At 72.6% G+C, this 114,552-nt stretch carries 99 protein-coding genes, 2 tRNA genes and 1 riboswitch (2 of these 102 only partly in view); of the genes, 59 read left to right on the top strand and 42 right to left on the bottom strand.

Annotation, left to right across the window (positions count from 1 at the left end):
- Nucleotides 1-937, bottom strand: partial view of a magnesium and cobalt transport protein CorA gene (locus tag ACFY1T_RS01320; RefSeq protein ID WP_390786488.1) — the 5' portion only. 179 nt of this gene lie to the left of the window's left edge; only the first 937 of its 1,116 coding nucleotides appear in the window; the start codon lies at nt 935-937; the stop codon falls past the left edge of the window.
- Nucleotides 938-1,336: 399 nt separating this feature from the next.
- On the opposite strand from ACFY1T_RS01320, the gene ACFY1T_RS01315 reads away from it, so the two are divergent.
- The 4 genes from ACFY1T_RS01315 to ACFY1T_RS01300 all read left to right on the top strand — a co-directional run bounded on the left by ACFY1T_RS01315 (nt 1,337) and on the right by ACFY1T_RS01300 (nt 4,706).
- Nucleotides 1,337-1,921, top strand: coding sequence for a suppressor of fused domain protein (locus tag ACFY1T_RS01315; protein WP_030868303.1), 585 nt, complete (start codon nt 1,337-1,339; stop codon nt 1,919-1,921).
- A gap of 75 nt (nt 1,922-1,996) precedes the next feature.
- A complete protein-coding gene (locus ACFY1T_RS01310; protein ID WP_390786487.1) occupies nt 1,997-2,638 on the top strand; it encodes a DUF6758 family protein in 642 nt (213 codons plus the stop codon).
- A 515-nt stretch (nt 2,639-3,153) separates the two neighbouring features.
- Nucleotides 3,154-4,020 carry a PHP domain-containing protein gene (locus ACFY1T_RS01305; protein WP_390786486.1) on the top strand — a complete coding sequence of 289 codons (867 nt, stop codon included), beginning with the start codon at nt 3,154-3,156 and terminating at the stop codon, nt 4,018-4,020.
- A gap of 80 nt (nt 4,021-4,100) precedes the next feature.
- On the top strand, nt 4,101-4,706 hold the full coding sequence (locus ACFY1T_RS01300) for a MarC family protein (protein WP_030868293.1): 606 nt from the start codon (nt 4,101-4,103) through the stop codon (nt 4,704-4,706).
- An 82-nt stretch (nt 4,707-4,788) separates the two neighbouring features.
- Here ACFY1T_RS01300 and ACFY1T_RS01295 read toward each other — a convergent pair whose 3' ends face one another.
- The 3 genes from ACFY1T_RS01295 to ACFY1T_RS01285 form a co-directional block, all read right to left on the bottom strand.
- Complete coding sequence (locus ACFY1T_RS01295) at nt 4,789-4,941, bottom strand: hypothetical protein (protein WP_166663124.1); 153 nt, start codon at nt 4,939-4,941, stop codon at nt 4,789-4,791.
- 96 nt (nt 4,942-5,037) lie between these two features.
- Nucleotides 5,038-5,895: an alpha/beta fold hydrolase gene (locus ACFY1T_RS01290; protein ID WP_390786485.1), complete on the bottom strand. Its 858-nt coding sequence runs from the start codon at nt 5,893-5,895 to the stop codon at nt 5,038-5,040.
- Nucleotides 5,896-6,036: 141 nt separating this feature from the next.
- Nucleotides 6,037-8,124: a DEAD/DEAH box helicase gene (locus ACFY1T_RS01285; protein ID WP_390786484.1), complete on the bottom strand. Its 2,088-nt coding sequence runs from the start codon at nt 8,122-8,124 to the stop codon at nt 6,037-6,039.
- A gap of 494 nt (nt 8,125-8,618) precedes the next feature.
- Between ACFY1T_RS01285 and ACFY1T_RS01280 the strand changes: the two genes are divergently transcribed.
- Nucleotides 8,619-9,377, top strand: a complete 759-nt coding sequence (locus ACFY1T_RS01280; protein ID WP_030868285.1) for a ferritin-like fold-containing protein — start codon at nt 8,619-8,621, stop codon at nt 9,375-9,377.
- 109 nt (nt 9,378-9,486) lie between these two features.
- Here the strand turns inward: ACFY1T_RS01280 and ACFY1T_RS01275 are convergent, their stop codons facing one another.
- The 4 genes from ACFY1T_RS01275 to ACFY1T_RS01260 all read right to left on the bottom strand — a co-directional run bounded on the left by ACFY1T_RS01275 (nt 9,487) and on the right by ACFY1T_RS01260 (nt 11,335).
- Entirely contained in the window at nt 9,487-9,789 is a 303-nt protein-coding gene (locus tag ACFY1T_RS01275) for a hypothetical protein (RefSeq protein ID WP_030868282.1), read from the bottom strand.
- A gap of 132 nt (nt 9,790-9,921) precedes the next feature.
- The gene (locus ACFY1T_RS01270; RefSeq protein ID WP_030153467.1) at nt 9,922-10,149 is read right to left on the bottom strand and encodes a DUF3107 domain-containing protein; all 228 of its coding nucleotides are present in this window, start codon (nt 10,147-10,149) and stop codon (nt 9,922-9,924) included.
- Between the two features lie 176 nt (nt 10,150-10,325).
- On the bottom strand, nt 10,326-10,982 hold the full coding sequence (locus ACFY1T_RS01265) for a TetR/AcrR family transcriptional regulator (RefSeq protein ID WP_030153469.1): 657 nt from the start codon (nt 10,980-10,982) through the stop codon (nt 10,326-10,328).
- A 137-nt stretch (nt 10,983-11,119) separates the two neighbouring features.
- Nucleotides 11,120-11,335 (bottom strand): hypothetical protein, encoded by a 216-nt coding sequence (locus ACFY1T_RS01260; protein ID WP_390786483.1) that lies wholly within the window; start codon nt 11,333-11,335, stop codon nt 11,120-11,122.
- Nucleotides 11,336-11,497: 162 nt separating this feature from the next.
- Between ACFY1T_RS01260 and ACFY1T_RS01255 the strand changes: the two genes are divergently transcribed.
- The 12 genes from ACFY1T_RS01255 (at nt 11,498) to moeZ (ending at nt 25,726) form a co-directional block, all read left to right on the top strand.
- Nucleotides 11,498-12,496: an alpha/beta fold hydrolase gene (locus ACFY1T_RS01255; protein WP_390786482.1), complete on the top strand. Its 999-nt coding sequence runs from the start codon at nt 11,498-11,500 to the stop codon at nt 12,494-12,496.
- Between the two features lie 5 nt (nt 12,497-12,501).
- On the top strand, nt 12,502-13,914 hold the full coding sequence (locus ACFY1T_RS01250; protein ID WP_390786481.1) for a DUF3152 domain-containing protein: 1,413 nt from the start codon (nt 12,502-12,504) through the stop codon (nt 13,912-13,914).
- 70 nt (nt 13,915-13,984) lie between these two features.
- The gene (locus ACFY1T_RS01245; protein WP_383493200.1) at nt 13,985-14,080 is read left to right on the top strand and encodes an Ms4533A family Cys-rich leader peptide; all 96 of its coding nucleotides are present in this window, start codon (nt 13,985-13,987) and stop codon (nt 14,078-14,080) included.
- A 229-nt stretch (nt 14,081-14,309) separates the two neighbouring features.
- Nucleotides 14,310-16,043, top strand: coding sequence for an ABC transporter substrate-binding protein (locus tag ACFY1T_RS01240; RefSeq protein ID WP_390786480.1), 1,734 nt, complete (start codon nt 14,310-14,312; stop codon nt 16,041-16,043).
- Nucleotides 16,040-17,029: an ABC transporter permease gene (locus tag ACFY1T_RS01235; protein WP_390786479.1), complete on the top strand. Its 990-nt coding sequence runs from the start codon at nt 16,040-16,042 to the stop codon at nt 17,027-17,029. The genes ACFY1T_RS01240 and ACFY1T_RS01235 overlap by 4 nt, the downstream gene beginning before the upstream one ends.
- Entirely contained in the window at nt 17,026-18,018 is a 993-nt protein-coding gene (locus tag ACFY1T_RS01230; RefSeq protein WP_390786478.1) for an ABC transporter permease, read from the top strand. The genes ACFY1T_RS01235 and ACFY1T_RS01230 overlap by 4 nt, the downstream gene beginning before the upstream one ends.
- Entirely contained in the window at nt 18,015-19,628 is a 1,614-nt protein-coding gene (locus tag ACFY1T_RS01225) for a dipeptide ABC transporter ATP-binding protein (protein ID WP_390786477.1), read from the top strand. Before ACFY1T_RS01230 ends, ACFY1T_RS01225 begins: the two co-directional genes overlap by 4 nt.
- 189 nt (nt 19,629-19,817) lie before the next feature.
- A complete protein-coding gene (gene pelF, locus ACFY1T_RS01220) occupies nt 19,818-21,641 on the top strand; it encodes a GT4 family glycosyltransferase PelF (RefSeq protein WP_390786936.1) in 1,824 nt (607 codons plus the stop codon).
- The gene (locus ACFY1T_RS01215; RefSeq protein WP_390786476.1) at nt 21,638-22,534 is read left to right on the top strand and encodes a hypothetical protein; all 897 of its coding nucleotides are present in this window, start codon (nt 21,638-21,640) and stop codon (nt 22,532-22,534) included. Before pelF ends, ACFY1T_RS01215 begins: the two co-directional genes overlap by 4 nt.
- Before the next feature lie 142 nt (nt 22,535-22,676).
- Nucleotides 22,677-23,747: an NAD-dependent epimerase/dehydratase family protein gene (locus tag ACFY1T_RS01210; RefSeq protein ID WP_390786475.1), complete on the top strand. Its 1,071-nt coding sequence runs from the start codon at nt 22,677-22,679 to the stop codon at nt 23,745-23,747.
- A complete protein-coding gene (locus tag ACFY1T_RS01205; protein ID WP_390786474.1) occupies nt 23,735-24,484 on the top strand; it encodes a spherulation-specific family 4 protein in 750 nt (249 codons plus the stop codon). The genes ACFY1T_RS01210 and ACFY1T_RS01205 overlap by 13 nt, the downstream gene beginning before the upstream one ends.
- Before the next feature lie 63 nt (nt 24,485-24,547).
- Nucleotides 24,548-25,726, top strand: coding sequence for an adenylyltransferase/sulfurtransferase MoeZ (moeZ, locus tag ACFY1T_RS01200; RefSeq protein WP_030859466.1), 1,179 nt, complete (start codon nt 24,548-24,550; stop codon nt 25,724-25,726).
- Between the two features lie 63 nt (nt 25,727-25,789).
- Here the strand turns inward: moeZ and ACFY1T_RS01195 are convergent, their stop codons facing one another.
- The 7 genes from ACFY1T_RS01195 to ACFY1T_RS01165 form a co-directional block, all read right to left on the bottom strand.
- A complete protein-coding gene (locus tag ACFY1T_RS01195; protein WP_390786473.1) occupies nt 25,790-27,334 on the bottom strand; it encodes an alpha/beta hydrolase in 1,545 nt (514 codons plus the stop codon).
- Nucleotides 27,335-27,595: 261 nt separating this feature from the next.
- Entirely contained in the window at nt 27,596-28,975 is a 1,380-nt protein-coding gene (gene hemG / locus ACFY1T_RS01190) for a protoporphyrinogen oxidase (RefSeq protein ID WP_390786472.1), read from the bottom strand.
- Entirely contained in the window at nt 28,963-30,279 is a 1,317-nt protein-coding gene (locus ACFY1T_RS01185) for a TIGR04053 family radical SAM/SPASM domain-containing protein (RefSeq protein WP_390786471.1), read from the bottom strand. Before ACFY1T_RS01185 ends, hemG begins: the two co-directional genes overlap by 13 nt.
- Nucleotides 30,276-31,001, bottom strand: a complete 726-nt coding sequence (narI, locus tag ACFY1T_RS01180; RefSeq protein ID WP_390786470.1) for a respiratory nitrate reductase subunit gamma — start codon at nt 30,999-31,001, stop codon at nt 30,276-30,278. The genes ACFY1T_RS01185 and narI overlap by 4 nt, the downstream gene beginning before the upstream one ends.
- Nucleotides 31,001-31,747, bottom strand: a complete 747-nt coding sequence (narJ, locus tag ACFY1T_RS01175; RefSeq protein ID WP_390786469.1) for a nitrate reductase molybdenum cofactor assembly chaperone — start codon at nt 31,745-31,747, stop codon at nt 31,001-31,003. The genes narI and narJ overlap by 1 nt, the downstream gene beginning before the upstream one ends.
- A 2-nt stretch (nt 31,748-31,749) precedes the next feature.
- On the bottom strand, nt 31,750-33,294 hold the full coding sequence (narH, locus tag ACFY1T_RS01170) for a nitrate reductase subunit beta (protein WP_390786468.1): 1,545 nt from the start codon (nt 33,292-33,294) through the stop codon (nt 31,750-31,752).
- 3 nt (nt 33,295-33,297) lie between these two features.
- On the bottom strand, nt 33,298-36,960 hold the full coding sequence (locus tag ACFY1T_RS01165) for a nitrate reductase subunit alpha (protein WP_390786467.1): 3,663 nt from the start codon (nt 36,958-36,960) through the stop codon (nt 33,298-33,300).
- 222 nt (nt 36,961-37,182) lie between these two features.
- On the opposite strand from ACFY1T_RS01165, the gene ACFY1T_RS01160 reads away from it, so the two are divergent.
- On the top strand, nt 37,183-37,938 hold the full coding sequence (locus ACFY1T_RS01160) for a YwiC-like family protein (RefSeq protein ID WP_390786466.1): 756 nt from the start codon (nt 37,183-37,185) through the stop codon (nt 37,936-37,938).
- A 95-nt stretch (nt 37,939-38,033) separates the two neighbouring features.
- Here the strand turns inward: ACFY1T_RS01160 and ACFY1T_RS01155 are convergent, their stop codons facing one another.
- A complete protein-coding gene (locus tag ACFY1T_RS01155) occupies nt 38,034-40,832 on the bottom strand; it encodes a YbhN family protein (RefSeq protein WP_390786465.1) in 2,799 nt (932 codons plus the stop codon).
- 137 nt (nt 40,833-40,969) lie between these two features.
- Between ACFY1T_RS01155 and ACFY1T_RS01150 the strand changes: the two genes are divergently transcribed.
- The 5 genes from ACFY1T_RS01150 to nudC all read left to right on the top strand — a co-directional run bounded on the left by ACFY1T_RS01150 (nt 40,970) and on the right by nudC (nt 51,125).
- Nucleotides 40,970-41,326: an MGMT family protein gene (locus ACFY1T_RS01150; protein ID WP_390786935.1), complete on the top strand. Its 357-nt coding sequence runs from the start codon at nt 40,970-40,972 to the stop codon at nt 41,324-41,326.
- A 291-nt stretch (nt 41,327-41,617) separates the two neighbouring features.
- Complete coding sequence (locus tag ACFY1T_RS01145; RefSeq protein WP_390786934.1) at nt 41,618-44,953, top strand: ATP-dependent helicase; 3,336 nt, start codon at nt 41,618-41,620, stop codon at nt 44,951-44,953.
- Nucleotides 44,954-45,065: 112 nt separating this feature from the next.
- On the top strand, nt 45,066-48,644 hold the full coding sequence (locus ACFY1T_RS01140) for an ATP-dependent DNA helicase (RefSeq protein ID WP_390786464.1): 3,579 nt from the start codon (nt 45,066-45,068) through the stop codon (nt 48,642-48,644).
- 10 nt (nt 48,645-48,654) lie between these two features.
- The gene (locus ACFY1T_RS01135; RefSeq protein ID WP_030859438.1) at nt 48,655-50,070 is read left to right on the top strand and encodes a dipeptidase; all 1,416 of its coding nucleotides are present in this window, start codon (nt 48,655-48,657) and stop codon (nt 50,068-50,070) included.
- A gap of 113 nt (nt 50,071-50,183) precedes the next feature.
- Entirely contained in the window at nt 50,184-51,125 is a 942-nt protein-coding gene (nudC, locus tag ACFY1T_RS01130) for an NAD(+) diphosphatase (protein WP_051805092.1), read from the top strand.
- Between the two features lie 120 nt (nt 51,126-51,245).
- On the opposite strand, the gene ACFY1T_RS01125 is transcribed toward nudC, so the two are convergent.
- Entirely contained in the window at nt 51,246-51,506 is a 261-nt protein-coding gene (locus ACFY1T_RS01125) for a mycoredoxin (protein ID WP_030153502.1), read from the bottom strand.
- 137 nt (nt 51,507-51,643) lie between these two features.
- Between ACFY1T_RS01125 and ACFY1T_RS01120 the strand changes: the two genes are divergently transcribed.
- From ACFY1T_RS01120 to ACFY1T_RS01100, 5 genes are all read left to right on the top strand, one after another.
- The gene (locus ACFY1T_RS01120) at nt 51,644-53,872 is read left to right on the top strand and encodes an ATP-dependent DNA helicase UvrD2 (RefSeq protein WP_390786933.1); all 2,229 of its coding nucleotides are present in this window, start codon (nt 51,644-51,646) and stop codon (nt 53,870-53,872) included.
- Nucleotides 53,873-54,039: 167 nt separating this feature from the next.
- Nucleotides 54,040-54,375 (top strand): hypothetical protein, encoded by a 336-nt coding sequence (locus ACFY1T_RS01115; RefSeq protein ID WP_030153504.1) that lies wholly within the window; start codon nt 54,040-54,042, stop codon nt 54,373-54,375.
- Nucleotides 54,376-54,559: 184 nt separating this feature from the next.
- Nucleotides 54,560-54,931 (top strand): WhiB family transcriptional regulator, encoded by a 372-nt coding sequence (locus ACFY1T_RS01110; RefSeq protein ID WP_030153506.1) that lies wholly within the window; start codon nt 54,560-54,562, stop codon nt 54,929-54,931.
- Nucleotides 54,928-55,257 (top strand): hypothetical protein, encoded by a 330-nt coding sequence (locus ACFY1T_RS01105; RefSeq protein WP_030859432.1) that lies wholly within the window; start codon nt 54,928-54,930, stop codon nt 55,255-55,257. The genes ACFY1T_RS01110 and ACFY1T_RS01105 overlap by 4 nt, the downstream gene beginning before the upstream one ends.
- 121 nt (nt 55,258-55,378) lie before the next feature.
- On the top strand, nt 55,379-55,585 hold the full coding sequence (locus tag ACFY1T_RS01100; protein ID WP_030859431.1) for a hypothetical protein: 207 nt from the start codon (nt 55,379-55,381) through the stop codon (nt 55,583-55,585).
- 25 nt (nt 55,586-55,610) lie between these two features.
- Here ACFY1T_RS01100 and ACFY1T_RS01095 read toward each other — a convergent pair whose 3' ends face one another.
- Both ACFY1T_RS01095 and ACFY1T_RS01090 read right to left on the bottom strand, forming a co-directional pair.
- Complete coding sequence (locus ACFY1T_RS01095) at nt 55,611-56,939, bottom strand: AarF/ABC1/UbiB kinase family protein (protein WP_030859428.1); 1,329 nt, start codon at nt 56,937-56,939, stop codon at nt 55,611-55,613.
- A 189-nt stretch (nt 56,940-57,128) separates the two neighbouring features.
- Complete coding sequence (locus ACFY1T_RS01090) at nt 57,129-58,235, bottom strand: ThiF family adenylyltransferase (protein ID WP_390786463.1); 1,107 nt, start codon at nt 58,233-58,235, stop codon at nt 57,129-57,131.
- Nucleotides 58,236-58,345: 110 nt separating this feature from the next.
- Between ACFY1T_RS01090 and ACFY1T_RS01085 the strand changes: the two genes are divergently transcribed.
- From ACFY1T_RS01085 to ACFY1T_RS01070, 4 genes are all read left to right on the top strand, one after another.
- Nucleotides 58,346-58,984, top strand: a complete 639-nt coding sequence (locus ACFY1T_RS01085; protein WP_390786462.1) for a M48 family metallopeptidase — start codon at nt 58,346-58,348, stop codon at nt 58,982-58,984.
- Between the two features lie 194 nt (nt 58,985-59,178).
- Nucleotides 59,179-60,867: a TerD family protein gene (locus tag ACFY1T_RS01080; RefSeq protein ID WP_390786461.1), complete on the top strand. Its 1,689-nt coding sequence runs from the start codon at nt 59,179-59,181 to the stop codon at nt 60,865-60,867.
- Nucleotides 60,868-60,896: 29 nt separating this feature from the next.
- Nucleotides 60,897-61,577, top strand: a complete 681-nt coding sequence (locus ACFY1T_RS01075) for an AIM24 family protein (protein ID WP_030859421.1) — start codon at nt 60,897-60,899, stop codon at nt 61,575-61,577.
- Between the two features lie 17 nt (nt 61,578-61,594).
- Entirely contained in the window at nt 61,595-62,350 is a 756-nt protein-coding gene (locus ACFY1T_RS01070) for an AIM24 family protein (RefSeq protein WP_030859419.1), read from the top strand.
- Between the two features lie 75 nt (nt 62,351-62,425).
- Here ACFY1T_RS01070 and ACFY1T_RS01065 read toward each other — a convergent pair whose 3' ends face one another.
- A complete protein-coding gene (locus tag ACFY1T_RS01065) occupies nt 62,426-62,950 on the bottom strand; it encodes an NUDIX hydrolase (protein ID WP_390786460.1) in 525 nt (174 codons plus the stop codon).
- Nucleotides 62,947-64,428 carry a zinc-dependent metalloprotease gene (locus tag ACFY1T_RS01060; protein WP_390786459.1) on the bottom strand — a complete coding sequence of 494 codons (1,482 nt, stop codon included), beginning with the start codon at nt 64,426-64,428 and terminating at the stop codon, nt 62,947-62,949. Before ACFY1T_RS01060 ends, ACFY1T_RS01065 begins: the two co-directional genes overlap by 4 nt.
- 192 nt (nt 64,429-64,620) lie before the next feature.
- Here ACFY1T_RS01060 and ACFY1T_RS01055 point away from each other — a divergent pair, with 192 nt between their 5' ends.
- From ACFY1T_RS01055 to ACFY1T_RS01040, 4 genes are all read left to right on the top strand, one after another.
- Nucleotides 64,621-65,775, top strand: a complete 1,155-nt coding sequence (locus ACFY1T_RS01055; protein WP_390786458.1) for an SDR family oxidoreductase — start codon at nt 64,621-64,623, stop codon at nt 65,773-65,775.
- 174 nt (nt 65,776-65,949) lie between these two features.
- Nucleotides 65,950-66,411, top strand: a complete 462-nt coding sequence (locus ACFY1T_RS01050; protein WP_030859412.1) for a molybdenum cofactor biosynthesis protein MoaE — start codon at nt 65,950-65,952, stop codon at nt 66,409-66,411.
- 191 nt (nt 66,412-66,602) lie between these two features.
- On the top strand, nt 66,603-66,800 hold the full coding sequence (locus ACFY1T_RS01045; RefSeq protein WP_390786457.1) for a hypothetical protein: 198 nt from the start codon (nt 66,603-66,605) through the stop codon (nt 66,798-66,800).
- Nucleotides 66,801-66,917: 117 nt separating this feature from the next.
- Entirely contained in the window at nt 66,918-68,009 is a 1,092-nt protein-coding gene (locus ACFY1T_RS01040) for a PDZ domain-containing protein (protein WP_390786456.1), read from the top strand.
- Between the two features lie 30 nt (nt 68,010-68,039).
- Here ACFY1T_RS01040 and ACFY1T_RS01035 read toward each other — a convergent pair whose 3' ends face one another.
- Nucleotides 68,040-68,606, bottom strand: coding sequence for a PPA1309 family protein (locus ACFY1T_RS01035; protein ID WP_390786455.1), 567 nt, complete (start codon nt 68,604-68,606; stop codon nt 68,040-68,042).
- Between the two features lie 152 nt (nt 68,607-68,758).
- On the opposite strand from ACFY1T_RS01035, the gene ACFY1T_RS01030 reads away from it, so the two are divergent.
- The 4 genes from ACFY1T_RS01030 to ACFY1T_RS01015 all read left to right on the top strand — a co-directional run bounded on the left by ACFY1T_RS01030 (nt 68,759) and on the right by ACFY1T_RS01015 (nt 74,018).
- Complete coding sequence (locus tag ACFY1T_RS01030) at nt 68,759-71,635, top strand: UPF0182 family protein (protein WP_390786932.1); 2,877 nt, start codon at nt 68,759-68,761, stop codon at nt 71,633-71,635.
- 62 nt (nt 71,636-71,697) lie between these two features.
- Nucleotides 71,698-71,771: transfer RNA gene (locus tag ACFY1T_RS01025), tRNA-Met, on the top strand.
- Nucleotides 71,772-72,009: 238 nt separating this feature from the next.
- Nucleotides 72,010-73,857: a tetratricopeptide repeat protein gene (locus ACFY1T_RS01020; protein ID WP_390786454.1), complete on the top strand. Its 1,848-nt coding sequence runs from the start codon at nt 72,010-72,012 to the stop codon at nt 73,855-73,857.
- 87 nt (nt 73,858-73,944) lie between these two features.
- Nucleotides 73,945-74,018, top strand: a tRNA-Met gene (locus ACFY1T_RS01015).
- A 155-nt stretch (nt 74,019-74,173) separates the two neighbouring features.
- On the opposite strand, the gene ACFY1T_RS01010 is transcribed toward ACFY1T_RS01015, so the two are convergent.
- Nucleotides 74,174-74,590 carry a Fur family transcriptional regulator gene (locus tag ACFY1T_RS01010; RefSeq protein WP_030859402.1) on the bottom strand — a complete coding sequence of 139 codons (417 nt, stop codon included), beginning with the start codon at nt 74,588-74,590 and terminating at the stop codon, nt 74,174-74,176.
- Between the two features lie 147 nt (nt 74,591-74,737).
- On the opposite strand from ACFY1T_RS01010, the gene ACFY1T_RS01005 reads away from it, so the two are divergent.
- The gene (locus tag ACFY1T_RS01005) at nt 74,738-76,189 is read left to right on the top strand and encodes a catalase (protein ID WP_390786453.1); all 1,452 of its coding nucleotides are present in this window, start codon (nt 74,738-74,740) and stop codon (nt 76,187-76,189) included.
- 59 nt (nt 76,190-76,248) lie between these two features.
- Here ACFY1T_RS01005 and ACFY1T_RS01000 read toward each other — a convergent pair whose 3' ends face one another.
- Both ACFY1T_RS01000 and hisN read right to left on the bottom strand, forming a co-directional pair.
- Complete coding sequence (locus ACFY1T_RS01000) at nt 76,249-76,644, bottom strand: cyclic nucleotide-binding/CBS domain-containing protein (protein WP_030859397.1); 396 nt, start codon at nt 76,642-76,644, stop codon at nt 76,249-76,251.
- 155 nt (nt 76,645-76,799) lie between these two features.
- A complete protein-coding gene (gene hisN / locus ACFY1T_RS00995; RefSeq protein WP_030859396.1) occupies nt 76,800-77,606 on the bottom strand; it encodes a histidinol-phosphatase in 807 nt (268 codons plus the stop codon).
- 150 nt (nt 77,607-77,756) lie between these two features.
- On the opposite strand from hisN, the gene ACFY1T_RS00990 reads away from it, so the two are divergent.
- Entirely contained in the window at nt 77,757-78,329 is a 573-nt protein-coding gene (locus tag ACFY1T_RS00990) for a TetR/AcrR family transcriptional regulator (protein WP_390786452.1), read from the top strand.
- Here the strand turns inward: ACFY1T_RS00990 and ACFY1T_RS00985 are convergent.
- From ACFY1T_RS00985 to ACFY1T_RS00970, 4 genes are all read right to left on the bottom strand, one after another.
- Nucleotides 78,295-78,618 carry a multidrug efflux SMR transporter gene (locus ACFY1T_RS00985; RefSeq protein ID WP_030225858.1) on the bottom strand — a complete coding sequence of 108 codons (324 nt, stop codon included), beginning with the start codon at nt 78,616-78,618 and terminating at the stop codon, nt 78,295-78,297. The two genes, ACFY1T_RS00990 and ACFY1T_RS00985, sit on opposite strands and share 35 nt — an antisense overlap.
- 90 nt (nt 78,619-78,708) lie before the next feature.
- Nucleotides 78,709-79,719 carry a ribosome small subunit-dependent GTPase A gene (rsgA, locus tag ACFY1T_RS00980; RefSeq protein WP_132756627.1) on the bottom strand — a complete coding sequence of 337 codons (1,011 nt, stop codon included), beginning with the start codon at nt 79,717-79,719 and terminating at the stop codon, nt 78,709-78,711.
- A gap of 9 nt (nt 79,720-79,728) precedes the next feature.
- Nucleotides 79,729-81,078 (bottom strand): 3-phosphoshikimate 1-carboxyvinyltransferase, encoded by a 1,350-nt coding sequence (gene aroA / locus ACFY1T_RS00975; RefSeq protein ID WP_390786451.1) that lies wholly within the window; start codon nt 81,076-81,078, stop codon nt 79,729-79,731.
- 140 nt (nt 81,079-81,218) lie between these two features.
- Complete coding sequence (locus tag ACFY1T_RS00970; RefSeq protein WP_030859388.1) at nt 81,219-81,944, bottom strand: M50 family metallopeptidase; 726 nt, start codon at nt 81,942-81,944, stop codon at nt 81,219-81,221.
- Nucleotides 81,945-81,997: 53 nt separating this feature from the next.
- Here ACFY1T_RS00970 and ACFY1T_RS00965 point away from each other — a divergent pair, with 53 nt between their 5' ends.
- From ACFY1T_RS00965 to ACFY1T_RS00920, 10 genes are all read left to right on the top strand, one after another.
- Nucleotides 81,998-82,813 (top strand): SOS response-associated peptidase, encoded by an 816-nt coding sequence (locus ACFY1T_RS00965; protein ID WP_390786450.1) that lies wholly within the window; start codon nt 81,998-82,000, stop codon nt 82,811-82,813.
- Nucleotides 82,814-82,851: 38 nt separating this feature from the next.
- Entirely contained in the window at nt 82,852-83,517 is a 666-nt protein-coding gene (locus ACFY1T_RS00960; RefSeq protein ID WP_390786449.1) for an alpha/beta family hydrolase, read from the top strand.
- Between the two features lie 333 nt (nt 83,518-83,850).
- Nucleotides 83,851-84,495 (top strand): sigma-70 family RNA polymerase sigma factor, encoded by a 645-nt coding sequence (locus ACFY1T_RS00955; RefSeq protein WP_008741505.1) that lies wholly within the window; start codon nt 83,851-83,853, stop codon nt 84,493-84,495.
- On the top strand, nt 84,492-84,794 hold the full coding sequence (gene rsrA, locus ACFY1T_RS00950) for a mycothiol system anti-sigma-R factor (RefSeq protein ID WP_030859381.1): 303 nt from the start codon (nt 84,492-84,494) through the stop codon (nt 84,792-84,794). Before ACFY1T_RS00955 ends, rsrA begins: the two co-directional genes overlap by 4 nt.
- 152 nt (nt 84,795-84,946) lie before the next feature.
- The gene (locus ACFY1T_RS00945) at nt 84,947-86,440 is read left to right on the top strand and encodes an HD-GYP domain-containing protein (protein ID WP_390786448.1); all 1,494 of its coding nucleotides are present in this window, start codon (nt 84,947-84,949) and stop codon (nt 86,438-86,440) included.
- Nucleotides 86,437-87,786: an HD-GYP domain-containing protein gene (locus ACFY1T_RS00940; RefSeq protein ID WP_390786447.1), complete on the top strand. Its 1,350-nt coding sequence runs from the start codon at nt 86,437-86,439 to the stop codon at nt 87,784-87,786. The genes ACFY1T_RS00945 and ACFY1T_RS00940 overlap by 4 nt, the downstream gene beginning before the upstream one ends.
- A 105-nt stretch (nt 87,787-87,891) precedes the next feature.
- Nucleotides 87,892-88,902, top strand: coding sequence for a hypothetical protein (locus ACFY1T_RS00935; RefSeq protein WP_030859375.1), 1,011 nt, complete (start codon nt 87,892-87,894; stop codon nt 88,900-88,902).
- Between the two features lie 65 nt (nt 88,903-88,967).
- Nucleotides 88,968-89,603 carry a peptide deformylase gene (gene def, locus ACFY1T_RS00930; protein ID WP_390786446.1) on the top strand — a complete coding sequence of 212 codons (636 nt, stop codon included), beginning with the start codon at nt 88,968-88,970 and terminating at the stop codon, nt 89,601-89,603.
- A 229-nt stretch (nt 89,604-89,832) separates the two neighbouring features.
- Nucleotides 89,833-90,621, top strand: coding sequence for an ABC transporter ATP-binding protein (locus ACFY1T_RS00925; RefSeq protein WP_030859371.1), 789 nt, complete (start codon nt 89,833-89,835; stop codon nt 90,619-90,621).
- Nucleotides 90,621-93,182 carry an FtsX-like permease family protein gene (locus ACFY1T_RS00920; protein ID WP_390786445.1) on the top strand — a complete coding sequence of 854 codons (2,562 nt, stop codon included), beginning with the start codon at nt 90,621-90,623 and terminating at the stop codon, nt 93,180-93,182. Before ACFY1T_RS00925 ends, ACFY1T_RS00920 begins: the two co-directional genes overlap by 1 nt.
- Before the next feature lie 111 nt (nt 93,183-93,293).
- Here ACFY1T_RS00920 and ACFY1T_RS00915 read toward each other — a convergent pair whose 3' ends face one another.
- The 7 genes from ACFY1T_RS00915 to ACFY1T_RS00885 form a co-directional block, all read right to left on the bottom strand.
- Entirely contained in the window at nt 93,294-94,310 is a 1,017-nt protein-coding gene (locus tag ACFY1T_RS00915) for a ribonucleotide-diphosphate reductase subunit beta (RefSeq protein ID WP_030859367.1), read from the bottom strand.
- Entirely contained in the window at nt 94,310-96,718 is a 2,409-nt protein-coding gene (locus ACFY1T_RS00910) for a ribonucleoside-diphosphate reductase subunit alpha (protein ID WP_390786444.1), read from the bottom strand. The genes ACFY1T_RS00915 and ACFY1T_RS00910 overlap by 1 nt, the downstream gene beginning before the upstream one ends.
- Before the next feature lie 138 nt (nt 96,719-96,856).
- A riboswitch (cobalamin riboswitch) is annotated at nt 96,857-96,998 on the bottom strand.
- A gap of 34 nt (nt 96,999-97,032) precedes the next feature.
- Nucleotides 97,033-97,533: a GNAT family N-acetyltransferase gene (locus ACFY1T_RS00905; RefSeq protein WP_390786443.1), complete on the bottom strand. Its 501-nt coding sequence runs from the start codon at nt 97,531-97,533 to the stop codon at nt 97,033-97,035.
- A gap of 191 nt (nt 97,534-97,724) precedes the next feature.
- On the bottom strand, nt 97,725-97,922 hold the full coding sequence (locus ACFY1T_RS00900; protein WP_390786442.1) for a CstA-like transporter-associated (seleno)protein: 198 nt from the start codon (nt 97,920-97,922) through the stop codon (nt 97,725-97,727).
- Nucleotides 97,919-100,072: a carbon starvation CstA family protein gene (locus ACFY1T_RS00895; RefSeq protein WP_390786441.1), complete on the bottom strand. Its 2,154-nt coding sequence runs from the start codon at nt 100,070-100,072 to the stop codon at nt 97,919-97,921. Before ACFY1T_RS00895 ends, ACFY1T_RS00900 begins: the two co-directional genes overlap by 4 nt.
- Nucleotides 100,073-100,194: 122 nt before the next feature.
- On the bottom strand, nt 100,195-100,620 hold the full coding sequence (locus ACFY1T_RS00890; RefSeq protein WP_390786440.1) for a zinc ribbon domain-containing protein: 426 nt from the start codon (nt 100,618-100,620) through the stop codon (nt 100,195-100,197).
- A gap of 173 nt (nt 100,621-100,793) precedes the next feature.
- The gene (locus tag ACFY1T_RS00885) at nt 100,794-101,558 is read right to left on the bottom strand and encodes a GntR family transcriptional regulator (RefSeq protein ID WP_030153577.1); all 765 of its coding nucleotides are present in this window, start codon (nt 101,556-101,558) and stop codon (nt 100,794-100,796) included.
- A gap of 286 nt (nt 101,559-101,844) precedes the next feature.
- Here ACFY1T_RS00885 and ACFY1T_RS00880 point away from each other — a divergent pair, with 286 nt between their 5' ends.
- From ACFY1T_RS00880 to ACFY1T_RS00865, 4 genes are all read left to right on the top strand, one after another.
- On the top strand, nt 101,845-103,131 hold the full coding sequence (locus ACFY1T_RS00880; RefSeq protein ID WP_030859358.1) for an extracellular solute-binding protein: 1,287 nt from the start codon (nt 101,845-101,847) through the stop codon (nt 103,129-103,131).
- Nucleotides 103,132-103,235: 104 nt separating this feature from the next.
- Entirely contained in the window at nt 103,236-104,252 is a 1,017-nt protein-coding gene (locus ACFY1T_RS00875; protein WP_390786439.1) for a carbohydrate ABC transporter permease, read from the top strand.
- Nucleotides 104,253-104,332: 80 nt separating this feature from the next.
- Nucleotides 104,333-105,151: a carbohydrate ABC transporter permease gene (locus ACFY1T_RS00870; RefSeq protein WP_030859354.1), complete on the top strand. Its 819-nt coding sequence runs from the start codon at nt 104,333-104,335 to the stop codon at nt 105,149-105,151.
- Nucleotides 105,152-105,157: 6 nt separating this feature from the next.
- Nucleotides 105,158-106,648, top strand: a complete 1,491-nt coding sequence (locus tag ACFY1T_RS00865; protein WP_390786438.1) for a glycoside hydrolase family 3 protein — start codon at nt 105,158-105,160, stop codon at nt 106,646-106,648.
- A 192-nt stretch (nt 106,649-106,840) separates the two neighbouring features.
- On the opposite strand, the gene nagB is transcribed toward ACFY1T_RS00865, so the two are convergent.
- Together nagB and ACFY1T_RS00855 are read right to left on the bottom strand one after the other, a co-directional pair.
- Nucleotides 106,841-107,626, bottom strand: a complete 786-nt coding sequence (gene nagB / locus ACFY1T_RS00860) for a glucosamine-6-phosphate deaminase (protein ID WP_030859351.1) — start codon at nt 107,624-107,626, stop codon at nt 106,841-106,843.
- A 167-nt stretch (nt 107,627-107,793) separates the two neighbouring features.
- A complete protein-coding gene (locus tag ACFY1T_RS00855; RefSeq protein ID WP_390786437.1) occupies nt 107,794-108,555 on the bottom strand; it encodes an SDR family NAD(P)-dependent oxidoreductase in 762 nt (253 codons plus the stop codon).
- Between the two features lie 85 nt (nt 108,556-108,640).
- Between ACFY1T_RS00855 and ACFY1T_RS00850 the strand changes: the two genes are divergently transcribed.
- On the top strand, nt 108,641-109,234 hold the full coding sequence (locus ACFY1T_RS00850; protein WP_390786436.1) for a TetR/AcrR family transcriptional regulator: 594 nt from the start codon (nt 108,641-108,643) through the stop codon (nt 109,232-109,234).
- Nucleotides 109,235-109,627: 393 nt separating this feature from the next.
- Complete coding sequence (locus ACFY1T_RS00845; RefSeq protein WP_030859346.1) at nt 109,628-111,097, top strand: sensor histidine kinase; 1,470 nt, start codon at nt 109,628-109,630, stop codon at nt 111,095-111,097.
- A gap of 158 nt (nt 111,098-111,255) precedes the next feature.
- Here the strand turns inward: ACFY1T_RS00845 and ACFY1T_RS00840 are convergent, their stop codons facing one another.
- Together ACFY1T_RS00840 and ACFY1T_RS00835 are read right to left on the bottom strand one after the other, a co-directional pair.
- A complete protein-coding gene (locus tag ACFY1T_RS00840; protein WP_004937597.1) occupies nt 111,256-111,513 on the bottom strand; it encodes a WhiB family transcriptional regulator in 258 nt (85 codons plus the stop codon).
- A 322-nt stretch (nt 111,514-111,835) separates the two neighbouring features.
- Nucleotides 111,836-112,801 carry a diacylglycerol kinase family protein gene (locus ACFY1T_RS00835; RefSeq protein WP_030859344.1) on the bottom strand — a complete coding sequence of 322 codons (966 nt, stop codon included), beginning with the start codon at nt 112,799-112,801 and terminating at the stop codon, nt 111,836-111,838.
- 84 nt (nt 112,802-112,885) lie between these two features.
- Between ACFY1T_RS00835 and ACFY1T_RS00830 the strand changes: the two genes are divergently transcribed.
- On the top strand, nt 112,886-113,323 hold the full coding sequence (locus ACFY1T_RS00830; protein WP_390786435.1) for a hypothetical protein: 438 nt from the start codon (nt 112,886-112,888) through the stop codon (nt 113,321-113,323).
- Between the two features lie 14 nt (nt 113,324-113,337).
- Here ACFY1T_RS00830 and ACFY1T_RS00825 read toward each other — a convergent pair whose 3' ends face one another.
- Both ACFY1T_RS00825 and ACFY1T_RS00820 read right to left on the bottom strand, forming a co-directional pair.
- Complete coding sequence (locus ACFY1T_RS00825; protein ID WP_390786434.1) at nt 113,338-114,396, bottom strand: RNA polymerase sigma factor SigF; 1,059 nt, start codon at nt 114,394-114,396, stop codon at nt 113,338-113,340.
- Nucleotides 114,393-114,552: the 3' end of an anti-sigma regulatory factor gene (locus ACFY1T_RS00820; RefSeq protein ID WP_030153599.1), read on the bottom strand. 254 nt of this gene lie beyond the right edge of the window; only the last 160 of its 414 coding nucleotides appear in the window; its start codon lies beyond the right edge, outside the window; its stop codon occupies nt 114,393-114,395. Before ACFY1T_RS00820 ends, ACFY1T_RS00825 begins: the two co-directional genes overlap by 4 nt.

Here is a 114,552-nt window from a genome sequence, read left to right as displayed (position 1 = left end):
TGCGCATGTCCTCGTTCTGGGCGACCGTCGCCTGCGCGAGGTTGGCCTGGAGGATCGAGTTCAGCAGCTCGTCGAAGCCGATGACCTGCTCGTGCACGCGTGCCAGGTGGTCGGCGACGTCGCGGAAGTACTTCTGGATGTCCGGGTCCACCAGCCGCATCGGACGCTCGCTCAGCAGCTCCATCGGCCGCAGCAGCGGGGAGACCGCCCGCTTGAACTCCAGCACCTCGCGCTTGAGCTGGTAGATGCGGCCCGCGTCGCCGCCGCGCGCGCTGCCCTTGGCGGGCGCGGCGAACACCGCGTTCTCCACCTCGTCGATGTCGTCCTGGACGGCCGCCGCGACCGCGATGTACCCGTCGACGACGTGGTCGGCGATGGAGTGCAGCACGGCCGAGGGGCCCTTGGCGAGCAGTTCGGGGTCGTCCTGGAGGCGGTGGCGCAGGGACCGCAGGGATCCCTGGCCGCCGTGCCGGACCGTGATGACGAAGTCGGGGCCGGTGAAGCACATCACCTCGCCGGTCTCCACCACCTCGCTGGTGGCGGTCAGTTCGGCGTGGTCCACGTAGTGGATCGTCTTGAAGACGGTGAAGAGCGTGTCGTCGTAGCGCTCCAGCTTCGGCCGCTGGTGCGCGTGGACCGCGTCCTCCACGGCGAGCGGGTGCAGGCCGAACGTGGCGGCGATCCCCGCGAACTCGGCCTCGGTCGGCTCGTGCAGGCCGATCCAGGCGAACCCGCCGCTCTCCCGGACCCGGGCCATCGCCTCACGGGGGGTCAGACAGGCCGATCCCAGCGCGCGTCGGCCGTCGCGGTACACGGCGCAGTCGACGACCGCGCTGCTCGCGGACGGGTCGCGGGTGGCGTCGTAGCCGGGCTGGGACGGGGTGGACCTGCGCAGGGCCGGACGTACGGCGGCACGCAGGTAGGGCAGCATCGACATGGCAGGCTCCTTCGCACGCACGGCTGCGGACCGTACGGGTGGGAGGTCCCTTCCTGATGGCAAGGCCGCGGCAGGCCGGCAGGCCCGGGGCGGAGGGAAGGAACAGGACGGGAGGACAGAGTTCCGCCGTCGCTCTTCTACTGATCAGATGATCAAACGGGCGGAAACGTGTCCGTGATGCCCGTACAGGGAGTGGAAGAGCGGTTGGTACTGCACGATCGACTTCGATCCATTGCAGCCCCACCTCCTCCGGCCGGTCCCCCGTGGAGGACGTCCTGTCGTCGGCTGCCCCGAAACAGCTCTTCAAGAGTGTGGCCCCGACCAGCGGTCAACATTATCAGCCGACGGATGGTCAAGACCCGCCCTTTACCCGCCTCATACGAGTTCTATGCTCGCGTCATGGCACAAATTCTGGCTCTCGTCGAAGCCCGGCTGCGCAGCGCGCTCGGCGAACCCGACGCCCGCGCCGCCGTCACCTTCCTCGGCACCGACCGCATCGAAGTGCTCCGCTTCGCCGAGGGGGACCTCGTGCGGTACGCGACCCTCGGCATGTCCGCCCAACCGATGACCGACCCGACCGCCGTGGTCGCCGACCCGCTGCGCGGACCGCGCGCCGAGCTCGTGCTGACCGTGCGGGCGGGACTCGCGCCCACCGACGAGCTGCTGCGGCCGCTCGCGGTGCTGGGCGCCGCGCCGCAGGTGGAGGGACTGGTCGTGGCCCCGGGCGCCTCGCTCGACGTGGGCGCGCCGCTGTGGGGCGGGGCGCCGTTCACCTCCGTGCTCGTCGCGGAGCCCGGCGGGCTGGTGGAGGACCTCGAACTCGACGAGCCCATGGACCCGGTGCACTTCCTCCCACTGCTGCCGATGACGGCGAACGAGGCGGCGTGGAAGCGGGTGCACGGCGCGGCGGCCCTCCAGGAACGCTGGCTGTCGCACGGCACGGATCTGCGGGATCCTCATCGCAGCGCAGTGCCGCTGGACTGAGACACGCGGACCGGGGCATCCGGACGGGTGATCGTGTCTTGACGGGGCGCCGGGCGGGGAGGAGCGTGGCTTCTTATGAGGGGCGAACCAACATGCCCGAAGTGCGGTGGCCGGGTCAGGGCGCCCGGGCTCTTCTCCGACTCGTGGCAGTGCGCGGTGCATGGCACGGTGCACCCCCTGCAGCCCGTCATCCCGCCGAGCGTCGAAGGCCTGGGCGTGGTGGTGAACCGGGCGAAGGTGCCGGTGTGGATGCCGTGGCCGCTGCCGGTGGGATGGCTGTTCACCGGGGTGGCGGCAGCCGGTGACGACCGCAGCGGGGGCCGGGCGACGGCGGTGGCCTGCTCGGGTCCCGGTCCGCTCGGCGGGATCGGCGAGCTGCTGCTGGTCGCGGAGGAGTTGGGCGTCGGCCTGGGCTCGCGGTACGCGGGGATCGACGGACCCGACCCCGGCCCGTACATCGACGTCTCGACGCCGCCGCACGCCAAGGTCGTCGCGGCGGGCCGCCCGACACCGCTGTGGCACGTGAAGGGAGCCCCGGACGACCGGGCCGTGTTCGCCGGCGAGGCGCGCGGGCTGTGGCTGTGGGCCGTCGTCTGGCCGGAGCAGTCGGGCCTGCTGATGTACGACGAACTGGTGCTGACGGACCTGCGGGACGCGGGCGCCGAGGTCGAACTGCTGCCGTGCGGTGCGCTGAGCCCGCGCGTCCTCGGTCCCTAGGTCGTGTCGTCAAAGTCCCGTCTGGCCGGCGGGGTCTGGCACGCACGCTCGCCGCGTTGTCGTCGGTCATCGACGCTCCGCGTCGATTCCCTCCTCCGCCTTGCGATCGCACGCACCAGACCCCGCCGGCCCCGCCCTTGCGGGCGGCCGACGCGACTTTGACGACACTCCCTAGGGGGCGTCTTCCCGATCACGCCGGGCTCGCGGCGGCGGGCACCGCGCCTCGCCGCGTTGTCCTCGCTCGCCGACGTCCCCCAGCTACCGCTGGGAGGTGCCCCCACCGCGTCGACTCCTCCCCCTGCCTTCGGCGGGGGGACCCCCACGTCCGCCTTGCGATCCACGGCGCCCACCACCGCTCCCTGACCCGGCCTGATCGACAAGACACCCCCTGGGAGCCGGTGCCGGGCCCGGGCGTGGGCCCGCGGGGCGGCCGCCGGCACCGTGGCGCCCGGACGGCGGGCGGGCGTTATCCTGGGGTGTCCCCCCGTACCCGCGAGACCCCTGGAGCACCGGCAGTGCGCATCGATCTGCACGCCCACTCCACGGCCTCCGACGGGACCGACACCCCCGCCGAGCTGGTCCGCAATGCGGCAGCCGCCGGGCTGGACGTGGTCGCGCTGACCGACCACGACACCGTCCGGGGATACGCCGAAGCCCTCGCCGCGCTGCCGCGGGGGCTCACCCTCGTCACCGGCATGGAGCTGTCCTGCCGGCTCGACGGCATCGGGATGCACATGCTCGCGTACCTCTTCGATCCCGAGGAGCCCGAGCTGGCCCGCGAGCGGGAGCTCGTCCGCGACGACCGCACCCCGCGCGCCCACGCCATGATCGGCAAGCTGCGGGAGCTCGGCGTCGACGTCACCTGGGAGCAGGTGTCCCGGATCGCCGGCAACGGCTCCGTCGGGCGGCCGCACATCGCCACCGCGCTCGTCGAGCTGGGCGTCGTCCCTACCGTGTCCGACGCGTTCACGCCGGACTGGATCGCCGACGGCGGCCGCGCGCACGCCGAGAAGCACGAGCTCGACCCCTTCGACGCCATCCGCCTGGTCAAGGCGGCCGGCGGGGTCACCGTCTTCGCCCACCCCGCCGCCGTCAAGCGCGGCCGGTGCGTCCCCGAGTCCGCGATAGCCGAGCTCGCCTCCGCGGGCCTGGACGGGATCGAGGTGGACCACATGGACCACGACGGCGAAACGCGCGGGCGGCTGCGCGCCCTGGCCGGCGAGCTCGGACTCCTCGTGACCGGGTCCAGCGATTACCACGGCAGCCGCAAGACCTGCCGCCTCGGGGAGTACACGACCGACCCCGAGATCTACGGCGAGATCACGCGCCGCGCGACGGGGGCCTTCCCCGTCCCCGGCGCCGGCGGAGCGACCGGCGCGTAACGCGCCGACCGGCGCGCACGCGCGCCGATGCGCCCCTTTTCCTTTCTTCGAAACACCCCTCTCTCCTGCAAGGCATCACTGTGTTTGACTTCGCCGTCTTCGGATCCCTATTTCTCACGCTTTTTGTGATTATGGACCCCCCGGGGATCACGCCGATCTTCCTCGCCCTGACCTCGGGCCGCCCCGCCAAGGTGCAGCGCCGCATGGCCTGGCAGGCCGTCTGCGTGGCCTTCGGCGTCATCGCCGTCTTCGGGATCTGCGGCCAGCAGATCCTGGACTACCTGCACGTCTCCGTCCCCGCGCTGATGATCGCGGGCGGTCTGCTGCTCCTGCTCATCGCGCTCGACCTGCTCACCGGCAAGAACGACGAGCCCAAGCAGACCAAGGACGTGAACGTCGCCCTCGTGCCGCTCGGCATGCCGCTGCTCGCCGGTCCCGGTGCGATCGTGTCCGTCATCCTGGCCGTGCAGAAGGCGGACGGGGCCGCCGCGCAGGTCTCGGTCTGGCTGGCGATCGTCGCCATGCACCTCGTGCTGTGGACCGCCATGCGCTACTCGCTGGTCATCATCCGGGTCATCAAGGACGGCGGCGTCGTCCTCGTGACGCGCCTCGCCGGCATGATGCTCTCCGCGATCGCCGTCCAGCAGATCATCAACGGCGTGCTCCAGGTCATCCACACTGCCTGAGCGCCGCCCGGCCCGTTCCCGCACACGCGAACGCCCCCGCACCGATCCGGTGCGGGGGCGTTCGACGTTGTTTCGCGGCGAGTCAGGAGGACGCACTCTCGGCCGGTCGGATCAGAATGCGCTGGCCTACGGCGGCCGCCTGCTGCACGATCCGGTTGACGGAGGCCGCGTCCACGACGGTGCTGTCCACGGCGGATCCGTCGACATCGTCCAGGCGCAGAATCTCGAAGCGCATGGTGCTTCTCCCTTCGTCAGTGTTCTCCTTGCACTGTTCCAACGAAGTGTAAGAGGCAAACATTCCCTACGCTAAGGAAATTTTTTCACTCGCTAACTAACCTCGCGGGTGGGCATCCCAGAACGAGGCCAGCGCACCGGCTGTGACCTGCGGATTCTCCGCATTGGGGGAGTGCTCGGCGCCCCCCACGACCACCCGGGCCGCACCCAGTCGCCGTGTCATCTCGTCCATCAGCGGAACCGGCCACGCGTAGTCGACCTCGCCGGACAGCACCAGCTTCGGCAGTTCCACGGCGCTGAGCCCGTCCACCCGGTCCGGCTCGGAGACCAGGATCCGGCCCGTGGCGATCAGCTGCTCCGGCACCGTGGCCAGCCACCGCTCGCGCAGGAAGTCCGCGAGCTCGGGGGAGTCGGGCACCGCGTCCTCGGGATCGAAGGACCGCATCGCCGTCCACACGCCCGGCATGTCCTCCCGCATCGCCTCCAACGCGGCGACCAGCAGCTTCGTACGCTCCTGCTGGTCCTCGGCGATCGCGGCCGGCCCGCTGCTCATCAGGGTCAGGGAGGCGAAGGGAGCCGCGTCGCGCAGCACGGCGGCCCGCGCGATCACCCCGCCCAGCGAGTGGCCGACCAGGTGGACGGGGCCCCCGTCCACGGCGGCGGCCTGGGCGAGCACGTCCTGTGCCAGCTCCTCCAGTGCGTACGCCGACTCCTCGCGCGGTCCGGGGCTCTCGTGCTGCCCGCGCCCGTCGACCGCGACCACCCGGTACCCGGCTGCGGCCAGGGGCTCCAGGAGGCCGATGAAGTCCTCCTTGCTGCCCGTGAACCCCGGGACCAGCAGGGCGGTGCCGCGGACCGGCTCGCCGGCCTCGTGCACGGCGAACTCTCCGCGGGCGGTGGACAGGAGGTGCGCGCGGGCACCGGACGGCAGCGTGAGGCGGGGCGGCTTGCTCATGGGCCAGAGGCTACCGGCCCGGGGTTACCGGCGCGTAGGGGCGGTGTACACGGCCCGGACGTGCGAGCGTCCCGGCCGTGAACGCGCCGGTGGCCCGGCCCCCTCGGAAGGGGACCGGGCCACCGGACGGTGCTGCGGGGATCAGGCTTCCGCGGTCTCCGCGACGGGAGCGGCGACCTTGCGGGTCCGCGTGCGCTTCGGCTTCGCGGGGGCCTCCTCGGCCACCGGCGCGGCCGGAGCCTCGACGACGGCAGCGGCGGTCTTGCGGGCCCGGGTGCGCTTCGGCTTGACCTCGGCCTCCTCGGCCACCGCGACGGTCTCGGCGACCGGAGCGGCCGCCGCGACCTTGCGGGTCCGGGTGGCGGGAGCGCTGCGACGGGCCTTCACCGGGGGCTCCACGGGCGGGGCCACCTGGAAGTCCGGCTCCGGGGCCGCGTCGACGACCTTGCGGGTACGGGTGGTCCGGCGGGCCTTGACCACCGTCTCCGCGGCCGGAGCCTCGGAGATCGGGGTCAGCTGGGCGAGGACCGGCTTCTGGGTCGGGACCCGGCGGGCGCGGACCGGCTCGGCCTTGACGGGCTCGGCCGCGACCGGCGCGGCCTGCGCGAACTCCGGCTCCGCGAAGACCGGGGCCTCCGCGACCTTGCGGGTGCGGGTCCGGCGGGCCTTGACCGGGGCCTCCTCGGCCGGAGCCTCGGCGACCGGAGCCTCGACGACCGGGGCGACGGCGACGGGGGCAGCCTCCACGACCGCGGCGACCGGGGCCGACTCGGCCACGGCGGCGGCAGCGGCGGCTGCCGTCGTCACCGAACGCGTCCGGCGGCGGCGCGGCTTGCGCGCCTCGTCGCCGGCCGGGGCCTCGGGAGCCTCGGCCACCGGCGTCACGGCGGCGCCCTCGGCGCCGAGCTCGCTGCCACCGCGCGTACGGCGGCGCTGACGCGGGGTGCGCGTACGGGCGGCACGCTCCTCGACGGGGGCGGCTGCGGCCGGACCGCGGTCACCGCGGTCACCGCGACCGCCACGGCCACCGCGGCCGCCGGTCTCGCCCAGGTCCTCGAGCTCCTCGGCCTTCAGGCCGGCCCGCACGCGCTCGGCGCGCGGCAGGATGCCCTTGGTGCCGGCCGGGATGTGCAGCTCCTCGAACAGGTGCGGAGACGTGGAGTACGTCTCGACCGGGTCGTGGAAGTCCAGCTCCAGCGCCTTGTTGATCAGCTGCCAGCGCGGGATGTCGTCCCAGTCGACCAGGGTGACGGCCGTGCCCTTGTTGCCCGCGCGGCCGGTGCGGCCCACGCGGTGCAGGAAGGTCTTCTCGTCTTCCGGCGTCTGGTAGTTGATGACGTGGGTGACGCCCTCGACGTCGATGCCGCGCGCGGCGACGTCGGTGCACACCAGCACGTCGACCTTGCCGTTGCGGAACGCGCGCAGGGCCTGCTCGCGCGCGCCCTGGCCCAGGTCGCCGTGGACGGCGCCGGAGGCGAAGCCGCGCTTCTCCAGCTGCTCGGCGATGTCGGCCGCCGTGCGCTTCGTACGGCAGAAGATCATGGCCAGCCCGCGGCCCTCGGCCTGCAGGATGCGGGAGACGAGCTCCGGCTTGTCCATGTTGTGCGCACGGAAGACGTGCTGCTTGATGTTGGCGACGGTGACGCCCTCGCCCTCGGGCGAGGTGGCGCGGATGTGCGTCGGCTGCGTCATGTACCGGCGGGCCAGGCCGATGACCGCGCCCGGCATGGTCGCCGAGAACAGCATCGTCTGACGCTTGGCCGGGAGGTAGTTGATGATCTTCTCGACGTCGGGCAGGAAGCCCAGGTCGAGCATCTCGTCGGCCTCGTCCAGGACGAGGGCCTTGACGTGCGACAGGTCGAGCTTGCGCTGGCCGGCCAGGTCGAGCAGGCGGCCCGGGGTGCCGACGATCACGTCGACGCCCTTCTTGAGCGCCTCGACCTGGGGCTCGTACGCGCGGCCGCCGTATATGGCGAGGACGCGGACGTTGCGGACCTTGCCCGCGGTCAGCAGGTCGTTGGTGACCTGGGTGCACAGCTCGCGCGTCGGGACGACGACGAGGGCCTGCGGGGCGTCGGTCAGCTGCTCGGGCGTCGCCCGGCCCGCCTCGACGTCCGCGGGGACGATGACCCGCTCCAGCAGCGGAAGGCCGAAACCGAGCGTCTTGCCGGTTCCGGTCTTGGCCTGGCCGATGACGTCCGTGCCGGAAAGGGCGACGGGGAGGGTCATCTCCTGGATCGGGAAGGGGGACACAATGCCGACGGCCTCAAGGGCTTCGGCCGTCTCGGGAAAGATCCCGAGGTCTCGGAACGTAGTCAGGGTGCTGCCTCTTCTGTGAGACGCGGCGCGAGGCGGCGAGGGGGGTCGTACCGTGCCTGGCTTGCAGTACTGCGCCCTTCCAGACATCGGAAGAGCCATTACTAAGCTGCGCGGGACCACTGGCCTTCGCTCAAGCGCTCATGCCGCTGAGGGGGCCCCTCGTGGAGAGGCGGTACGCATGGACGTACGCATCACGCCGAGGGCGGTCGGGTGGAGCCGATCGGGCCACCGACCGGGCATCCTCATTCGGATGGCCCGCCGAGTATCCGGCAGGCGCATTACCACTGTACCCCGGAATCGCGCAGGTGTGTCGGGTGAATTCACCTGGTAGTCGCGTTTAGGCAGACCATCGGTGACCCGATGCGGTGCCTGTGGCGGGGTTCCGGCGGGCTATTGTGCGGAGCATGTCGACCGTTGAAAACGCATCGCCCTCCGACGACAGCGCCGGCGCCGGGGCGACCGGGATCGCCGCCCAGGACTGGGCGACCGCCTCCGCCTCGCCGCAGTACCGGGCAGCCGTCGTGGACCTGCTGGGAGCGCTCGCGTACGGAGAGCTCGCGGCCTTCGAGCGCCTCGCGGAGGACGCGAAGCTCGCGCCCACCCTCGACGACAAGGCCGAGCTCGCGAAGATGGCCTCCGCGGAGTTCCACCACTTCGAGCGGCTGCGCGACCGCCTCGCGGCGATCGACGCCGAGCCCACCGCGGCCATGGAGCCCTTCGCGAAGGGCGTCGACGACTTCCACCGCCAGACCGCTCCGTCGGACTGGCTGGAGGGCCTGGTCAAGGCCTACGTCGGCGACTCCATCGCCAGCGACTTCTACCGCGAGGTCGCCACCCACCTGGACAGCGACACCCGCGCCCTCGTCGTGAGCGTGCTCGACGACACCGGTCACGGCGGCTTCGCCGTCGAGAAGGTCCGCGCCGCCATCGAGGCCGATCCGCGCTGCGGAGGCCGGCTCGCGCTGTGGGCCCGCCGGCTGATGGGCGAGGCGCTCTCGCAGGCGCAGCGCGTGGTCGCCGAGCGCGACGCCCTCTCCACGATGCTGGTGGGCGGCGTGGACGGGATGGCGGCCGGCTTCGACCTGGCGGCCGTCGGCGAGATGTTCACCCGGATCACCAAGGCGCACACCAAGCGCATGGCCGCACTGGGCCTCGCCGCCTGATCGTCTTCACCCGCTCGTACGCCGGCCCCGGCGCGGAATCCCGCGCCGGGGCCGGCGTACGAGGTGACGGAGTGCGGACGGATCCCGATCAGGTCGGCCGGAGGACCGCTCAGCCCTGCGACGGGAGCGAAAACGGAGTCCGGCGCGATGAGCGCCGGGGACCCGCGCCGGGACGCAGCAGCAGCGACAGCACCACCGCGGAGACCAGCACCGAGCCGACCAGGGTCGCGAAGAGCGTGTTGTGTCCCGGACCGAGTGCGAACTGTGTCAGGTACGCCCCGAAGAGGGCTCCCAGAACCCCGCTGACCAGCACCGTCCTCGGGGACGGCAGCCGCAGGGCCAGCACTCGCAGGGCCGCTCCGGCAAGGGCGAGGCCCAGGAGGGCGGAGCCGAGCGCTTCCAACAGCAGCATGGGGGTCTCCCGCAGGTCAGGGGCAAACCGGGTCACTGCGGTCCTACCCGAAGCGGAGGAAAGGGAAACGGCCCGGTGGAATCAACCACCGGGCCGTTTCACCCAGTTCTGCCGAATGCCGGTCGCGATGCGTCAGAGCGCGCCGAAACCGACCTTGCGCACGCTCGGCTCGCCCAGGTCGACGTACGACAGGCGATCGGCCGGCACCAGGACCTTGCGGCCCTTGTTGTCGGTGAGGCTCAGCAGCGGCTCCGAACCGGTCAGCGCGGCGGTGACGATGCGCTCCAGCTCCTCGGCGCTCAAGTCGCTCTCCAGCACGATCTCCCGGGGTGCGTGCTGCACGCCGATCTTGACCTCCACGGCTTTGTCCCTCCGATGGTCGGTTGTGCGCGATCAGCCGCGCCGTACCCGGTCCACATTAGCCCGGAGAGGGGACCCGGATGCGGCGCTCCGGACACGCTCGCAGCGAACATCGGGCCTGGCAGCCGCCCGGCGGCCGCCAGGCCTGCGGTCGGGTCCGCGGTCGGCTCCGCGGGTCAGGCCTGCGGGGCCTGGCCGCCCTCCGTGCCGTGCAGCGGGAAGCCGGCGATGCCGCGCCAGGCCAGCGAGGTCAGCAGGCCCACCGCGGTGTCGCGGGCGACCGGGCTCTCGCTGGAGAGCCAGTACCGGGCCACGACCTGCGAGACCCCGCCCAGGCCCACGGCCAGCAGCATCGACTCGTCCTTGGACAGGCCCGTGTCCTCGGCGATGACGTCGGAGATGGCCTCGGCGCACTGCAGCGAGACGCGGTCGACGCGCTCGCGCACCGCGGGCTCGTTCGTCAGGTCGGACTCGAAGACCAGCCGGAAGGCGCCGCCCTCGTCCTCCACGTACGCGAAGTAGGCGTCCATGGTGGCGGCCACGCGCAGCTTGTTGTCCGTCGTCGACGCGAGCGCCGTGCGCACGGCGAGCAGCAGGGCCTCGCAGTGCTGGTCCAGCAGCGCCAGGTAGAGGTCGAGCTTGCCCGGGAAGTGCTGGTAGAGCACGGGCTTGCTGACGCCGGCCCGCTCCGCGATGTCGTCCATCGCCGCCGCGTGGTAACCCTGCGCGACGAAGACCTCCTGGGCCGCGCCCAGCAGCTGGTTGCGCCGGGCTCGGCGCGGCAGTCGCGTGCCCCGGGGACGCGCTGCCTCCGTCTGCTCGATGGCTGTCACGCCGCCTCCCACTTTCTCTAAGAACACAGTGCGCTCTGCGCCGCGCGGCCATCGTACTTTTCGGTAACCGAATCTGTAGGGTCCAAGCGGAGTTTTCTCGCTGTGCGGACCGTGTACGGACTGCCCGGAGGCGCTGGTCAGCGGTAGTCGTCCTCGTCCAGGGTCACCACCCGCGCCTGTTCGGCGGCGTCCCCGTCGGCGGCCTCGTCGCGGTCCACCCCGGTGACCCGGTCGTCGTCGTCCGGCTGCAACTCGGCCAGCTGTTCCGCCGCATCGGCCTCGGGCGCCTCGGTGTCGAGGGTCTCCGGGAAGCGCTCCCGGAAGGTTTCCGGCTCTGCGGGGTCGACGGTCATGTGGCTCCCCTTCTTCCCTCGCCCCTCGTGGGCGGACCGCCTCTGTGGCCTGCCTCATCTATGAGCGTAGGAGGATCGCGAATACCCCGCTACGTGGATCCCCATGCATCTGTGATGCCGAACACAAGAGTCCGGACGTGATCGTCTCGTAACATTGGCGGCATGTCTTCGACCGAGCTGCCGGGTGTGCGATCCGCATCCGAAGCGTTCTCCCAGGTGGGAGCCGTCCACGTCGCCGAGGGGGAGCAGCTGCGCCTCGCGGTGCTGCCCGGACTGGAGCTCGCCGTCCGGTCCCGGCCCCCGCTGCGCACGGGGCTGCCGCCCGCGCTGTTCGTCCACGGACTCGGCGGTTCGTCGACGAACTGGACGGACCTCATGGCACAGCTGGAGGACAGCGTCGACGGCGAGGCGCTCGACCTGCCCGGCTTCGGCTGGTCCCCGCCGCCCGCCGACCGCGACTACTCGGTCACGGCACTGGCCCGCGCCGTCATCCGGCACCTCGACGCCGCCGGCCGCGGCCCCGTCCACCTCTTCGGGAACTCCCTCGGCGGCGCCGTCTCCACCCGCGTCGCGGCCGTCCGCCCCGACCTGGTGCGCACGCTGACGCTGATCTCGCCCGCGCTGCCCGAGCTGCGCGTGCAGAGGTCGGCCGTCCCCACCGCACTGCTCGCCGTACCCGGGATGGCCTCGCTGGTCGGCCGGCTCACCCGCGGGCTGAGCGCCGAGGAGCGCACCCGCGGGGTGACGGCCCTCTGTTACGGGGACCCCTCCCGGGTGACACCGGAGGGCTTCGCGCACGCCGTCGCGGAGATGGAGCGGCGGATGGCCCTGCCGTACTTCTGGGACGCGATGACCCGCTCCTCGCGCGGCATCGTCGACGCGTACACCCTCGGCGGGCAGCACGGACTGTGGCGCCAGGCGCAGCGGGTGCTCGCCCCGACGCTGCTGGTCTACGGCGGCCGGGACCAGCTGGTCTCGTACCGTATGGCGCACAAGGCGGCGGCGGCCTTCCGGGGTTCGCGGCTGCTGACGCTGCCCGAGGCCGGGCACGTGGCGATGATGGAGTACCCCGGCGTGGTGGCGCAGGCCTTCCGGGAGCTGTTGCACGACACCGACCCGGACGCGCCCGGCATCCCGGACACCGAAGACGGCAGAGGCTGAGGACCGTGGGACGACATAGTCGCAAGGGGCCCGCTCCGGCTCCCGCCCGTCCGGCGCCCGCGCCGCAGGCGGAACCCGAGGCGGCCCCGTACGAGGAGCGGTCCGTCTTCGAGGAGCGCCGCCCGTACGAGGGCCGGCGCGGGTCCGCGGACGCGTACCGGCCCTACGAGGAGCACCGGCCGTACGAGGAGCAGTGGCCCTCCGGCGGGTACCCCGCGTACGAGGAGCCGCGCGGCGGCCACCCCGAGCAGCGCGAGCCGGGCGGGGCCTGGGGCGCGGTGTCCGACACGGTGTACGGGGACTGGCGCGGCGTACCGCGGACGGGCCGGTCCGCGCCCACCGCGCCGGCCGCCGCCGTGCTGGACACCGACACCCCGGCCTTCGGCACTCCCGCGGTCGGCTTCCCGCAGGTGACCTTCCCGCGGCCCGCCGCCGACCCCTCGACCTCCACCGGCTCGCACCCGCGGGTGCCGGGTCCGCGCGCGCCGATGGCCGCCCCGGTCGCGACTCCGGCCGCCCCGGCCGCTCCCGCGGAGCCCGCCGCTCCCGCGGAGCCCGCCGCTCCCGCCGAGGAGCCGTCCGGCCCCGGGCGCGGGCGGAAGGTCCGTACGTACACAGGGATGGCCGTGGCCGCCGTCACCACCGCGCTCGCCGTCGTCGTGGCCGTGCAGATGGCTTCCGACGGCGACAGCGGCTCCTCGCCCACCGCGAGCTCCGCCGGAGGCGCGCAGAAGCGCGCCGACCCCGGCACGTCCGCCGCCTCCCGCTCCGACGGCCGGGCGACCCCTGCGGCGCCCGCCGCGCCCGCGGTGGAGCTGTCGTACGAGCAGAAGATGGCCCAGCAGTTCCCCATCGACGAGAAGCTGAAGGGGCCGGGAACCTTCGACACCGTTCCCGGGGTGGCGCCGGCACCCGGCAAGGGCAAGAAGGTCCGCTACCGGGTCGACGTCGAGCAGGGGCTCGGCCTGGACGCGCAGCTGTTCGCCGAGGCCGTCCACCGCACCCTCAACGACGACCGCAGCTGGGGCCACGGCGGTACGAAGACCTTCGAGCGGGTGCCGGGCGGCGAGGCCGACTTCGTCATCACGCTGGCCAGCCCCGGCACCACCGGCGTGTGGTGCGCCAAGTCCGATCTGGACACCACCGTCGACAACGTCAGCTGTGACTCCGCCTCCACGGACCGGGTCATGATCAACGCGTTCCGCTGGGCGCAGGGCTCGACGACGTACGGCGCGGACCAGATGTTCGCGTACCGGCAGATGCTCATCAACCACGAGGTGGGCCACCGGCTCGGGCACGGGCACGTGAACTGCCAGACCCCGGGCGCGCTCGCGCCGATCATGCAGCAGCAGACGAAGTCCCTCAACATCGGCGGAATCCAGTGCAAGCCCAACCCCTGGGTGTTCCCCGGGAGTTGACCGGCGAGAGGTGGTGAACGGCCGAATGTCGCGTTGACAACTTGTCCGATGATCGGTAATTGTTCTTCGCATGTCGCACCACCACACCACCATCGCGAGCGCCGCCATTGAGCTGGCGCTGCTCGGTGTGACCGCGCACAGCGTGGCCGACATCCTCTGTCGCTGACGCGTACCCGATCGCGCCGCGACTTCTCCTTCTTCCCTGCTTCGCCGCGCCCGGGTGCATCCATGCCCGCAGGTGCGGCTTTCTCGTTCCACCCGCATGCGGCCGCTCACCGGCCGCCGCTGCCGGTTTCCGACTGCTGACCGCTGCCCCTCGCGTGGCCCTTTCCTCCCTTTTGCCCGGCTCCTGAAGCCGGGCGATCCACGATTCACGCCGAGAGGTCCCTTTTCCCATGCTCCGTCAGTCCCAGACATCGCGCCGTGTGGCCGCGGTCGCCGTCAGCCTCGTCCTGGCCGGGGGCGCCGCGGCGTGCGGGCCCAAGGGCGCGGCGGACCAGTCCGGCGCCACGTCCGGCGCCGCCGGCGGCGCCCCGCAGAAGGGCGGCACCCTGACCGTCCTCAACTCCGAGCCGCAGAGCGACTTCGACCCGGCCCGCCTCTACACCTCCGGCGGCGGCAACGTCCCCTCGCTGGTCTTCCGGACGCTCACCACCCGCAACCGCGAGGACGGCGCCGCCGGCACCAAGGTCGTGCCCGACCTGGCCACCGACACCGGCAGGCCCAACGCCGACGCCACCGAGTGGACGTACACGCTCAAGGACGGGCTGACCTACGAGGACGGCACCCCGATCACCACCGCCGACATCAAGTACGGCATCGAGCGGTCCTTCGCCGCCGAGCTGTCGGGCGGCGCCCCGTACCTGCGGGACTGGCTGGTCGGCGGGGAGAGCTACGAGGGCCCGTACAAGGACGGCGGCAAGGGGCTCGACTCGATCCTCGTGCCCGACGCGAAGACGATCACCTTCAAACTGCGCAAGCCCGAGGGAGAGTTCCCCTTCGTGGCGACCCAGACGCAGTTCGCCCCCGTGCCCAAGGCCAAGGACACCGGGGTGAAGTACGAGGAGCACCCCGTCTCCTCCGGCCCGTACAAGGTCGTCAAGAACGAGAACGACGGCGAGCACCTCACCCTGGAGCGCAACGGGAACTGGGACCCGAAGACCGACGAGGAGCGCAAGGCCTACCCGGACCGCATCGACGTCCGCTCCGGGCTGGACGCCGCGGTCATCAACCAGCGGCTGTCGACCAGCTCGGGCGCCGACGCGGCCGCGATCACCACCGACACCAACCTCGGGCCCGCCGAGCTCGCGCAGATCGGCAGCAACAAGGAGCTGGAGGGACGCGTCGGCACCGGCCACTTCGGCTACGTCAACTACCTCGCCTTCAACCCGAAGGTGGCCCCCTTCGACAACCCGAAGGTGCGCCAGGCCGTCTCGTACGCCATCAACCGCACCAGCGTCGTCAACGCGGCCGGCGGCTCCGCCCTCGCCGAGCCGGCCACCACCTTCCTGCCCGAGCAGAAGGCCTTCGGCCACACCCCGTACGACCACTTCCCGGCGGGCAAGGCGGGCGACCCGGCCAAGGCCAGGGAGCTGCTGAAGGAAGCCGGCTTCCCGGACGGGCTGAGCATCACCCTGACGCACTCCACCGCGCAGAACCGGCAGACCAGCCCCGAGGTCGCGACCGCCGTGCAGCAGGCGCTCGCCGCCGCCGGCATCACCGTCAAGCTGGAGGGCCTGGAGAACAACGCCTTCAACGAGAAGCGCTGGGACGCCAAGAACACCCCCGGCTTCTTCCTCTCGCGCTGGGGCGCCGACTGGCCCTCCGGCGGCCCCTTCCTCGCGCCGATCTTCGACGGCCGGCAGATCGTCGCCAACGGCACCAACTACAACCACGCCCAGCTGAACGACCCCGCCGTCAACGCCGAGATCGACGAGATCGCCAAGCTGACCGACCTCGCCGAGGCCGGCAAGCGCTGGGGCGCGCTCGACAAGAAGATCGGTGAGCAGGCCCTCGACGTGCCGCTCTTCCACCCGGTCTACAAGCGGCTGGTCGGCAAGGACGTCAAGAACGTCGTCATCAGCGACTGGACCGGCGTCCTCGACATCTCGCAGGTCTCCGTCAAGTGACCGCCACCCTGCAACAGCCTGCCGCGCCGTCCGCGCCCGGGGCCCTCGCCCCGGGCGCGGGCGCCGCGCGCCAGGTCTGGCGGCGGCTGCGCCGGCGGCCCTCGGCCGCCACGGCCGCCGCCGTCCTGGCACTCCTCGTCCTCCTCGCCCTCGCGGCACCCCTCCTCGCCGGGCTGGCAGGCCAGGACCCGAACGCGTACCACGACGATCTCGTGGACTCGGCGCGCGGCGGCGTCCCGCTCGGCCCCCTCGGCGGGATCTCCGCCGACCACTGGCTCGGCGTCGAACCGGGCACCGGCCGCGACCTGTTCGTCCGGCTGCTGTACGGGGCCCGGATCTCCCTGCTCGTCGCGCTCGGCGCCACCGCCGTGCAGATCCTCGTCGGGATCGCCGCCGGACTCGCCGCCGCCCTCGGCAACCGCCTCGTCGGACAGCTCGTCGGCCGGCTCACCGACGTGATGATCGCCCTGCCGGCGCTGGTGTTCGCCATCGCGCTCACCGCCGTCGTACCGGCCGACTTCCCGCGCCCGCTGCTGCTGATCCTGGTCATCGGCCTGCTGGGCTGGGGGTCGACGGCCCGGATGGTCCGGGCCCAGACCCTGGCCCTGCGCGAACTCGACTTCGTGGCCGCCGCCCGGCTCTCCGGGAACGGCACCGTGCGGATCGCCCGCCGCGAGCTGCTGCCCGCACTGGCTGCGCCCCTCATCACCTACTCCGCGATCCTGGTCCCGGCCGACATCGTCGCCGAGGCCTCGCTGTCCTTCCTCGGCGTCGGAGTGAAACCGCCCACCCCCTCGTGGGGGCAGATGCTGTCCGGCGCCCAGACCTGGTTCCGCGCCGACCCCGCCTACGTCCTGCTCCCCGCCGGACTGCTCTTCGTCACCGTGCTCGCCTTCACCGTGCTCGGCGACGCGGTCCGCACGGCCCTCGACCCGCGCGAAGGCTCCCGCCTGCGGATCGGCACCGGAAAGGAGCACGCGCGATGACCCGCTTCGTGCTGAACCGGGCCGGCGGCGCACTCCTCGTGCTGCTCGCCCTGTCCGTCACCGTGTACGTCCTCTTCTACGTCGCCCCCGGCGACCCCGCCCGGCTCGCCTGCGGGGAACGCTGCAACCCGGTCCAGGTCGCCCAGGTGCGCGAGCAGCTCGGACTGAACGACCCGGTGGTCGTCCAGTACCTGCACTTCCTCCAGGGGCTGTTCACCGGCCGCGACTACTCCGGCGGCGCCGGCCTGGTGCTGCACTGCGACGCGCCCTGCCTCGGATTCTCGTACCAGAACGACCGGCAGGTCACCGAACTGCTGCTGGACCGGCTGCCGGCCACCCTGTCGCTGGCCCTCGGCGCCCTGGTGATCTGGCTCGTCGTCGGCGTCGGCACCGGACTGCTGTCCGCGCTGCGCCGCGGCGGCATCACGGAGCGGGCCCTGACCGCGCTGACCCTGGGCGCGACCGGAACCCCCGTGTTCGTCCTCGGACTGCTGCTGCTCATGGCAGTGTGCGCGTACCTGCAATGGCTGCCGTTCCCGACGTACGTGCCCCTGGGCGAGGACCCCGAACAGTGGGCCTGGAACCTGTTGCTGCCGTGGATCACGCTCGGCGTCTTCGAGAGCGCCAAGTACGCGAGGCTCACCCGCAGTTCCACCCTGGAGACGCTCGCCGAGGACCACATCCGCACCTTCCGCGCCTACGGGGTGGGGGAGCGGGCCATCATCACCCGGCACGCCGTCCGCGGAGCGGTCGCCCCGGTGATCGCGCTCAGCGCGGTGGACTTCGGCACGATGATCGGAGGCGCGGTGCTCACCGAGTCGCTGTTCGGGATACCCGGGCTCGGCAAGACCCTGATCGACGGCGTACGCGTCGTGGACCTGCCGGTGGTCGTCGGCGTCGTCCTGGCCATCGGCGCGGCCGTGGTCGTCGCGGGCGCCGTGGCCGACCTGCTGTACGCCCTCGCGGACCGAAGGGTGGCCCTGGCATGAGCGAGCTGCTGGTGGAGGTCGCCGACCTCACGGTCGACTTCCCCGTCGGAGAGCCCGGGACGTCCGTACGCGCCGTCGACCAGGTCTCCTTCACCCTGGAACCGGGCGCCGCGCTGGGCATCGTCGGCGAGTCCGGAAGCGGCAAGTCCACCGTCGCCGCGGCCCTGCTGGGACTGCACCGCGGGACCGGGGCCCGGCTCGGCGGCTCCGTCCGGGTCGGCGGCACCGACGTCGGCGCGGCCTCGGCCGCGGAACTGCGCGCGCTGCGCGGGGGCACCGCCGCCATGGTCTTCCAGGACCCGCTCAGCTCCCTCGACCCGTACTACGCCGTCGGCGACCAGATCGCCGAGGTGTACCGGGTCCACGCGGACGCCTCGCGGCGCGCAGCGCGGGCCCGGGCGGTCGAGGTGCTGGACCGGGTGGGCATCCCCGACGCGGTGCGCCGCGCGCGGGCGAGGCCGCACGAGTTCAGCGGCGGCATGCGCCAGCGCGCGCTGATCGCCATGGCGCTGGCGTGCGAACCCCGTCTGCTGATCGCCGACGAGCCGACCACCGCCCTCGACGTCACCGTGCAGGCCCAGATCCTGGAACTGCTGCACGGGCTGCGCGAGGAGCGCGGGCTCGCCCTGCTGCTCGTCACGCACGACGTCGGCGTGGCGGCGCACAGCGTGGACGAGCTGCTGGTCATGCGGGGCGGCGCCGCCGTGGAACGCGGCCCCGTGGGGCAGGTCCTGACCGCGCCCTCGGACCCGTACACCCGGGGTCTGCTGGCGGCGGTGCCCAGGCTCGACAGCCCGCGGCCGCCCCGGGAGCCCGCCCCGGCGGCGGGCGCCGACGCGGGCGTGCCCGTCGTGGAAGCCCTCTCGCTGCGGCGGGAGTTCGGGCGGGGCAAGCGGCGCGTGGCCGCCGTCGGCGGGGTCTCGCTCTCCGTACGGGCGGGGGAGACGCTGGGCATCGTGGGCGAGAGCGGCAGCGGCAAGAGCACCCTCGGGCGGATGCTCGTGGGCCTGCTGGAGCCCGGCTCCGGACAGGTCCGCCACGACGGCCGGGCGAGCGCGGGGGTGGTCCCCGGAGTCCAGATGGTGTTCCAGGACCCGGTGTCCTCGCTCAACCCGCGCCGCTCCGTCGGGGAATCCGTCGCCGACCCGCTGCGCGCGGCGGGGGAGCGCGACGAGGCCGCGATCCGGGCCCGGGTCGGGGAACTCCTGGTCCGGGTCGGGCTGGAGGCCGCGCACCACGACCGCTACCCGCACGAGTTCAGCGGCGGCCAGCGCCAGCGCGTCGGCATCGCCCGGGCCCTGGCGCCGCGGCCGCGGCTGATCGTCTGCGACGAGCCCGTCTCCGCGCTCGACGTGACCACGCAGGCGCAGGTCACGGCCCTGCTGGCCGAGCTTCAGCGGGAGCTCGGGATCGCGCTGGTCTTCATCGCGCACGACCTCGCCGTGGTCCGGCAGGTCAGCGACCGGGTCGCCGTCATGCGGGGCGGCCTGGTCGTCGAGGAGGGCCCGGTCGACGAGGTGTACGACCGTCCCCGGCACGCGTACACCCGCCAACTGCTCGCCGCCGTACCGGCTCTGGGGAGCGTGGGGGGAGACATCGGGGGCGCATGAGCCACGAGGGCCGCAGGCCCTTTCTAGCGCGCTCGAACGCGGACCGTGGGCGAAAGTTACGACTCTTCACCCCTTCCGGTGGCGCGACGGACAACCGTCCGTCGCGTCATCGGCATATCCGCTTGAGTTTCCCGCGGCGGGTCACCGGGCCTCGGAGACCGCCTGAACGGGAGATCGGGGGTGCCACTCGTGCGGATCGGACTGCTCACGGAAGGTGGTTATCCGTATGCGACGGGAGAAGCGCGGCTGTGGTGCGACCGGCTGGTCCGCGGGCTGCCGCAGCACGAGTTCGAGCTGTACGCGCTGAGCCGCAGCGCCGAGCAGGAAGAACGCGGCCGGGTCGTCCTCCCCGAGCACGTCACCCGCGTCTGGACCGCCCCGCTCTGGGCCCCGGCGGACGACGGGCGCACGTACTCCCGGCGTGAGCGCCGGCGCTTCGCCGACAGCTTCAAGGAGCTGGTCCGCGGGATCTGCGCGGGCGAGCCGGAGCCCGGGCCCTTCGCCGCGGGACTGTACGGACTGGCCGAACTCGCCCGCGAACAAGGCGGGTTGTATGCGGCCCTGCGCTCCGAGACCGCGGTCCGGGCGGTCGAGTCCGGCTGCCGGGCCCCCGGCGCACGGCGCTCCGTACAGCGCGCCCAGGTGGCCGACCTGCTCGACTTCGTCGACGAACTGGAGCGGCTGCTGCGGCCGTTGTCCCTCGACTGGTACGAGGACCTGCGCGAGGTCGACGTCTGCCACGCGGCGGCGGGCGGGATCGCCGCGCTCCCCGGCCTGCTGGCCAAACGCTTCTTCGGGGTTCCGCTGCTGGTCACCGAGTACGGGGTCCAGCTCCGGGCCCACTACCTGGAACACGCGGCGGACCCCCCGGCCGCCGGAGGCACCGGCGGGCGGGGGGCCGCGCCGAGACCCGCCGTACGGGCGCTGCTCGCGGCCTTCCACATGCGGCTGGCCTCCGAGATCTACGCCGAGGCCGACCTCCTCACCCCCGGCAACGCGCACGCCCGGCGCTGGCAGGAGCGCTGCGGCGCCACCCGCGACCGGCTGCGGACGGTGTACCCGGGGATGGAGGCGGACCGATTCGCCACCGTCGGGGAGGACCCCGGCGGCGGGGACCCCGACACCCTGGTCTGGGTCGGCCGGATAGAGCCGGCCAAGGACCTGATCGCCCTGCTGCACGCCTTCGCCGAGGTGCGCCGGGCCGCGCCCGGAACCCGGCTGCGGATCTTCGCGACCGCCGCGGTCCCCGGCTACCTCGCCGACTGCCGCTCGCTCGCCGCGCAGCTCTTCCCCGACGAGGCCGCCGACGCCGTCACCGTCGGGGAGAACCCCGTCACCTTCGAGGAGATCGGCGGCCCCGAGGTCCCGACGCCGGCGCACGCCTACGGCTCGGGACGGGTGGTCGTGCTGTCCTCGGTGATCGAGGGCTTCCCGATCACGCTCGCCGAGGCGATGCTCTGCGGCCGGGCCACCGTCTCCACCGACGTCGGCGCCGTGTGCGAGGTCATCGGCGGTACGGGGCTCGTCGTCCCGCCGCGCAATCCGCGGGCGCTGGCCGACGCCTGCCTGTCGCTGCTGCGGGATCCCGAACGGGCCCTGCGGCTCGGCGCTGCCGCCCGGGCACGGGCCCTGGAGCTGTTCACCGTCGAGCAGAACGTGGCCGCCTTCCGCGAGATCTACCTCCAGCTGCTGGCCCGCGGACCGGCCCGGGCGGAGGGCGGGGTCCCGTTCGAACAGCCGCTGGAGGCGCGGGTCCCGGGGCACTGGACGAGCCCGACGTGGGCGGAGCCGGGGGCGGACCGGGCAGGGGGCCCGGCTCCGGCCGGCGCTTCGGCTCCCGCCGCTCCTGTCCCTGTTCCCGTCCCTGTTCCCGTCCCTGCTCCTGCAGCTCCCGCCGCCGGGGCCCCGGCCGCGGCCCCGGCCCCGGGCGCGCCTTCGGCGACGGCCCAGGGCGCCGTGGCCGCGAAGACCCCGGGTACGACCACCACCACGGCCACGGAGGCGACCGTATGACCCTGGACGAAGCCGCCCCCGTCGCCCCGGCCCCCCGCCGCCGGGCCGCCGGGGACCCCGTCAAGGCGCTGCTGCACCGCCACCGGGCGCTCTGCGAGCGGGCCGTGGACCCGCTGGAGATCGCCGCGGGGCTGGAGGTGCAGGGCATCACCGACCGCACCGCCGCGCGCTTCCGGCACCGGGACGTGTTCTCGCTCGCCGAGGAGCTCTACGCCCGCACCCCGCGCGGGGACGAGCCGACCGCGCCCTCCGCCGCCCGGCCCCGCGACGCCCGGGCCTTACGGGGCTTCGGGTACGCGGTGCTCCCCGGAGCCCTCGCGCTGGGGGCGAGCGCGGCCGGGACGCCGTTCGCGGGCCCCGTCGCCGCTCTCGCCGCCGTCACCGCCCTGGTGTGGCCCGCCGGGCCCGGGCGGCCCGCCTCCGGCCGGTTCCCGTATGCCGTGCTGCTGCTCGCCGCGGCCGTCGTGGGCTGGGCGGTGTACCGCGGCGGCACCGCGCTCGGGGCCGGCCTCGCCCTGGCCGCGGCCCCCGGACACGTGGTCGGCGCCGTGTTCGCCGCCCGCGCCCGGAGCCGGCTCGCGGGGAGCCGGGCCCTGGAGGACTTCGCCGACCGTGCCCGGCCGCTGCTCGTCGCGGCCGTCCTGGCCTTCGCCGCGGCCGCCGCGGGGGCGGCCGCGCTCGCCGGGACCCCGCTCGGCGTCGCCGTACCGCTCGCCGTGCTGCTGTTCCTGACCCGCCTGCTGCTCGGGCACGGGGCTCCGCGCGGGCCCGTCGCCGCGGCCCTGGCCCTCGCCCTGGTGCCGACCCCGCCGGCGGTGTCCGCCGCCGCGGCGGTGCTCCTCGTACACGCCGTCCTCGCGCTGTCCCGGGCGTCCGCGCACGCCCGGCCCTGAGCCCGGCCGCCGCCTCCCCTTTCCCGCCGCCGCTCTTCGGAGCCGTACCCGCCCCACCCCCACCCCCACCAACCCCGACCCCCGACCATCGACCAAGGAGACACAGGATGACCGGCCAGCCAACCAACCAAGGGGCCGCGCGATGAGGGTGCTGCTGATCGGAGCCAACGGATACCTCGGCCGCTACGTCGCCGACCGGCTGCTCGCCGACCCCGCCGTCCAGCTCACCGCGCTCGGCCGCGGTGACGACGCGGACGTCCGCTTCGACCTCGCCACCGGCAGCCCGGGCGCCCTCACCCGGTTCCTGGACGCCGTCCACCCCGGCGTCGTCATCAACTGCGCCGGGGCCACCCGCGGCGGGGCCCGGGAGCTGACCCGGCACAACACCGTCGCCGTGGCCACCATCTGCGAATCCCTGCGCCGCAGCGGCTGCGGGGCCCGTCTCGTCCAGCTGGGCTGCGCCGCCGAGTACGGGCCCAGCCAGCCCGGATCGTCCACGGCCGAGGACGCCGTGCCGAGACCTGGCGGCCCGTACGGCGTCAGCAAGCTGGCCGCCACCGAGCTGGTCCTCGGTTCGGGGCTGGACGCGGTCGTCCTGCGGATCTTCTCGCCCGTCGGGCCCGGCACCCCCGCCGGATCCCCGCTCGGCCGGCTCGCCGAGGCCATGCGCCGCGCCATGCAGAACGGGGACGGCGAGCTCAAGCTCAGCGGGCTCGGCGTGCAGCGCGACTTCGTGGACGTACGGGACGTGGCGCGGGCCGTGCACGCCGCCTCGCTCTCCGCCGCCCAGGGCGTCGTCAACATCGGCACCGGGCGCGCGGTCCGGCTGCGCGACGCGGCCGCGGTCCTGGCCAGGGTCGCCGGATACGGAGGCGCCCTGCACGAGCTGGACCTGCCGCAGCAGGGCCAGCACGGGCCGGGCCACGGTCAGGGCCACGGACTCGGCCCGGGCCACGGGCTCGGGCACGGCCACGGCCACCAGGGCGGCGGCCGGCCTCCGGGGCTCGCCGCCATCGGCTCCCCGCGCTCCGAGGCGACGGCCGAGCAGCTCGCCGGCGGCGCCGCGACGCCCCCGTACCCGTACCCCGACGGCTGCGGCGCCTGGCAGCAGGCCGATGTGCGCACGGCCCGGGACCGGCTGGGCTGGCGGCCCCGGATCAACCTGGAGGAGTCCCTCGCGGACATCTGGATGGAGGCGGCGTGCCGCATCTGACGACCGCGGCCACGGCGGCCGCCGCCACCGATGCGGGCCGGCTCGGCCTCGGCGCCCCCGGGTACGCGCACCCGCTGCTCGCGCCGGTCGAGTGGGCCGAACTGACCCGGCCCGGGACCCCGCTGCACTGGACGGTGCTCAACGTCACGGACGGGCCGGGCGGCCGGCCCGATCCGCACTGCACGGAGGCCGCGGGCAAGCTCCGCGAGGCCGGCGGGACCGTACTCGGCCATCTCGCGATGCGAGACGGATCCCGCTCGTTCGGCGAGCTGGTCTCCGACGCCCACCGCTTCCGCGACTGGTACCGGGTCGGCGGTTTCTACCTGGCCGACGTCCCGGCGGACCGGGACGAACTGGCCGCCGTGCGCCGGGTCACCGACGCCCTGCGCGGCCTCGGCGAGGACCTCCGCATCGTGCTGGGCCACGGCACGCACCCGTACGAGGGGTATGCGGAGGCCGCGGACCAGCTGGTCACCTTCTCCGGGGCATGGGCCGACTACCGGTGGTCGCAGGTGGCGGAGTGGACCGCCGAGCACCCGCCCGAGCGCTTCTGCCACCTGGTCCACGGGGTGCCGCAGACGCACCTGGAGGAGGCGGTGCGGATCGCCCGCTGGCAGGGCGCCGGCACGATCTGGTTCACCGACCGGGGCGGGGCCGCCGGCCGCGATCCGTGGGCCTCGCTGCCCGCGTACTGGGACGAAATCGTCTCGCGGATCGGACCGGGTGTCTCGGAATGAAGAAGGGCGTGGCAGTGTTACGGGAAGAACCACCGTTACGACGTAACCATCTACGGAGTCCCCGTGTCGCTGCCACCCCTGGTCGAGCCAGCTGCTGAGCTCACCGTTGACGAGGTCCGTCGGTACTCCCGCCACCTGATCATCCCGGACGTCGGGATGGACGGCCAGAAGCGCCTGAAGAACGCCAAGGTGCTGGCCGTGGGCGCGGGCGGCCTCGGCTCCCCCGCCCTCATGTACCTGGCCGCGGCCGGCGTCGGCACGCTGGGCATCGTGGAGTTCGACGAGGTCGACGAGTCGAACCTCCAGCGCCAGATCATCCACAGTCAGGCGGACATCGGCCGTTCCAAGGCCGAGTCCGCGCGCGACAGCGTGCTGGGCATCAACCCGTACGTCAACGTGGTCCTTCACGAAGAGCGGCTCGAAGCCGAGAACGTGATGGAGATCTTCAGCCAGTACGACCTCATCGTCGACGGCACGGACAACTTCGCCACGCGCTACCTCGTCAACGACGCCTGCGTGCTGCTGAACAAGCCGTACGTGTGGGGTTCGATCTACCGCTTCGACGGCCAGGCCTCGGTCTTCTGGTCCGAGCACGGTCCGTGCTACCGCTGCCTGTACCCGGAGCCCCCGCCGCCGGGCATGGTCCCGAGCTGCGCCGAGGGCGGCGTCCTGGGCGTGCTCTGCGCGTCCATCGGCTCCATCCAGGTGACGGAGGCCATCAAGGTCCTCACCGGCGTCGGCGAGCCGCTCGTCGGCCGCCTGATGATCTACGACGCCCTGGAGATGCAGTACCGCCAGGTCAAGGTCCGCAAGGACCCCGACTGCGCGGTCTGCGGTCCGAACGCGACGGTCACCGAGCTCATCGACTACGAGGCCTTCTGCGGCGTCGTGTCGGAAGAGGCCCAGGAGGCGGCCGCCGGCTCCACGATCACTCCGAAGCAGCTCAAGGAGTGGATCGACAGCGACGAGCCGATCGAGATCATCGACGTCCGCGAGAAGAACGAGTACGAGATCGTCTCGATCCCCGGCGCGAAGCTGATCCCCAAGGGCGAGTTCCTGATGGGCACCGCCCTCCAGGACCTCCCGCAGGACAAGCGCATCGTCTTGCACTGCAAGACGGGTGTCCGCAGTGCGGAAGTCCTCGCGGTCCTGAAGTCCGCGGGCTTCGCGGACGCGGTGCACGTGGGCGGCGGCGTGATCGGCTGGGTCCACCAGATCGAGCCCGAGAAGCCGGTCTACTAGACGGGCGGGACGACAGAAGGCCCTTACTCCGCCGACGGGCGGCGGTAAGGGCCTTCTCGCTTGTCAGGCCGGGGTGCAGACGGTGTCGGCGGGGGGCACCTTCCCGTCCAGCAGATAGCCGTTGACCGCGGCCTGCACGCACTTGTCGCCGCTGTTGTAGGCGCCGTGCCCCTCGCCCTTGTACGTGAGCTCCACGCCCACGCCGGGGCCGAGCCGCTCCACCATCTTGCGGGCGCCCTCGTACGGGGTGGCCGGGTCGCCGGTGTTGCCGATCACCAGGATGGGCGCCGAACCGGGGGCCGAGACGTCCGGGGTGTCCCAGGCGCCCGGGACGGGCCAGTCGGTGCAGCTCATCATGGCCCAGCCGAGGAAGTCCCCGAAGACGGGGGAGGCGGCGCGGAAGTCGGGCAGCTTCGCCTTCGTCTGCGCCAGCGTGTACCGGCCCTTGGAGTCGGCGCAGTTGATCGCCGTGTTGGCGGCGCCGATGTTGCTGTAACGACCTTGCTGGTCGCGGCCGTTGAGTGCGTCGGACAGTGCCATCAGCAACTGCCCCTGCCCGCCTTCGGCCTCGTCCAGCCCCTGCTCCAGCAGCGGCCACAGCTCCTTGGAGTACAGGGCCTGGGCGATGCCGTTGGTGGCGGCGGAGTCGGTGAGCATCCGGCCGCCGATGCCGGGGATGGGCTTGCCGGCCAGGCTCTTCTGCAGCTTGATGATGTTGTCCTCGATCTCCTTGGCGGTGCTGCCCTGGAGCCGGCACTCGTCGCCGCGGTTCACGCAGTCCTGCGCGAAGTTGCCGAGGGCGAGCTGGAACCCCTTGGCCTGGCCGAGCGCGCCCTCCTCGGAGGTCTGGGTCGGATCGACGACGGCGTCGAAGACGGCCCGGCCGACGTTCTTGGGGAAGAGGTGGGCGTAGACCCCGCCGAGCTCGGTTCCGTAGGAGATCCCGAAGTAGTTCAGCTTCTCGTCGCCGAGGGCCTGCCGGATCCGGTCGAGGTCGCGGGCGGCGTTCTCGGTGCCGACGTGGGGCAGCAGGTGCCCGGACTTGTCCTTGCACGCCTGTCGGTACTTCTCGAGGTTCGCCAGGTAGGTCTTCTCCTCCTGGGGGGTCTCGGGCGAGGAGTCCTGCGCGTAATAGGCGTCGAGCTGCTTGTCGTCCTCGCACTCGACGGGGGCGCTGCGCCCGACGCCGCGCGGGTCGAAGCTCACGAGGTCGTACCGGGCCCGCAGCGCCTCGTACTCCTTGGCGGCGCCCGGCAGCGTACTGATCCCGGACCCCCCGGGGCCGCCGAAGTTGAACACGAGCGAGCCGAGCCTCTTGTCCTTGTCCCGGGCCTTGGCCCGGATCAGCGCGAGCGGGATCGTCTCGCCCTCGGGCTTGGCGTAGTCGAGGGGCACGTGGAGCGTGGCGCACTCCCAGTCCTTGGGCGGCGCCTGCCCGCCGCCTTCGGCGGCGTCCGGAGCGGTGCACTCCCCCCACTTCAGGGGCACGGCCCCCGGGGTCCCCCCGGCCTTGGGCTTGCCTTCGCCGCTGTCGGAGCACCCGCCGACCCCGGCCAGCCCGAAGGCGACGACGACGGCCACGGCACCCCGCACCAAGTTTCGACCCATACCCCCATCCTGAGACCCCCACCCCCACCCCGCCCCCGCGCTGACCCATTGGGGTGCCCCGGCCAGGGACGACCTGGCGGTTTCAGTGGCCGGGAACGCTGACGAGCAGTTCCTTGAGGCCGATCCGCCCCGCTCCGCCGCCGACCAGGGTGATCTTGGCCGGCGGACCGCGCCACCCGGCCTCCGGCCGGGGCGGGGTCGTGATTGACGTCGCCGGTGGACATGCCCTCCGATTCCGCCGGACCCCGGCCTCGGACGCGGTCAGGGGCGGGTGAGGAGTTGGTGGGCTGCTTTGCGTGCCGTGGCCACGCAGGCCGCCACCCCTACTCCCTCGTACGCCGCGCCGCACACGGCCAGGCCGGGGAGCTTCGACGTGGCCTCGCGGATGCGGGCGACGCGGGCGTGGTGGCCCACGGCGTACTGGGGGAGGCCGTGGTTCCAGCGCGTGACGCGGGCCGCCACCGGTTCGCCCATCGGGCCCACCGCGCGGTGGAGTTCGGCGATGGCCGCGCGGATCAGGTGGCGGTCCGGGCGGGCGAGCGCGCTCTCTTCGCCCGCGCGGCCCATCGAGGCGCGCAGGACGAACATCTCGGGGGCCGAAGCGTGCAGCCACGGCCACTTGTTGGAGAGGAACGAGGCCGCCTTGAGCAGGTGGCCGTCGACCGGCGGGACCAGGAAGCCGTTGCCCGTCGGGAGGAAATGGGCCCGCGAGCGGGCGAAGGCCATCGTGACGACCGCCGTCGACGCGTGGGGGATCGCCGACAGTTCCTCCTCGGCGAGCGGCGAGTGCGGGCGCAGCAGCTGCGCCGCCTCGTACGCCGGGACGGCCAGGACGACCGCGTCCGACTCCATCGTCAGGGGGCCGTCGCCCGTCATCGCCGAGACCCGCCAGCGGTCGCCGGGCAGGCGGTGCAGGGAGCGGGCCGTCGTCGCCGTCAGGACGCGGGCCCCACAGGCCTCGGCGACGGCCCGGGGGAAGCGGTCCGTGCCGCCGGCGACGCCCTGGACGGCCACGGGGGCGGAGCGCGGGGCGCCCGCGGCCCGCATCCGGCGCAGGGCGGGGAGGAGGGGGCCGCCCTGCTCGGCCAGCGCCGCGATGCGGGGCATGGCCGCGCGCAGCGAGAGGCGGTCGGCGCTGCCCGCGTAGACCCCGCCGAGCAGGGGCTCGACCAGCCGGTCCACCGTCTCCCGGCCGAAGCGGGCGGTGAGGTACTGCGCCACCGAGCAGTCCTCCGCCAGGGGGGTCGCGGGAAGCGTCTCCTCCGCCATCGCACGGGCGATGCCCTCGGGGGAGAGCAGGCCCGCGCCCGTCAGCGCCGTCGGGTCCGTGGGGATGCCCATGACGTGGCCGGGCGGCAGCGGTCGCAGCCCGCCGTCGGTCCAGATCGTGGTGGGGGCCTTCGCGGGGTCGCACAGGGCGTCGCCGAGTCCGACCGCGCAGGCCAGCTCCACCGCTTCAGGGCGCAGCGCCATCAGGGACTCCGCACCCTCGTCCACGGCGATCCCGGCGATGGTGCCGGTGCGGAGCTTCCCGCCGACCTTGGTGTGGCTCTCCAGCACCGTGACATCGGCGTGGCCGCGCAGCTGCCACGCCGCCGCCAGTCCGCTGATCCCGCCGCCTATGACGATCACCGAGCGCATTCGTTTCTCCCTCGTGCCGCCGTCTTCCCCTGCCGAGCGTAGGAGGACGGGCGGCGCTGGTGCTTCGTGCTTTCGGCCAGAGCCGCCGGAGCCGTCGGTGCCGTCGGTGCCGCCGGCGCCGTCAGGGCCCCGAGCTCCTCCGGGTACGGGAAGCTGCCCGGCTCGTACGCGCAGTACGGGTCCGCCGCGAGCACGTCTCCCGTGCACCCGTACGCCCGCGAGCGCGAGCCCCCGCACACCTCCTTGAACTCGCACCGGCCGCACGTGCCGCCCAGCAGCGACGGGTCCCGCAACGTCGTGAACAGGGCCGAGTCCCGGTAGATCCCGGTCAGCGGACGGTTCTTCACGTTGCCCGCCGAAACGGGCAGGAAGCCGCTCGGGTGGACCTCCCCGGTGTGCGAGACGAAGACGAAGCCCCGTCCCGAGGAGACGTCCATCGGCGGCCGGCGGGCGGTGCGGCGGGCACCGTCGAACAGCCCGAGCTCAGCGGCCCGCGCCGACAGGCGCCCGTACAGCCGTCCGAGCGCCGGCCGCTCGCCGCGCGCCTCCAGGACCGTCCGCTGGAGGGCGACGCGCCGGAAGTGGTGGCCCTCCGTCGTCTTCGTGGCGAGCACGGCCCCGCAGTCGTAGAGGAAGTGCAGTACGTCCTCGACCTCGCCGGGGTCGAGGGAGTCCAGCCGCCCGCCGCGGCCCGCCGGGACCAGGACGAAGCCGGACCACAGCATCGCGCCCTCCCGCCCGACCAGCGCCGCGATGTCCGCCAGGTCCGCCAGGGAGTGCCGGGACACCGTCGTGTTGATCTGGACCTTGAGCCCGAGTTCCCGCGCCGCCCGCCAGCCTTCCAGGGTCTGCCCGTAGACCCCGGGCACGCCCCGGAACGCGTCGTGCCGCCGCGCCGTCGAGCCGTCGAGCGAGAGGGAGACGGCGACCGCCCCCGCGTCCCGCACCGCCGCGAGCCGCTCGCGCGTCAGCGTCGGCGTACCGGAGGGGGAGACCGCGACGCGCAGCCCGAGGGAGGTCCCGTACGCGACGAGGTCGGTCAGGTCGGGGCGCTGGAAGGGGTCCCCGCCGGTGATCACGAACAGCGGGGCCGGCCGCCCGAAGGCGGCGACCTGGTCCATCACCCGGCGGGCGCCGGCCCCGTCGAGCTCCTCGGGGTGGCGGGCGGTCTGCGCCTCGGCCCGGCAGTGCAGACAGGCCAGCGGGCAGGCCCGGGTGGCCTCCCAGATCACGATGAACGGGCGCTCGGCGATGGCGTGCCGGGGGCGGCGGACGACGGTCCGCCCGGCGCCTTCGGCGGTCACGAGACGCGCTCCCAGCCGCGCCTGTCCGGACGGTCGGCGAGCTGCTGCGGATCCCGCCTGCGGTAGACCACGTACGGCCGGAACAGGTACTTCAGGGGCGCCGAGAACATGTGCACCAGCCGCGAGTACGGGATCAGCGCGAACAGCGTGAACCCGAACAGGACGTGCGCCTTGAACGCGAGCGGCGCGGCCGCCATCAGGTGGTGGTCGGGGGTGAGGGTGAACAGGCTGCGGAACCAGAGCGAGACGCCGTCGCGATAGTCGTAACCGTCCGTCATGCCGGTCGAGTTGAGGGCCGTGGCCGTCAGCCCGAGCGCCATCGCGCCCAGCAGGAACGTGTACATCAGGTGGTCGCCGCGCAGCGTCGACCGGCGCACCGCCGGGACCGTGAACCGGCGGTACACGAGGATCGCGATGCCCGCCGCGGCCGCGACCCCGGCCGCCGCGCCCGTCGTGACGGCCAGCAGGTGGTAGGCGTGGTCGTCGAGCCCGGCCGCGTCCGTCCAGCTCTTCGGCACCAGCAGGCCCACGACGTGGCCGAGGACCACGAACAGCATGCCGAAGTGGAAGAGCGGCGAGCCGATCCGCAGCAGCCGGGACTCGTGCAGCTGCGAGGAGTGGCTGGTCCGGCCGAACGCGTCGAAGCGGGCGCGCCAGACCGTGCCCGCGATCAGCAGGGCGACCGAGACGTACGGCAGTACGCCCCACAGGAAGAGGTCCATCAGGCCGTCCGCCTTTCGGGTGTCGTGGGCCACGGGAGGTCGGCGGGGAAGTCCGCCGGCGGGCCGACGGGGAGGCCGACCGGCAGGTCGGCGGGCAGGTCGAGGGGCCGGTCGATCCCCGGCCCGAAGGGTTCGAGCGCCGAGCCCGCGCCCACCAGCTCCTGCGGCGGCCCGTTCTTCGCGAGCGCCTTCGCCTCCGCCTTGGTGGCGGGCGAGGGCCCCGGCAGCGTCGCGCAGACGGCCTCCAGGACCCGGGCGTACGGGGAGTGCGACTCTGCGAGCGAGAGGCGCAGCAGCTCCAGCCCGGCCCGGTACTCCCGCAGCAGCTCGGCGCCGGCCTCCTCGCGGCGGGCCGCGAACTCCAGCGCCACCGGCAGGAAGTCGGGCAGCTCCTCGCCCGCGAACTCCAGGCCGAAGTCCCGGTAGATCCGCTTCAGCCGCACCAGGGACAGGCCGCGCCGGCGGGTGTCGCCGTCCACCCACCAGGTCAGGTAGAGGCAGCGCCGGTTGCGGGTGTCGAACGTCCCGGTGTACCGGGCGCACAGCTCGATGGGGGTCAGCGCCTCGGCCTCGTCGAGGAAGGCCCCGAGCAGCGCCGCCGGTTCGGCGGGCGCGCCGGCGAGGGCCGCACGCAGCCGGGGGAGCTCGTCGTGGAAGTGGTCGCCGGGGTACTGCAGGACACAGCCCGCGACCAGTCGTACCAGCGCGTCGCCGCTCATCCGGTTCCCCGCGTCGATCGTTCCCATGCTCACGAACTCCTTCTGGTGGGACCGAGATTGAGCATCACCCGGGGCTCGGCGGGATCCCCGACCGGGCACGCGGCGTCCAGCGGGTGCGTCTGCGCGAGCGCGTCGGCGTCGGCGCGCGCCGCGCTCGGGACCACGAACCGGTCCTCCTGCTTGGCGACCGCGAGCAGCCGGAACATGTCCTCCATCTCGACGCCCGTCAGGCCCACCGCCTTCGCGATCGACTCGTCCCGGTCCTCGCCGAGGTTGACGCGCCGCATGTACGCGCGCATCGCCGCCATCCGCCGCAGCACCGCCTCGACGGCGTACGTGTCGCCCGCCGTCAAGATCGCCGCGAGGTACTCGACGGGGATGCGCAGGGCCTCGATCGCGCCGAACAGGTTGCCCGCGTCCTCGCCGTCGCTCCCGGTCGCGGCGACCGCCTCGACGACGGGGGAGAGCGGGGGGACGTACCAGACCATCGGCATCGTCCGGTACTCCGGATGGAGCGGCAGGGCGACCTGGTAGGTGGCGATCAGGTCGTACACGGGGGAGCGGCGGGCCGCGTCCAGCCACTCGCGCGTGATGCCCGAGCGCCGGGCCGCCTCGATCACCGCCGGGTCGCGCGGGTCGAGGAAGCACTCCACCTGGGCGGGGTAGAGGTCGTGCTCGTCCGAGACGGCGGCGGCCCCGGCGACCTTGTCCGCGTCGTACAGCATCACGCCGAGGTAGCGCATCCGGCCGACGCAGGTCTGCGAGCACACCGTCGGCATGCCGACCTCGATGCGGGGGAAGCAGAACGTGCACTTCTCGGCCTTGCCGGTGCGGTGGTTGAAGTACACCTTCTTGTACGGGCATCCGCTCACGCACATCCGCCAGCCGCGGCAGGTGTCCTGGTCCACCAGGACGATGCCGTCCTCCTCGCGCTTGTACATCGCGCCGGACGGGCAGGACGAGACGCACGCCGGGTTCAGGCAGTGCTCGCAGATCCGGGGGAGGTAGAACATGAAGCTCTGCTCGAACTCGAAGCGGATCTTCTCGCCGACCTCGTCGCGGATCTTCTCCACGATCGGGTCCCGGGGCGCGTGCGCGGGGGCGCCGCCGAGGTTGTCGTCCCAGTTCGGGCCCCATTCGATCGTGGCCATCGGTTCGCCGGTGAGCTGCGAGACGGGCCGGGCGGTCGGCAGGTCGTCGCCCGCCGGGGCCTCGGTGAGGTTCTTGTACTCGTACGTCCAGGGCTGGTAGTAGTCCTCGATCTCCGGCAGGTCGGGGTTGGCGAAGATCTTGCCGAGCTTGGCGAGCCGGCCGCCCGCGCGCAGCCGCAGCCGGCCCGAGCGCGTGCGCTCCCAGCCGCCCTTCCACCGCTCCTGGTCCTCCCAGCGGCGCGGGTAGCCCTGGCCGGGGAGGGTCTCGACGTTGTTGAACCAGACGTACTCGGTGCCCTGCCGGTTGGTCCATGCCTGTTTGCAGGTGACCGAGCAGGTGTGGCAGCCGATGCACTTGTCGAGGTTCATGACCATCGCGATCTGTGCCATCACTCGTCCGACAGTCGCTTCGCGTCGGGTCATCGTCTAGAACTCCACGTTCTGGTCGCGGCGGCGGATGACCGTCACCTCGTCGCGCTGGTTGCCGGTCGGGCCGAGGTAGTTGAAGGCCCAGGTCAGCTGGGCGTAGCCGCCGATCAGGTGGGTGGGCTTGAGCATCACCCGGGTCAGCGAGTTGTGGATGCCGCCGCGGCGGCCCGTCTTCTCGGTCTTCGGGACGCCGACCGTCCGCTCCTGCGCGTGGTTCATGTACACCGTGCCGGGCGGCATCTTGTGGGAGACGATCGCGCGGGCGGTGACCACGCCGTTGCGGTTGACCGCCTCGATCCAGTCGTTGTCCCGGACGCCGATCGCCCCGGCGTCCTGCGGGGACATCCACACGGTCTGGCCGCCGCGCCCCAGGGTCATCATGTAGAGGTTGTCCTGGTACTGGCTGTGGATGGCCCACTTGTTGTGCGGGGTCAGGTAGCGCACGGCCACCGTCTTCCCGTCGACGACGCCGAGTTCCGGTTCCCCGTACAGGGCGTGCATGTTCAGCGGAGGCTTGTAGACCGGCAGCGATTCGCCCACCTCGTGCAGCCAGTCGTGGTCGAGGAAGAAGTGCTGGCGCCCGGTGAGGGTGTGCCAGGGCTTGAGGTGCTCGGTGTTGACGGTGAAGGCCGTGTAGCGGCGCCCGCCCGCCTCCGATCCCGACCACTCGGGCGAGGTGATCACCGGGACCGGGCGGGCCTGCGTGTCCGCGAAGGTGATCCTCTTGCCCTCGGCCTCGGCGGCCAGGTGTGCCATGTGCGTGCCGACCCGCTTCTCCAGGGTCTCGAACCCCTGCATGGCCAGGCGCCCGTTGGAGGTGCCCGACAGGGAGAGGATCGCCTCGCAGGCGCGCTGCGCGGTGTCCAGGCGCGGCCGGCCGTCGGCGGTACCGCCCCGCACCGTGCCGTTCTTCTCACGCAGGTACGCGACCTCCTCGGCCACGTCGTAGGTGATGGCCTTGGTGGTGACCCCGAGGGTGTCCACGAGCGGGCCCAGTGCGGCGAACTTCTCGCCGACGGCCCCGTAGTCGCGCTCGACGACCGCCAGGCCGTACATCGTCCGGCCGGGCACCGGCTCGCACTCGCCCTTCGACCAGTCCAGCGCGACCCCGCCGGGCTGGGCCATCTCGCCGCCGGGGGTGTCGTGCTGGAGGGCGGTCGCCACCAGGTCCCTGCGGACGCCCAGGTGTTCCGCGGCGAGCTCGCCGAACCGCTCGGCGATCCCGAGGAAGGCGTCGTAGTCGGACCGGGCCTGCCACGGCGGGTCCACGGCCGGGGTGAACGCGTGCAGGAAGGGGTGCATGTCCGTGGAGGACAGGTCGTGCTTCTCGTACCAGGTGGCCGCCGGCAGCACCACGTCGGACAGCAGCGTCGTGGAGGTCATGCGGAAGTCCATGCTCATCAGCAGGTCGAGCTTCCCCTCGACGTCCTCCTCGCGGTACGTGACGTCCCTCGGCGTGCAGCGCGGGCCGTCGTCGGGAAGGTTGGAGTGGGTGCCGAGGAGGTGCTTGAGGAAGTACTCGTTCCCCTTGGAGCTGGAGCCGAGGAGGTTGGCCCGCCATACGTTGAGCACGCGCGGCCAGTTGCCGGGCGCGTCGGGGTCCTCGCCGGCGAAGCCGAGCGTGCCCGCCTTGAGCTCCCGTACGGCGTCGGCGACCGGATCGGGGCCGGCGCCCAGGTCGAGGGGGTTGCGGTCGAAGGTCGGGTACGAGGGCATCCAGCCCATCCGGGCGCTGGCGGCCAGGCAGTCGGAGCCGGTCATGCCGGCGAAGGCGCCGCCCGCGAGCGGGGAGGCGAGGGCCTCGGCCGGGAGGGTGTCGTAGCGCCACTGGTCGGTGTGCAGGTAGAACCAGGCCGCGCCGATCATCTGGCGCGGCGGGCGCGACCAGTCGGAGGCGGCGGCGAGGGTGGCCCAGCCGGTGACCGGGCGGCACTTCTCCTGGCCGACGTAGTGGCCCCAGCCGCCGCCGTTGCGGCCCTGGCATCCGGTGAGGGTGAGGAGCGCGAGGAAGGCGCGGTAGATGGTCTCGGAGTGGAACCAGTGGTTCGTCCCCGCGCCCATCAGGATCATGCAGCGGCCCTGCGAGCGCTCGGCCGTCTCCGCGAACTCCCGGGCCACGCGGGCGGCCTGGGCGGCGGGCACGGAGGTCAGGGATTCCTGCCAGCCGGGGGTGCCCGGGGCGTCCGCGTCCTCGTACGAGGAGGGCCAGTCGCCGGGCAGCCCCGCGCGGGCGACCCCGTACTGGGCCAGCATCAGGTCGAAGACGGTGGTGACGAGCCGGCCGCCGAGGCGGCGCACGGGGACGCCGCGGCGGATCGTGCCGCCGCGCTCGTCGTCCTCGAAGCGGGGGAGGACGACCTCGGCGCTCTCGCCCTCCGCGAGGAGGGTCAGCCGGGGGACGGTGCCGCCGAGGTCGAGGTTCCACTCGGGCCGCTCGTTCTCGCCCCACCGGTGCCCCAGGGTGCCGTTCGGGACGACGGGCTCGCCGGTCGCGTCGTCGACGAGGACGGTCTTCCACCGCGCGTTCTCGGTGTCGTGGCCGAGATCGGCGGCGGTGACGAACTTGCCGGGAACCAGCCCCTGGTCGGTTTCGCGCAGCGACACCAGGAAAGGGAGGTCGGTGTACTTCCGGACGTAATCCGTGAAGAAAGGGGTCTGCTTCTCGACGAAGAATTCCTTGAGGATGACGTGGCCCATCGCGAGGGCGAGCGCACCGTCCGTTCCGGGGTGCGGGTGCATCCATTCGTCGGCGAATTTCGTGTTGTCCGCGTAATCGGGGGAGACGGCGACGACCTTCTGGCCGCGGTAGCGGGCCTCGGCCATCCAGTGGGCGTCCGGGGTACGGGTCACGGGGACGTTCGAGCCCCACATCATCAGGTACGCGGCGTCCCACCAGTCGCCCGACTCGGGGACGTCCGTCTGGTCGCCGAACACCTGCGGCGAGGCGACGGGCAGGTCCGCGTACCAGTCGTAGAAGCTCAGCATCGGCGCGCCGATGAGGGAGTGGAAGCGGGCCCCGGCGGCGTGCGAGGCCATCGACATCGCCGGGATCGGGGAGAAGCCGGCGACGCGGTCCGGTCCGTGCTCCTTGATGGTGTGCACGTGGGCGGCCGCGACGATCTCGGTCGCCTCCTCCCAGCTCGCGCGCACGAGCCCGCCCTTGCCGCGGGCCCGCTGGTACGCGCGCCGGCGCTCCGGGTCCGCCTGGACGTCGGCCCAGGCCAGCACGGGATCGCCGAGCCGCCGCCTGGCCTCCCGGTACGCCTCCAGGAGCACTCCGCGGACGTACGGGTGGCGCACGCGCGTCGGCGAGTACGAGTACCAGGAGAAGGAGGCGCCGCGCGGGCAGCCGCGGGGCTCGTACTCGGGGCGGTCGGGGCCCACGGAGGGGTAGTCGGTGGCCTGGGTCTCCCAGGTGATGATCCCGTCCTTGACGTACACCTTCCACCGGCACGAGCCGGTGCAGTTCACGCCGTGCGTGGAGTGGACGACCTTGTCGTGGCTCCACCGGTCCCGGTAGAAGGCCTCGGCGGCCCGGCCGCCGGTCCGGTGGACCGAGCGGAGGTCCCCGGACACCTCCGCGCCCGTGAAGGACGTGAAGAAACTGCCCGCCCTGATCAGTGAATCGGCGGCGCCCTGATGTCCGAATCGATCCTGCAAGACGACCCTCCAGGCGGGTGGTGTGACGGGTGGCGGAAAAGCACCCGTCCACGACGCTACGCCCGCCGCAAGGCCGAATCCGATGACAAAGGTCCCGTACGGGCGTGACCTAATTCCGGTCTTTTCCGGGACGGGTGGATGGCAGGCTGGAATCGCCAACTCCCGAGAGGGCACGGCAAATTACGCGATGGATTTCCAATCAACGGCGGCAGGAGGCGGTCGGTGCCGAGGAGAAGGAGCGCCTGGCTGCCGGACCAGCACGGCGCGTGGGCCATGCTGACCGTGCCGTTCCTGGCGGGAACCCTGCCGGCCCCCCGGCCGGGGTGGGCGCACGCGGCGCTCTTCGCGGCCTGGCTGCTCGGGTACGCGGCCGTCTTCCACGGCCAGCAGTGGCTGCGCCTGCGCCGCGTCGCCCGCCGCCGGCCGGACGCGGCGGCCCGGCACGTACGGCCGGCGCTGGTCCCGGGGGCCGCGTGCGCGGTGCTCGGCGTGCCGGTCGCGGCGGCGCACCCGTGGCTGCTGCCCGCGGCCGCGGCGGCGGCGCCGTTCGTCGCGGTGAACACCTGGTACGCGTGGCGCGGCCGCGAGCGGGCAGTGGCCAACGGCCTGGCGGCGGTGGTCCCGGCGTGCGCGATGCTGCTGGTGGCGGCCCGGCTGGGCGGGATGCCCGCCGCGGCGGCCTGGCGCCCGGCACTGGCCTGCCTGCTGTACTTCGCGGGCACGGTGCCGTACGTGAAGACGATGATCCGGGAGCGGAACTCGCGGGCGTACCGCCGGGTTTCGGTGGCCTACCACGCTGCGGCCCTGGCGGTGGCCTCCTGCCTGTCGCCCTGGCTCGCCATCCCGTTCGCGGCCTACCTGGCCCGGGCCGCCGTCCTCCCGGGCCGCTCCCTGAGGCCCCCGGTGGTGGGCGCGCTCGAGATCGCCTGCTCGGCGGCGCTCCTGGCGACGCTGGTACCGGTCTTCGGCGGCCGCTGATCCGGCCCGGGCCGGAGCCGGCCCGGCCCGGGCCGGCCCGAGCCGGGCCGGCTCCGCCGGATCCGCCCGGTCCGGCCCACCGCCGAAGACGCGGCCTAGATGGCCTCTTTCCGGGTCAGGTAGTTGAAGGACAGCCAGCCCGGCAGCACCGGCAGCCAGAACGTCATCAGGCGGAACAGGAGCACCGCCGAGATGGCGACCTCCTTCTCCAGACCCGCCGCGATCAGACCCAGTGTCAGCGTGGTCTCCACCGCGCCGATGCCGCCCGGTGTCGGCGCCGCCGACCCCAGGGCGTTGCCGGCCAGGAACACCACCGCGATGCTCGCGTAGCTGATGGCCTGGCCGCCGCCGAACGCCCGGATCGACGCGTCCAGGCACATCACGAAGCAGCCGGTCAGCAGCAGCATGCCGCCGATGCCCGTCATCAGCTTCTGCGGCCGCTGGAGCACGTCCAGCATGCGCGGCACCACACCCGCGAACAGCGCCCGCACCCGGGTCGCCACGAACTTCCGCAGGAACGGCACGGCCGTCACCACCAGCACCAGCACGGCCACCGTCAGCAGACCCGCGATGACCGTCCGGGACGGCGTCATCTCCGGGGTCTTCTCCGTGCCCGTCAGGTAGCCGAAGGCCAGCAGCAGCAGGATGTGGCTCGCCAGACCGAACAGCTGCGAGGCGCCCACGCTCGCCACCGCCAGCCCCGGCCGGATCCCGGCCCGCTGCAGGAACCGCGTGTTCAGCGCGACACCGCCGACCGCCGCCGGCGCCACGAGCTTCACGAACGACCCCGCCACCTGCGCGACCACCGTCCGCAGGAACGGCACCCGCTCCGGTACGAACCCCAGCAGGCTCATCGCCGCCGCGAAGTAGGTGAGCGCCGAGAAGGCCAGCGCGGCCCCCACCCAGCCCCACTGCGCCTCGCCGACGATCGTCGTGAAGTCCACGTGCGCCAGCTGCGTCAGCAGGAAGTACGCACCGAACGCACCCGCGATGAAGGACACCAGCGTGCGCGGCCGGATCCGCTCCAGACGGGCCGGCTCCACCGGCGCCTGCGGGCGGATCAGCAGCACCTGCTGGCGGATCTGGCTCAGCAGATCCTCCTCGCGGGCCCCGTCGAGCGCGTCGTCCAGCGCCTTCTTCTCGGCCTTCTTCTCCGCCGCCGTGGTCGCCGCCGGCTTGGATCCGGCCTTGCCGGCCTTCCCCGTCCTGCGGTCCGGCCTGGCCTCCTCGGCAGCCGCCTCGCGCGCCGCCTTCGCCGCCCGCGAGGACTCCAGTACGGCCTCCCGCTGCCGGTCGGCCCGCTCCCGGGCCAGCCGGCGCAGCGTGGCCCGCGTGGAGCGGCTCAGCGCGATCGGCTGGAGCAGCGGCAGGCAGTCCGCCACCGCGTCGGGGCCGAGCACCGACACCGCCGCGGCCACCGAGCGCTCGGCACCGATCCGCAGGCCGAGCGTGGTCAGCAGCTGCGCGATGTCCATCCGGAGCACCAGGTCCCCGGCCGCGATCTCGCCGCCGCGCAGGTCGGTGAGGACGACATTGCCGGAACGATCCACCACGAGCGCGTCGCCGGTCAGCCGCCGGTGGGCGATCCGCCGCGACTGCAGGGCCCGTACCTGCTTCCACGTGTTGCGGGTCAGGTCGTCGGTGATCTCCTCGTCGGCGAGCGCGTCGAGGGGCCGCCCGTCCAGGTGCTCGTAGACGAGCATCACGGCGTCCGGGCCGAGCTCGGAGGTGGCGATCAGCTTCGGCGCGTTGGCCCCGGCCGCGATGGCCGCGTACGCGAGGAGAGCCTCCTGCTCCAGCGCCTGGCGCAGCGACTGCAGGCTGCGCCGCGTCGTGATGCCGCGCAGGGTGAGCCGGCGCCAGACCCGGTAGAAGAACCCGTGCGCCTGCTGCTCGCGGTCGACGACGGTGACGTCGAGCGGCGGTCCGTCCTCCAGCGTGACGTGGTAGCGCCGGCCCCGGTCGCTGACCTCCGAGGCGTCGGCGCCGTCCGGGAGCTCCGCGCGCATGGCGCTGACCGGCTTGAAGCCGACCCGGCGCAGGCCGGCGAGGAGGGTCTGCCCGGTGGGACGGACGTTCGGCGAGCCGACGGCGTACAGGGTCCCGTACGCGACGCTCCAGCCGATGAGCACGGTCAGGATGATCGAGAACGGGGTGGTGTAGCCGCTGACCAGCATCGCGAAGGCGTCGAGCAGCAGGACCACCCACAGCGCGACCCGCCAGCGGGGCCTGCGGGTCATGCCGACGGCGGTCATGTACGCGATGACGGGCGCGAGGTAGCCGTGCACCGGGTCGGTGAGGGGGCCGCCGATGCCGGTGGGACGGGTGAGGGCCTCCTGGATGGTGTCGGAGGCGGCCTGGGAGACCCACAGGTCGGTGGCCAGGGTGACGCCGTGGGCGAGGACGGCGGCGAGCACGCCGTCGGCGATGCGCAGCCCGTCCCGCTTGATCAGCCGCTCGATGGCGAAGGCCACGGGCACGAGCAGCACGGCGATGCTGGACACCAGACCGGCGACCTTGATCAGCAGGTCGGGCGCGGCGCCGGTGCCCTGGGAGATGTCGGCTTCGAGTCCGGCGGTGGTGCGGTGGGCGAAGGCGGCGATGGCGAGGACGACGGCGATGCCGAGGACGCCGACGAGCAGGCGCACGAGGTCCGAGGGGCGGTGGACGCGGGCGGCGAGCAGCGGCTCGTCGACCTCGACCTGTTCGGCGGACGCGGAGGCATGCCCGTGCGACCCGTCGGCGTCGGCCGCGGGCTCCGCCCCGGCCTTGGCGCGGGCCCGGCCGGGAGGCTCGTCGGGGAGCTTCCCGGACCCGGGGTGCGGGTCAGGGCGCGTGCCGTCGTCCTCAGCCGCGCCGTCCGGAGGGCTCACACCCTGCTCCTTCGTCGTCACTTCCGTCTCTTCTTGATCACGTATCACCAGTCACCGCCCGGAAGATGGTGGCACGGACCGACGTGCGGGCGGGGCATCAGGGTGCGTGCCGGTACGGAAGGAAACCTTCCGGGAACCGGTCCGTGATGTACGGCACCATGGGCGGAATGAGCGAAGAGCTGCCCGCGTACGCGGAGCGGGTGCTGGAGGCGGCCGAGCGGATTCCGCCCGGGCGGGTGATGACGTACGGGGACGTCGCCGAGTGGCTCGGCGAGGGCGGACCGCGCCAAGTCGGGCGTGTGATGGCCCTGTACGGGGGAGCGGTGCCCTGGTGGCGCGTGGTCCGGGCGGACGGCCGGCCGCTGCCCGGCAGCGAGGTCCGGGCCCTGGAGCACTACCGCACGGAGGCCACTCCGCTGCGGCTGACAGCCGCAGGCGAGGCCCGGCTGAACATGCCGCGGGCGCGTTGGGACGGGCGGGAGGAGCACGCCGCACGGGACGAGGGTCACATCTGACAGCTTCGGCCATGCGGGGGCGGGGCGGGCGGCCCTGCGCCCGTACGGGCGACGGCGCGGGGGCGCTCCGTCCCGACCTCGGGGAACTGCGCCGGCCCCGGCGGTTGCCGTAGCGTTGCCCCTTCGGCTTCGGCTTCGGCAGGCGCGGCGGTGACCGCGGCCCCCGCGGGGACGGCCGAGACCGCAACAACCGCAGACCCACCAGGACCTGGACCGGCACCCCACGTGATCACCTCTCCATCCGACCGCACCGAACGGCGGCGTACGCGGACCCCCGACGCGTACCGCCTCGTGCGCACCGGGCCGCAGCGGGTGGATCCCCCTGTTCTGGACGCAGCGCAGCAGGCTGTGGTTGATCACACGGGCGGACCGCTTCTCGTCCTGGCCGGACCGGGTACCGGGAAGACCACCACGCTCGTCGAGGCGGCCGCGGCCCGGGTCGAGGCCGGGACCGACCCGGCCCGGATCCTCGTCCTCACCTTCAGCCGCAAGGCGGCCGTCGAACTGCGCGACCGGGCCGCCCTGCGGCTCGGCGGCGCGCGCGCCCCGCAGGCCACCACCTTCCACTCCTTCTGCTACGGACTGGTCCGCGCCCACCAGGACACCGACCTGTTCGCGGATCCGCTGCGGCTGCTGTCGGGCCCGGAGCAGGACGTGATGGTCCGCACCCTGCTCGACGGCCAGCGCCGGATCCGCTCCATCCGCTGGCCGGACGACCTGCGGGCCGCGCTCACCACGCGCGGCTTCGCGGACGAGGTCCGCGCGGTGCTCGCCCGCGCCCGCGAGCTGGGCCTCGGCCCGGCGGCGCTCGACGCGTTCGCGACCCGGCTCGGCCGCCCGGACTGGAAGGCGGCGGCCGCGTTCCTGTCGGAGTACCTGGACGTACTGGACATGCAGGGCACGCTGGACTACGCGGAGCTCGTCCACCGGGCGGTCCTCCTCGCCGAACGCACCCCGTCCCTCGCCCTGTCCTACGACGCGATCTACGTGGACGAGTACCAGGACACGGACGCCTCCCAGCTGCGGCTGCTGCGGGCCCTGGCCGGCCCGGCGGGCACGCTGGTCGCCTTCGGCGACCCGGACCAGTCGATCTACGCCTTCCGCGGCGCCGACATCAACAACATCCTCGACTTCGAGAGCTCGTTCCCGGGCGCGGCGGTCCGCGCCCTGACGGTGGGCCGCCGCTCGCGGGCCGGCCTCCAGGCGGCGACCCGCCTCCTGACCACCCGCATGCCGGTCCCGCGCCTCCCCTCGGCGGCGGTCCGCGCCCACCGCGCCCTGACCCCGGTCCGGGAGGGCGGCGGGGTGGAGGTGTTCACGTACCCCACGGCCGGGGCCGAGCTGGACAACATCGCCGACATCCTGCGCCGGGCGCACCTGGAGGACGGCGTTCCGTGGCAGGACATGGCCGTCCTGGTCCGCTCCGGCGGCCGCACCCTCCCGGCGATGCGCCGCGCCCTGATCTCGGCGGGGGTCCCGGCGGAGACGGACGGCACGGACACCCCGCTGCGCCACGAACCGGCGATCGCCCCCCTCCTGACGGCCCTGCGCATCGCCGCGGCCCCGATCCCGGCCCCCGCCGGCGAGCCCTCCCCGGCCCGGGTCGCCGAGGACCCGGACGCGGAGCCGGGCACCTCGGACGCGGAACCGGAACACGAGACCGAAGCCGAATTCGAGACCGAAGCAGAGACCGAAGCAGAGACCGAAGCCGAAGCCGAAGCAGAGGCCGGGGCCGGGCCCGCCGCGGGCGACGGGTGGGTCGGGGTCGAGGCCGCGCTCGCGCTGCTGACCTCGCCGCTCGGGGGGATGGACGCGGCCGATCTGCGGCGGCTCGGGCGGGCCCTGCGCGACGAGGAGCGGGCGGCCGGCATCAAGGTGCCGGCCCCCTCCGACGTCCTGCTCGCCCGCGCCCTCGCCGAGCCCGAGCGGCTCACCGCCCACGACCCCGCGTACGCCCGCGGAGCGCAGCGCCTCGGGCTGCTCCTGCGCAAGGCCCGCGAGCTCCTCCAGGGCGGCGGCACCGCCGAAGAGGCCCTCTGGACCCTCTGGGAGGGCACCCCCTGGCCGCAGCGCCTGGAGCGCGGTGCCCGCCGCGGCGGCGCGGCCGGCCGCAACGCCGACCGCGACCTCGACGCCGTCTGCGCGCTCTTCGACACCGCGGCCCGCGCCGAAGACCGCACCGGCGGCCGCGGCGCGCTCAACTTCCTCGAACAGCTCGAAGCCGAGGACATCGCCGCCGACACCCTGACGGGCAAGGCCACCCGCACTGACGCCGTACGCCTCATGACCGCCCACCGCTCCAAGGGCCTGGAGTGGTCCCTCGTCGTCGTCGCCGGCGTACAGGAAGGGCTCTGGCCCGACCTGCGCCGCCGCGGCTCCCTCCTCGAAGCCGACCGCATCGGCCAGGGCGGCCTCGCCGAGCCCCTCACCCCCGGCGCGCTCCTGGCGGAGGAGCGCCGCCTCTTCTACGTCGCCGCCACCCGCGCCCGCGACCGGCTCGTCGTCACCGCCGTCAAGGCACCGGCCGAGGACGGCGACCAGCCCTCCCGCTTCCTCACCGAGCTCGGGGTCACCCCGAAGGACGTCACCGGCCGCCCCCGCCGCCCCCTCGCCGTCCCCGCGCTCGTCGCGGAACTGCGCGCCACCACCGTCGACCCGGACGCCTCGCCCGCCCTCCGCGAGGCCGCCGCCCGCCGTCTCGCCCGCCTCGCCGCGCTCACCGACGAGGACGACCGCCCGCTGGTCCCCGCCGCGCACCCGCAGCGCTGGTGGGGGCTGTACGAGCCCACCCGCAGCAGCGTTCCGCTGCGCGACCGGGACCGGCCCGTCGCCCTCTCCGGCTCCGCCCTGGACCAGCTCGCCAACACCTGCTCCCTGCAGTGGTTCCTCGGCCGGGAGGTCAAGGCCGACGCCCCCTCCACCGCCGCCCAGGGCTTCGGCAACGTCGTCCACGTCCTCGCCGACGAAGTCGCCTCCGGCCGCACCCCCGCCGACCTCGCCGTCCTGATGGAACGCCTCGACTCCGTCTGGGACGCCCTCGCCTTCGACGCCCCCTGGAAGTCCCGCCAGGAGAAGGACAACGCCCGCGCCGCCCTGGAGCGCTTCCTGCGCTGGCACACCACCGACCGCGGGGGCCGGGCGGCCGTGGCCACGGAGCACGCGTTCGACGTCACGCTCGAAGCCGGAGACGTCGCCGTCCGCATCCGCGGCTCCATGGACCGGGTCGAGGCCGACCCGCAGGGGCGCGCGTACGTCGTCGACTTCAAGACCGGCAAGTCCGCACCCACCAAGGCCGAGGTCGAGCGCCACCCCCAGCTCGCCGTGTACCAGCTCGCCGTACGCGAAGGCGCCGTCGACGAGGTCTTCGACGGGGTGCGCCCGGAGGCCGGCGGCGCCGAGCTGGTGCAGCTGCGCCAGGGTGCCGCCCAGCGGGAGGGCGGCGATACGGTGCCCAAGATCCAGGCGCAGCAGCCGCTGAACGGCGAATGGGTCGGCGACCTCCTCGCCACCGCCGCCGGCCGGGTCCTGGACGAGCGCTTCGCGCCCGCCACCGGCAAGCACTGCGACCACTGCTCCTTCCGCAGCGCGTGCAGCGCGCGCCCCGAGGGCCGCCAGACCGTGGAGTGAGTCACACGGCCGGCCCCCGCGGCCAACCGGCCGTTGACCGCGGCCGGCCGGTGACCGGCCGGCCCGTGAGACGGCGGCCGGGAGTGTCGGCGGGTCCGGCTAGCCTCTTCACGTGCCCGCGCGTCCGTCCGTCCTCACCGACCCCGAGCAGCTCAAGGAGCTCCTCGGCATCCCGTTCACGCCCGAACAGCTGGCCTGCGTCACCGCCCCCGCCGCCCCCCAGGTCATCGTGGCCGGCGCCGGTTCCGGCAAGACCACCGTCATGGCCGCCCGCGTGGTCTGGCTGGTCGGCACCGGAGCGGTCGCCCCCGAGCAGGTCCTCGGCCTGACCTTCACGAACAAGGCCGCCGCCGAGCTCGCCGAACGCGTGCGCAAGGCCCTCGCGCGGGCCGGCATCACCGACCCGGACCCTTCGCCGGCCGATGCCGACGCGGCCGGCGGCGAGCCGCGCATCTCCACGTACCACGCCTTCGCCGGCCAGCTGCTCAAGGACCACGGCCTGCGCATCGGCCTGGAGCCCAGCGCCCGCCTCCTCGCCGACGCCACCCGCTTCCAGCTCGCCGCGCGCGTGCTGCGCGAAGCCCCCGGCCCGTACCCGGCGCTCACCAAATCCGTCCCCGACCTGGTCAGCGACCTGCTCGCGCTCGACGGCGAACTCTCCGAGCACCTGGTCACCCCCGCCGAGCTGCGCGCGTACGACACGGAGCTCCTCGACGCCCTCGCCGGCGCCAGGCTCACCAACGAGGACCTGCGCAAGGTCCCCGAGGCCGTCCGCGGCCGCCTCGAACTGCTGGAGCTGACCGAGCGCTACCGCACCGCCAAACGCTCCCGCGACCTGCTCGACTTCAGCGACCAGATAGCCCTCTCCGCGCAGCTCGCCACCACCCGGCCCGAGGTGGGTGCGCTGCTGCGCGAGGAGTTCCGGGTGGTCCTGCTCGACGAGTACCAGGACACCTCCGTGGCCCAGCGGCTGCTGCTGTCCGGCCTGTTCGGCGGGGGCAGCGGGCACGCGGTGACCGCCGTCGGCGACCCCTGCCAGGCGATCTACGGCTGGCGCGGCGCGTCCGTGGCCAACCTGGACGACTTCCCCGAGCACTTCCCGCACGCCGACGGCCGTCCCGCGACCCGGTTCTCGCTGAGCGAGAACCGGCGCAGCGGCGGCCGCCTCCTCGACCTGGCCAACGGGCTGGCCGCGCCGCTGCGCGCGATGCACGAGGGCGTGGAGGCGTTGCGCGCGGCGCCGGGGGAGGAGCGGGCCGGCTCCGTCCGCTGCGCCCTGCTGGAGACGCACGCCGAGGAGCTGGACTGGCTCGCGGACTCGGTCGCGCACCTGGTCCGTACCGGGACGGAGCCGCGCGAGATCGCGGTGCTGTGCCGGTCGGCGCGGGACTTCGCGCAGATCCAGGCCGTACTGGTGGCCCGGGACGTGCCGGTGGAGGTCGTCGGGCTGTCCGGGCTGCTGCACCTGCCGGAGGTCGCGGACCTGGTCGCGGTGTGCGAGGTGCTCCAGGACCCGGGCGCCAACGCCTCCCTGGTACGCCTCCTCATCGGCCCGCGCTGGCGGATCGGCGCGCGCGACCTGGCCCTGCTGGGGCGCCGGGCGCGGCAGCTGATCGGCCGCGCGCCGGGCGAGGTGGAACCGGACGAGCGCCTCGCGGCGGCGGTGGAGGGGGTGGACCCGGCGGAGGTCGTCTCGCTGGCGGACGCGCTGGAGACGTTCCTGGACGGTTCCGGATCGGGGTCCTCCGCCGACGACCTGCCGTTCTCCCCGGCGGCCCGGGTCCGCTTCGCGCACCTGGCCCAGGAACTGCGCGACCTGCGGCGTTCGCTCGCGGACCCGCTGATGGACGTACTGCACCGGGTGCTGGCCGCGACCGGCCTGGACGTGGAGCTGTCGGCGTCGCCGCACGCGCTGGCGGCCCGGCGGCGCGAGTCGCTGTCCGGCTTCATGGACGTGGCGGCCGGCTTCGCGTCCCTGGACGGCGAGGCGAGCCTGCTGGCCTTCCTGGGCTTCCTGCGCACGGCGGTCCAGTACGAGAAGGGCCTGGACCACGCCCTGCCCGGCGGGGAGAACACGGTCAAGGTGCTCACCGCCCACAAGTCCAAGGGACTGGAGTGGGACGTGGTGGTGGTCCCGGACCTGTGCGCGGGCGCGTTCCCGAAGGAGAAGGCCCCGGAGCCGTGGACCTCGTACGCCAAGGTCCTGCCGTACGGCCTGCGCGGCGACGCGGCCACCCTTCCGGGTGATCCGGCGTGGACCCCGGCCGGCCTGAAGACCTTCAAGGCGGCGCTGAAGGAGCACAAGGCGGTGGAGGAACTCCGCCTGGGCTACGTCACGTTCACCCGCCCCCGCTCGCTCCTCCTGGCCTCGGGGCACTGGTGGGGTCCGACGCAGAAGAAGCGCCGGGGCCCGTCCGCCTTCCTGTCCGCCCTGTACGACCACTGCGCGGCGGGGAACGGCGAGATCGAGGCCTGGGCGCAGGAACCGGACCCGGACGCGGAGAACCCGTCCCTCGCCGCGGAGTCCGCCCCGGACCGGTCCTGGCCGCTCCCCCTGGACCCGGCGTCCCTGGCCCTGCGCCGCGCGGCGGCGGCCCTGGTCGAGTCGCACCTGGCCGCTCCCGGGCCGGACCCCGCCCCTGCCGCCGCCCCGGAGCCGGACCCGGAGCCGGAGTCCTACCTGTGGCCCCCGGACTGCGAGGACCCCGCGTACGCCGAAGAGCCGGACGAAGAGGACCTCTGGGCGGCGGACGGGGCCTGGGCCGCGGACGAGGCCTGGGCGGCCGACGAAGCGTGGCCGGCGGACGAGGCGTGGCCGGCGGACGAGGCCCCGGCCGTACGGGGCGGGGCGGCGGCCGTCCCGCACCCCCGCACCGGGCCCGCGCCCCGGGGCACGGCTCCCGCCGGTCCGCCCGACCAGGGCCGCGGCTCCGCCCCCGCGGGACGGCGCACCCCGGGAGCGGCCGCCCTCACCCCCGAAGAGGCCCGCGCCATCGCCTCCTGGGACCGGGACCTCGACGCCCTCGAGGGCGAGCTCCGGCGTGCCCGCGCCGCCGTGCGCGACGTCGAGCTCCCGGCCGCCCTCTCCGCCAGCCAGCTCCTGCGCCTCGCCGCGGACGAGCAGGGCTTCGCCCGCGACCTGGCCCGCCCCATGCCGAAGCCCCCGCAACCCGCGGCGCGCCTGGGCACGCGCTTCCACGCCTGGGTCGAGTCCCGCTTCGACGAGCTCCCGCTGCCGCTCCTCGACGTACTCGACCCCGTCACCGAGCTGCCCGGCTCCGACCAGGACATCGCCGACGGGGCCGACCTCGACTCCCTCAAAGCCGCCTTCGAGCGGAGCGAGTACGCCGAGCGCACCCCGTACCGCATGGAGGTCCCGGTCCAGTTCACCCTCGCCGGCCGCGTCGTCCGCGGCCGGATCGACGCCGTGTACCGGACCGAGGACGGCGGCTACGAGATCGTCGACTGGAAGACCGGCCGCACCACCGAGGCCGACCCCCTCCAGCTCGCCGTCTACCGGCTGGCCTGGGCCGAAGCCACCGGCACGCCCCTCGACCGGGTCGGCGCCGCCTTCCTCCACGTCCGCAGCGGCCGCGTGATCCGCCCCCGGGACCTCCCCGGCCGGGACCGTCTTGAGCGGATCCTCCAAGGCAAATCGGGCACGGACAGTGACCGGCACCCCGACAGTTAGGCTCGTAGGCATGAGCGAAACCCCGGCGGACAGCGTCGTCCGCACCGTCCGCACGTACATCGACACCCACCGCGCCGCGTTCCTCGAGGACCTCGCCGAGTGGCTGCGCATCCCCTCCGTCTCGGCCCAGCCCGAGCACGCGGACGACGTACGGCGCAGCGCCGAGTGGCTCGCCGCGAAGCTCAAGGAGACCGGCTTCCCGGTCACGGAGATCTGGCCGACCCCCGGCGCGCCCGCCGTCTTCGCCGAGTGGCCGAGCGCGGACCCGGACGCCCCGACCGTCCTCGTCTACGGGCACCACGACGTGCAGCCCGCCGCCGTCGCCGACGGCTGGCACACGGACCCCTTCGAGCCGGTCGTCCGCGAAGGCCGCCTGTACGCGCGCGGCGCCGCCGACGACAAGGGCCAGGTCTTCTTCCACACCCTCGGTGTACGGGCCCACCTGGCCGCCACCGGCGCCGAGGCCCCGGCCGTCCACCTCAAGCTGATCATCGAGGGCGAGGAGGAGTCCGGCTCCCCGAACTTCCGCGCCCTCGTCGAGCGCGAGGCGCAGCGCCTCGCCGCCGACGTCGTGATCGTCTCCGACACCGGCATGTGGTCCGAGACCACGCCCACCGTCTGCACCGGCATGCGCGGCGTCGCCGACTGCGAGATCGACCTGCACGGGCCCGACCAGGACATCCACTCCGGCGCCTTCGGCGGGGCCGTGCCCAACCCGGCCACCGTCGCCGCCCGCCTGGTCGCGGCGCTGCACGACGCCGACGAGCGGGTCACGATCCCCGGCTTCTACGACAACATCGCCGAGCTCACGGACGAGGAGCGGGCGCTCATCGCCGAGCTCCCGTTCGACGAGTCCGAGTGGCTGCGCACGGCCAGGTCGCACGCGGCCGCGGGAGAGAAGGGCTACTCCACCCTGGAGCGGGTCTGGGCCCGCCCGACCGCCGAGGTCAACGGCATCGGCGGCGGCTACCAGGGCCCAGGCGGCAAGACCATCGTGCCCGCCTCCGCCCACCTGAAGCTGTCGTTCCGCCTGGTGTCCGGGCAGGACCCGTACGAGGTCGAGGCGGCCGTCCGGGACTGGGTCGCGGCGCGGATCCCGGACGGGATCCGGCACTCCATCGCCTTCGGCGCTCCCACCCGGCCCTGCCTGACGCCGCTGGACCACCCGGCGCTGCAGTCCGTCGTACGGGCCATGGGGCGGGCGTTCGGCGAGAAGGTCCGCTTCACCCGCGAGGGCGGCTCCGGACCGGCGGCCGACCTCCAGGACGTGCTGGACGCGCCCGTCCTGTTCCTCGGCATCTCCGTGCCGTCCGACGGCTGGCACTCGCCGAACGAGAAGGTCGAGCTGGACCTGCTCCTCAAGGGCGTCGAGACGGCCGCCTACCTGTGGGGCGACCTGGCCGCCTCCCGCGGGAAGCCCGCCTGAGGCAGCCGCGGCCGCACCGGTCCACCGGGTCCACCGAGCCACGAGCAACGAGTCACGAGTCACGAGTCACGAGTCACGAGTCACTGAGCCTGCCTGTCCCACCACCGGGGGAGTTGGAAGTACCTGTGAGCACCCATACCGAGCACCCGATCTCGCTCGCCGCGCCCAGCGGAATCGACCGCGCCGCGCACCACCGCCTCGACGAGGCCTGGCTCGCGGCGGCCTGGAGCCACCCGACGACACGCGTCTTCGTGGTCTCCGGCGGCCAGGTCCTGATCGACGACACCCCCGACGGGGGGACCGGGATCGTGATGACCCCGGCCTTCGAGGCCCCGGTCACCGAGACGCACCGCTATTTCCTGGGCACCGACGACGACGGCGTACGGTACTTCGCGCTCCAGAAGGACTCCCTGCCCGGCCGGATGGACCAGTCGGCGCGCGCGGCCGGCCTGCGCGAAGCCGGGCTGCTGCTGTCCCCGCGCGACGCCGGGCTGATGGTGCACGCGGTGGCCCTGGAGAACTGGCAGCGGATGCACCGCTTCTGCTCCCGCTGCGGCGAGCGCACGGTGGTCGCGGCCGCCGGGCACATCCGCCGCTGCCCGGGCTGCGGCGCCGAGCACTACCCGCGCACCGACCCCGCGGTGATCATGCTGGTCACCGACGAGCACGACCGCGCGCTGCTGGGCCGCCAGGTGCACTGGCCGGAGGGGCGCTTCTCGACGCTGGCCGGGTTCGTGGAGCCGGGCGAGTCGATCGAGCAGTCGGTCGTGCGCGAGGTGTGGGAGGAGGCGGGCATCAGGGTCGGCGAGGTCGAGTACGTCGCCAGCCAGCCCTGGCCGTTCCCGTACAGCCTGATGCTGGGCTTCACGGCGCGGGCCACTACCACCGAGATCACGGTCGACGGCGAGGAGATCGAGGAGGCCCGCTGGTTCTCCCGCGAGGAACTGCGCGCCGCGTTCGAGTCGGGCGAGATGCTGCCCCCGTCCGGGATCTCCATCGCGGCCCGCCTGGTCGAGCGCTGGTACGGGGAGCCGCTGCCGCGCCCGGTCGCGTGAGACCGGCCGCGTAAGACTCGTCACACGGCGGCGCGCAAGGCCCGTCGCACGGCAGAAGGCCCCCGCACACCGCGGGGGCCTTTCTGTGCGCGCACCGAGCCGGGCGGCGGACGCCGCGGATCAGACGGCGAGGGCCTGCTTGACCTGGGCCAGGCTCGGGTTCGTCATGACCGACTCGGCGCCGGCGGCGGACTTCACGAGCACGGTCGGAACCGTCTGGTTGCCGCCGTTCGCCTTCTCCACGAACGCCGCGGACTCGGGGTCCAGCTCGATGTTGATCTCGTTGTACGCGATGCCTTCCCGGTCCAGCTGGGTCTTCAGCCGGCGGCAGTAGCCGCACCAGGTCGTGCTGTACATCGTGACGGAACCCGTGTCCTGCATGCTGCGCTCTCCTCTGTGGGGTCTGGGTGGTCCGAGTACTCGAACGTACGGGACCGCGGGGCCATTCCCGCACCCGCGTCGCGGCCGGGACGCCCGAGTACGTCACGTACGCCGCGTCCGTCAAGTACGACGGTGCGATGAACGGCGCACCCTGTGGACGACTTTCCCGGCAGCCCCCCGGGACCTGGCAGCATGGCGGGGTGACATCAGCAACGCACCCCTCATCCTTCCCCGCCGGCGCGGACTCGGCCGACGCGGTGCTCCTGGGCCTGGACCCGGAGCAGCGCGAGGTCGCGACGACCCTGCGCGGGCCGGTGTGCGTGCTGGCGGGCGCGGGCACGGGCAAGACCCGGGCGATCACCCACCGCATCGCCTACGGGGTCCGCTCAGGCCAGCTGATGCCGGCGAGCGTGCTGGCCGTCACGTTCACCAACCGCGCCGCCGGCGAGATGCGCGGCCGCCTGCGCTCCCTCGGCGCGGGTGGGGTGCAGGCGCGGACGTTCCACTCCGCAGCCCTGCGCCAGCTCCAGTACTTCTGGCCCAAGGCGATCGGCGGAGACGTGCCCCGGCTCCTCGAGCGCAAGATCCAGCTCGTCGCCGAGGCCGGCGCCCGCTGCCGCATCCGGCTCGACCGCGGCGAGCTGCGCGATGTCACCGGTGAGATCGAGTGGGCGAAGGTCACCCAGACCGTGCCCTCCGACTACCCGGCGACCGCGCTCAAGGCGGGCCGCGAAGCCCCCCGCGACATGGCGGAGATCGCCCAGATCTACGGGACGTACGAGCAGCTCAAGCGCGACCGCGGCATGATCGACTTCGAGGACGTGCTGCTGCTCACCGTCGGCATCCTCCAGGACCGCCACGACATCGCCGAGCAGATCCGCACCCAGTACCAGCACTTCGTGGTGGACGAGTACCAGGACGTCAGCCCGCTCCAGCAGCGGCTGCTGGACCTGTGGCTCGGCGAGCGCGACAGCCTCTGCGTCGTCGGCGACGCCAGCCAGACGATCTACTCCTTCACCGGCGCCACCCCGGATCACCTGCTGAACTTCCGCACCCGCTACCCGCAGGCGACCCTCGTCAAGCTGGTCCGCGACTACCGCTCCACCCCCCAGGTGGTCCACCTCGCGAACGGGCTCCTCGCCCAGGCCGGCGGCCGCGCCGCCGAGCACCGCCTGGAGCTGGTCTCCCAGCGCGAGCCCGGCCCCGACCCGGTCTACGCCGAGTACCCCGACGAGCCCGCCGAGGCCGAGGGCGTCGCCCTGCGGATCCGGGACCTGATCGCGGCGGGCGTCCCGGCCGGCGAGATCGCCGTGCTCTACCGCATCAACGCCCAGTCCGAGGTCTACGAGCAGGCCCTCGCCGACGCGGGCGTCCCGTACCAGCTGCGCGGCGCCGAGCGCTTCTTCGAGCGCCCCGAGGTGCAGAAGGCGATCCTCGCCCTGCGCGGAGCCGCCCGCTCCGGGGGCAACGACCCGCTGCTCGAGGACGTCGTCGAGCTCGGCTCGCAGGTCCGGGCCGTGCTCAGCTCCACCGGCTGGACCGCCGAGCCGCCCGCCGGCTCCGGCGCCGTCCGCGACCAGTGGGAGTCGGTGGCCGCCCTGGTCCGGCTCGCCGAGGACTTCGCCCGCGGCCGGCCCGGGGCCACCCTGGCGGAGCTGACCGTCGAGCTGGACGAGCGCAAGGCCGCGCAGCACGCCCCGACCGTCCAGGGCGTCACCCTCGCCTCGCTGCACGCCGCCAAGGGCCTGGAGTGGGACGCCGTGTTCCTGGCCGGCCTCACCGACGGCATGCTGCCGATCACGTACGCCAAGACCGACGAGCAGGTGGAGGAGGAGCGCCGGCTGCTCTATGTCGGCGTCACGCGGGCGCGGCTGCACCTGACGCTCTCCTGGGCGCTCTCCCGGGCTCCGGGCGGCCGGGCCTCCCGACGGCCCAGCCGCTTCCTGAACGGCCTGCGGCCGGGCTCTGCGGCCCCGGGAAGCCGGCAGGGCGCCGAGGCCGAGAGAAGGGTCCGGGGGCGCGGGCGCCGCGGACCGGCGCTGTGCCGGGTCTGCGGCAAGACCCTCACCGAGGCCGCCGAGCTGAAACTGATGCGCTGCGACGACTGCCCGTCCGACATGGACGAAGGGCTCTACGAGCGGCTGCGGGAGTGGCGCGCGGGGCAGGCGAAGGAGCAGGGACTGCCCGCGTACTGCGTCTTCACGGACAGGACGCTCGTCGCGATCGCGGAGGCCCAGCCGTCCGAGGCGGGCGAGCTCTCGATGATCGCTGGAGTCGGCGGCCGCAAGCTCGACCGGTACGGGGCCGATGTCCTGGCCATCTGCGCAGGTCAGGAGCGTGGGGGCGCAGATGCTGACGACGCGTAGAAACTCGTCGGAAAAATAGTTTGCACATGCCCAGCGAATCCCCATAGGTTCTTAGCAACGGAAACGGTGGCTTCTCCGAAGCTCCGGATCCGTGCTGTACTTATCCGAATACGCATGGGACAGGCCCCCGGGCCCCGTCCCCGAGACGCCGAGAGGAGGCGAGACCAGTGACCAGCTTCATCACCACCACCAAAATGACCGATCGCTCGGTCGCCGCTTCCTGCACGCTCGGCTCCTCCTCGCTCCTCCCGCTCCTGGGTACCGGTCTGTCCGCGATTTCCGCTGACAGCCGCGCCCTGCTGGCCGCGCCCTCCGCGCTCCTGGCGAGCGAGCGGAATGAGCGACCGACCCAGGCACCGGTGGCAGTACTGGAAGCCCAGGCGCATGGCGCCTATGGGTTTGCGGCCGCAGCCGGTGCCGGATCCAAGACGACGCAGACGAAGCAGCAGCACCACCTGATGTGGGCCTTCCGTGGGCTCGAACCCTGGAGTGATCCAGCCTGATCCATGATCAGGCCGGCGCCTTCAGGGCCGCGGAACCCCACCCGGGATCCGCGGCCCTTCTGTTTGTCCCCGACCGGGGGACGACGGCACGAAGGAGCCTCGGGACTGGCAAGACCAGGTACCAGCCGCCCCCGGCCGAACCCGGCCGGAACGACTAGCCAACCAAGACGAGGAAGAAAACACCGTGCAACTCGAAGCGCACGCCCCGTCCGTACCGCAGACCCAGACGATCTCCCCGCCCGCAGTCCCGGAGGACTCCACCTTGACTCCCCTCACCGCGCTGACCGCGCTCGACGACGCCATCGAGAACCTCGGCGTACCCGTCGCCTGCCGTACCTACGACCCCGAGGTCTTCTTCGCCGAGTCCCCCGCGGACGTCGAGTACGCCAAGTCCCTCTGCGCCACCTGCCCGCTGGTCGAGGCCTGCCTCGCCGGTGCGCTCGAGCGCCGCGAGCCCTGGGGTGTCTGGGGTGGCGAGCTGTTCGTCCAGGGCGTCGTCGTAGCCCGCAAGCGCCCCCGTGGCCGTCCGCGCAAGAACCCGGTTGTCGCGGCATGACCGCCATCGGAACCATCGACCGCCCCGTGACGCACGACCCCTTGAAGCAGGCCCTCATGACCGCCCACACGACGAGCGAGCAGCCGCACGGCTCCGCCCACGCAGACTTCATCACCACCGGCGCGATCACCTCGCGTCAGAACAGGACCCGAGAAATGCAACTCATCCCAGAAGCCCTGGCCCGTGCCCATATGGACGACCGCATGCGCGAGGTCGACGCCGAGCGTCGCGCCCTGCGCCTGGTCGCCGCCCGCCGCATGCAGCGGCGTGCCGAGCGCGTCTCGCTGCGCGCCCGGCGGGCCCTCGCCATGGCCGTCATGCACTGAGCAACCGCTGAACCGCCGCTGACCAGCGGCGCAGCAGCGTACGGGGGACCGGTCCGAACGGACCGGTCCCCCCGGTGCGTTGCGGACGGCTCTCCACCCCTCGCGGGGATATCGTCTGGAGGTGGACCAGCCGAATCCCCACCCCGCCCCGTCGGGACCCGAGGCCCAGCCCGTCGTCTGCGCGCGCTGCGGCAAGAAGGCCCCTGACGGCGCCCCGCCCACCTGGACCTGCTCGGTGGAGAACGGGAGCAGACAGTACTTCTGCGTCGACTGCGCGCGAGCCAACCTCAGGGCGATCGAGGGCCGCCTCGACTCCTCCTGGTGGTGAACCGGAGTCCGAGGCGCTCATGCGCTCACTCCTCGGGCAGGAACCCCGGGAGCCAGGACTCCAGTTCGTCCCGCAGCCGTACCGTCGCGCCCAGCTGGCAGAGCACCCCGATGGTGCTCAGCGTCACCCGGTGGATCAGCAGGTACGAGGGCGGCAGATTGATCTGCCGGCCCAACTGGTGCGCGGGGGAGCGGGGATCGGCGATCCGGGCCGCCTGACCGCGCAGCCACGGCCGCGTGAAGGTGAACTCCTCCGCCTGGGCGGGCTCGATGATGGGCAGCAGATAGTCCAGCACCGCCTCCGGGTCGAGTTCGATGGACTCCCTCACGAACCCCTCGGCGCACAGGTGCCCGTAGATCCCCTCGGCGTCGCCTTCCAGCGTCATCCGCAGCGAGGTGCCTATGGGCTTGGGCCAGCCGCCGGGCAGCCGGTCGACGGTGCCGAAGTCCAGCACGCCCAGCCGTATCCGCCCGTCCGCCCCCGTCAGCAGCCGGAAGTTGCCCGGGTGCGGATCGGCGTGCAGCAGCCCGGTGCGCGCGGGCCCGGAGAAGAGGAACCGGGCCAGCAGCTGTCCGGCGCGGTCGCGCTCCTCCTGGGTGCCGTCCGCTATCACCTCCGACAGCGGGGTCCCCTCCATCCACTCGGTCACCAGCACCTGGTCGCCCTGGTGCACGACGTCCGGTACGACCACGTCCTCGTCGCCCTCGAACGCGTCCGCGTGGGTCCGCTGCGCCTCCGCCTCCAGCTCGTAGTCCAGCTCCTCGGAGACCCGGTCGCGCAACTCCTTGATCAGCGGCTTGACGTCCATGCCGGGAATCAGCGGTCCCAGCAGCCCCGCGAACCGGCCCAGTTGCTTCAGGTCGGACAGCAGCGCCTCACCGGCTCCGGGGTACTGCACCTTGACCGCGACCTGCCGGCCGTCGTGCCACACCGCCCGGTGCACCTGCCCGATCGAGGCGGCCGCAGCCGGCTTGTCCTCGAACTCCTCGAACAGGTCCCGCCAGTCGGCTCCCAGCCGGTCCGCCAGCACCTGGTGCACCGTCTGGGCCGGCAGCGGGGGAGCCGCCTCCTGGAGTTTGGTCAGCGCCGCCCGGTACGGTCCGGCGACCTCCTCGGGCAGGGCCGACTCGAAGACCGAGAGCGCCTGCCCGAACTTCATGGCACCGCCCTTCAACTCCCCGAGCGTGCGGAACAGCTGCTCGGCGGTGCGCTGCTGGAGCTCGCGCGCCACGATCTCCGCCGACTTGCCCCCGATCCGCTTCCCCAGCCCCCAGGTGACCCGGCCCGCGAAGCCGAGCGGCAGCGCGGCCAGCTTGACGGTACGGGTGACCGCCTTCCGGGGAAGATCAGACATGCGCCCCTCCAGTTCCCAGACAGCTGTGCCGCAAGCGGCGGTTCAGGATGACCCCTCGGACAACCGCATCCTGTCATGGCGCCCCCACGCCACCCCGTCCGAGGCGCCCACCCCGGCGGCGGGCGGATCCCCGGTGCCGGGTCGTTCCCACCCCCGTGGGTCCGCGCTGCCGGCGAACCCGTGGAGCCTTCACGAGGGCACCGCCTCTTCCGCCGGGACCCGGGCCGCAGCGCAGGGGCAGCCGGGGTGGGGGCGTACGGCAGTCCGCTGCCAGTCGAGGCCCGGGAGGGCGGCTTCCCAGCGCGCGGCCGTGGAAGCGGGGAGTTCCCCGTCGAGGAAGGACAGGGCGTGGGCCGCGGCCAGCCCCGCCACCGCCGCGGCCAGGCCCAGATCACAGGCCCCGGTGGCCCGGCGGCGGTGTGCCGAGCGCCATTGCACCAGCATGCGGGGCCAGGCCGGATCCGCCTCGACCCGGTCCCGTTCCATGCAGCCCGCGCACGCCGTGGCCCCGGGCAGCACCAGTGGCCCCACCAGCCCCGTCGCTTCCAGCACCCCGGCGTACAGATGAGGGGTGCCGGAGGCGATCCAGTCGGCCGCGGTCCCCGGATCCGGGGCCCACGCCTGCAAGCCGTCCCGGGGCGCGACCACCACCAGGGACACCCCCGGCTCCGGCCCCTCGTGCTCCGCGGTCCGCGGAGGGCTGCCCGGGGCCGAGGCGCGGACCAGCCCGGCCGCGGCCTCCGCCCGCATCCGGCCCACGCTGTCGGGGCCGAGCCCGCCCGGCGCCACATCCGCCGGCTCCACCCGGCCGCCGTCGAGCACCTCGACCCGGCCCACGCCCGCAGCCGCCAGGACGCCGGCGATCATCGCGCCCACCCGGCCGCTCCCGCGCACCTGGACCCGTATGGCCCGCCGCGCCGCGACCGCCCGCAAGTCACCCCCCGGCGCGCGGTGCACCAGCGACAGCGAGCCCAGATCGGGCCCCAGCCGCTCCAGGGTCCGCGGCCGCTCGCGCACGGCCTGCGCCCGTGGACCGCCCGCGGTGGCATCGTCCAGCAGCCCGGCCTCCGCCAGCCGCCGCACCAGCGCGTCGACCTGCCCCTCCGGCAGCCCCACCGCCGCCGCCTCCGCGCGCAGCAGCTCCATCCCCCGCGTCCCGTCGATCCGGTCGATCAGCGACCCCGTCGCCGTGTCCACCGGGCCGAGCACCACCGCATGCGCGGGCGTCACCCCGAACTGCACCGTCTGCAGATCGCGCCACGCCCTCGCCAGCGCCGGCTTCACCTTCGGATACATGGCTCTCCCCCTCCTGCGAACCCCGCCTCGTTCCCGTCCTTCGAAGAGTGCCCGCCCGCCGCATTCCGTGCGTCCGTTTGTCCACAGGCAGGTCCTATCAGGCATATGAGATGGAGAAAGCGGGTGCTTCCCGTGCCGCCTTCGAATCGCTCACGTTCGAACCGTGGAGCGTGAGGACTTCGGGCAGGCGAGCGGGTACGGTCTTGGGCGTGTCCGCCGACCCACAGCAGCGCGCCGTCGAAGTCCGCCGCAGCGCGCGCCGCCGCAGGACCGTATCGGCCTACCGCGAGGGCGACCGTACGGTCGTCCTCATCCCTGCCCGGATGTCCGAGGCCGAGGAGCAGCGCTGGGTGGGGGTCATGCTGGACAAACTGGCCGCGCAGGAGAGCAAGCGCACCCTGGGGGACGCGGAACTCACCGAGCGCGCGGAGCGTTTGTCCGACCAGTACCTCGGCGCCCGCGCCCGCCCCCGCTCGGTCCGCTGGGTCACCAACCAGAACACCCGCTGGGGCTCCTGCACCCCCGCCGAAGGCAGCATCCGGCTCTCCCACCGCCTCCAGGGGATGCCGGAGTACGTCGTCGACTACGTGCTGCTCCACGAGCTGGCCCACCTCCTCGTGCCCGGCCACGGCCCCCGCTTCTGGGAACTGCTCGAGGCCTACCCGCGCACCGAAAGGGCCCGCGGCTACCTGGAGGGAGTGGTCGCCGCCGAGCGCCTCCCCAAGGTGCCCGCGGCCCGCGAGGAATGATCCGCCCCGAGATCCCGCCCGGGCCCGGTCCCCGAGGTCCCGCCCCGACCCCGTCCCGAAGGCAGTCCCGCGCACCCCGGGCGCCCGACGTCTCGATATGTACCGGGTCGGTACCGACTTGGCCGGATGTCGGCGGATGCGGCTAGCCTGAGCGGCACGCAAATCACTGTCGGGATGGGGGACGGTCGTTACGTATGGCCAGGGAATTCCAACGCGGTCACAAGGCCAAGATCAGCGATCTGACGGCAGGCACGGATCTGTACGTGGGCGTGCAGGTCGCCGGTCCGGGACTCGCCTTCGACATCAGCTGCTTCGGCCTTGACGCCAACGAGCAGCTCTCGGACGACCGGTACTTCGTCTTCTACAACCAGCCGAAGTCGCCGGAGGAGTCGATCCAGCAGCTCGGTGCCCAGGCCGGCGACACCGAGTCCTTCCGGGTGACGCTGGACCGCGTCCCGGCGGGCATCCACAAGCTGTCCTTCACCGCCACGATCGACGGCGCCGGACAGATGTCGCAGATCGGACCGGGCTACATCCGGATCGTGGCCGGCGGCGAGGAAGTCGTCCGGTACTCCTTCACGGGCGCGGAGTTCAGCACCGAGCGCGCGGTCATGCTCGGCGACTTCTACCTCAAGGACGTGTGGCGCTTCGCCGCCGTGGGCCAGGGCTTCGACGGCGGGCTCGCCGCGCTGCTCAAGAACTTCGGCGGCGAGGTCGCCGAGGAGGACGAGCAGCCGGCGGCGCAGCAGCAGGCCGCGGCCCCGGCCCCGGCCGGCGCCGCGCCGGGATTCGCCCCGCCGCCGCAGGCCGCCGCTCCGGCGCCGTCGTTCGGCGCCCCGGTCCAGGCCCCGCAGGCACCCCAGGCCCCGTACGTCCCACAGCCCGCGCCCGCGCCGGCCCCCGCCCCGCAGTACCAGCAGCCCGCCCCGCCGCCGGCCCCGGTGCACTCGGCCCCGACCATGGTCGGCCCGATCACCACCCCGCCGGCCCCCGCCCCGTACGGTCAGCCGCCGCACGCCCCGCAGCCGCCCGGCCCGCCCTCGTACGGCCAGCCGCCGCAGCCCTCGTACGGCCAGGTGCCCGGCTACGGCGGCCAGGTCCCGCCCCCCGCCCCGGCTCCCGCCCCCTACGGCCAGGTCCCCGGCCAGCAGCCGCCCCCGTACGGCCAGCAGGTCCCCGGCCAGCAGCCCGGCTACGGCCAGGGCGCCCCGCAGGCCGCCGGCGCCGGCCTCGCCGCCGCCCTCCAGCCGTACAAGGAGGTCCCCACGGGCACCCGCTGGACCTCGCAGAACCAGCAGCTCATGCGGGTCGACCTGGCGATGGGCGGCCAGCCCGTCCTCGCCCGCCAGGGCAGCATGGTCCTCTACCAGGGCAAGGTCGACTTCAGCTACAAGGGCGCCGGCTTCGCCGGCCGCATCGTGGGCAACGCCACGGGCCAGGAGATGCAGCTGATGCGCTGCAGCGGCCGCGGCCAGGTCTTCCTCGCCGAGAACGGCGCCCACCTGCACGCCATCGAGCTCCAGGGCGACGGGATCTGCGTCTCCGCCGAGAGCGTCCTCGCCTTCGACGAGTCCCTCCAGCACGAGGTCCGCCGCATCGAGGGCCACGGCATCCCCGGCGGCGCCCTGTTCACGATGTTGTTCCAGGGCTCCGGCACGGTGATCGTCAAGACGCACGGCACGCCCGTCGTCCTGCCCGTCACCCCGACCACCTTCGCCGACAGCAACGCCATCGTCGCGTGGTCGGCGGCCTCCCAGGTGATCGTCTCCAGCCAGGTCCGGCTGCGGCGCAACGCCTACCCCGGCCACAGCGGGGAGACCGTGAACCTCCAGTTCCGCGGCGCTCCCGGCAACTTCATCGTCGTCCAGCCGTACGAGGTCTGAGGGAGCCCCACATGAATGCCATGAACGCTATGAACCAGCAGCTCGCGGGCTACGCCCCCACCCCCGTCACGGCCCGCATGGAGAACCACGGCAAGGCCATGCTCAAGGTCGCCATGCAGAGCGGCCAGGACCTCTTCGCGCGCACCGGATCGATGGTCGCGTACGAGGGCTTCGTCCAGTACGAGCCCAACCCGCCGGCCCTGCGCCAGATGGCCTCCCAGTGGCTCACCGGCGAGGGCGCCCCGCTGATGAAGTGCACCGGTGACGGCCTGCTCTACCTCGCCGACTACGGCGCCGACGTCGTCGTGATCAACCTCAACAACGACGCGCTCTCGGTCAACGGCACCAACCTGCTCGCCTTCGACGCCCACCTCCAGTGGGGCGTCGAACGGGTCAAGGGCATGGCCAAATTCGCCGGCCAGGGCCTGTTCAACGTACAGATCTCGGGCACCGGCTGGGTCGCCATCACCTCCCGCGGCACCCCGATCGTGGTCGACTGCGGCCGGGGCGACGACGAGACGTACGTCGACCCGGACGCGCTCGTCGCCTGGTCCCCGAACCTCAAGGTGAAGGGCAAGCGCAGCTTCAAGGCCTCGTCGATGATCGGCCGGGGCAGCGGGGAGGCCTACCAGATGGCCTTCTCCGGCCAGGGCATCGTCGTCGTACAGCCCAGCGAGGACAGCACCGACCGGCTCCGGACCCGGGGCTGAGGGGGAGCGGACACATCATGCAGAGCTCACTTTTCGGCCACGCCGAGCAGCAGTCCCAGGAGCGGTACGCCGTCCAGAACCCGCAGCTGCTGCGGGTCACCCTGGCCGGCTCCGACGACGTGCTCGCCCGCAAGGGCGCCATGGTCGCCTACCAGGGGATCATCGACTTCGACGGCGAGTACCAGAGCACCACGCAGCGCACCGCCCGCGCCCGCACCGGCGAGGGCCTCGACCTGATGCGCTGCTCCGGGCAGGGCACGGTCTACCTGGCCAACCTCGCCCAGTACGTGCACGTCGTGGACGTGGACCAGGACGGCCTCACCGTCGACAGCAGCTACGTGCTGGCCCTGGACTCCACCCTCCACACCGAGGCCATCGCGGTGGACAGCCAGTACGGGATCTCCGGCTCGGGCAAGTACCAGCTCAACATCACCGGCCGCGGCAAGGTCGCGCTGATGACCTCCGGGCAGCCGCTGATGATGCAGGTCACCCCCGACAAGTACGTCAACGCCGACGCGGACGCGATCGTCGCCTGGTCCACCTCGCTGCGCGTGCAGATGCAGGCCCAGACGCACTCCACCGGCGTCTGGCGGCGGCGCGGCAACACCGGCGAGGGCTGGGAGCTCAGCTTCCTGGGCACCGGCTTCGCGCTGGTGCAGCCGAGCGAGGTGCTGCCGCCGCAGAACGCCCAGCTCGGGCAGGGCATGGCCGCGCAGTACGGGATGGGCCAGCACGGCGTCCAGGCCCAGAACCAGAACAACGCCTGGAACTAGCGAGCCCGGACGGGTACGCGCAAGGGGCGGCTCCGCGGGATGCGGGGCCGCCCCTTCCGGGCTGTCCGAGGGGCGTCAGAGCCGCGCCCGGGTCGCCTCCATCAGCCGTACGACCGAGGTGTCGGCCGCCGCCGCCACCTCCTCGTACGCGAACCAGCGCAGGTCAAGCGACTCCTCGCTGATCTCCGCCACCGCGTCGGCCGGAGCCAGCGCCGCGTACTGGACGTCCAGGTGCCAGTTGCACGGCGCCGGGATCGGGTGCCGGTCCAGCCGTACGGGGCCGCCCGGAAGCAGGGTCAGCCCCGAGGCGATCCCCGACTCCTCGACGGCCTCGCGCAGCGCGGCTCCCGCGAGGGTGGTGTCCTCGGGCTCGCAGTGGCCGCCCATCTGCAGCCAGATGCCGAGCTTCTTGTGCAGGGTCAGCAGCACGCGCCCGCCCGCCGGGTCGATGACCAGCGCGCTGCCGGTGACGTGCCCGGCCTGGCAGGGCTTGTACATCCCGTCCGGGTGGGCGGCCAGGTGCTCCAGATAGAGATCGCGCAGCTCGGGCTGGCCCTCGTACTCCTTGAGGACCAGGACCGCGTCGTCGTAGAGGCTCACTTCTTCGTTTCACCCTCACCGTCGGAGCCGTCGGAGCCGTCGGAGCCGCCGGAACCGGCTTCGCCCTCGGGGCCCTGTCCGCCCTGCTCGCCCTGCGTGCCCTGATCGCGCTTCTGCGCGGCCTCGCCGAGCATCTTGTCGATCTCGGAGAAGTCCAGCTGCTCGCGGTGGACGAACCCGTCCGGGTCGTCCAGGTCGGAGGCCGTCGGCAGCATGTCCGGGTGCTCCCACAGCCCGTCGCGGCCGTCCACGCCGCGCGCGTCGGTCAGCGAGGCCCACAGCCGCGAGGCGTCGCGCAGCCGGCGCGGGCGCAGCTCCAGTCCGACCAGCGTCGCGAAGGTCTGCTCCGCCGGGCCGCCCGAGGCCCGCCTGCGGCGCATGGTCTCGCGCATGGCGTCCGCCGAGGCCAGCCGGGGCTTGGCCGCCTCGTGCACGACCGCGTCCACCCAGCCCTCGACCAGCGCGAGCGCCGTCTCCAGGCGGGCCAGCGCGGCCTTCTGCTCGGGGGTGTCCTGCGGCTGGAACATGCCGCCCTGGAGCGCCTCCTGCAGCTGCTCCGGGTTCGACGGGTCGAGCTGGCCGACCACGTCCTCCAGCTTCGAGGTGTCGACCTTGATGCCGCGCGCGTACCCCTCGACCGCGCCGAACAGGTGCGAGCGCAGCCACGGCACGTGCGCGAAGAGCCGGGCGTGGGCCGCCTCGCGCAGCGCCAGGTACAGCCGCACCTCCTCGGCGGGGACGCTCAGGTCCTTGCCGAAGTCCTCGATGTTCAGCGGCAGCAGGGCCGCCTTGCCGGCCGGGCCCAGCGGAAGCCCGATGTCGGTCGAGCCGACGACCTCGCCCGCGAGGGTGCCCACGGCCTGGCCGATCTGCTGGCCGAACATGGCCCCGCCCATGGAGCGCATCATGCCGAGCAGCGGGCCCGCCATGGCCTGCATCTCCTCGGGCAGCACGCCGCCCATGGCCGCGCCGACGCGCTCGGCGACCGGGTCGACGAGCTCCTTCCACACCGGGAGGGTCGCCTCGACCCACTCGGCGCGGCTCCACGCGACGGCCGTGGTCGCGCCCGAGGGCAGCGAGGTCACGCCGTCCAGCCAGTGGTCGGCGAGGCGCACGGCCTCCTCGACGGCGGACTTCTCGGCGACGCCGACGCTGGTGTCCTTCACCCCGTCCGCGGTGCCCTGGGCGACGGTCTGGCGGGCGATGTCCTTGGCCATGTCCCAGTTCACGGGACCGCCCTCGTAGCTGAGCATCTGCCCGAGCTGCTGGAAGGCCGCGCCCAGGTCGTTCGGGTTCATCGAGCCGAACATCGCCGCGAACGGGTTGTCCGCGCCGCCGGCGCCGCCCGGCAGGCCCATGCCCGGGAACCCGAACGGATTCGGGCCGCCCTGACCGCCCTGATTGCCCTTCTTCTTGCCTTCGTCGCCGTTCTCCGGCTCCTCCGGCGGAAGGCCGAATCCGAATGGGGTGTCGCTCACGGGTTTCCTCGGCTCGTAGGGCCGCCGGCGGGAGCCGACGGGAAATGGTCCGACAACACCACCCAGCGTAGACACCTGACCCGCTTCCGGGCTCGGTGCTCCGCCGACTCCTGGGCTGCGGCAGGATGGACATCACCTGGTGGGTACGCGTCACGACGCGTCCCCACTGAAGACAACCGCTGGAGACGCCTGGTGAGTTCCCCAGATCCACAGGTTCGCGCGCCGCACGACGCCGAAAACCGCCCTGAGCACGGTGAGAGCGCCCACGGCGTTCGCCGGCCGCGAAACCAGGCTGCACGAGGTCCCGTGATCGCCGTGACCGGCGCCGCCTCCGGGGTCGGAGCGGCCCTGGTGGCCCGCCTGGCCGCATCCGACGAGGTCAAGCAGGTCGTGGCGATCGACGAGCGGCGCGGCGAGTGTGCCGCCGCGCAGTGGCACGTCCTGGACGTGCGCGATCCCGCGATCGCCGAGAGACTGCGCGGCGCCGACGTGGTCGTCCACCTGGCGCTGGACCTCGACCTGGAGACGGATCCGGCCGCCCGTACGGCGTACAACGTCCGCGGGACCCAGACCGTGCTGACGGCGGCCGCGGCGGCCGGGGTGCACCGGGTCGTGCTGTGCACGTCCGCGATGGTCTACGGGGCGCTGCCGGACAACGACATCCCGCTGTCGGAGGACTCCGAGCTGCGCGCCACGGCCGAGGCGACGGGCGTCGGCGACCTGCTGGAGATCGAGCGGCTGGGCCGGCGGGCGCCGCGGGCGCACCCCGGTCTGAACGTGACGGTGGTCCGCCCGGCGGTCCTGGTCGGCGGTACGGACACGGCGCTGACCCGCTACTTCGAGTCCCCGCGGCTGCTGGTGGTGGCCGGATCCCGGCCGACCTGGCAGTTCTGTCACGTGGAGGACCTGGTCAGCGCGCTGGAGTACGCCGCGCTGGAGAAGGTCGAGGGCGAGCTGGCGGTGGGCTGCGAGGGCTGGCTGGAGCAGGAGGAGGTCGAGGAGCTGAGCGGCATCCGCCGCATGGAGCTCCCGTCGGCGGTCGCGCTGGGCGCGGCGGCACGGCTGCACCGGATCGGCCTGACGCCGTCCCCGGCGGGCGACCTCGCGTACACGATGCATCCGTGGGTGGTCAGCGTCAGCGGGCTGCACGCGGCCGGCTGGCGGCCGCGCTGGACCAACGAGGAGGTGCTGGCCGAGCTCCTCCAGGAGGTCGCGGGCCGGCACACCGTCGCGGGGCGCCGGCTGGGCCGCAAGGACGCCACCGCGGCGGGGGCCGCGGGCGCGACGGTCGCCCTCCTCGGCGCCGCGGCGGTGGTCCGCGCCGCCCGCCGCCGCCGCGGCCTCTGACCCGCCCGGACCGGGGCCCGGCTCCGGGCTTCGGACCGGCCTCCCGGCCCCCGGCCGCCCGTCGGGGCGGCCGGCTCCGGGCCCCGGTCCTGTAGGAGGCTCCATACGCGTGGGTCGTACAGCCGGTCGAATCGGCTATACCGCGATGTGAGACCGGTGGTGCACGATGGCTGCATGGCACCGCACTTCGACCACCCCGGCGAGCAGGCCGCTCCGGACCCGATCCGGCTGCTCGAGATCCGCGAGACCCCGCTCTCGATAGACGAGGTCTTCAAGGCCGTCGGCGACGACGCCACGGGCGGCACCACGCTCTTCGTCGGCACGGTGCGCAACCACGACAGCGGGGCCGACGTCGACGCGCTCGGCTACTCCTGCCACCCGACGGCCGAGGCCGAGATGCGCCGCGTCGCCGAGCGCGTGATCGCCAAGTACCCGGTCCGCGCCCTGGCCGCCGTCCACCGCATCGGAGACCTGTCGGTCGGCGACCTCGCGGTGGTCGTGGCCGTCTCCTGCCCGCACCGCGGCGAGGCCTTCGAGGCCTGCCGGATGCTGATCGACGACCTGAAGCACGAGGTCCCGATCTGGAAGCACCAGACGTTCTCCGACGGCACGGAGGAGTGGGTCGGAGCCTGCTGAGGGCCTTCGGAGGAACGGGCCGGGGCCTGCCGGGCCGCGTCCGGCACCCCCGCGCGCGGGGTGCGCGGGCCGAACGGGTACTGTCCCACCCGTTCGGCCGCGCAACACGCCCTCGATTTGCGTAACCCCTTTCCGGGCACGAGCGTTGAAGCCACCAACGACACGTACTTTCGGGGCAGGGAGGCACGTCCATGGCGTCATTGGCGTGGTTGCTGATTCCGCTGTTCGCCGCCGTCGGAGCGGCGATATGGGGCAGCTGGGCGGCTCGCGACCGCACGCAGGGCGACATATCCGAACTCGCGGGATACGCGAGGTTCCGTGAAGCCATGGACAAGGCCGATCAGGCCAGGGTGAAGGAAGCGGCCCATTCCGGTTCCGACGCGGTGTGACGCGTCCCGGGCGAGGCCCCCAGGCCCTCTGAGAATCCCCTGAGAGTTTCCGCGGGCGCCCCCCGTACGGACCGGCCCCGGCGGCCGCCCGTCTGGGCCGTCACGTACTGTCGATCCATGCCACGCCGCACTGCGACGATGCTCGCCTCCACCCTCATGCTGTTCGCGCTGCTCTGCGCAGGGGTGTTCATCAAGGTCCCGTACTCGGAAATGAGCCCGGGCCCGACGGTGAACACGCTCGGGGACTCGCGCGGCGAGCCCGTCATCAGCATCGCGGACCACAAGACGTACCCGACCAGCGGGCACCTCAACATGACGACGGTCCGCGTCACCGGCGCCGACTACGACATGAACCTGCTGGAAGCCGTCTACGGCTGGCTGTCCGACGACAACATCGTCGTCCCGCACGAGAACCTCTACCCGGGCGGCAAGACGGAGGAGCAGTCCACCCAGGAGAACGCGGAGGAGTTCAGCCAGTCGCAGGAGAGCGCCAAGGTGGCCGCCCTCAAGCAGCTGGGCACGCCGGGCGTCACCACCCGCGTCGTGGTCTCCACCGTCGTCAAGGGCAGCCCCGCCGAGGGCAAGCTGCACGCAGGCGACGTGATCCGGGCGGTCGACGGCAGCCCGGTGGTCGCCCCCGAGGACGTGGCCAAGCTCGTCACCAAGCGCAAGGCCGGCGAGCAGGTGGAGTTCACCATCGTGCCGGCCGCCGAGGCCGCCGAGGCCGAGAAGGCGCACCGCGAGCCCACCGGCTCGTCCAAGGTCGTGATCACCACCGCCAAGGCGGAGGGCGACGGGCACGCCATCGTCGGCATCCGGGCGGGCACCGACCACACCTTCCCGTTCAACATCGACATCAAGCTGGCCGACGTCGGCGGCCCGAGCGCGGGCCTGATGTTCGCCCTCGGCATCGTCGACAAGCTCACCCCCGGCGACCTGACCGGCGGCAAGTTCGTCGCGGGCACCGGCACCATCGACGACGCGGGCAAGGTGGGACCCATCGGCGGCATCCAGATGAAGACGATCGGCGCCCGCCAGGCCGGCGCCCAGTACTTCCTGACGCCCGCCGAGAACTGCGGTTCCGCCTCCGAGCACGTCCCCGACGGCCTGACCCTGGTCAAGGTCGCCACCATCGACGACGCCGCGAAGGCGCTGGAGAAGATCGGCAAGGGGGACACGGCCGGGCTGCCGCGGTGCGACAAGCCCTGACCGGTCCGCCGCCCCGTCCGGAGCCCGGGATCAGTCCAGGAACGTGGCGGCCAGCGCCTCGGCCAGGCCCGGGACCAGGCTCGCGCCGGTCAGCACCTCGGTCGACGAGTCCTTCTCGCGCAGCCGTACCGCCGACTCCCGCGACCCGTCGCGCAGCACGCCCACGGTGAGGCGCACCTCCTGCCGGTCCGGGTGCGCGGCGACCCACTTGGCCAGCTGCTTGTCGCCGAGCCCCTCCGGTACGGAGGCCTCCGCGGACGGCGGCAGCATCAGCCGCTCCACCGTCAGCGCGCAGCCCACGATCGACGGGGGCCAGGCGATGGTTCCCAGGAACTTGTCCAGCGGCATTCCCTTCGGCACCTCGTCCTGCTCGATCGGGGTGAGCTGGCTCTTGCCCGCGTCGTCCTGGTCGAGGCCGAGCTGGCCCGCGAGGCGCGGCTCCGACTTGCGCAGCTTGGCGGTGTCGACGAGCGCGAACAGCCGGGCGGGCTTGTCCCAGCCGAGGGAGGAGGCGTACTCGTCGATCTCGAGGACGGCACGCGTCAGGGGGGTGGCGGCCATCGGCGTGCCGCCCTGGGAAGGCGAAAGGTTGGACATGGACAACATCCTGCCTCCTTTCCACCCGATAACGGGAACTGACTAAAGCCTCAGTAAGTTGCATGAGTGGGCCCTACCATCGGGGGCCCAGCTTTTGAAATGTCCCGCAACGAGACTCAGCGACTTTCGAGGTGCGCACCTTGGCTTTCCAGATGCCGGACCGCGGCGGAGGCCCCTCCGGGCCACGGATGAGAGTCGGCCGCCCCTCCCGGCGCGCCCGGACTCTTCTGATGACCTTGGGCGTGCTGGCCGTCCTGGCCATGGCGTTCATCATGTTCGCGGGCTTCTGGACGGACTGGCTCTGGTTCCGGTCCGTGAAGTACTCGACCGTCTTCACCACCACCCTGTGGACCAAGATCGGCCTCTTCGCCGTTTTCGGCCTGCTGATGGCCGGTGCCGTCGGGTTCAACATCTGGCTGGCGTACCGGCTGAGGCCGCCGCTGTCCGCGATGTCGATGGAGCAGCAGAGCCTCGACCGCTACCGGATGAGCGTCGCCCCGTACAAGAGGTGGCTGCTCCTCGGGATCGCGGCGCTCGTCGGCATGATCGCGGGCGCCTCGGCGGCGGGCCAGTGGAAGACCTGGCTGATGTACGTGAACGGGGTGCCCTTCGGGCAGAAGGACCCCCAGTTCCACCTGGACGTGTCGTTCTACACCTTCGACCTGCCCTGGTACCGCTTCCTGCTCGGCTTCGGCTTCGCCGCCGCCGTGCTGTCGGTGATCGCCGCGGTCGTCGTCCACTACCTCTACGGCGGACTGCGCGTGACGAGCCCGGGCGCCCGGGCCACCGCCGCCGCGACCGGGCACCTGTCGGTGCTGCTCGGCTTCTTCGTGACGCTGAAGGCGATCGCGTACTGGCTCGACCGCTACGGCCTCGCCGTGAAGTCCAGCGACTTCAAGGCCGCGGACAACTGGACCGGCCTGCGCTACGTCGACGCGAACGCGTACCTGCCGGCGAAGACGATCCTCGTCGCCATCGCCGCCATCTGCGCCGCGCTCTTCTTCGCGACGCTGTGGCGCCGCACCTGGCAGCTGCCGGTCATCGGCTTCGGCCTGATGGTGCTCTCGGCGATCCTGATCGGCGGGCTGTACCCGGCGATCGTGCAGAAGTTCCAGGTCCAGCCGAACGAGCAGGCCAAGGAATCGCCGTACGTCGAGAAGAACATCAAGGCCACGCGCGACGCCTACGGGATCGACCAGGCGGACGTCAAGGACTACCCGGGCGTCCCGCAGACCGAGGACAAGACCAAGCTGCGCGAGGCGGCCAACACCACCGCCAGCGTCCGGCTCCTCGACCCGAACATCGTCTCCCCGGCCTTCCAGCAGCTCCAGCAGGTCAAGGGCTACTACGCCTTCCCGTCCACGCTCGCCGTGGACCGGTACAGCGGCCAGGACACGGTCATCGGGCTGCGCGAGCTGAACATCGGCGGCATCCCGAAGAACAACTGGATCAACGACCACTTCAAGTACACGCACGGCTACGGCGTGGTCGCGGCCAAGGGCACCACCGTCAAGGACGGCGCCCCCGACTTCACGCAGTCCGACCTGCCCTCCAAGGGCATGTTCGGCACGGACTTCGAGCAGCGCATCTACTACGGCGAGCAGACGAAGCAGTACTCGATCGTCGGCGGGCCGCAGAAGGAGCTCGACTACTCGGACGACAAGGGCGAGAAGGAGACGAGCTACAAGGGCGACTCCGGCGTCAACCTCGACAACCCGGTCAACCGGGCGGCGTACGCGCTCGCGTTCAGCGAGCCGCAGATCCTGTACTCCGGCGCCATCGGCGACGGATCGCGGATCCTCTACCACCGCACGCCCAAGGAGCGCGTCGAGGCCGTCGCCCCCTGGCTGACCATCGACGGCGCCCCGTACCCGGCGGTCGTCGACGGCCGGATCAAGTGGATCGTCGACGCGTACACGACGACCAACGGCTACCCGTACGCCTCGCGCACCACGCTGGGCCAGAGCACCGCGGACTCCCTCACCAACAGCCAGCGTGCCGTGGTGGCGCAGGAGAACCAGGTCAACTACATCCGCAACTCGGTCAAGGCCACCGTCGACGCGTACGACGGCACGGTCGACCTGTACCAGTGGGACACCGCGGACCCCGTCCTCAAGACCTGGATGAAGGCGTTCCCGGGAACGGTCAAGCCCAAGAGCGACATCTCCAAGCCGCTCATGGACCACCTGCGCTACCCGCAGGACCTCTTCAAGGTCCAGCGCGAGCTGCTCACCCGGTACCACGTGACCGACCCGCAGACCTTCCTCAGCGGCAGTGAGGCCTGGGCCGTCCCGGACGACCCGACGACCAAGGCCGGCACGGCGGTACCGCCGTACTACCTGTCGATGAAGATGCCGGGACAGAAGGAGAAGGACCAGGTCTTCTCGCTCACGACGACGTTCACGCCGAACGAGCGGGACAACCTGAGCGCCTTCATGGCGGTCAACGCCGATCCGGGCACCCCGGACTACGGCAAGATCAGAATCCTGAAGCTGCCGACCAGCAAGCCGGTCGACGGCCCCAAGCAGGTCCAGAGCAAGTTCCAGTCGGAGCCGAAGATCGCCGAGTCGATCCGGCTGCTGCGCGGCGGCGACTCCGAGGTGGAGTACGGCAACCTGCTCGCGGTGCCGCTCGACGGCGGAATGCTGTACGTGGAGCCGGTGTACGTGCGCAGTTCGGGGCTGAAGTACCCGCTGCTGCGCAAGGTGCTGGTGACGTACGGGAACCAGACGGCGTTCGAGGACAGCCTGGAGAAGGCGCTGAACGTGGTCTTCGGGGCGGAGGCGCCGACGGTGCCGACGACTCCGGTGACCCCGCCGGGCGAGGGCACCACCACGCCCCCGACCGCCACGGACCCGACGGTCAAGACGGCGCTCGACGACGCGAAGAAGGCGATCGAGGCAGCCGAGAAGGCCCGCCAGGCCGGTGACTGGGCGGCCTTCGGCAAGGCGCAGGACGACATCAAGGCGGCGCTGCAGCGGGCGATCGACGCGGAGGCGAAGCTGACGGCCCCGAAGCCCGGTACCTAGACGGAAAGGGTGCCGCTTCGGTAATGGCTCAGTCCCGCGTCGTGATACTGTGGTTTCACCGACGCGGGGTGGAGCAGCTCGGTAGCTCGCTGGGCTCATAACCCAGAGGTCGCAGGTTCAAATCCTGTCCCCGCTACTGAAGATGAAGGCCCGGATCCATGGGATCCGGGCCTTCGTCATGTCCTGGATCATCAGGTCGTTCGTCATGTCCAGGGGGACACGCGGGGGTCATGAGATAGCTGAGACGGGTGAGTTGGGGTGGGAGCGTGTTTGACTTATCTCTCTGTGGGCATGTCGACAAAACGCTGTAGTGACCTCACAGGCTGCGACATACCAGGTGTACGCGGGTAGCAGGTGATGCGACGATGGGATTTATGGGGGACAGGTCAACTCTGCTGGAGACAGGGCGGTTTGTGAGGGCGGAAGTCGAATCGGGCGCAGAGGCCAACGAGGAGGCTCCGGTCGTTAACGCGCAGACCGCACTGACCGATGCGGATTTCGCGGAAGAAATGTTCGCCGAGACGGACCCGGCGAGCGACACCGAGCTGGAAGCACGGCACCGGGTCGCGGCCGACCGGGGGGACCCGGGCGCGATGAGCGTGCTCGGGGCGCTGCTGCTGCGCCGCGGCGACCTGGCCGGCGCCGAGCCGTACCTGCGCGGCGCCACCGCGGAGGGGGACCGCGCCGCCGCGAACAACCTCGGCGTGCTGCTGCTCCAGCGCGGCTACCCCGAGGAGGCCGCCGGCTGGTGGCGCGTCGCCGCCGTGGCCGGATCCGCCCCGGCCGCACACGCCCTGGGCCGCCACTTCCGCGAGCGCGGGGACGAGCCCGCCGCCGAGTACTGGCTGCGCCAGGCGGCGGAATCCGGCCATGCCCTGGGCGCGTACGGGCTCGCCGACCTGCTGGAGCACCGGGGTGACAAGGGCGTCGAGCGCTGGCTGCGCCAGGCCGCGGAGCAGGGGCACCGCGAGGCCGCCTACCGCCTGGCCCGACACCTGCGCAAGGGCGATCCGGCCGAGGCCGAGCAGTGGTACCGGCAGGCCGCCGCGCGCGGCCACCGCAGGGCCGCCCTGCACCTGGGCGCCCTCCTGGAGGCGCGCGGGGAGCTCAAGGAGGCCGGGCGCTGGTACCTGACCTCCGCGAAGCAGGGCGAGGCGCGGGCCGCGTGCGCCCTCGGCTTCCTGCTGCGCGACGCCGGCGACGAGGAGAGCGCCGTCGCGTGGTGGAACCGGGCCGCGCAGGACGGGGACGGCAACGCCGCCAACGCGCTGGGCGCCCTGCACGCCGCGCGCGGCGAGACCCAGACCGCGGAGAAGTGGTACCGCACCGCCATGGACGCGGGCGACCAGAACGGGGCGTACAACCTTGCTTTGCTGTGCGCCGCACAGGAGCGGACCGCGCAGGCCGAGCAGTGGTACCGGCGCGCGGCCTACGCCGGCCACCGGGAGGCCGCCAACGCCCTCGCGATCATGCTGCTGCAGGTCGGCGACGCGGCCGGCGCCGAGCCGTGGTTCTCGAAGGCGGCCGAGGCGGGCAGCGTGGACGCCGCGTTCAACCTCGGGATCCTGTTCGCGAGCCGGGACGAGGACCGGACGGCGCTGAAGTGGTACGAGCGGGCCGCGTCGGCGGGCCACACCGACGCCGCGCTCCAGGTCGGCATCGCGCTGGTCCGCGACGGCGAGGACCGGGCGGCCGAGCGGCACCTGCGCTGCGCCGCGGGCGGCGGCAGCGCGGAGGCGGCGTTCCGGCTGGCCTCGCTGCTCGAATCGCTGGCCCCGCCGCCGGAGCCGGTGGCGTTGGGCGAGCCGGCCGGCGGCGCCCCGAAGTCCGAGAGCGAGGAGTGGTACGAGCGGGCCGCGGAGCTGGGGCACCGGCGCGCGCAGGTGCGGGTCGGGATGCTGGCGGCCGCGCGGGGCGACCTCGCCGTCGCCGCCCGGTGGTACCGGGAGGCGGCCGAGGCCGGCTCCCGCAACGGGGCGTTCAACCTCGGGCTGCTGCTGGCGCGCGAAGGGAACGAGCCGGAGGCCGCGCTGTGGTGGACCCGGGCCGCGGTGGCGGGCCACGGCCGGGCGGCGCTGCGGCTGGGGCTGCTCGCCGCGCGCCACGGGGACCTGGCCGAGGCGCAGAAGTGGTGCGTGCGGGCCATGGAGCTGGGCCCGGCGGAGGTCTCCGAGCGGGCGGCCCGGCTCCGCGAGGCCCTGGCGGAGGAGCTTTCCGCCTGATGCCCCGGTTCCGCGGCTCCGCCGAGCCGCGGAACGTTAAGCGATTTGCATCTGTGGGGTGGCGTCACGTAAAGTCGTGTTTACCGACGCGGGGTGGAGCAGCTCGGTAGCTCGCTGGGCTCATAACCCAGAGGTCGCAGGTTCAAATCCTGTCCCCGCTACTGAAGGCCGAAGGCCCGGATCCTCTGGATCCGGGCCTTCAGTCGTTTCGAGTAGTGAACGGCATGGACGAAGGGCCCGGGAGCATCGCTCCCGGGCCCTCCTTCGTCCGTCGTGACGCGCCGGTCGGCACGCGCCGGTCGTCACACGTCCGCCGTCAGGCCCCCGCGCAGGCCGGGCACAGCCCGCGGTACGTCACCTCGACCGCCGACACCACGAACCCGAAGCGCTCCGCGTCCGGCAGGTCGGCCATCGGATTGCCCGCCGGGTGCACGTCCCGGATCGCGCCGCACTGCGCGCACACCAGGTGCTGGTGGGGCTTGTGGGCGTTCGGGTCGTAGCGCTTGGCCCGACGGTCCGTGGAGACCTCCAGGACCTCGCCGAGGGACACCAGCTCGCCCAGCGTGTTGTAGACGGTGGCGCGCGAGATCTCGGGCAGCTTGTCCACCGCGCGCGCGTGCACCTCGTCGGCCGTCAGGTGAACGTGGTCACCGTCGAGCACCTCGGCCACGACACGCCGCTGTGCGGTCATGCGCCATCCGCGTCCGCGAAGTCGTTCCAGCAGGTCACTCATGGACACCAGCCTAACAGCGAGGGATTCGGTGTAACTCCCGAACCTGTGCGGACTTGGAACCTTACTTGACCTAGACAAAGTCCATTGTAGGATCGAATCGACAGGGCCGAGGACAGGCACACGGCAGGAACGACGCAGGAGGCGCACGTGACGCAGGGACCGCTCACCACGGAGGCCGGGGCTCCGGTCGCCGACAACCAGAACAGCGAGACGGCCGGCGTCGGTGGCCCCGTCCTGGTCCAGGACCAGCTGCTCCTCGAGAAGCTGGCCCACTTCAACCGCGAGCGCATCCCGGAGCGCGTGGTGCACGCCCGCGGCGCCGGCGCGTACGGCACCTTCACGCTCACCCGTGACGTCTCGCAGTGGACCCGGGCGAAGTTCCTGTCCGAGGTCGGCAAGGAGACCGAGACCTTCCTGCGCTTCTCCACCGTCGCGGGCAACCTCGGCGCGGCCGACGCGGTGCGCGACCCCCGTGGCTGGGCGCTGAAGTTCTACACCGAAGAGGGCAACTACGACCTCGTCGGCAACAACACCCCGGTGTTCTTCATCAAGGACGCCATCAAGTTCCCGGACTTCATCCACACCCAGAAGCGCGACCCGTACAGCGGCTCGCAGGAGGCGGACAACGTCTGGGACTTCTGGGGTCTGTCGCCCGAGTCCACGCACCAGGTGACCTGGCTGTTCGGCGACCGCGGCATACCGGCGTCCTACCGCCACATGAACGGCTACGGCTCGCACACGTTCCAGTGGAACAACGAGGCCGGCGAGGTCTTCTGGGTCAAGTACCACTTCAAGACCGACCAGGGCATCAAGAACCTCACCCAGGCCGAGGCCAACGCCCTCGCCGGCGAGGACTCCGACTCGCACCAGCGCGACCTGCGCGAGTCCATCGAGCGCGGCGAGTTCCCGACCTGGACCGTGCAGGTCCAGATCATGCCGGCGGCCGACGCGGCGGAGTACCGCTTCAACCCGTTCGACCTCACCAAGGTGTGGCCGCACGAGGACTACCCGCCGATCGAGATCGGCAAGCTGGAGCTCAACCGCAACCCGGAGAACGTCTTCGCCGAGGTCGAGCAGTCGATCTTCTCCCCGGCGCACTTCGTCCCCGGCATCGGCCCCTCCCCCGACAAGATGCTCCAGGGCCGCCTCTTCGCGTACGGCGACGCCCACCGCTACCGCGTCGGCATCAACGCCGACCACCTGCCGGTGAACCGTCCGCACGCCACCGAGGCGCGCACCAACTCGCGTGACGGCTTCCTGTACGACGGCCGCCACAAGGGCGCGAAGAACTACGAGCCGAACAGCTTCGGCGGCCCGGCCCAGACCGACCGCCCGCTGTGGCAGTCCGTCCCGGTCACCGGCGGCACGGGCAACCACGCCGCCCCGGTCCACTCCGAGGACGACGACTTCGTCCAGGCGGGCAACCTCTACCGCCTGATGTCCGAGGACGAGCAGGCCCGTCTGATCGAGAACCTGTCCGGCTTCATCGCCAAGGTCTCCCGTGACGACATCGCCGAGCGCGCGATCGGCAACTTCCGCCAGGCGGACGCCGACTTCGGCAAGCGGCTCGAGGCCGCGGTCCAGGCCCTTCGCGGCTGACGGGACCCGCTCGCCGAGAGTTGAAGGGCCGGACCCCGACGGGGTCCGGCCCTCCGGCTCTACGCCGGTACGGTGCTGCGCCGGGCCGGTACCCAGCAGCGGATCACGTCGCGTACGGACACGATGCCGACGGGGCCGCCGTGCTCCAGCACGATCAGATGGCGGAAGCCGCCGCGGACCATCGCCTCGGCGGCCTCCTGGACGGTGGCCTGCGGGGTGCAGAACACCACGTTGTTGGTGGTGTGCGCGCCCACGTTCTCCCGGTCGGGATCGTGTCCCGCGCCGATGGAGTTGAGGATGTCGCGCTCGGTCAGGATGCCGATGCCGCTGTGGTCGGGATCGAGGACGACTGCTGCGCCGACCCGTCGGCCGGACATCAGGCAGGCCGCCTGCCTGAGGGTGTGGGCGGGTCCGAGGGTGAGGATCACGGTGCTCATGGCGTCGCGGACGAGCATGAAAGGAGCCACCTCCTGGGGAGAGTCCTCCGCGCACTTAGAGAAGGTCTTCACAAGCGCACAAGCGGAGGAGTCTCAGATTCCCATGGGTACGGAGGGTCATCAAGAGGGCGCACCCGGTTGTCCGGATGCAGGAACCGTACGGCTCGCGCGGCTCAGGCGCGCGGGCGCAGCCACCCCAGCATCTCCTCGTGCAACAGCCCGTTCGAGGCGGCCGCGTTCCCGCCGTGTACGCCCTCCACGCCGTCCAGGTCGGTGAACCGGCCGCCCGCCTCCTGGACCACGACCGCGATGGCCGCCATGTCCCACAGGTTCAGCTCCGGTTCGGCGCACAGGTCCAGCGAGCCCTCCGCGACCATCATGTACGGCCAGAAGTCGCCGTAGCCGCGGGTGCGCCAGCACTGCCGGGTCAGCTCCAGGAACCCGGCGAGCCGGCCCTGCTCCTCCCAGCCGCCCAGCGAGGAGTAGGCGAACGAGGCGTCGCCGAGGGAGCCCACCTTCGAGACGCCGAGCGGTACGGGCGCACCGCCCAGCGCACCGCCGGCGTACGCGCCCCGGCCCTGCGCCGCCCACCAGCGGCGGCCCAGCGCCGGCGCCGAGACCACGCCGACCACGGGCCGGAAGACCCCGTCGGAGCCCTCCTCCATCAGCGAGATCAGCGTCGCCCAGACGGGGACGCCGCGCACGTAGTTCTTCGTGCCGTCGATCGGGTCCACGACCCAGCGGCGCGGGCCGCTGCCCTGGAGCCCGTACTCCTCGCCCAGGATCGCGTCGGCCGGCCGCGCGGCTTCGATCCCGGCGCGGACGATCTCCTCCGCGGCCTTGTCCGCCTCGCTCACCGGGGTCATGTCCGGCTTCGTCTCGACCTTCAGATCGAGGGCGCGGAACCGCTGCATCGTGGCGGCGTCCGCCGCGTCGGCGAGCTCAAGGGCGAGGCGGAGGTCATCGTCATACTCGGGCATGCCCGAACAGTATCGGGACCGCCTGCGGGCGGCGAACGGCGTCCACCGTGCGACCCTCCGGCGCCCTTGACAGGATCTGTCGGTCCGTCAACTCTGGCGGGGGAGCCGAGCGGGGAATCGGAGCGGGGGAAGTCGAGCGGGGAGGCGCGCATGCCGGCAGCCCGGGAGTCCTTGCTGGAAGCGGCGGGAGCCGCGCTCTTGGCGCGCCCCTGGCCGTCCGTGCGGATGGTCGACGTGGCCGCGACCGCCGGGGTGTCCCGGCAGACCCTCTACAACGAGTTCGGCGGCAAGGCCGGGCTGGGCAGAGCCCTCGTGCGCCGCGAGGCCGACTGGTACCTGGAAGGGGTGGACCGGGTCCTGCGCTCCCCGGCCGCCGCGGCCGAGCGGCTCGCCTCGGTCGCCGAGTGGACCGTACGGGCGGCCCGCGCGCGTCCCCTCGTACGGGCGCTGCTGACGGGGTGCTGGGACGGGAACCTGCCGGTGCCGCCCGGGCAGGGCGTGCGGCCGGGAGTTCCGGCCCCCGGACCCGGGGAGCTGGCCCGGGCCGTCCGGGACCGTGCCTCGGCCACGCTCGGTCCGCAGGAGGGGGCGCAGCACTGCGAGCTCGCCGTGCGCCTGGCCCTCTCGTACGTGATAGCGCCGGGGGAGGAGCCGGGGCTCGGGGAGCTGATGCGGTTACTGCGCCTGCTCAGTGAGCCGAACCGGACAGCTGCAGGCCGATGACGCCCAGGATGACCAGCGAGATCGAGACGAGTTTGAGGGTCGAGACGAGGTCGCCGAGGAAGACCATGCCGTAGATGGCCGTTCCGGCGGCCCCGATGCCCGTCCACACCGCGTAGGCGGGGCCCACGTCCAGCTTCTTCAGCGCGAGCGTCAGCAGGCCGAAACTGCCCAGGGCGAAGCAGGCGAACGCGATGGTCGGCCACAGCCGGGTGAACCCGTGCGACAGCTTGAGGCAGACCGCGAAACCGGTCTCCAGGATTCCGGCGACGACCACCAGCAGCCAGGCCATGGCGAATGCCTCCCGCGTCAGGTGACGTCGTGTCACGTGGTGCGATTATGCATTTACCAGACCCGGTGGGTGGCAAACCCCGCCGGGCGATCAGTCTCCTTCGCGGCGCTCGCGGGTCTGCAGCAGCCGCCGCAGCGAGTACAGGCGCGCCGGATCGGCGTGGCCGTCCTCCACCCACTTGTCCAGCGCGCAGTCCTGCTCGTCGTGGCTGCAGGCCCGCGGGCAGCCCTCCGTACCGGGGACGAGGTCGGGGAAGGCCAGGATCACCCGGGACGGGTCCACGTGGTGCAGGCCGAAGGAGCGCACGCCCGGGGTGTCGATGACCCAGCCGTCGCCGCCGGGCAGCGGCAGCGCGAGCGCCGAGGTGGTGGTGTGCCGGCCGCGGCCGGTCACCGCGTTGACGTGCCCGGTGGCGCGCTGGCGGCCCTCGGCGACCAGCGAGTTCACCAGCGTGGTCTTGCCGACGCCCGAGTGGCCGACGAAGGCGGTGATCCGGCCGTTCAGGCGCTCGCGCACCCGGTCGGCCGCGTCGCCCGTCGCCAGCTCCTCGCGGTTGGTCACCACGTAGTTGAGGCCGAAGGTGGAGTAGATCTCCAGGATCTTGTCCGCGGAGGTCAGGTCCGACTTCGTGAGCACCAGCAGCGGCTCCAGGCCGGCGTCGTACGCGGCCACCAGACAGCGGTCGATCATCCGGGGCCGGGGCTCCGGGTCGGCCAGCGCCGTGACGATCGCCAGCTGGTCGGCGTTGGCGACGACCACCCGCTCGTACGGGTCGTCGTCGTCCGCGGTGCGCCGCAGGACGGACTTGCGCTCCTCGATCCGCACGATCCGCGCGAGGGTGTCCTTCTTGCCGGTCAGATCGCCGACGATCCAGACGCGGTCACCGACCACCGCCGCCTTGCGGCCCAGCTCGCGGGCCTTCATCGCGTGGATGGTGCGGCCGTCGACCAGGCAGGTCAGCCGGCCGCGGTCGACGGTCAGGACGAAGCCCTCGGCCGCGTCCTCGTGCTTGGGCCGGATGGTGGTCCGGGGCCGGTTGCCCTTGGGGTTGGGCCGCTGGCGGATGTCGTCCTCGTCGGTGTGCTTGCCGTACCTGCGCATGACGGGGCCCTACGCTCCCGCTACTCGCGCCGGCTGGCCGAGCATGTCGGCCCACATCTTCGGGAAGTCCGGCAGGGTCTTCGCGGTCGTCGCCACGTTCTCGATCCGCACGCCCTCCACCGCCAGGCCGATCACCGCGCCCGCGGTGGCCATCCGGTGGTCGTCGTACGTGTGGAACACCCCGCCGTGCAGCGGACGCGGGCGGATGTGCAGGCCGTCGGCGGTCTCGGTGACCTCGCCGCCCAGCCCGTTGATCTCCGCGGTCAGCGCCGCCAGCCGGTCCGTCTCGTGCAGCCGCAGGTGCGCCACCCCGCGCAGGGTGGAGGGGGAGTCGGCCAGCGCCGCGACGGCCGCGATGCCCGGGGTGAGCTCGCCGACCTCGCCCAGGTCCACGTCGATGCCGTGGATCTTGCCGCTGCCCGTGAAGACCAGGCCCGCGTCGGTCAGCTCGCAGGAGCCGCCCATCTCCGTGAAGATCCGGCGCAGCTCGTCGCCGGGCTGCGTGGTGCGGCGCGGCCAGTCGGGGATGGTGACCGTACCGCCCGTGATCAGGGCGGCCGCCAGGAAGGGCTGCGCGTTCGACAGGTCCGGCTCCACGACCACGTCACGGCCCAGCAGCGCGCTCGGCGCGACCCGCCACACGTTCGGCTCGCCGCCCGCCTCGGGGGTGTCGACCTGGGCGCCCGCCGCGCGCAGCATCTCCACCGTCATCCGGATGTGCGGCATCGACGGCAGGGTGGTGCCGGTGTGCCGGACCTCGACGCCCTGGTTGAAGCGCGGACCCGACAGCAGCAGCGCCGAGACGAACTGCGAGGAGTTGGAGGCGTCGATCTCGACGACGCCGCCCTCCAGCGCCCCGCCGCCCTGGACGGTCAGCGGCAGCGCGCCCCGGCCGTCGTCGTCGATGCGGGCACCGAGGGTGCGCAGGGCGCTGATGACCTGGCCGAGGGGGCGCTCGTAGGAGCGCGGGTCGCCGTCGAAGCGGATGTCGCCGGAGGCCAGGGTGGCGACGGGCGGCAGGAAGCGCATGACCGTGCCCGCGTTGCCGACGTCGACCGTGGCCGGGCCGTGCAGGGCGGCCGGGATGACCCGCCAGGCCTCGCCGCCGGAGCCGTCGCCGGAGCTGGAGGAGGCGGTCTCCTCGATGCCGACGCCGAGCGCGCGCAGGGCGTCCGACATCAGCTGGGAGTCGCGCGAGCGCAGCGGGCGGCGCACCCAGCCCGGCTCGGCGGCGAGGGCGGCGAGGACGAGGGCGCGGTTGGTGACCGACTTCGACCCGGGCACGGTGACGGTGGCGTGGACGGTGCCGTCGGCGAGCGGAGCGGGCCAGAGGGCGGGGAGCGCGGGGGTCTCGGTCATGGCCCCCACTTTAGTGGCTCGTCCCGGGCCCAGATCTTGATCGCACGCTGGTCTCGGAGGTTGGACGCGGAGTTCGGACGCGGAGTTCGGACACGGACGCCGGACACGGACGCCGGACACGGACGTCGGGCCCGGACGGCTCAGAGGCCGAGGAGCCAGCGCCCGCCGCCGATCAGCGAGCACAGCGCGACGGCGTGGAAGAGGAGCAGCCAGGCCACCGGGTGGACGTGCGTGAGCCGCCCCAGCTGGTCGGCGTCGGAATCCGGCGCCCCGCCGTGCCGGCGCTTGGCCCCCAGCTCGAAGACCGGCCGCACCCCGCCCAGCAGCAGGAACCACACCACCAGGTACGCGAAGACCGCCTGGACCTCGGCCGGGGCCAGCCACGAGACCAGCACGAACGCGGCGCCCGACAGCACCACCGTCAGGGCGCCGTACGCGTTGCGGATCATCACCAGCATCGCCAGCAGCAGCGCGGTGGCCGCCCACAGCAGCAGCGTGATCCGGTGGGCCGACAGCAGGGCGGCCCCGCCGAGCCCGAGCAGCGAGGGCGCCGTGTACCCGGCCGCGGCGGTCAGGATCATCCCGAGCCCGGTCGGCTTGCCGCGGCTGACGGTGACCCCGCTGGTGTCGGAGTGCAGCCGGATCCCGTCGAGCCGCCGGCCGGTCAGCAGCGCGAGCAGCCCGTGGCCGCCCTCGTGGGCGATGGTCACGGCGTTGCGCGACAGCCGCCACAGCGGGCGCGGCCCCACGGCGACCAGGGCGACGACGCCCGTCACGATCACCAGCCACAGGGCCGGCGGGGTCTGTATGCCCGTGAGCCGGTCCCACAGGCCGGCGGTCGCGGAGCTGTCCGTGGTGCTGTTCATGGAGTGGCGGACTCCTTGCGGTGGTGGACGGATGGGATGGCAGTCTGGCAGCCATGTGCGGACGGTATGCAGCGAGTCGTCGGCCGGAGGACCTGGTGGAGGCCTTCGGCATCGAGAAGTGGGAGCCCGAGGAGACCCTGGCCCCCGACTGGAACGTGGCGCCGACGAAGGAGGTCCACGTCGTCCTCGACCGTCCGGTGAAAGACGCTCCGGACCCGCGTCCGGTTCGTCAGCTGCGCACGGTGCGCTGGGGGCTCGTCCCCTCCTGGGCCAAGAACCCCGAGGGCGCCGCCCGGATGATCAACGCCCGGTCCGAGACCGTGGCGGAGAAGCCCTCCTTCCGCCGCCCCTTCGCGCAGCGCCGCTGCATCGTCCCCGCCGACGGCTACTACGAGTGGGTCACCGCCGCCGACGAGCGGCAGCTGGAGGTCGAGGGCAAGAAGAAGCGGGCCCGCAAGCAGCCCTACTTCGTGCTCCCCGCCGACGGATCCGTCTTCGCCATGGCCGGCATATACGAGTTCTGGCGCGACCCCACGCTGCCCGGCGACCACCCGCAGGCCTGGTGGGCCACCTGCTCCGTGATCACGGCCGAGGCCGAGACCGGGCCGCTGGGCGTGGCACCCGCGGAGGGGCCCGCCTCGCTGGCCGAGATCCACCCCCGGATGCCGCTGATGCTGCCCCCCGACCGCTGGGATGCCTGGCTGGACCCGGCCCGGACCGACACCGACGAGCTCCAGGCCCTGCTCGCACCGCCGCCGGGCGGGCTGATGCGCGCGTACCCGGTCTCCACCGCCGTCAGCAACGTGCGCAACAACGGGCCGGAGCTGCTGCAGGAGCTGGCCGCGCCGGAGGAGGCCACGCTCTTCTAGGGCCCGTCCGGGCTCGCGTCCCGGGCAGGATGGGCGCCATGACCACGCGTACGCGCACCGAGAGCGTCGACACCCCGGCGGGCGAGGCCCGCATCACCTGGCACCCCGTCCCCGCCGGTACGGCCGCACGCCTCGTGCTGGCCGTGAGCCACGGCGCCGGCGGCGGGATCGAGGCCCGCGACCTCGTGGCCCTGGCCGCCGCCCTGCCCGCCCACGGGGTGACCGTGGCACTGGTCGAGCAGCCGTGGCGGGTGGCCGGGAAGAAGGTGGCCGCCGCGCCCAAGGTGCTGGACGAGGGCTGGCGGGGCCTGTGGCCGGCGCTGGCCGCACCCGGGCTGCCGGTGGTGGCGGGCGGCCGCAGCGCCGGGGCCCGGGTGGCCTGCCGGACCGCCGCGGAGCTGGGGGCGGCCGGGGTGCTGGCCCTGGCGTTCCCGCTGCACCCGCCGGGCCGGCCCGAGAAGTCCCGGGCCGGGGAGCTCACCGGGGCCGGGCGGCCCGCCCTGGTGGTCCAGGGCGGCCGGGACCCCTTCGGGCGGCCCGGGGAGTTCCCGCCGCCGACCGCGCAGGCACCGTACGAACTGGTGGAGGTCCCCTCCGGCGATCACGGTTTCGCCGTGCCGAAGAAGGCGGACCTGACCCAGGACGAGGCCCTCGCGGTGATCACCGGGGCCGTCGCCGCATGGCTCGCCGGGCTTCCCCTGTGACGGACGCGGTCCGGGGAGTGAGACGGACCCGGGAGTGATCCGTACCACACTGTGGACGCCCACCTGACAGAGGCCGGAGGTACGGGCCCCGGCGGGGAATGCGCGGCCCGACCCTTCTGTTGTGCGGGATGTCAGAACGCACGGGATCAGTCGGAGGAGAGGGACCGCATGACCCAGGTCATCAGCCAGCACCGTCCGCAGGCGGCAGGCCTGGACTGGACGGTCCTGCCCGCGCCCAAGCGCCGCCCGCTTCAGGCGGCGGAGGGCCGGGATGGTCGACTATTCTCCGATTCGAGCGGGTCCGCTTTCGGAGCCGTCACGCAGTCGGAGGAGGTGGGTCCTGTCGCTGGGACCGACGAAGGCCACGCGGAGGAGACGACCCCGGAGCGCAATGCGCGCTTCGAGAGGGACGCCCTCGGCTACCTCGACCAGATGTACTCGGCCGCGCTGCGCATGACGCGCAATCCGGCCGACGCCGAGGACCTGGTCCAGGAGACGTATGCGAAGGCATACGCGTCCTTCCACCAGTTCCGCGAGGGCACCAACCTCAAGGCGTGGCTCTACCGCATTCTGACCAACACGTTCATCAACTCCTACCGCAAGAAGCAGCGTGAACCGCAGCGCAGTGCGGCCGAGGAGATCGAGGACTGGCAGCTGGCGCGCGCCGAGTCGCACATGTCGACGGGCCTTCGTTCCGCGGAATCACAGGCACTCGACCACCTGCCCGATTCGGACGTGAAGGAAGCGCTGCAGGCGATTCCGGAGGAGTTCCGCATCGCGGTCTATCTTGCCGACGTAGAGGGCTTTGCGTACAAGGAGATCGCGGACATCATGGGTACACCCATCGGTACGGTCATGTCGCGACTGCACCGTGGCCGCCGTCAACTCCGCGGAATGCTGGAGGACTATGCCCGTGAGCGCGGGCTGGTCCCCGCCGGCGCGGGAGAGTCGAACGACCTGAAAGGCTCGGGCTCATGAGCTGCGGAGAGCCGCACGAGACGGATTGCTCTGAGGTCCTGGACCACCTGTACGAGTTCCTGGACCACGAGATGCCGGACAGCGATTGCACGAAGTTCGAGACGCACTTCGGCGAATGCAATCCCTGCCTGGAGAAGTACGGCCTCGAGCAGGCCGTCAAGAAGCTGGTGAAGCGCTGCTGCGGTTCGGACGACGTGCCGACCGACCTGCGCTCGAAGGTCATGGGACGGATCGAGCTGATCCGTTCCGGGCAGGCCGTCCCCGAGCACGACGTGACCGCGGACCCCGCCGCCGGCTGATCGAACAACCGCCCCTGGAAGCCGAATCGTTCACTCGATGGTGCTAATCCGGGGGTGCCCGTACGGCGCAATACGAAAATGTGGCCCCCTGTGCGAGGGGGCCCCACTTATTCTCCCCAAACGGTGTGCACGGCACAGGGGAGGAGAGCGTCATGCGGGGACTTCCGCCGGCGGCGCGCCCCGATCCCGTGTGGGCCGTCGTCTTCTGCGCCGTCCTCGCGGCATCCGCCTGCACCGCCCCGGCCTTCGCCGACTCCGGCACCCCCTGGTCCGCCGTCGTGCTGCTCGCGGTCCTCTACCTCGGCTGTGAACTGGTCGGGATCTGCCCGCTGCCGGGCAAGCGGGTCCCCGAGGGCATCGGGTCGTTCTTCCCCGTGCTGCTCGCCGCCGTCTTCCTGCTGCCGCCGGCCGCCGCCGCGCTCGTCGCGCTGCCCGGAGGGTTCGCGCAGGCGGTGGTCCGCAGGCCCGCCCGGGTCCGGCGCGTGTGGCACGCGGCCCAGCAGGCCCTCGCGGCCTGGGCGGCGGGGCGGACGTTCGGGCTGCTGGGCGGCGGCAGTTCGGCCGGCTCACCGCCCGCCCCCTTCGCGGAGCTCCCGCACTTCCCGTACGCGCTGCTGCCCGCGGTGGCCGCGGCCGCCGCCTTCTGCCTCGTCCTGGCCTCCCTCGACGCGGGCGTCCTGGCCGCCGCCGAACGAAGGCCGCTGCGCTCGGCATGGCGCGGACCGCTCGGCCGCTCGCTGGTGCCGCACTGCGTGCACGGCCTCGCCGGGCTGATGATGGCCGTCCTGTGGCGCAGCCCGTACGGGCTGCCGGCCGCGCTGCTCGTCCTGCTGCCCATGTACATCTCCTGCTGGGTCTTCGCCCAGTACCACCGGGAACGGGCCGCCCACCAGGCCACGATCCGGGCCCTCGTCCAGGCCGTCGAGCTCAAGGACCGCTATACGCGCGGCCACGGCGAGCGCGTCGGCCAGGCCTCCGCGATGATCGCCCGCGAGCTGGGCATGGACGGGGACCGGCTCGAAGTCGTCCGCATCGCCGGGATCCTGCACGACGTCGGCAAGATCGGCGTCCCGACCCGGCTCCTGCGCAAGGACGGCCCGCTGACCCCGCAGGAGCGGCGGATCATCGAGCTGCATCCCGAGTACGGGCACGAGATGGTCCGCGGCATCGGCTTCCTGGGCGAGGCGCGGTCCGCGATCCTGCACCACCACGAGCGGGTCGACGGCTCCGGATACCCGTACGGGCTGACCGGCGAGCAGATCCCGGTGCCGGCCCGGGTGGTGGCGGTGGCCGACGCCTTCGACGCGATGACCTCGACCCGCTCGTACAGCCGGGCCCGGCCGGTCCCGGTGGCCCTCGCCGAGCTGGAGCGGTGCGCGGGGGCCCACTTCGACCCGGTGATGGTGCGCGCGCTGGCCGAGGCGATCGGCCGGGACGGCTGGCACCCGGTGGTCACGGCGGCCGAGGACGACCTCCAGGTGATCCCGGCCGGCTCCGCCCCCGGCCGGGCGGAGGCGCCCGCCGCCGCGGCCCCGGACCCCGGCGGGCCCGCCCTGTCCGGGCTCCCGGCCCAGGGCGCCCGGACGCGCGTACGGACCGTGCACCCGCCGAAGGGGCCGGAACCGGACGGCGGGGGACGGCCGTGAGGGGCGCGGTCGCCCGGGGAGCGGTCGTCTGGGGGGTGCGCGGGGCCGCCGTGCTGCTCACCCTGGCCGGGCTCGGGCACACCCTGTGGAACGGCCTCGTGGAACCCGGCACCGCCCTGGCCTTCGGCGCCCTGATCGCCTGCGGCGAGCTCGCCCGCCCCGACCCCCGGGACGCCGGGGACGCGCGCGGCCCCCGTGATGCCCGTGCCCCCTGGAGCACGGGGGCCCCCGCCGCCGCACCGGACGCCGCCGAGGACCGCCGTCCCGCGCCGCTGGCCTTCGCCGGGGCCCTCGCGTACGCCCTGCTCGGCCCGGACGCCGCCGAGCCCACCCACCACGGGGTGCTCCAGATCGTCACGGTCGTCGCCGTCGCGGCCCTCGCCGGGATCGTCCCGCACATCGCCCGCGGCCGCGCTCCCGCCGCCGACCAGCTGGCCCGGCGGGTCCTCACCGTCGCCTTCGCCGCCGTCTGCTTCCAGCCGCTCTACAACTCCGGCCGGCTGGAGGACGGGATCGGGCAGGGCCCGTACCTCGTCCCCTTCCTGCTCCTCCTGCTCGGCCTCACCGCCCTGTGCGACGCCGTGCTCGCCGCCGCCCTGGCCCGTGCCCGCACGGGCTGGCCGTACGGGCCCCTGCTCCGCGACGAGCTGCGCGCCCAGCTCGGCATCGGCTCCGCGATCTGCGCCACCGGGGTCGTCATGGCCCTCGGCGTGGCCGCCGCCGGCCTGTGGGCGCTGCCCGTCTTCTGCCTGCCCCTGCTGCTGACCCAGCTGTCCTTCCACCGGATCACCGCGATCCGCACCACCTACCGCCAGACCCTCACCTCCCTGGCCCGGGCCACCGAGATCGCCGGGTACACCCGCCCGGGGCACTCCCGCCGGGTCGCCGCGCTGAGCTGCGCCGTCGGCCGGGAGCTGGGCCTCACGGCGCGGGAGCTCACGGTGCTGGAGTACGCCGCCCTCCTGCACGACATCGGCCAGCTCTCCCTCGTCGACCCGGTCCGGTCCGGGGCCACCGCCGGGCTGCCGGCCGCCGAGGCCCGCCGGATCGCGGAGCTCGGCGGGGAGGTGGCCCGCCAGAGCGGGGTGCCCGCCGAGGTGGCCGTCATCGTGGAGCGGCAGGCGGACCCGTACCGGGAGCAGCCCGCCCTGGCGCGCATCGTGCGGGCGGTCAACGCGTACGAGGACCTGCTCGGCGGGCCCCGTCACCCGGGTGGCCCCCTCGCGGCCCTGGAGCAGCTGCGGCTGGGCACCGGGCACGACTACCAGCCGGAGGTCGTGGAGTGTCTCGCGAGGGTTCTGGCCAGGGGCGGACGTGACAGAGTTGTTCCCGTCCCACCTGGGTAACCCATGGGTAATGAGCGGCCGTCCGAGTGGGCATGGTTGGATGCCAGTAGGAGTGTCCGTGAGGGTGTCCGCAAGGCTGCACCGTTGGACCGGCAGGCGGGAATCGTGAGGATCTTCGGGAAGGTACGGCATCGGCCCTCCGCTTCGTGGCGGCAGGCCACCGACCGCGCGTTCACGCTGATCGGCGACGGGCGGTACGAGGACGCGGGTGCGCTGCTGACCAGAGCCGCGGACCTGGAGCCCTGGCTGTCCGAGTCCTGGTTCAACCTCGCCCTGCTGCACAAGTTCCGGCACGACTGGGAGCAGGCCCGGGCCGCGGGGCTGCGCGCCGTGGCCCTGCTGGACCGCGAGACCGGCGCCCCGGACTGGTGGAACGTCGGGATCGCCGCGACCGCGCTGCAGGACTGGCCGCTGGCCCGCAGGGCCTGGCAGGCGTACGGGCTGAAGGTCCCCGGGGACCCGCACGGCTCGGGCACCCACCCCGGCAAGGGCAGCGGCGAACCGGTCGGCATGGAGCTCGGCAGCGCCGCCGTGCGGCTGTCCCCGGAGGGGGAGGCCGAGGTGGTCTGGGGCCGTCGGCTGGACCCGGCCCGCATGGAGGTCCTGTCGATTCCGCTTCCCTCCTCGGGGCGGCGCTGGGGCGAGGTCGTCCTGCACGACGGGGTCCCGCACGGCGAGCGGGTCACCGCGGCCGGCCCCTCCTACCCGGTCTTCGACGAGATCGAGCTGTGGGCCCCCTCGCCGGTGCCGACCTGGGTGGTGCTGCTGGAGGCGGCCACCGAGGAGGACCGCGATGCGCTGGAGCAGCTGGCCTCGGACGCGGGCTTCGCCGCCGAGGACTGGTCGTCCTCGGTGCGGCTGCTGTGCCGGACCTGCTCGGAGAGCGTGATGCCGAGCGGCGAGGGCGACGGGGAGCACCTGGACCCGCACGACCACAGCGAACCGGGGCATCCCGGACCCTTGGGCCACCGTACGAACGGTTCCGGCCCGCTCTGGGTGCCCGAACGCGAATGCGGGATCGCGGCGCCTCCCGGCCTGGTGCGCGGACTGCTCGACGGCTGGGTCGCGGACAGCCCGGACACCCGTGAATGGCGGGATCTCGAAGAGGTCTGCTGACCCGGCACCGTAGGCTGTACCGGCACATTGTGAACGGGTGGACTTACGGAAGGCGTACGGCGGACATGGCGCAGCAGGAGAACGAGGTCGTCGAGATCGTCAACGACGGGTACGTCGTGGACACCGAGGACTGTGAGGCGCGCGAGCTCGCCCACCGCGAGCGCGGCACCGCCCGCCCGATCACGGTGGTCGGCAACCCCGTGCTGCACAAGGAGTGCAAGGACGTCACCGAGTTCGGTGACGAACTGGCGCAGCTGATCGACGACATGTTCGCCAGCCAGAAGGCCGCCGAGGGCGTGGGCCTGGCCGCGAACCAGATCGGCGTGGACGCCAAGGTCTTCGTCTACGACTGCCCGGACGACGACGGTGTGCGCCACACCGGTGTCGTGGTCAACCCGAAGCTGGTGGAGCTGCCGGCCGGTTCGCGCGTGCTCGACGACTCGAACGAGGGCTGCCTGTCGGTCCCGACGGCCTACGCCTCGCTGGCCCGCCCGGACTACGCCGAGGTGACCGGCCAGGACGCGCAGGGCAACCCGATCAAGGTCCGCGGTACGGGCTACTTCGCGCGCTGCCTCCAGCACGAGACGGACCACCTGTACGGGTACCTGTACATCGACCGCCTCTCGAAGCGGGACCGCAAGGATGCCCTCCGCCAGATGGAAGAGGGCACCCCGCGCTACGAGACCGTCCCGAACGCGTAGCACCCCCGCCCGCCCCGTCGCCCCATGACCTGCGGGAAGACGGAGCGGAAGGCTCCGGCCAAGTGATCACCAAGCACTGGTAATGCCTCGAGTACGCACCCCCTATGCGCCCCTTAGGGGGTGCGCCCCACCCCCTGACTGCGGCCTTCTCCCGTGACGCGGCTTCCTGCGGATCGTAAATTCCTGGAAAAGCCGATTCCGCTGTGGAACGTGTTGAGGGGTGTGGTCAGTGACCAGGGAGTACAGCGACGACCGGTGGGCGGTTCGACTCGAATCCGTCCGCAAGGTCTACGGGAAGGGGGGCGCCGCGGCGACCGCCCTCAGCGACGTGTCCATCGGGTTCCGGCCCGGCAGTTTCACGGCGGTCATGGGTCCGTCGGGTTCGGGCAAGAGCACGTTCCTGCACTGCGCTGCCGGTCTCGACCAGCCCTCCTCGGGCCGGGTCCTGCTGGCGGGCCAGGATCTGAGCGGCATGAACGAGACGCAGTTGACCAAGCTGCGCCGCGAGCACATCGGCTTCGTCTTCCAGGCCTTCAACCTCCTTCCCGCCCTCACCGTCACCCAGAACGTGACGCTGCCGATGAAGCTCGCGGGCAAGCGGGCCGACCGGCGCCGCGTCGCGGACGTCATCGAGCGGGTCGGGCTGGCCGAACGGGCCGGCCACCGCCCGGCGGAGCTCTCCGGCGGCCAGCAGCAGCGCGTGGCCATCGCCCGCGCCCTGGCGGTACGTCCGACGGTGCTCTTCGCCGACGAGCCGACGGGAGCGCTGGACACCGCGACCGCCGCGGAAGTCCTGGCGCTGCTGCGGGAGTCGGTGTCCGCCGACGGCCAGACGATCATCATGGTGACGCACGACCCGGTCGCCGCCTCGTACGCCGACACCGTCGTCTTCCTCGCCGACGGCCGGATCATCGACGAGCTCAACGCGCCGACCGCCGACACGGTCGCCGAGCGGATGACCCGCCTGGGCGCGTGGGAGCGCGACCGCCGGCGGGCCGCTGTGCGGGGGGCCGCCTGATGCTGGCTCTGGCAGCGCGCATGCTGCGCTTCCGCATGGGCGGCTTCATCGCCACGTTCGTGGCACTGCTGTTCGGCGCGCTGATCGTGATGGGCTGCGGCGGTCTGATGGAGACCGCGCTGCGCAACAACGCCCCGCCGTCGCGGCTGGCCCAGGCGGACGTGCTGGTCAACGGCAACCGCTCGTACGTGGTGCCGCACTCCGGCGAGGACGCCGAGACGGTGGTCCTTCCCGAGCAGGTCCCGCTGCCCGCCGGCCTCGCGGACAAGGTCCGCGCGGTCCCCGGCGTCCGGGACGTGGTGGCGGAGCGCACGCTCGAAGCGGCGGTCCTGCGCGACGGCCGCCCCGTGGGGCCGGCCGAGGGCAAGGCCAAGGCCCACGGCTGGGAGTCGGCGGCCCTGACGCCGTACGGCCTGGCTTCCGGCGCCGCTCCGAAGGGCGCCGACGAGGTCGTCCTCGACAGCGCCCTCGCCGCGGCCGCCGGAGCGAAGACCGGCGACCAGGTGCAGATCACCGCGAGCGGCGGCACCGCGACGTACCGGCTGTCCGGCATCGCCCGCCCGGAGAACCGCCGTACGGTGGACGAGCCGACCCTGTTCTTCTCCACGGGCCAGGCCGAACGGCTGGCCCGTCCCGCGGGGGCGATCGCCACCCTCGGCGTCATGGTCGCGCCGGGCACCGACAGCGGTGCCGTACGCGACCGGATCGCCAAGGCCCTGGACGGGCAGCCGGTCCAGATCGTGACCGGCGACGACCGGGGCGCCGTGGAGGACCCGCTCGTCCTCACGGGCAAGCAGAAGATGATCATCATGAGCGCCGTGTTCGGCGGCATGGCCACGATGGTCGCCGTCTTCATCGTCTCCAGCACGATCGGCCTGGCCGTACAGCAGCGCCGGCGCGAGTTCGCCCTCATGCGGGCCATCGGCGCCACGCCGGGTCAGCTGCGGCGGATGCTGCTGGGCGAGACGCTCCTGGTCACCGTCGTCTCCGCGGCGATCGCCTGGGTGGCCGGCCCGGTGCTCAGCGAGGCCCTGCTCGGCCAACTCGTCGAGGCGGGGCTCGTCTCGGGCGCCGTCGAGTTCAGCATGGGCTGGATCCCCACCCTCGCCGCCTCCGTGGCGATGCTGCTGACCTCGGTGCTCGGCGGATGGCTCGGCGCCCGGCGTGCGGTGAGCGCCAAGCCCACCGAGGCGCTGGCCGAAGCGGCACTCCAGCAGAAGTGGCTCACGAAGACGCGGCTCGGCTTCGCGCTCGTCTTCCTGGGCGGAACGGCCGCACTCGCCACGGTCACCATGATGGTCTTCGACGGCACCATCGCCGCGGCCACCGCCGGCCCCGGGGTGATCGTCGCCGTGATCGGGCTCGCGCTGATCTCGCCCGGACTCACCAAGGTCCTGCTGCGGTGGTTCGCCGTGCCGCTGCGCCGATTCGTCGGTGTGGACGGGCAGCTCGCCCTGCTGAACTCCGAGGTACGGGCCCTGCGGGTGGCCGCCGTGGCCACCCCGGTGATGCTCGCCGTCGGGTTCGCCACCGGCAACGTCTACCTCCAGACGACCCTGGTCGACGCCTCGCAGCGGGCGTTCGTGGAGAACCTGCGGGCGGACGCCGTCCTCACCGCGCCCGCCGGCGGCATCGACCCGGAGCTGCTGAGCCGGGTCCGCGACATCAAGGGCGTCGCGGGCGCCAGCCTCTACACCACCAGTACCGGCTTCGTGGAGCGTCCCTTCGACTCCTCCCAGGACGACGGGGGGCTGCCCCTCCAGGGCGTCAGCGCCGACGGCGTGGCCCAGACCCTCACGGCCCGTACCACCGACGGGAACCTGGCCGGGCTGACCGGCAACTCCGTCGCGCTCACCGAGCAGAAAGCCAGGGAACTGCGGCTCGGCATCGGGGACGGCCTCACGCTCCGCATGGGCGACCGCAGCACCCTGGAGGTGCGGCTCGTCGCGGTCTTCGAGGGCCGTGACGGCTACCCGATGGGCCTGATGCCGGCCGACACCCTCGCCGCGCACACCACCAACGGGCTGCCCGGACAGATCCTGGTCCGCGCCGGCGAAGGCGGCGAGCACCTCACGGCAGCCCTGGCCGCCGTGGCCAAGACGCAGCCGGGCGTGGCGGTCGTCGACCGGGACGCCCTGGTCGAGGCGCACTCGACCGGCATGGAGACGATGGCCTGGATCAACTACCTGCTGGGCGGGGCGATCGTCGCGTACGCCGCCATCTCGGTGATCAACAGTCTGATCATGTCCACCCACAACCGCCGCCGGGAGCTGGGCCTGCAGCGCCTCAGCGGTGCCACCAAGGCGCAGGTCATGCGGATGGCGGCGGTGGAAGCCGGGCTGGTGAGCGCGATCGGCGTCGTGCTCGGCACCGTGGCCGCGGCCACGGCCCTGATCCCCTTCAGCATCGCGGCCGCCGATTCGCTGATGCCCTCGGGGCCGATCTGGATCTACCTGGCCATCACCTCGACGGTGACCGCGATCACCGTGGGCGCCACCCTGGCCCCCACGTGGGCGGCCCTGAAGATCCGCCCGATCGAGGCGGCGCGAGCGGCGGACTGAGCCACCGCATCGCTCCGTCCCCGGCAGCAGCGCCGACCACGCGAACGGCGGCTGCGCCCGGCACCAGGCCGGGCGCAGCCGCCGTTCGTCCGTACGTGCGGACCGTGCGGACTAGAAGTCCTCGTCCAGGTCGACGGTGCCCTCGACCGCGACCTGGTAGGCCGACGGGCGGCGCTCGAAGAAGTTCGTCAGCTCCTGGACGCCCTGCAGCTCCATGAAGGAGAACGGGTTCTGCGAGCCGTACACCGGCGGGAAGCCGAGGCGGACCAGGCGCTGGTCCGCCACGCACTCCAGGTACTCGCGCATCGACTCGGTGTTCATGCCCGGCAGGCCGTCACCGCACAGGTCGCGGCCGAACTGGAGCTCGGCCTCGACGGCCTCCTTCAGCATGTCCGTGACCTGCTGCTGGAGCGCGTCGTCGAAGAGCTCCGGCTCCTCCTTGCGGACGGTGTCCACGACCTCGAACGCGAAGTTCATGTGCATGGTCTCGTCGCGGAACACCCAGTTGGTGCCGGTGGCGAGGCCGTGCAGCAGACCGCGCGAGCGGAACCAGTACACGTAGGCGAAGGCGCCGTAGAAGAACAGACCCTCGATGCACGCCGCGAAGCAGATCAGGTTCAGCAGGAAGCGGCGGCGGTCGGCCTGCGTCTCCAGCCGGTCCAGCTTCTCGACCTCGTTGATCCACTTGAAGCAGAACTGCGCCTTCTCGCGGATCGACGGGATCTCCTCGACGGCGTCGAAGGCGGCCGCGCGGTCGTCCGGGTCGGGCAGGTAGGTGTCGAGCAGCGTCAGGTAGAACTGGACGTGCACGGCCTCCTCGAACAGCTGGCGCGACAGGTACAGGCGCGCCTCCGGGGAGTTGATGTGCTTGTAGAGCGTCAGCACCAGGTTGTTCGAGACGATCGAGTCACCCGTCGCGAAGAACGCGACCAGACGGCCGATCATGTGCTGCTCGGCCGGCGTCAGCTTCGCCAGGTCGGCGACGTCCGAGTGGAGGTCGACCTCCTCGACGGTCCAGGTGTTCTTGATCGCGTCCCGGTAGCGCTCGTAGAAGTCCGGGTAGCGCATGGGGCGGAGAGTCAGCTCGAAGCCCGGGTCGAGCAGGTTCTTCTTGTCGGTGGAGCTCATTACTGGCAGGCCTCGCAGGACTCGGGGTTCTCAAGGGAGCAGGCCAGCGCTTCCGCGGCCGCGGCCTCGGCGGCGGCGTCGGCCAGGGGGAGCGCCGCGGGGGCGGCCGCCTGCGCGGCGCGGGCGATCTTCGTCGCCGGGCGCGAGCGCAGGTAGTACGTGGTCTTCAGGCCCTGCTTCCAGGCGTACGCGTACATCGAGGACAGCTTCCCGATGGTCGGCGTCTCCAGGAACAGGTTCAGCGACTGCGACTGGTCGAGGTACGGCGTACGGGCCGCCGCCATGTCGATCAGACCGCGCTGCGGGATCTCCCACGCCGTGCGGTACAGCTCGCGCACCTCGGCCGGGATCCAGCCGAAGCCCTGGACGGAGCCGGACGAGTCGCGCAGCGCCTCGCGGGTCTGGGCGTCCCACACGCCGAGCTTCTTCAGCTCCTCCACCAGGTAGCCGTTGACCTGGAGGAACTCACCGCTCAGCGTCTCGCGCTTGAAGAGGTTGGAGACCTGCGGCTCGATGCACTCGTACACGCCGGCGATCGAGGCGATCGTCGCCGTCGGCGCGATGGCCAGCAGCAGCGAGTTGCGCATGCCGGACTTCGCGACGCGGGCGCGCAGCGCGTCCCAGCGCTCGGGCCAGTTCAGCTCGACGTCGTAGTGGTCCGGGTGCAGGACGCCGCGGGCGGTGCGGGTCTGCTCCCAGGCGGGGAGCGGTCCGCTGCGCTCGGCGAGGTCGCAGGAGGCCTCGTACGCGGCCAGCATGATGCGCTCGGAGAGCTTGGTGGACAGCGCCTTCGCCTCGGGGGAGTCGAACGGCAGCTTCAGCTTGAAGAAGACGTCCTGCAGGCCCATCGCGCCCAGACCCACCGGACGCCAGCGGGCGTTGGAGCGGCCCGCCTGCTCGGTCGGGTAGAAGTTGATGTCCACGACGCGGTCGAGGAAGGTGACGGCCGTACGGACGGTCTCGTCCAGCCGCTCCCAGTCGATCTCACCGGTCTCGGTGAGGACGAACGCGCCCAGGTTGACCGAGCCCAGGTTGCAGACGGCGGTCTCGCCGTCGTTGGTGACCTCGATGATCTCGGTGCACAGGTTCGAGGAGTGGACGACGGTGCCCGGCTCGGCGGTCTGGTTCGCCGTGCGGTTGGAGGCGTCCTTGAAGGTCATCCAGCCCTGGCCGGTCTGCGCGAGGGTGCGCATCATCCGGCCGTACAGGTCGCGGGCGGGCATGGTCTTGCGGGCCAGGCCCGCGGCCTCGGCCTTGTGGTACGCGGCGTCGAACTCGTCGCCCCACAGGTCGACCAGCTCGGGCACGTCGGCCGGGGAGAACAGCGACCATTCGGCGTCCGCGTTCACGCGGCGCATGAACTCGTCCGGCACCCAGTGCGCCAGGTTCAGGTTGTGCGTACGGCGCTGGTCCTCGCCCGTGTTGTCGCGGAGCTCCAGGAACTCCTCGATGTCCGCGTGCCAGGTCTCCAGGTAGACCGCGGCGGCGCCCTTGCGGCGGCCGCCCTGGTTCACGGCGGCGACGGAGGCGTCGAGGGTCTTCAGGAACGGCACGATGCCGTTGGAGTGGCCGTTCGTGCCGCGGATCAGCGAACCGCGGGCGCGGATGCGCGAGTATGAGAGACCGATGCCGCCGGCGTGCTTCGACAGACGCGCGACCTGGTGGTAGCGGTCGTAGATCGAGTCGAGCTCGTCCAGCGGGGAGTCCAGCAGGTAGCAGGAGGACATCTGCGGGTGCCGGGTGCCGGAGTTGAAGAGCGTGGGGGAGGACGGCAGGTAGTCGAGGCGGCTCATCAGCCGGTAGAGCGAGGCCACTTCCTCGACGGCCTGGACGCTGTCGTTCTCGGCGAGGCCGCAGGCCACGCGGAGCATGAAGTGCTGCGGGGTCTCGATCACCTGGCGGGTGATCGGGTGACGCAGCAGGTAGCGGCTGTGCAGGGTGCGCAGACCGAAGAAGCCGAAGCGGTCGTCGGCGCCCTCGGCCAGCGTGTGTTCGACCAGCGCGTCCAGGCGGTTCGCGTGCAGCGCCACGAACTCGGCGGTGCGGTCCGCGATCAGGCCCTCGCGGTGGCCCACCGCGACGGAGGCGGAGAAGGAGGTGGCCCCCTGGCCGGCGGCTTCCTCGGCGACGGCCAGCGTCAGCAGCCGGGCGGCGAGGCGGGAGTACGCCGGGTCCTCGGAGATCAGACCGGCCGCGGCCTCCGTGGCCAGCCCGCGCAGTTCGGCCTCGTCGGCGGCGGCGCTGCGCCCGCGGAGCGCGGCGGCGGCGACCCGGCCCGGGTCGGTGTCGGGGAGGTCGGCCGTCAGCTCGGTGAGGGTACGCAGCAGTGCGGCCCCAGGTCCCCCGGTCTCGATTCCGGTGTCGGACGGGTCGGACTCGGCGCGCGGTGCGGAAGGCGCGATGGTCACGGGGGGAGCTCTCCCTCGCTCGGCTCCGGGACACCTGCGGTGCGGCGCGAGCGGGCGCGCGCGGGCATGACGGGGCAGCACCGCGCGGCGTCCACCGGCCCAACCGCGAGGCCCGGACGTATCGACACCCGGTTCGGTCGAGCCGGGCGCACTGTCGGCAGGTCATCGGACTTGCGGTGACACCAATGGGTGTACTTCATACCGTTGCGGGACAGTTCCGGATTCACACCGGATTCCCCTGCGACGACAGCGAGGACGAGCATACATGTGGGGGCCCCTTCATGTGCGACCCCCTAGATGTTGTGTCGGCGTGGCTACAGTTCGAGACCGTACGTGCGCAGAGGGAGGCCGGGGACGGGCTCCCAGTCCCGTTCCGGCGTGCGCACGAAACCGAGCCGTTCGTAGATCCGGTGGGCTCCCACCATCTCGTCCGTGGTGGACAGCACGAGGCGCCGCACGCCCGCGACGGCCCGGGCGCGGTCCGCGCAGGCCCGCACCAGAGCCTCCCCGGCACCCCGCCCGCGGCCTTCCCGGGCGACGGCCAGCATCCGGAACTCGGCCTCGCCGGGTCCGGCGATGTCGCACAGCGGGCTCCCGGGCGCGGCGAAGGCCACCCCGCCGAGGAGCCGGCCGTCGCCCGTCGCGGCGACGAGTATCACCCCGTCGGCGGCGCGCCCGGCCACGTCGCGCAGCCGTGCGAGGTACGGATCGTCCTCGCCGAAGGTGAGCAGCCCGTCCCCGAGGTAGGCCTGCGCGGTGATCTCCCCGAGCGTCCCGTACTCCGCCGCCAGCGCTTCCCTGATCACGATGTCCATGCGGTCGAGTGTGCCGGACGGCCGTCGGTGCCCGGCGCCATCGTCGGACCGTGACGAGCGACCGGCCCCACATGCCGACCGAGGACTTCGAAGCCGTGGCGCGGGTGGCTGCCCGAGAGGTCGGGGACCGGGTGCGCCGAGAACGCCGAAGGGCCCCGCCCGGTCGGCGGGGCCCTTCGGCGAGTCAGGGCTCAGCAGCAGCGGAAGCCCTCGCGGGGGTCCGCCTCGCGGGAGTCCGTACGGGCGCGTTCGAAGGCGCGGCGGGTCATGACCCGCGCGTCCGGGTCGTGCGTCCGGGCGTGCGCGACGTAGCGCTCGTACGCCGCCTCGCCCGAGAACTCCCGTACGAAGAAGCGCGCCTTCGCCAGCGCCGCGCGGACCCCGCTCACGCCACCGGCTCCTTCACGCGGCCGCCGCCCGAGTCCAAGCCGGCGGCGGCGAGCTCCGCCCGCTCCTCGGGCGTCGCGATGAGCCCGGCCGGGGCGATGATCTTCGACTCGGTCCACGGGACCTCGGACAGCCTGACCGCCTCCGGGTTGCCGGCGGCCTTCAGGCAGGTCCGCGCCGCGTCCAGCAGCACGATGACGATCAAGGCCGCGAACAGCGCCGACAGCACGCCGTCGACCGTGGCGTTCGTGACGATCGTGTGCATCTCGCCCATGTTCTTGGCGGGCGGCAGGACCTTCCCGGCGTCGATCCCTGTCTGGTACTTGTCGCGCTGCGCGAAGAAGCCGACCTTCACGTCGTCGGAGAACACCTTCTGGTAGCTCGCGGTCAGCGTGACGGCCACGTCCCAGGCCAGCGGGACGCCGGTCACCCAGGCCCACTTGAGCCGGCCGGACTTGACCAGCAGCGTGGTGCAGACGGCCAGCGCCACCGCCGCCAGCAGCTGGTTCGCGATCCCGAACAGCGGGAACAGCTGGTTGATGCCGCCCAGCGGGTCCTTGATGCCGACCCACAGGAAGTAGCCCCAGCCGCCCACGACCACCGCGCTCGCCAGCCACACGCCCGGCTTCCAGCTGACGTCCTTGAAGGACTTGTGCACGTTGCCGAGGGTGTCCTGGAGCATGAACCGGCCGACCCGGGTGCCCGCGTCGAGGGTGGTGAGGATGAACAGGGCCTCGAACATGATGGCGAAGTGGTACCAGAACGCCTTCATCCCGGAGCCGCCCACCACGGACGAGAAGATCTCCGACATCCCGAGTGCGAACGTGGGCGCGCCGCCCGTACGGGACAGCAGGCTGGCCTCCTCCACGTCCTTCGCGGCCTGTGCGAGGAACTCGGGCGAGATGGCGAAGCCGAAGTTCGTCACGGCCTGTGAGGCGGTCTCGACCGTGGTGCCGACGACACCGGCGGGGGAGTTGACCGCGAAGAACAGGCCGGGCTCGATGATGCAGGCCGCGATGATCGCCATGACGGCGACGAAGGACTCGGTCAGCATCGCGCCGTAGCCGATGACCCGGACCTGGGTCTCCTTCTGGATCATCTTCGGGGTCGTGCCCGAGGAGACCAGCGCGTGGAACCCGGACAGCGCCCCGCAGGCGATGGTGATGAAGACGAACGGGAACATCGACCCGGCGAACACCGGCCCGTCCCCGCGGGCGGCGAAGTCGGTGACCGCGGGCATCTTCAGGGTCGGCATGGCGACGACCACGCCCACGGCGAGCAGTGCGATGGTGCCCACCTTCATGAAGGTGGAGAGGTAGTCGCGGGGTGCGAGGAGCATCCACACCGGCAGCACCGAGGCGACGAACCCGTACGCCACCATCCAGAGGACCAGCGTCTCCTTCTCCAGCGTGAAGGTGCTCGCCAGCGAGGAGTCGGCGACCCAGCCGCCCGCGACGATGGCGAGCAGCAGCAGCGCGACGCCGATGACGGAGATCTCGGTGACCCGGCCCGGGCGCAGCACGCGCAGGTAGAAGCCCATGAAGAGGGCGATCGGGATGGTCATGCCGATGGAGAAGACGCCCCAGGGGGAGTGCGCCAGGGCGTTGACGATGACCAGGGCGAGCACGGCCAGCAGGATGATCATGATGGCGAACACGGCGACCAGGGCGGCGGCTCCGCCGACCGGGCCGATCTCGTCCCGCGCCATCTGGCCGAGCGAGCGGCCGTCGCGGCGGGTGGAGAAGAAGAGGGTGACCATGTCCTGGACGGCGCCCGCGAAGATGACGCCCGCGACGATCCAGATGGTGCCCGGCAGGTAGCCCATCTGCGCGGCGAGCACGGGGCCGACCAGCGGGCCGGCGCCGGCGACGGCCGCGAAGTGGTGGCCGAACAGCACGCGGCGGTCGGTGGGGTGGAAGTCGACACCGTTGTCAAGGCGTTCGGCGGGGGTGGCCCGCGTCTTGTCGACCTTCAGGACCCGGTCGGAGATGAAGCGCGCGTAGAAGCGGTAGCCGATGGCGTACGAGCCCAGCGCGGCGGCGAGCAGCCAGGCGGCCGAGATCTCCTCGCCGCGCGAGAGGGCGAGGATGCCCCAGCCGAGGGCCCCGATGAGCGCGACGAGGACCCAGACGGCGACGGACTTCGGGCTCATGCCCCCCGACGCCCCCGGGTTCCGCGGCGCGGAAGGCGAGTCCGCCGCTGTGCCCGGACTCGCCGCGTTCCGTTCTGTACCTGTTGCTTCCGGTTCCGGCATGATCCTCGTCCCCTCGTTGATCATCTGCGTAAGCGCAGGGAATCTACGGGGGCCCGCCCGGTGAACGTAAGCCCCCGTCCGCATAGCGGAACGAGAGTCAAGCACGGATCAGTTGGCCTGGCCCAGAGTCGAGCGACGAACTTTTGACGCGACCCTGGGTCCGTGCGGTCCGGGCTTCCCGCTTCATCGCGCGGCGCCGGGGCTCGCGCCTCGGTCCCGCCCACGCTCCACGAGGCGTTCTTCCCGTCCGCCCGCCCGGCGGCCAGGGTGTTGGACGCAGCGTTGCCGTCACGGTCGTGGACCGCGCCACATGCCGGGCAGAGCCATTCCCGGATGTGCAGCGGTTCCGGGCCGTCCCGGTGGCCACAGGCAGGGCAGATCCGCGCGGTCGGCCCCGACCTCTGTGCCGGTCCGAGGCAGGTGCTCGGTATCGGTCTCGACCACAAAACGTGCGAAATACCGACCGGCCGAGTCTTTCGGCACCGTGAGGGAAGACGGTGCGGCCGGCAGCGGACGACACCACCTGATCCTCAGGTCGAATGGTGCGGGGTGGGATCGGACGGACCGATCCGCCTGTGTCAGGCGGGGCCCGTCCGCATGCACCGTGGCCGCCGCTGCGTCAGACGGCAGGGCGCTGGAGCCGCGCGACAAACTTGTAGCGATCGCCGCGGTACACCGAGCGGACCCACTCGACGGGTTCGCCGTCGGCGTCGAGGGAGTGGCGGGAGAGCATCAGCATCGGCAGGCCGACGTCGGTGCCCAGCAGGCCCGCCTCGCGCGGAGTGGCGAGGGAGGTCTCGATCGTCTCCTCGGCCTCCGCGAGCCGTACGTCGTACACCTCGGCCAGCGCCGTGTAGAGGGAGGTGTACTTCGCCAGGGACCGGCGCAGCGCGGGGAAGCGCTTGGCCGAGAGGTGCGTGGTCTCGATCGCCATCGGCTCGCCGCTCGCGAGGCGCAGCCGCTCGATGCGCAGCACGCGGCCGCCCGTGGCGATCTTGAGGAGGCCGGCCAGGGTGTCGTCGGCCGTCACGTAGCCGATGTCGAGGAGTTGGGAGGTGGGCTCCAGCCCCTGGGCCCGCATGTCCTCCGTGTACGAGGACAGTTGGAGGGGCTGGGAGACCTTCGGTTTCGCGACGAAGGTGCCCTTGCCCTGGATGCGCTCCAGCCGTCCCTCGACGACGAGCTCCTGGAGAGCCTGGCGCACGGTGGTCCGGGAGGTGTCGAATTCGGCCGCGAGCGTGCGCTCCGGCGGTACCGGCGTGCCCGGGGGCAGTGTCTCGGTCATGTCGAGCAAGTGCCGCTTGAGTCGGTAGTACTTGGGCACCCGCGCCGTGCGAGTGGCCGCCCCGCCTTCCGGCTCGGTGGTCGCCCCTTCGGTGGACATCGTCGCCCGCCTTCCCGACTCCAGTTTCGCTGCCGTCACCGGCTCCTCCGATATGTGCGGTCACATCGTGACACGGGTGGGAGGACAGGCCTCCTCCCTCCCCCAGGTGTCGGTCCGGTAACGGACCGATCACCCGCTCATTAGACCCTTGACACCCCTAAAGGTCTAGGCCAAGCTCCGGTTACTGGTCTAAACCAATATGGATCAGATCCCGGCCCCACGGGCAGTACTTGGTACGTCACCGCGGCGGGCGAGGGAAGTGCAGAGCATCCCTGAGGAGGGTGGCGTGAAGCGCAAGCTCATCGCGGCGGTCGGAGTCGCGGGCATGGTGATCGGCCTCGCGGCGTGCGGTGGCAACGACGGCGACGACAAGGGCAAGACCGACGCCGGCGGCGCCAAGGAGATCACCGTCTGGGTGATGGACGGCTCCGCCCCGAAGGCCTGGATCGACGCCGTCAACGCCGAGTTCTCGGCCAAGCACCCGGGTGTCACGGTAAAGGTCGAAGAGCAGCAGTGGAAGGGCATCCAGGAGAAGGTCACGACCGCCCTCTCCGAGAACACCCCGCCGGACGTCCTCGAGCTCGGCAACACCCAGACCGCGGGCTACGCCGTCACCGGCGGCCTCGCCGACCTGACCAAGGACAAGGCCAAGCTCGGCGCCGACGCCTGGCAGAAGAGCATGCTCGCCTCGGCCGAGTACGACGGCAAGCTCTACTCCGCCCCCTGGTACGCGGCCAACCGCGTCGTCGTGTACGACAAGAAGGCCTACGCCAAGGCCGGCGTCACCCCGCCGACCACCCGCGACGAGTGGATCGCCGGCCTCGAGAAGCTGAAGGCCGCGGACCCCGCCTCGCAGCCGATCTACCTCCCCGGCCAGAGCTGGTACGTCCTCGCCGGCTTCATCTGGGACGAGGGCGGCGACCTCGCCGTCAAGGACGGCGGCAAGTGGAAGGGCGGCCTCGGCACCCCCCAGGCCGCGTCCGCGATGGAGTTCTACAAGAAGCTCCAGGCGTTCTCCACCGCCCCCAAGGACAAGGACGAGGCCACCCCGCAGCAGTCCACCGACGTCGTTCCCAAGGGCGGCGTCTCCTCCTGGATCGGTCTCGGCTGGGAGGCCGGCGGTGCGGAGAAGGCCCTGAAGGACGCGGGCAAGGAAGCCGACTTCGGCTACTTCCCGATCCCGGGCAAGACGGCCGACAAGCCGGGCACCGTCTTCCTCGGCGGCTCGAACCTCGCCGTCGCCGAGCGCTCCAAGAACAAGGAGCTCGCCAAGGAGTGGCTGGCGCTGGCCGCCGGCAAGGACCAGATGACGAAGTACGCCGCCGAGACCAAGGGCGCGCTGCTCCCGAACCAGGCCGGCGCGAACTTCACCCCGGCCGCGGGCTCCTTCGCCGAGGCCATGGGCAAGGGCGGCGTCAACGGCCGCATCACCCCGGTCACCCCGGGCTGGGCGAACGTCGAGACCGAGCCCAACCCGCTCAAGGAGTTCATGACCAAGGTCCTGAAGGGTGAGGACGCCGCCAAGGCGGGCGCGGACGCGGACAAGGAAATCGCGAGCCGCATCAACAAGTAGCACGTAGCACCGGGGGTGCGGCCGGCGCCCACGCGCCCGCCGCACCCCCGGTCGCGCATTGACAGACCTGTGCGACGCCCGACCGCAGCCGAGGTAACCAAGACATGACCGTGCACTCCCAGGGAGCGGTGAGCGCTCCACAGGACGCACCACCGAAGTCCGCCGGTGGGCGGCTGACGCCGCCCACGACCAAGGGGGCCGGCCCGTCGGCTCCGCGCCGGGGCAGAAAGCCGCTTCCCGCGGGCTGGCTGCCGTACCTCCTGATCGGACCCGCGGTCCTCAGCCTGGCCACGCTGCTGCTGTACCCGCTGATCAAGAACGTGATCCTGTCGTTCCAGAAGGTCGACAAGATCGAGTTCATCCAGCGCAAGGCACCCTTCAACGGGGTCGAGAACTACACCCAGCTGCTGGGCGACGCGCACTTCTGGACCGTCGTCGTCCGCACCTTCGCCTTCACCGCCGCCAACGTCGCGCTGATCATGCTGATCGGCAGCCTCGTCGGCATCCTGCTGAACCGCCTCGGCAAGTGGATGCGCCTCGTCCTGTCGATGGCCCTGGTGATGGCCTGGGCCATGCCGATCGTCGCGTCCGTCACCGTCTTCCAGTGGCTGTTCGACGAGCAGTTCGGCGTCATGAACTGGGTCATGCGCACCCTCGGCTTCACCGGCTACGAGCAGCACAACTGGTTCGAGTCCGGCTTCTCCACCCTGGTGATCGTCACGGTCCTGGTGGTGTGGGGCTCCGTCCCCTTCGTCGCCCTCAACATGTACGCCGGCCTGACCACCGTCAGCGGCGAGCTGTACGAGGCCGCGCGGATGGACGGCGCGAACGGCTGGCAGACCTTCTGGCAGGTCGTCTTCCCGAACCTCAAGCCGTTCTTCACCGTCACCACGTTCCTCGAGGTGATCTGGGTCTTCAAGGCCTTCACCCAGGTGTACGCGATGAACCGCGGCGGCCCCGACCGCGCCTCCGAGACCCTGCCCGTCTTCGCCTTCGTCGAGGGCCAGAGCCAGGGCCACTACGCGCTCGCGGCGGCGATCTCCGTCCTGACGATCGTGATGCTCGTGATCGTCATGTCCTTCTACTTCCGCCTGATCCTGAAGCAGGAGGAGGAGCAGTGAGCACCACCACCGCCCCGAAGCCCGCACCCGCCGCGCCGAAGCCCGCCAAGCCCGCGCAGCAGCTGCGCAAGCGCCGCCCGCTGCGCCCCGCCACGGTGGCGAAGAACCTGGGCGCGCTCGTCGTGGCCGTGGTCTTCGTCTTCCCCGTCTACTGGATGTTCTCCTCGGCGCTCAAGCCGTCCGGGCAGATCCTCTCCAAGGACCCCGTCTTCGTCTTCACCCCGACGCTGGACAACTTCACCAAGGCCACGGGCGTCGAGCTGTTCTGGACCTACGTGACGAACAGCCTGCTCGTCACCGTCGGCGCCGTCGTGCTGGCCCTGGTCGTGGCCCTCGCCGCGAGCTTCGCCATCGCCCGCATGAAGTTCAAGGGCCGCAAGGGCCTCGTACTCGGCGTGATGATGGCGCAGATGGCCCCCTGGGAGGTCATGGTCATCGCGATGTACATGATCGCCCGCGACGCCGAGATGCTGAACAGCCTCCCGCTGCTGACCGCGATCTACTTCGTGATGGTCCTGCCCTTCACCATCTGGACCCTGCGCGGCTTCATCGCCGCCGTCCCGGTGACGCTGGAGGAGGCCGCCCAGATCGACGGCTGCACCCGCGGCCAGGCCTTCCGCAAGGTGATCTTCCCGCTGCTCGCCCCCGGCCTGATGTCCACCTCGCTCTTCGGCTTCATCACCGCCTGGAACGAGTTCGCGATGGTCCTGATCCTCAACAAGGACAAGACCGCGCAGACCCTGCCCCTGTGGCTGACCCAGTTCCAGACCGCCTTCGGCAACGACTGGGGCGCCACCATGGCCGCGTCCTCGCTCTTCGCGGTCCCGGTCCTGGTGATCTTCGTCTTCCTCCAGCGCAAGGCCGTCGGCGGCATGACCGCCGGCGCAGTGAAGGGATAACGCCGCATGACCCTCCTTGCGCACGGCGCCGACACCCTGACCCGCGACGCCCTCGCGGTCCTCCAGCCCGGCTTCGAAGGCACCACCGCCCCCGCGTGGCTGCTCCGCCAGGTGGGCGAAGGGCTGACCGCCGTCGGCCTGTTCGGCCGCAACATCACCTCGCCCGGGCAGGTCGCCGCGCTCACGGCGCAGCTGCGCGCCGAGCGCGACGACGTCCTGGTCGCCATCGACGAGGAGGGCGGCGACGTCACCCGCCTGGAGGTCCGGGGCGGTTCGTCCTTCCCCGGCAACCTGGCCCTCGGCGCCGTCGACGACACCGGCCTCACCCGGGACGTGGCCCGCGAGCTGGGCCGCCGCCTCGCCGAGTGCGGGGTCAACCTCAACTGGGCGCCGTCCGCCGACGTCAACTCCAACCCGGACAACCCGGTCATCGGCGTACGGTCCTTCGGCGCCGACACCCGGCTCGCCGCCCGGCACACCGCCGCGTACGTCGAGGGCCTGCAGGCCGCCGGAGTCGCCGCCTGCACCAAGCACTTCCCGGGCCACGGCGACACCAACGTCGACTCGCACCACGCGCTGCCGCGCATCGACGCGGACCTGGACACGCTGGCCGCCCGCGAACTGGTCCCGTTCAAGGCGGCCATCGCGGCCGGCACCAAGGCCGTGATGAGCGCGCACATCCTGGTGCCCGCCCTGGACCCGACCCGCCCGGCCACGCTGAGCCCGCAGATCCTGACCGGGCTGCTGCGCAAGGAGCTCGGCTACGAGGGCCTCATCGTCACCGACGGCATGGAGATGAACGCCATCGCCGGGACGTACGGCATCGAGCGCGGCTCGGTCCTCGCCATCGCGGCCGGCGCCGACGCGATCTGCGTCGGCGGCGGGCTCGCCGACGAGGCCACCGTGCTGCGGCTGCGCGACGCCCTGGTCGCGGCCGTACGGGAGGGCGCGCTCCCGGCGGAGCGGCTCGCCGACGCCGCCGCCCGGGTACGGGAGCTGGCCTCATGGACCCGGCAGGCCCGGGCCGCCGCCGCGCCGGGCGCGCCGCAGGAGGGGAGCGCGCCCGGCATCGGCCTGGCGGCGGCCCGCCGCGCGCTGGTCGTCACCGGCGCCGCCGGGCCCGTGAGCGCGCCGTACGTCGCCACGCTCGCACCCGTCGCGAACATCGCGGTGGGCGACGAGACCCCGTGGGGCGTGGCGGCCGAACTGGCCGCGCTGGTACCGGGAACCGCCTCGGGGGTGTTCCCCGAGGGGGCCACGGCCGCCGACGTGCTCGCGGCGGCGGGGGAGCGCACCGTCGTGATGGTGGTGCGCGACGCGCACCGGCACCCGTGGATGGCGGCGGCGCTGGAGGCGCTGGTCGAGGCCCGGCCGGAGACCGTCGTGGTCGAGATGGGCGTACCGCGGGCCGAGCCGCGCGGGGCGCTGCACATCGCGACGCACGGTGCCTCGCGGGTCTGCGGCAGGGCGGCGGCGGAGCTGATCGCCGGGATCTGACCACTCCCGGAGCTCCCGGTCCGCCCTGTCCCGTGCCCCCAGGACGCCCTGTCCCGGGGGCACGGGCACACCCGGGCCCGTACGCTCCGTGCGGTCCGCGGGGTCTGTGGGGGCCCCGGCGGCCGTACGGACGCGCAAGGGCCGGGCTCCCCCGCGGGAGCCCGGCCCTTCGTACGCGTGGGAAGGTGCCGCCTAAAGCCCCTGCCACGCGGGCTTGTCGGCGTACGTGTGCCGGAAGTAGTCCGCGAGCTTCAGCTTCGACGCCGCCGCCTCGTCCACGACGACCGTGGCGTGGCGGTGCAGCTGCAGCGCCGAGGCCGGGACCAGGGCGGACAGCGGGCCCTCGACGGTCTGCGCGACGGCCTCCGCCTTGCCCTCCCCGGTCGCGAGCAGCACCAGGTGCCGGGCGTCGAGGATCGTCCCGATCCCCTGCGTGATGACGTGGTGCGGCACCTGCTCCATGTCGTCCTCGAAGAACCGCGCGTTGTCGACCCGCGTCTGCTGCGTCAGCGTCTTGATACGGGTGCGCGACGCCAGAGAGGAGCACGGCTCGTTGAAGCCGATGTGCCCGTCCGTGCCGATGCCGAGCAGCTGCAGGTCCACCCCGCCCGCCTCGGCCAGTGCGCGGTCGTACGCCTCGCACGCGGCCACGATGTCCTCGGCGGAGCCGTCGGGCCCCATGAACGAGGCCTCGGACAGGCCCAGGGGCTCCACGACCTCGCGCAGCACGACCGCGCGGTAGGACTCCGGGTGCCCGGCCGGCAGGCCGACGTACTCGTCGAGCTGGCAGATCCGCGCCCGGGAGGCGTCGACCTCGCCGCCCCTGACCTTCGCGGCCAGGGCCTCGTAGACGGGCAGCGGGGTGGAGCCGGTCGCCACGCCGAGCAGGGCGTCGGGCTTGCGGCGGACCAGGGAGGCCATGGCCTCCGCGATGAGCTCGCCGCCTGCCTTGGCGTCGGGGACGATGACAACTTCCACGCGGGGCCTGCCGATCTGGAGTGGGACGATGTGGTATAGACCAATCTAGCAGAGGCTGGGCGCCTGCGGCCGGTCCGTGCCCACTTCCGTTCGCTTCCGTCCGCCCCCGCCCCCCACTTCCATCGTCGGCCTCCCTGCCGGGGCCCGCAGCCCGGCCGCGGGGCGCTTCAGAGCAGCGACAGCTGCAGGCCGCCCGTCGCGTCCAGGTGCTGGCCCGTCACCCAGCGGGCGTCCGCCGAGGCCAGGAAGGCCACCACGTCGGCCACTTCCTCTGCCGTGCCCACCCGCCCGAAGACGGAGCGGGAGGCCGCGTGCGCCCGCGCCGCGGGGTCCGCCAGCCAGCCGGCGCTGAGCTCGGTGTCCGTGACCCCGGGGCCCACCGAGTTCACGGTGATGCCGCGCGGGGCCAGTTCGGCGGCGAGCGAGCGGGTCAGCGCGTTCACCGCGCCCTTGGCGGTGATGGTGGCCAGGATCGCCGGCAGGGCGATCTCCGGGGTGCCGGTCACGTTCACGATCCGGCCCCCGTCCCGCAGCCGTGCCAGGCCGTGCTTGATCACGAAGAAGGGCGCCTTCGCGTTGAGCGCGTGGACGCGGTCGTACGTCTCCTCGTCGGTGTCCGCGAGTCCGGCGAAGGTGGCGGCGCCCGCGTTGTTGACCAGGATGTCGACCCCGTCGGTGTGCAGCGGGTGCTCCTCGTACGCCGCCCACAGCGCCCGCGCGTCGCCCGGCACCCCGAGCTCCGCGCCGATCGCGAAGGCCCGCCCGCCCGCCGCCCCGATCGCGGCGACCGTCTCCTTCGCCGCCGCCTCGTTGCGCCCGTAGTGCACGGCGACCAGCGCCCCGTCCCGGGCGAGCCGCTGCGCCACCGCCCGCCCGATCCCCCGGCTGCCGCCCGTGACCAGTGCCGTCTTCCCCTTGAGCACGCCCATGACGCGCCCCCCTTCAGCATTTGCTAGTGGTCGCTACAGAAAGGGACCGTACCAGATTCCGTAGCGTCCGCTATAGAATCTGCGCATGGTGACCGGACAGCGCGGCAGGCCGCGCTCCTTCGACCGCGACGCCGCTCTCGACAAGGCGATGCTGGCCTTCTGGGAGCGCGGCTACGAGGCGACCTCGATCTCCGACCTGACCGCCTCGCTCGGCATCGGAGCGCCCAGCCTGTACGCCGCCTTCGGCGACAAGCGCAAGCTCTTCGACGAGGTCGTGGCGGTCTACGGCGGCCGGTACACCGATTTCGCGCGCGCGGCCCTGGCCGAGGAGCCCACCGCCGGGGCGGGCCTGCGCCGCGCCCTGCGCGAGGCCGCGCAGATCTACACGGACCCGGCCCACCCGCCGGGCTGCCTGGTGATCAGCGCGGCCGTCAACACCACCTCGCAGGAGGTCGCGCAGGCCCTGCGCGAGCGCCGCGACGCCAGCCTGGGGATGTTCGAGCGCCGGATCCGGGCCGATGTCGCCGGCGGCGCACTGCCCGCCGGTACGGACGCGCAGGCGCTGGCCCGCTACGCGCTGGCGGTGCTGATCGGGATGTCCCAGCAGTCGCGCGACGGCGCGAGCCGGGAGGAACTGGAAGCCGTGGCGGAGCTGGCGATGGGGGCCTGGCCGCGGTAGGGCCGGCGAGCGGGGGCGGGTCCCGGTAACGGTGCCGCGGGAGTCGCGTTCCTCTGGGCCACGGTGCCGGGTCGGGACCCTCAACCCGCCCGGCACCGCAGCCCGGAGTACTTACGGCCGGCGGGTGTGCGGTTCCCGGCGGCCGGTGGGAGGTGCCCGCGCGGTCAGGGCAGAGCGCGCGGCTTACCTCGATCCGTCCTCCTGTGCGGGGAGGGCGGAAGCATAGGGCAATTGTGGACTAGACCAATCTGTTCTGTCCATCCAATGACGGTCTCCACGATCCCGTCACTTCATCCAACAGTACGCGGCCGGAGTGCCTCCTGGATACTCCTGAGTAGTCGCGGTGGGGAAAGTCATGGCCCATACCCGGGGTACGCTCGGCCCGTGCCCTCCATGAACGACCTCGTACGCCAGCACACCGCTCTCAGTGAAACCGACCTGGAGTGGCTCCACCTGCTGGTCTCGGAGTGGCAGCTGCTCTCCGACCTCTCCTTCGCGGACCTCGTGCTGTGGGTCCCCACCCTCGACGGCACCCGGTACGTCTCGGTCGCGCAGATGCGCCCCAACACCGGCCCCACCTCGTACCAGGACGACATGGTCGGCCACCTGGTTCCGCGCGGGCGGCGCCCGCTGCTCGACGCCGCGCTCGACGAGGGCCGGATCGTGCGCGAGGGCGACCCGGAGTGGCGCGAGGAGGTCCCCGTCCGCGTCGAGTCCATCCCGGTGCGCCGCGAGGGCCGGGTGCTCGGGGTGATCGCCCGGAACACCAACCTGCTCACTGTGCGTACACCGAGCCGACTGGAGCTCACCTACCTCCAGTCCGCCTCCGACCTGGCCCAGATGATCGCGGCCGGCTCCTTCCCCTTCCCCGGCCAGCAGGTCGACATGGACGCCTCCCCGCGTGCCGGGGACGGCCTGATGCGGCTCGACGCCGACGGTGTGGTCACGTACGCCTCCCCGAACGCGCTGTCCGCGTACCACCGGCTCGGCCTCGCCGCCGACCTCGTCGGCCAGCACCTGGGCACCACCACCTCCGAACTCGCCCCCACCCGCGGCCCCGTCGACGAGGCGATCGTCAAGCTCGCCAGCGGCTGGGCCCCGCGCGAGACCGAGGTCGAGGGCAACGGCGGGGTCATCCAGCTGCGCGCCATCCCGCTCAAGCCCAAGGGCGTCCGGATCGGCTCCCTCGTCCTGTGCCGGGACGTGACGGAACTGCGCCGTCGCGAACGCGAATTGATCACCAAGGACGCGACCATCCGGGAGATCCACCACCGGGTGAAGAACAACCTCCAGACCGTGGCCGCCCTCCTGCGGCTGCAGGCCCGCCGGATGGATTCCGAGGGCGGCCGCGAGGCGCTCAACGAGGCCGTGCGCCGGGTCGGTTCGATCGCGATCGTGCACGAGACGCTCTCTCAGAACCTGGACGAGCGGGTCGAGTTCGACGAGATCGCCGACCGCGTGATCGCGATGGTCGCGGAGATCTCGCCGGGCAAGGTGGAGTGCCGGCGCACCGGACGGTTCGGAATCCTGGACGCGGAGGTCGCCACTCCGCTGTCGATGGTGCTGACCGAGATCCTCCAGAACGCCCTGGAGCACGCCTTCACCCAGGGGGAGGGCGGTCGGGTCGAGGTGTCCGCGATCCGTACCGGCTCCGGCCGCGCGGACGGCCGGCTGCTGATCACCGTGCTCGACGACGGCTCCGGTCTGCCCGAGGGCTTCGACCCGCAGCGCGCCGGGAACCTCGGACTCCAGATCGTCCGGACCCTGGTCGAAGGCGAACTCGGCGGCACGTTCGACATGCTCCGGGCCGAACCGCGCGGCACCAAGGTCGTCCTCGACATCCCGGCCAGCCCGCAGAAGTGATGACGGAACCGTCACTCAAAGTGACGGAGTCGGGCGGCCCCGCCGCGGACAGCACTGAGCCCCGAACCGAAAACCACTCGGTCCGGGGCTCAAGAGCACGTTGCTGAGCGCTGGTGTGGTGTTGCTACGCGCTGCGGCTCGAGGCTCGAAAGTCGATGTCAGGCGGTGGCGTTGCGCGCCCGATTGCGAGCGGCGCGGCGCTTCATCGCGCGGCGCTCGTCCTCGCTGAGACCGCCCCAGACGCCGGAGTCCTGACCGGACTCGAGCGCCCACTGCAGGCACTGCTCCATGACGGGGCAGCGGCGGCAGACGGCCTTGGCTTCCTCGATCTGCAGCAGCGCAGGACCGGTGTTGCCGATGGGGAAGAAGAGTTCCGGGTCTTCCTCGCGGCAAACGGCGTTGTGACGCCAGTCCATGGCTGCTCCATCTCCTTGTATTGCGGGCAGGTTGCTTGTGAATGTGAACGCTTTCACGAATCCCCCCGTGAGGGAAGGGCGACCGCCCAGTTTCCTGGAAGGTCAGTCAGGGACTCGTGGAGGGGTTCTGGCGGTCTGTGTGGGTGCCGGGTTCTGCGGGCTGTCCCGATCGCCATGAAGAGATTCGCAAACCTCGGACGGGGATACAACCCCTTCCGGAAAGTTTTTTTTGATTCGTCGGTGTCTACTAGGTCACAGCCCTACATCGTGAGGGTGGACCGGCGTGTAAACGTTCGAGTGAAAGGACTTTAGGCCCTTCCACTCACACAATCACACGCAGTGCCCGGCGTACGCCTGTGAACCGAACGCTGGTGCGCAGGCCGAGGTGGTCTCCGTCCATCTGGAACGGAAGGGGAACCTTCGAATGCAAGGTGAAGTCCGTCAGATCGTGCAGAGACACCGCATGCTTGCCGCGCGGACCGCGCTCAGGAGTCGAGGTCAGGAGCTGTGTGGCGTAGCGGGCGACCGTCGGAGTTGACAAACGGTTGAGTGCCAATACGTCAAGCGCAGTATCGAACGACGCCTCCGGGGAGGCGTAAATCGGGCGATTCCCCAGATACGTCCACGGCGAGGTGTTGCAGACTATCGACAGCACCAGGTCCGTCACGGGATCCGCGCCGGGACGCTCCAGCGTCACCGCGCCGTGGCGCCGGTTCGGCTCCTCCCAGAACTGGCGCATCAGCTGTCGTACATACAGGGCGTGCGTCGAACGCTTGCCGCGCTCCCGCTGCTGCTCGACCCGGCCCACCACCCCGGCGTCGAAACCGAAGCCCGCGCAGAAGGTGAACCAGCGCGCCGGAACCGACTCGTCCTCCGTGCCCGGAGTGCCGGCCGCCAGTCCGAGCCCCACCGTCCGCTCGCGCTGCTCCCGCAGCGCGTCGAGCAGGGCGCCGGTCGCCTCGACCGCGTCGTTGGGCAGTCCGAGCGCGCGGGCGAACACGTTGGTCGAGCCGCCGGGGACCACCGCCAGCCGCGGCAGCCGCTCCGGATCGGGTCCGTTGTGCAGCAGTCCGTTGACCACCTCGTTGACCGTGCCGTCGCCGCCGAGCGCCACCACGAGGTCGATGCCGTGCTCGGCGGCCCTGCGGCCCAGGTCCCGGGCGTGCCCCCGGTACTCGGTGGTCACCGCCTCCAGCTTCATCTCGCTGGCCAGGGCGTGGGTGAGGACGTCGCGCGTGCGCGCACTGGTGGTCGTTGCTGCTGGATTGGCCACGAGAAGTGCACGCATGACCGCCAGCCTACCGACCCGTACGGACGCGGCCCATACTGCCCGTCCCGTACGGGGCCGCGGGGGCGCGGCTACCCTGCTGGGGTGAGTACGAAGCCCACCCCCGCCCCGGCCCAGCCGACCGCCCCGCTGCCCCGGCGGCTCACCGCCGCCGCCGCGCTGACCGCGCTGGAGGGCCTGGCCCTGGCCGGCCTCGGCGCGTACATGCTGTTCGTGGGCATCGCCGGCGACCCCGACTCCCCGCAGCAGGCCGAGACCGGCGGGATCACGCTGTTCCTCCTCGCCGCGCTGCCGCTGGTCGCGGCCCGCGGGCTGCGGCTGGGCCGGCGCTGGAGCCGCGGGCCCGCGCTGATCACCCAGCTGATGGCGCTGCCGGTGGCCTGGACCCTGTACTCCACGGGCGGGGCGATGATCGCCGCCGCCGTGGCGCTGGCCGCGGCCGCGGTGGCCGTCTCGGCCCTGCTGGTGAACCCGACGGCGACCGAGGCGCTGGGAATCGGGCCCGGCGAGCAGGCCCGATAGCCCGTTCTTCGTTCCTACTCCTCGACGAGGAGCTTCTCGCGCAGCTGGGCCAGGGTGCGGGCCAGCAGCCGGGAGACGTGCATCTGGGAGATGCCGACCTCCTGTGCGATCTGCGACTGGGTCATGTTGCCGAAGAACCGCAGCAGCAGGATCCGCTTCTCCCGCGGGGGCAGCCCCTCCAGGAGGGGCTTGAGCGACTCGCGGTACTCGACGCCCTCCAGCGCCTCGTCCTCCGCGCCCAGCGTGTCCGCCACCGCCGGCGACTCGTCGTCGGTGTCCGGGACGTCGAGGGAGAGCGTGCTGTAGGCATTGGCCGATTCCAGCCCCTCCAGCACCTCCTCCTCGGAGATCCCGAGCCTTTCCGCGAGCTCGTGCACGGTGGGGGAGCGGCCGTGCTGCTGGGACAGCTCCGCCGTGGCCGTGGTCAGCGAGAGCCGCAGCTCCTGCAGGCGCCGCGGCACGCGTACGGCCCAGCCCTTGTCGCGGAAGTGCCGCTTGATCTCGCCGACCACGGTGGGCGTCGCGTACGTGGAGAACTCGACCCCGCGGTCCGGGTCGAAGCGGTCCACCGACTTGATCAGGCCGATGGTGGCGACCTGGGTCAGGTCGTCCAGCGGCTCACCGCGGTTGCGGAACCGCCGGGCGAGGTGCTCGACCAGCGGCAGGTGCATCCGTACGAGCCGGTTGCGCAGCTCCGCCTTCTCCACCGAGCCGTCGGGCAGCGCCCGCAACTCGATGAACAGGGCCCGCGCGCCGCTGCGGTCGCGCGGATCGGGCAGCACCGGGGGTGCCGGCGGCAGCGGCGTGGCCGCCTCCGACTGTCCCCCCACCGGTTCCGGTTCCGTTTCCGGGGCCGTGGCAGCGGCCCCGGGTGGTTGTGAGACGTGTGGTTCTTCGTGCTGGTTGTCGCTCATAGGGCCCGCCCGTCGCTCCGCCGAGTCCAAAAAGCCGTATTCCGCATCCGCGTCAGCCGGGTGCGGCCGGGCGTGCTGCTGCTCCGGGATGCCGCCGTCGACCTCGTGCCGTACCCGGGGCCGATCCCCACCCCGCACCGGGATCTCCCCGCCGTTCACGCCGGGCCTGGACCCGCGCCGCGCTGTTTGTAGAGGCTGATGCTCACCGTCCGGTCCTCCTCGACCGTGGACTCGACCTTGCCGGCCAGCGCCGACAGGACGGTCCAGGCGAACGTGTCGCGCTCGGGCGCACGTCCGTCCGTGGTCGGTGCGGAG

This window comes from Streptomyces sp. NPDC001194 (assembly GCF_042896985.1).
In the GTDB taxonomy this organism is placed as follows: Bacteria; Actinomycetota; Actinomycetes; order Streptomycetales; family Streptomycetaceae; genus Streptomyces.
Note: the sequence above shows the minus strand (reverse complement) of the source record. Positions and strands in the feature narration are given on the sequence as shown.

Excerpts from the sequence above, each read along its gene's own strand:
- rsrA (WP_030859381.1), top strand. The coding sequence starts at position 84,492 with ATGAGCTGCGGAGAGCCGCACGAGACGGATTGCTCTGAGGTCCTGGAC.
- ACFY1T_RS01310 (WP_390786487.1), top strand. The coding sequence starts at position 1,997 with ATGAGGGGCGAACCAACATGCCCGAAGTGCGGTGGCCGGGTCAGGGCG.
- ACFY1T_RS01215 (WP_390786476.1), top strand. The coding sequence starts at position 21,638 with ATGACCCTGGACGAAGCCGCCCCCGTCGCCCCGGCCCCCCGCCGCCGG.
- ACFY1T_RS01150 (WP_390786935.1), top strand. The coding sequence starts at position 40,970 with ATGGGCGGAATGAGCGAAGAGCTGCCCGCGTACGCGGAGCGGGTGCTG.
- def (WP_390786446.1), top strand. The coding sequence starts at position 88,968 with ATGGCGCAGCAGGAGAACGAGGTCGTCGAGATCGTCAACGACGGGTAC.
- narH (WP_390786468.1), bottom strand. The coding sequence starts at position 33,294 with ATGACCCGACGCGAAGCGACTGTCGGACGAGTGATGGCACAGATCGCG.
- ACFY1T_RS01000 (WP_030859397.1), bottom strand. The coding sequence starts at position 76,644 with ATGCTCGTCCGCGACGCCATGAGCACCGTGATCCTCACCCTCGGACCC.
- ACFY1T_RS00855 (WP_390786437.1), bottom strand. The coding sequence starts at position 108,555 with ATGGGCGTGCTCAAGGGGAAGACGGCACTGGTCACGGGCGGCAGCCGG.
- ACFY1T_RS01125 (WP_030153502.1), bottom strand. The coding sequence starts at position 51,506 with ATGCAGGACACGGGTTCCGTCACGATGTACAGCACGACCTGGTGCGGC.
- ACFY1T_RS01095 (WP_030859428.1), bottom strand. The coding sequence starts at position 56,939 with ATGTCTGATCTTCCCCGGAAGGCGGTCACCCGTACCGTCAAGCTGGCC.
- ACFY1T_RS01045 (WP_390786457.1), top strand. The coding sequence starts at position 66,603 with ATGGCGTCATTGGCGTGGTTGCTGATTCCGCTGTTCGCCGCCGTCGGA.
- ACFY1T_RS01240 (WP_390786480.1), top strand. The coding sequence starts at position 14,310 with ATGCTCCGTCAGTCCCAGACATCGCGCCGTGTGGCCGCGGTCGCCGTC.
- ACFY1T_RS01315 (WP_030868303.1), top strand. The coding sequence starts at position 1,337 with ATGGCACAAATTCTGGCTCTCGTCGAAGCCCGGCTGCGCAGCGCGCTC.
- hisN (WP_030859396.1), bottom strand. The coding sequence starts at position 77,606 with ATGCCCGAGTATGACGATGACCTCCGCCTCGCCCTTGAGCTCGCCGAC.
- ACFY1T_RS01135 (WP_030859438.1), top strand. The coding sequence starts at position 48,655 with ATGAGCGAAACCCCGGCGGACAGCGTCGTCCGCACCGTCCGCACGTAC.
- ACFY1T_RS00990 (WP_390786452.1), top strand. The coding sequence starts at position 77,757 with ATGCCGGCAGCCCGGGAGTCCTTGCTGGAAGCGGCGGGAGCCGCGCTC.
- ACFY1T_RS01120 (WP_390786933.1), top strand. The coding sequence starts at position 51,644 with ATGAACGGCGCACCCTGTGGACGACTTTCCCGGCAGCCCCCCGGGACC.
- ACFY1T_RS01040 (WP_390786456.1), top strand. The coding sequence starts at position 66,918 with ATGCCACGCCGCACTGCGACGATGCTCGCCTCCACCCTCATGCTGTTC.
- ACFY1T_RS00960 (WP_390786449.1), top strand. The coding sequence starts at position 82,852 with ATGACCACGCGTACGCGCACCGAGAGCGTCGACACCCCGGCGGGCGAG.
- ACFY1T_RS01105 (WP_030859432.1), top strand. The coding sequence starts at position 54,928 with ATGACCGCCATCGGAACCATCGACCGCCCCGTGACGCACGACCCCTTG.
- ACFY1T_RS00895 (WP_390786441.1), bottom strand. The coding sequence starts at position 100,072 with ATGAGCCCGAAGTCCGTCGCCGTCTGGGTCCTCGTCGCGCTCATCGGG.
- ACFY1T_RS01260 (WP_390786483.1), bottom strand. The coding sequence starts at position 11,335 with ATGACCGTCGACCCCGCAGAGCCGGAAACCTTCCGGGAGCGCTTCCCG.
- ACFY1T_RS00875 (WP_390786439.1), top strand. The coding sequence starts at position 103,236 with ATGACCGTGCACTCCCAGGGAGCGGTGAGCGCTCCACAGGACGCACCA.
- ACFY1T_RS00865 (WP_390786438.1), top strand. The coding sequence starts at position 105,158 with ATGACCCTCCTTGCGCACGGCGCCGACACCCTGACCCGCGACGCCCTC.
- ACFY1T_RS01010 (WP_030859402.1), bottom strand. The coding sequence starts at position 74,590 with ATGAGTGACCTGCTGGAACGACTTCGCGGACGCGGATGGCGCATGACC.
- narI (WP_390786470.1), bottom strand. The coding sequence starts at position 31,001 with ATGGACCTCTTCCTGTGGGGCGTACTGCCGTACGTCTCGGTCGCCCTG.
- ACFY1T_RS00970 (WP_030859388.1), bottom strand. The coding sequence starts at position 81,944 with ATGAACAGCACCACGGACAGCTCCGCGACCGCCGGCCTGTGGGACCGG.
- ACFY1T_RS01295 (WP_166663124.1), bottom strand. The coding sequence starts at position 4,941 with ATGCGCTTCGAGATTCTGCGCCTGGACGATGTCGACGGATCCGCCGTG.
- ACFY1T_RS01290 (WP_390786485.1), bottom strand. The coding sequence starts at position 5,895 with ATGAGCAAGCCGCCCCGCCTCACGCTGCCGTCCGGTGCCCGCGCGCAC.
- ACFY1T_RS00885 (WP_030153577.1), bottom strand. The coding sequence starts at position 101,558 with ATGTCCACCGAAGGGGCGACCACCGAGCCGGAAGGCGGGGCGGCCACT.
- ACFY1T_RS01035 (WP_390786455.1), bottom strand. The coding sequence starts at position 68,606 with ATGTCCAACCTTTCGCCTTCCCAGGGCGGCACGCCGATGGCCGCCACC.
- ACFY1T_RS00835 (WP_030859344.1), bottom strand. The coding sequence starts at position 112,801 with ATGCGTGCACTTCTCGTGGCCAATCCAGCAGCAACGACCACCAGTGCG.
- ACFY1T_RS01030 (WP_390786932.1), top strand. The coding sequence starts at position 68,759 with ATGCCGGACCGCGGCGGAGGCCCCTCCGGGCCACGGATGAGAGTCGGC.
- ACFY1T_RS01230 (WP_390786478.1), top strand. The coding sequence starts at position 17,026 with ATGACCCGCTTCGTGCTGAACCGGGCCGGCGGCGCACTCCTCGTGCTG.
- ACFY1T_RS01245 (WP_383493200.1), top strand. The coding sequence starts at position 13,985 with ATGTCGCACCACCACACCACCATCGCGAGCGCCGCCATTGAGCTGGCG.
- ACFY1T_RS01280 (WP_030868285.1), top strand. The coding sequence starts at position 8,619 with ATGTCGACCGTTGAAAACGCATCGCCCTCCGACGACAGCGCCGGCGCC.
- ACFY1T_RS01085 (WP_390786462.1), top strand. The coding sequence starts at position 58,346 with ATGGAGAAAGCGGGTGCTTCCCGTGCCGCCTTCGAATCGCTCACGTTC.
- ACFY1T_RS01255 (WP_390786482.1), top strand. The coding sequence starts at position 11,498 with ATGTCTTCGACCGAGCTGCCGGGTGTGCGATCCGCATCCGAAGCGTTC.
- ACFY1T_RS01080 (WP_390786461.1), top strand. The coding sequence starts at position 59,179 with ATGGCCAGGGAATTCCAACGCGGTCACAAGGCCAAGATCAGCGATCTG.
- narJ (WP_390786469.1), bottom strand. The coding sequence starts at position 31,747 with ATGGGAACGATCGACGCGGGGAACCGGATGAGCGGCGACGCGCTGGTA.
- ACFY1T_RS01090 (WP_390786463.1), bottom strand. The coding sequence starts at position 58,235 with ATGTATCCGAAGGTGAAGCCGGCGCTGGCGAGGGCGTGGCGCGATCTG.
- ACFY1T_RS00915 (WP_030859367.1), bottom strand. The coding sequence starts at position 94,310 with ATGAGCTCCACCGACAAGAAGAACCTGCTCGACCCGGGCTTCGAGCTG.
- ACFY1T_RS01070 (WP_030859419.1), top strand. The coding sequence starts at position 61,595 with ATGCAGAGCTCACTTTTCGGCCACGCCGAGCAGCAGTCCCAGGAGCGG.
- ACFY1T_RS01225 (WP_390786477.1), top strand. The coding sequence starts at position 18,015 with ATGAGCGAGCTGCTGGTGGAGGTCGCCGACCTCACGGTCGACTTCCCC.
- ACFY1T_RS00945 (WP_390786448.1), top strand. The coding sequence starts at position 84,947 with ATGCGGGGACTTCCGCCGGCGGCGCGCCCCGATCCCGTGTGGGCCGTC.
- ACFY1T_RS01210 (WP_390786475.1), top strand. The coding sequence starts at position 22,677 with ATGAGGGTGCTGCTGATCGGAGCCAACGGATACCTCGGCCGCTACGTC.
- ACFY1T_RS01020 (WP_390786454.1), top strand. The coding sequence starts at position 72,010 with ATGGGGGACAGGTCAACTCTGCTGGAGACAGGGCGGTTTGTGAGGGCG.
- hemG (WP_390786472.1), bottom strand. The coding sequence starts at position 28,975 with ATGCGCTCGGTGATCGTCATAGGCGGCGGGATCAGCGGACTGGCGGCG.
- ACFY1T_RS00920 (WP_390786445.1), top strand. The coding sequence starts at position 90,621 with ATGCTGGCTCTGGCAGCGCGCATGCTGCGCTTCCGCATGGGCGGCTTC.
- ACFY1T_RS01275 (WP_030868282.1), bottom strand. The coding sequence starts at position 9,789 with ATGCTGCTGTTGGAAGCGCTCGGCTCCGCCCTCCTGGGCCTCGCCCTT.
- aroA (WP_390786451.1), bottom strand. The coding sequence starts at position 81,078 with ATGACCGAGACCCCCGCGCTCCCCGCCCTCTGGCCCGCTCCGCTCGCC.
- ACFY1T_RS00840 (WP_004937597.1), bottom strand. The coding sequence starts at position 111,513 with ATGGACTGGCGTCACAACGCCGTTTGCCGCGAGGAAGACCCGGAACTC.
- ACFY1T_RS01075 (WP_030859421.1), top strand. The coding sequence starts at position 60,897 with ATGAACCAGCAGCTCGCGGGCTACGCCCCCACCCCCGTCACGGCCCGC.
- ACFY1T_RS01285 (WP_390786484.1), bottom strand. The coding sequence starts at position 8,124 with ATGACCCTCCCCGTCGCCCTTTCCGGCACGGACGTCATCGGCCAGGCC.
- rsgA (WP_132756627.1), bottom strand. The coding sequence starts at position 79,719 with ATGCGCAGGTACGGCAAGCACACCGACGAGGACGACATCCGCCAGCGG.
- ACFY1T_RS01195 (WP_390786473.1), bottom strand. The coding sequence starts at position 27,334 with ATGGGTCGAAACTTGGTGCGGGGTGCCGTGGCCGTCGTCGTCGCCTTC.
- ACFY1T_RS01050 (WP_030859412.1), top strand. The coding sequence starts at position 65,950 with ATGGCACCGCACTTCGACCACCCCGGCGAGCAGGCCGCTCCGGACCCG.
- ACFY1T_RS00965 (WP_390786450.1), top strand. The coding sequence starts at position 81,998 with ATGTGCGGACGGTATGCAGCGAGTCGTCGGCCGGAGGACCTGGTGGAG.
- ACFY1T_RS00850 (WP_390786436.1), top strand. The coding sequence starts at position 108,641 with ATGGTGACCGGACAGCGCGGCAGGCCGCGCTCCTTCGACCGCGACGCC.
- ACFY1T_RS00985 (WP_030225858.1), bottom strand. The coding sequence starts at position 78,618 with ATGGCCTGGCTGCTGGTGGTCGTCGCCGGAATCCTGGAGACCGGTTTC.
- ACFY1T_RS00905 (WP_390786443.1), bottom strand. The coding sequence starts at position 97,533 with ATGGACATCGTGATCAGGGAAGCGCTGGCGGCGGAGTACGGGACGCTC.
- ACFY1T_RS00845 (WP_030859346.1), top strand. The coding sequence starts at position 109,628 with ATGAACGACCTCGTACGCCAGCACACCGCTCTCAGTGAAACCGACCTG.